The following is a 106,650-nucleotide window of genomic DNA, read 5'->3' on the forward strand; positions in this document are numbered from 1 at the left end:
CTTAGATAAAGATGCAGCAAGTTTTGTAGCTGGTTGGTTTAGCGATATAGCATATAAAAGAAATTATCTTGCAGCTGATAGAAATAACGATGGAGAAGTAGATAAACAAGAAATTAATTATACTATAGAAGCATTTTCTTTATATGTGGAACCAACCAAAGATGATTCAGGGCAAGCCACTAAAGTTGCAAGCTATATTCCAAGTATTTTTGCTATCAATAAAGATAATGCAAGTAGTATTAGCAAAGCACTTGATGGAACTATTAGTATGGATAAAAATATTGATGGTTATATAACAACTGCCGAAGAATATAACAATTCTAATACTGCTTATGAATACGGAGTGTTTTTTGATAATCAACCTTTTATGAGTATTCCTAGAGTTAATATCTTAGCAAGTATAGAAAAATTAAAAGAAAAAGAATTAAAAGAAATAAAAAAAATAACAACCTTAGAGAAATTAAACACTCAAGGTCAAGATGCGCTTAATGATGATGAAAAGAAACTATTAAAAGATTTTGCTATTAATCTTAACATAAGCGAAGATAAATTAAAAGATTTAATAAGTAGCGATAAGCTAGGAGATTTTATATCTTATACAAAAGATTTTATAAATGAACTAAGCGACACAAAATTGCTTGATATAAAAGTCTAATTCCGATTTTAAGAATTTGAAATAGGAATTAGCCAAGAAATTTCTTTAATATTTTTTGATTTTAAAAATTCATTGCATTTTAAAAAATGTTGATTATTAAAAAATTTTCCCCTTGCAAGTGGGCTTGGGTGTGCTGAGCTTAGGATTAAATGCTTGTTAGTATCAATAAATCCTGCAAAATCATTTGCAAATTTTCCCCATAGCATAAAGACTAAATCATTATAATCATCATTAATTCTTCTAATAACATAAGTAAAAAAATCTTCCCACAAATGCTTATGCGAATTAGCTTTGCCCTTTTGCACGCTAAGACTTGCATTTAATAACGCTACGCCTTGTCTTGCTAAATAGCTCAAATCACTTTGCAAAATCACAGCTTCATTTGGATAATCATTTAAGATTTCTTTAAAAATATTCTTTAAACTAGGCGGAGTTTTAATGCTTGATGAAAACGCTAAGCCATCAGCACTTCCATCATGATAAGGGTCTTGTCCTATAATCACTACTTTTGGCACTTCACATAAGCTAAAGGCTTTAAACAAATCTTGCCTTTTTGGATAAATGATTTTGCTCTCATATTCGCTATTTAAAGTATTTAATAGCTCTTGTCCTTTTTGTGTATTTAAATATTCATTTACTATATTTAGCACAAAAACTTCTCCTATGAATAGCACTTAAGCCGTGTTTTTTAATAGCTTCTATATGAAGCTTTGTTCCGTAGCCTTTATGAGATTTGTAATTATATAAATCATCATCTAAATTAGCCATATAAAAATCTCTGCTAACCTTAGCTAGAATGCTTGCAGCCATTACGCAAGGCTTGGTCTCATCAGCATTTATTAGAGTTTTTATACCCATTCCATAATCAGTATTTCCATCAAATAATAATTCATCTTTATTAAACTTAAGAATAATCTCGCCTAAAGCCTTTTGATAAGCTGCTCTAATGCCAAAATTATCTATATATTCATTATCAACAAATACTATTAAATGCTCTGAGTTTTCTTTGATTATTTCATATAAACTCTCACGCTTTTTTGCACTTAGTTTTTTGCTATCGTTTAGCTCGTTTATATTTATTTTTAGCTTACAAGCTGCAAGCACCAATGGACCTGCAAATGCTCCACGCCCTGCTTCATCAATCCCAATCATTTAATTCCTTTGAAATTAGCCAAGTATTTAAGGTTTGCCCTATAAATTTCACACCATCAAAACTATCTTTAAACTGCTCGTTTAATGAAAGCACTAAAATCTGATTAATACCCAAATCTTTAGCTCTTTTGCTTAATTTTTTGCTCTTTAATTTTATAAAATCTTTATTTGTAAATGCTTCACACAATATTCCTAAATTTGCTGATTTTATTATAAAGCTTATATCATAATCATAAAAAATCTCATCATAAACCATTAAAAGCTCATTAGCTATTAAATTCTCATAAGTTTTAGAAAAATCCTTTTTAAAACTAAGCGAGTTTTTCATTGAAAAATCACAAAAATAAGGCTTTTTGAGATTTTTATCAATATGTTTTACCCAATGTAATAAAAACTTATCTTCAAGTGAATATATACATTTAAAAAAATCATTTTTTGAGATTTTTTTATGCTTTAAAAACTCTTTAAAAAGATTTAAAATGCTTGTTTGTGTGCCTATTTTTAATGCAAGTTCTTTTAAAGCTATTATTTCGTTTTCGCTTAAGCTTTGCTTTAATATTTTTTGAGTATTTAAGGCTGCATTTAATGCGCTTAGTTCAACATTTGCGGGATTTTGCCCTAATAATAAATAATTTGATAAATGTTCGCTTGGGCTGTAATTTTTCTTTGAAAATGAAATAAATTCTTCATAATCTAAAAAATCAAGCTTTATTTTAATAAAGTCCTTATATGAATAATTTTTATTAGAGCTTAAAATATAACAACGCTCTAAATTTCCTAATTCAAATTCCGTGCAAGGTTCGTTTATAATAAGATTTTTTATATTGTTTTTTTCTATAAAGCTTTTAAAATCTGCATTTATAAATCTTAAATCGCTCATATCAATATAAACAAAATCATCTAAATTATAAAATGCTAAAGATTTTTTGCCACTAGAGATTGCCCCACAAATTAGGGCAAATCTAGGTAGCGAGTCTAGTTTTCTTGGCTTTAAGCCGTCTTTACTTATTTTAAATTGTAAAAAACTCTCTAAACTCATATTTTAGGACTAGCGTCTAAGAACTCATTTGCCTTATCGCCGTATCTTTTGAAATTTTCAACAAACATCTTAGCTAATTTATCTCTAGTAGCTATGAAATCCGCTTCATTTTCCCAAGTCTTAATAGGATATAATAATTTCTCATCAACACCTGCTAAGCTTTTTGGAACTGCTAAATTAAATACATCATAATTATAAAATTCACTATTTTTAATAGAACCATCTAAAATAGCATTAATGCAAGCTCTAGTAGCCTTTATGCTCATTCTCTTACCAACGCCATAGCTTCCACCGCTCCAGCCAGTATTTACTAAATATACATCAACATTATGCTTTTTAATCTTTTCGCCTAATAATTTCGCATATACACTAGGTGCAAGCGGCATAAATGGCTCTCCAAAGCAAGCACTAAATGTAGCAACAGGCTCTTTTATACCACGCTCAGTTCCTGCAACTTTTGCAGTATAACCGCTTAAAAAATAATACATTGCTTGAGTGATATTAAGCTTACTAACAGGAGGTAAAACACCGAAAGCATCAGCACATAAGAAGATTATATTGCTTGGATGTCCTGCTTTTAGGCTTGGTTCGTGATTTGTGATATGCTCTATCGGATAGCTTACACGAGTATTTTCTGTCTTACTAGCATCGCAAAAATCTACTTCTTTAGTGCAAGTGATAACAACATTTTCAAGTAAAGCATTACGCTTAATCGCTGCATAAATTTCAGGCTCACTAGCTGGGTCAAGATTAATACATTTTGCATAGCAACCTCCCTCAAAATTAAACACTCCATTATCATCCCAACCATGCTCATCATCACCTATTAAAGCACGATTTGCATCAGTACTAAGAGTTGTTTTACCCGTGCCACTAAGCCCAAAGAATAAACAAACATCGCCATCTTTACCAACGTTTGCACTACAATGCATACTCATTTTTCCTTGTAGTGGAAGCCAGTAATTCATCATAGAAAATACACCTTTTTTCATCTCGCCACCATACCAAGTGCCAAGAATTAAACCTATGTTATTTTCTATATCAAAACCTACAAAAACATCACTATTTAAATCTTGATGTTTATACATTTCGTTTTTTAATTTACAAGCATTGATGATTGTAAAATCAGGTTTAAAGTCTTTTAATTCTTCATCGCTTGGGCGAATAAACATATTTTTTACAAAGTGTGCTTGCCAAGCGATTTCGGTTATAAATCTGATTTTTTTTCTACTATCTAGGCTAGCTCCGCAAAATACATCCATAACATAAAGTTTTTTGCCGTTTAAATACTCTTTTGCTCTTCTTAAATTATCATTAAAAGTATCTTTGGTGCAAGCTCTATTAACGCTTCCCCACGCTATATTTTCGCTTGATGGATTTGCATTTACAAAATACTTATCTTTAGGGCTTCTTCCTGTAAAAATCCCAGTATCTACTGCAAAAGTGTCATTTTGACAAACTTCACCCTCACGGCACTCTAACTCATGAGCTCTTAACTCATCATAACTTAAGTTATAAAAAATCTTGCTAGGCTCTATGCCTAAATCTTGTAACATCTTTAACTCCTCTTTTTTCTTAAAAATTGCATCATTTTACTTCAAAAAACTTCCTAAGGGGTAAAAATTATTAATTAATATCAAAATTATTGCAATAGGTGTTACGAATTTTAAAAAAACAAAATAAAACTTAGTTAGTTTTTTGCCAAACATAGGTAAAAAGATTTTAAAAAACGAATATCTTTTCATCAAAAACCCAGCATAAATGCTAGAAAATAATACCCCTAAAGGTAGCATTATATTGCTTGTTAAAAAATCAAGCATACCAAAAGCATCAAAGCTAAGCTTTCCTGCCATTCCTAAAAGTGCTAAAATACCTATTATATAAACAAAAGTTCCTATTAAAACTAAAGCTTTTGCTCTACTCATTTTTCTTTCAAGATAGAAAGTAAATGGTTCTATCATTGAAACAGCACTTGTAATTCCTGCAAAAAATAAAGCCACAAAAAAGCTTAAAGCTAAAATCTCTCCTACAAGCCCTAATTTTGCAAAAAGTGTTGTAAGACTAACAAACACCAGCCCTGCTCCGCTTTCATTAGGATTTGCACCAAAAGTAAAGATGAAAGTAAATACAATAAGCCCCATTATAAGACCTATAATTAGATTTATAAATACTACAAAAAGACTTGAGCTTAAAATATTTGTTTCATTATTTAGGCTTGCTGCATAAGTGCTAATACAACCAATCCCAAGGCATAGTGTAAATAAACTAAGACCTAAAGCATCTAGCAAAGAATTAAGCCCTAATTTAGAAAAATCAGGTTTAAACAAAAACTCGCAAGCCTTTAAAAAACCATCTTGAGTAAGGCTAAAACCAAGCATTAATAAAAGTATCACAAAAAGTGCAGGCATAAGCACTACATTTAATTTTTCTATACCATTAATTATCCCACGACTAACTACATAAATCGTTGAAAAAAAGCAAAAGCTAAAGCATAAAATACTTTTAAAAATATCATTTGAAATGGTGTTTTGAAACAATGCCCCCGCTTCTTTAATATCATTAGGCAAAGAAAAACTTAAAAATATATAATGAAAAACTAAAGATAAAATAACCAAATAAAAGCTTAAAACAAATATTCCTGTAAGCATAAAAACACCACCAAGCTTACACAAATTAGGCTTAAATCTAGCAAGTGTAAAATAACTTGTCGCTAAATCGCTCTTTGTGATTTTTCCTAGTGCAATTTCTGCTAAAAACAACGATAAACCTAAGCTTAAACATAAGAATAAATAAAGTAATACGAAAGCCGAACCACCATTAAGTCCTACCATCGTAGGGAATTTCCAAGCATTGCCAAGTCCAACAGCACCACCTGCAAGGGCTAAGACAAAACCTATTTTAGAAAACGTGCTCCTAGCTGAGCCAAAGTAAACTCCTCATGTAATTTCTCCTTTTAAATAAAGTTAAAAACCGAATAATAGCTTAAAAGAAAACTTTATGCAAGATAAATAAATTTAATTATTTTCAAAAACTTTCAATTTTAATAATCGTTTTGTAACCAAAAATAGGAATAATTTTGTCTTATTTTAAAAAAGGAGAATTTTATGAAAGTTAATTTTAAAGGTAACCCAGTTGCAATCAGCGAAGCAATCAAAGTTGGAGATAGTATAAAAGATACTAAAGTAGTAGGAAAAGATTTAAGTGTTATTAATCTAAATGAAGATGCAATCGTAATTTGCGTTCCTAGTATTGATACACCTGTATGTGCAAAAGAAGCTCGTGAGTTTAACGTAAAAGCTAATAAACTTGGAATGAAAGTTTATGTTGTAAGTATGGATTTACCTTTTGCTATGGGTAGATTTTGTTCAGCTGAAGGATTAGAAAACATAATTCCTGTAAGCGATTTTAGATACGGCGAATTCGTTAAAAACTATGGCTGTAGAGTTTTAGAAGGCGCTTTAGAAGGACTTACTACAAGAGCAATTTTCGTTCAAAAAGCTGGCAAAATAGTTTATAGCGAAGTATGCGCTGAAATTACTGAATTACCAGACTTTGACGCTTTAGAAAAAGCTCTAGCATAATTTTAAATATCTAAATCTTAGGATTTAGATATTTAAATTCCTATTTCAAATTCCTTAGAATTTCAAGCAAAAAATCAAGGAATTTGAAATAGGATTTTAGTTCCGTGCTAAAAAGCACGGATTGAAATTAGTTAAATTAGAAGTGAAAACCTAAGCCAAGATTTATATAAATATTATTGTTTTTTTGTGAAAATAAATTATCTTTTACGCCTATTTTTGAGCTTACATAAGGGCTAAAGCGAGATTCGGTCGTATTAAATAGCATACCTACTGATATATCGTAAGCATTTCTACTCTTTTTAACATCAAAATCTTTTTTAACATCATCAAAATAATCATTGCTTAAATAAAAATTATAATAAGCATCAAGAGTTACCATATATTTTTTGTATCAAATGGCTTTGATAATGCACTAAAACCAAATTTTAAGCCCTTTATACCATAATTAGCACCGCCTTTTATCCCCATACGATGATACGCAAGACCACCCATTAAGTTAAGGCTTAATTCATCTTCATAGTCTTCATTAAAAAACATTCCGTATCCAATCAAAGCGCTAAAGTCAAACTGAGAATTCCTAACAACCGGAACTATATCATCAAATTTATATTTATAATTATTCCAAAAATAATTCGCCTCAAAATTCCAAACAAACTCAGAATCAACTTCATGCTCTTTATAAGTTTTAATATAGCCATTTACATCCCAGTTGTTCTTATCCAAATATTCTTTGCCATTGATTACAAAAATTGTTTTAGAAGTAGATAAAAATCCTAAACTAATGCCAGAGTAAGTTCCAGCATTTGCACCAATGCTTAATGCACTTAAACAAATTGTTGAAAATAACAATTTTTTCATTCATTCTCCTTTTAAAGTCAAAAAGAGAATAATACCCCCCCCCGTTCTTAAAATAAGCTTAAAAAATAAATGAAAATCAAAAGAAGTCCGTGCCAAAAAGCACGGATAAAATTAGTTAAATTAGAATTTATAGCCTAAGCCAATATTAAAATAAGTATTGTTTAGTTTGTCTGAAAATAATGAATCCTTTGTTCCTACATTAATTTTAGTATATAAACCTTCTTTGCTTGAATTAAATTTATATAAAGCACCTAGCTCTGCACTAAAGAAGTTTTCTTTTCTATCTTCAATTATGTCATAATCTAAATAGCGATTAAAATAAGCATCTAAAGTAACGCCAAATTGTTTGCTCTCGCCAAACTTAGCAAGTGTGCTAAATCCTACTTTTGCGTATGGTGTATGAACGCTAATTGAATCGCTAAGAGGTTTATAATTTTCTTCTGCAAGATTAATTCCAGCACCTGCTAATAAGTTTAGGCTAAAATCAGATGAAAAATACATACCATATCCAAGTAAAAGCTCTGCATTTACATTTGTATAGCCATAATTATCTTTAGTCTTTGTATCGTAGCCTACTCTAAATGATTTTACGAAGCTTGAGTTTTCATCGCTTTCTTTATAATCACGAATATAAGCACCGATGCTAAACATATTTCCTATGCTCTCGCCTTCGTTTGCTTTATTTGTTATTGAGCCAAACTCAATACCTGAGTAATAATCAGCATTAGCACCAACGCATAATGCACCTAAACAAATTGTTGAAAATAACAATTTTTTCATATTTTCTCCTTTTAAAAACTTAAAAGAAGAATAATACCCCCCCCCGTTCTTAAAATAAACTTAAAATTTAAATTCCTATTTCAAATTCTTTGTAATTTTTTAAGATTAGTAAAGGTAGCTTTGATTTTTTTAAAACTTCGTTTGTAAAAGAGCCAAAAATTATATGTTTTATCGCCATATTTTTATAAGCTCCCATTACGATAATATCAAAATTATTATGTGCGTAATCTACCAAATCACTAGGACTAGTTCTGTCTAATATCTCAAGGCTTATTGCTTTATTGTATTTATCAAAAACTTTTTTTCCTTTTTCTAAAATCTCTTTAGCTTTTTTCTCATCTTTACTTAGATGAATTAAAACTCTTGAAGCATTTTTAATTATTGGATTTACTAAAACTTTGTTTAAAGCTTTGTCTAAATTATCGCTTCCATCATAAGCATATAATGCTTTATCAATAGAATGAAAATCTTTATTTGCTAATAAAATAGGAAGATTAACGCTTTTTATAATTTCTTTTATCTGCAAATCTTGTTCGTTATCAAGTAATTTTCCTACCACTAATAATTTATAATCTTTTTCAATAATAGTGATTAAATTAGCTAAATCTCCATGAAGATGAAGGGTATTAGTAATTACTCCTGCGTTTTCGCAATAGTTTTGATAATAGTTTAATAATTCTTTCCCATCTTTATCTTTAGCTTGTTCATCTTTTTCTTTATGTTTTGCAAATTCTTCAAAAACCTTTGGCTCAAAATTAGGATTTATAGTGATATTTATCTCTAAATCATCACTTTGCTCTAATGCGTGTAAAAGCGTAACACCAGCTCCTAACAAATTCGCAAAATAAATCGCAGCATCACAAACGCCTTTTGCGTTTTCTTTAGTATCTATGCAAGCTAAAATATATTGTTTCATCTTCATTTCACCTTTTAAAAATTATTTTAATTTTTATTAATACTAAATTTTTTCATCATATATGAACTTGCTATATTTATGCCTATTATCTCAACTTTTGTGCCTTTATCTTTAAACTTTGAAATAATCTTATCAAGAGCATAAATAGCACTAACATCCCAAAAATGTGCTTTGCTAACATCAATTATAATACATTCACATTTCTCATCAAAGTTAAATTCATCATAAAATTTATCAACACTCTTAAAAAATATCTGTCCATAAAATTTATAAGTTTTAACACCATTATCTAAACTTTTCTTACAATTTAAAAAATAAGAAACTTTATTAGCAAAAAATAAAGCTTCAAGTAAAACCCCTATTACAACACCTATTGCTAAATTATGTGTAAATATAGTAGCAACAACAGTTGTAATCATAACGGCATTTGCTGAAAAAGGAAAGCTTTTTAATTTTTTAATTGAACTAAAATCAAAAGTTCCAATTGATACCATTATCATAATGGCAACCAAAACACCCATAGGAATGTAATTTACAAAATCAGCTAAAGAAACTATTATAATACACAAAAAAGCACCAGCTAAAAATGTAGAAAGCCTTGTTCTTGCACCTGATTTTACATTTATCATAGATTGACCTATCATTCCACAACCTGCCATTCCACCAAAAAATCCTGTGCTAATATTTGCTAAACCTTGCCCTATACATTCACGATTTTTGTTACTTTTTGTTGAGGTTATTTCATCTAAAACATTTGCAGTCATTAAGCTTTCCATTATTCCAACCATTGCAAGGCTTAATGAATAAGGCAAAATAATTTGTAATGTTTCAAGATTTAAAGGAATATTTGGAATTAAAAAATGTGGCAATTCGCTTGGTAATTCACCTAAGTCTTTAATAGTTCTAACATCAAAACCAGCACTAATACTAATAATAGTTATTAACACAATAGCCACTAAAGAACTAGGTATCATCTTACCTATTTTAGGAAGTAAAGGAAATAAATAAATTATGCCTAAAGCAATGCAAATTATCGCAAGTCCTAAAGAATTTGCCTTAAAAATCTCATCAAGCTGAGCCATAAAAATCAAAATTGCCAAAGCATTAACAAAGCCTACCATAACTGAACGAGGTATAAAACTCATAAATCTAGCTACTTTTAAAACTCCAAAAAGTATTTGAAAAATACCAGCCAAAATACCTGCAGCCATTAAATAATCAAGCCCATAGCCTTTCACCAAATCAATCATAAGCAAAGCCATAGCACCTGTTGCAGCTGAAATTAACGCAGGTCTTCCACCCGCAATAGAACTAACTAATAATATGCAAATACTAGCGTATATTCCAACCTTAGGATTTACACCTGCAATCAAGCTAAAAGCTATGGCTTCAGGGATTATCGCAAAGCCAACTACTAAAGCTGCTAGAGCTTCTGTTTTGATATTGTTTATATTTAATAAATAATTTTTATTCAAAAAATCTCCTTAAGAATTAGATAAGAGATGTCGGGTAAGGTTTGCAGTCTAGCGAATAAATGTTACTAAAGGTAACTATTTTGATTTTTATTAATATATTATTAGTTTGATTTTAATAATTCTAAATTGTATGAATTAAAAGCCTAATTCAAATTCTTGAATAATTTTTATGGAATTTGAATTAGGAATTTGAATAATTATTTTTTATAAATATGTCTAAACCATAAATTAGCAAAATCAATTAAAGCACTTCTTTTATTGTTAGCAAAAAAGCTATCATATTCACTAAGTCTTACCCAAACGCTTTCTATAAACTCGCCATTATCAACGCCGCCGCCAACTCCTACTATATCATCATCGCTAACTTCTGCAAAAAACAAATGCTGAGCACTCACTCCACTGCCAAATCCTGTATAAAATTTATCAATATAAATTAATTTTTTTGGCTTAAATCCTAGCTCTTCAATACATTCATCTAAAGCAATTTCTTCTAAGCTTTTGTCTTTATCAATTATTCCGCTACAAAGCTCAATTGAAAAGCCATTTTCTAAATTAGCACAATTTTCGTGATAATAAAGCGGTGCTCTAAATTGTTTTACAAATATAAAGCTATCTTTAGCTTTATGATAAAGCATTATGCTAACACAATCAAAAGATTTTATAAAATCCCAATCAACCTTATGAGTATTTATCACATAACTTGCACGAAGTGGCTTTATGAAATTAGATTCTTTAAAATCAACTATTTTAAAATCGCTTATATTCATCTTAGCTCCTTTAAAACTTTTTTGCCTAATTCATCAAAATCTTTATTTTTATAATGTTCTTGCATAAGATTATCAATGCTAGCTGAAAAACTCATATAAATATCAGCTAAATTATCGGTATTTAAGGCTTTATAAAAATACTCATCATCTAAGCCTTCGCTTAAAATCTCACTTGCTTCTTCATAGCTTTCAAATGTAAAATCTAAAATATTTAAAAGCTTTTTTGCATTTGCATTTATTACTAAACTAGGCTTTTTTAAAAGAAAATTATTAAGCATTAAAGCCGTATCAAAACCTACACCTTTAATTTTTAAAAACCATTCAAAATTTGCATTTTGCATAAATTCATCAAAGCTTGAAAAGTCTTTTATAATAGCCTTTGCTAAATCATTTAGTTTTTTTGCCTTTGTATTATAAAAGCCACTTGGTTTAATTAATATTGCTAATTCTTTTACATCAATTTCGGCTAATTTTTCAATGGAATTTGAAATAGGAATTTCAAGATTTGCAAAAACTTTTTCTATCTTATTTGTGCTTAAAATTATTGCTAAAAATTTATGAAAATCATCATAATTTTGTAGTTCTATTGGTCTTACTAAATTATTTTTTAATAATGCTTTAAAAATACTAGCTCCATTTATCATTTTACTTCCTATAAATTTCATAAAATTGCTTAGCAATACGACCATTTCTAGCAGCTTTAAGATTTGCAAATTCTAAAGCCTTTGCTCTTATTTCATCGTTATATTCATCTTTAAAAAATGATTTTACTATACTTAAATACTGCTCTTGTGAAATTGAATAAAAATTAAGCCATATTCCAAAGCGTTCTTTTAATGCAAACCTATCATCGCTTTCATCGTTAAAATCTGCATCTTGATAATTTAAATTATTTGATTTTAAAAGATTTTTATAATTTGAACTTAGAATAAACATAATATTATTACTAAGTCTTTCTAATCCGCCATCTAAAATAGGTTTTAAAGCCTTAAAACTATCATCGTTTATCTCAAAACTTATATCATCTAAAAATATTACAAATTTATACTCAAGCTCGCTTAAATCATCAATAATATATCTTAAATCATTCAAGTCTTCTTTAAAAACCTCAACTATTCTTAAATCACTATTACTAAATTCATTAAAAATAGCCTTTATTAAGCTTGATTTTCCACAGCCTTTAGCCCCTGCTAATAAACAATGCTGATATAATGATTCATTTAAAAAGTTATTCATATTATCTTTTAAGATATTAAATTCTTTATCTAAAAATAAAAGCTCTTTAATATCTATATAATCAATGTTTTTAATAGGTTTAAAGCTGCTAGTTTTTGCTCTAAAACTTGCAGCTTTATAGTTTTTAAATATTGTTTTCAAAACTTACTTCTTTTAAATCAGCAATACTTGCAATATGCTTATAAATGCTATAAACTAAAGCTAAACGATTGTTTTTAATCTCTAAATCATCAACATTAATCATAACATTATCAAAAAACTCATCAATAATAGGCTTAAGTGCAAAAATCGCAGCTAAATTATCGCTAACATTTTCGCTAAAGCTAATATCTTTATAGGCTTTATGTAATTTTCTTTCATATTCATTACTTAACTTGCTTTCATCACAATATAAGTCTTTGCTATCTTTAATAATGTTTGCAAGTCTTTTAAATGTTGAGATTTTGCTCTCATAATCTTTATCTTTTGATAAAGTAATTAAAGCATTAATGTTTTCATCAATCGTTACTATATCAGTATTATTAGCATTTAAAACTGCTTTAATATAAGATGAATTCACAGGATATAAAGCCGAAAATCTATCATTAATAAAGCTAATTAATTTTGAAATATCATAAGCTTTATAAAGTCCTTTAAACTCGCCTAATAAATCTAAAAGATTAAATTTAACGCCTAAATCAATTAAAATTTTAATAATGCTTAAAGCCGCTCTTCTTAATGCATAAGGGTCTTTATTACCACTTGGAAGTTTATTGATACTAAAAAGCCCCATTAAGGTATCAAGTCTTGTTGCAAGGATGATAATTTTGCTAAGCTTTGTGCTTGGCAATTCATCATATAAATATTGCTCTTTAATCGCTGTGCAAACTTCGCTAGAATATCCCATATTAGCAGCATAATATGAGCCTACAATCCCTTGAAGTTCTGGGAATTCTCCTACCATTTGAGTTCTTAAATCAGCCTTGCTAAGATTGATTGCATCTTTTACATTTTTTTCGTTTTCATATCCAAATATCTTTGCAAGTCTTAAAGCAATGCTTAGCTCTCTTGCTTGCTTATCTTTTAGCGTTCCTAATTCTTGCATATAAATTGTATTTGCTAAACTCTCAGGCTCTAAACCTACTTTTAAGTCATTTTCCCAAAAGAATAATGCATCACTAAGTCTTGCTCTTAAAACCTTTTCATTACCTTTTTTAATAGTTTCAAGGTCAGGATTAAATGAGTTTGTAATTGTTATAAAATTATTACTTAAAGAATTATCTTTATATACAGCAAAATAGCGTTGGTTTTCTTTCATTGATGTAATAATTACTTCAGGTGCAACTTGTAAAAATTCTTTATCAAAACTACCTAAAAGCGCTGATGGATATTCAGTAATAGCTACAACTTCTGCTAATAATTCTTCATCAATTTCCGCTTTTAAATTCCATAATTTTTCAATGTTTCTTATCTCGCTTAGAATTATTTCTAATCTATCTTTAGGATTTAGAATAACTCTGCCTTCTTTTAAAGTTTTAAAATACTCTTCTTGAGTATTAAAAGCAACTTTTTGCATACTTACATTTCTATGAACGAAAGTACTCTTGCAAGATTCTTGATTAAATAACTTCGCATTAATTAATTCATCATCCATCATAACACATAGCCCAGTAATAGGACGAATAAAGCTAAAAGTATTTGCTCCCCAACGCATACTTTTACCAAAATTAAGACTTGTTATAAAGCTTTCTAAAATATCGTTTATTAATTCTTTTATATGCTTTCCTGCTTCAGTTTTTAGAGCATACAAACAAAGTTTTCCTTTAATTTCTTTAAACTCTAATTCGCTTTCGCTAATATTTGCTTTAGCCAAAAAGCTCTCACCAGCTTTGCTTAATTTTCCATCTTTATAGGCTACTTCTTTAGGAGCACCGATTAGCTCTGTTTGACTATCTTTTGAAAATTCTTTGGCTTTAAAAGTGAATAAAAAGCGTCTTGGAGTATATAAAAACTCTAAATCACTAAAAACAATATTATTCGCATTTAAAATAGTTTCTAATTTATTTTTAATATTTGGCTCTTCTTTTAAAAAAGGAATAGCCGGTAATTCTTCGCAAGTTATTTCTATTAAAAACTTTTTCATCTTATCTCCTTATAAATAAATCCTTGTTCGCTTAAAACTTTACAAACTTGTTCTTGATGAGCCTTACCTTTAGTCTCTAGCGTAATTGTAATATTTGCATCACCAAAATCAGCCCCAAATCTATCATAATCAACCTTAATAATATTAGCTTCTGCATCTTTTAAGGCCTTAGTTAAATCAAGCAATGCACCTGCTTTATCAATTAAAGTTACGCATATTTGCATTTTTCTATAACTTTTTACTAGACCTTTTTCAATGATATTATTTAGCATTGTTACATCTATATTTCCACCACTTAAAATACATACTACATTGCCACTTAAATTAGGGATTTTGCCGTGCATTATAGCAGCTACGCTAGCAGCTCCTGCACCTTCTACAACTTGTTTATGCTGTTCTAATAAAAATAAAACCGCATTAGCAATTTCTTCATCGCTAACCATTACTATATCATCTACATTTTGCTTAATTATATTAAAGCAATCTTCATTAACATCTCTTACGGCAATACCATCAGCTATTGTTTTTACCTTGCTTGAGTTGATGATTTTACCTTCATTAAAGCTATTTAGCATAGCGCTTGCGCCCTTACTTTGAACGCCTATTACTTTAATGTTTGGATTTATTTGTTTTGCTGCACTTACAATTCCACTAATAAGCCCGCCACCACCAATAGGCACGATGATATAAGAAATATTATTTAATTCTTCAATTAGTTCTAAAAATATAGTTCCTTGTCCTGCCATTACGAATGGGTCTGCAAATGGATGAATAAAGGTTAGATTTTTAGTCTTTTCTAGCTCTTTTGCATAAGCGTATGCTTCATCAAAATTATCACCCTTTAAAATAACTTCAGCACCTAAGTTTGCTGTGCTACTTACTTTATTAACTGGTGTTGATTCAGGCATTACGATATAAGCTTTTATTCCAAACTTTGAAGCAGAAAATGCTACTCCTTGAGCGTGGTTTCCTGCACTTGCTGCAACTACTCCTAATTTTTTTTGCTCATCACTTAAGTTTGCAAGTTTATTATAAGCGCCCCTTATTTTATAAGCTCCTATTGTTTGAAGATTTTCACATTTTAAATAAATGCTATATTTGTCATTTGATAAAAATCTTGAATAATTAAAAGGCGTTTTTATCGCTACATCATAAACTTTTTCTTTAGCAGCATATATTTTGCTAAGCTCTATCATCTTTTATCCTTTCTAGGTAAAATCCACACTCTAAATGCTCCGAATTAATGAATTGGTCAAACAATACAAACCTTTTTAATTCATGAGTTTTACATAATTTTTCTAAATCAATTTTAGCTGTTAATGGATTACATGAAATATAAATTATATTATCATAGTTTTTTACTAATTCTACACACTCGCCTAAACCACATCTAGGAGGGTCTATTAAAATATGCGAAAAGCAAAAATCATCTAAATTAATATGCTTTAATCTATTAAAAGCTCTTACCTTATTAAAAGCATCTTTTACTTCGCTATCTTTTAGCCTTGCTGTGTAAATATTATTAGTATTATTTATTTTGCAATTTGTATTTAAAAATTCTACATTTTTTTTGCTAAGTTCGGTTGCGAAAACTTTTTTAAAATAAGGAGCAAGTGCTAAAGTAAAATTACCATAACCACAATAAAGTTCTAATAAATCAGCATTAGGCTTAACTTTTGCGCAAGAGATTGCAAACTCAAGCATTTTTTCATTCATTAAAAGACTTGGCTGTATAAAACACTCATCGTTAAACTCATATTTAATACCATTGCTAAAATGCTCTAAAATATCGTTTGGATAAGCAATTCTTTGCTTTCTTGATTGCATTATGATATTTAGCTTTAATTTAGTTAATTTGCTAAGTTTTTCGTAGTAATTTCCGATTTTGAATTCTTTTATATCTTTATGATATAAAAGCAAAACATTTAGAGTATAAAAACTTTTAAAAAATCTAATTTCAAATAATTTATCCTTTAAAGCTTCATCTAAATTCTCAAGTAATTTAGGCATAAAATCTCTTATCTCATCGCATATAAAAGAAGTATCAAAATCAGTGATTTTGCACTTATCTTTAAACATAGCATAAGAGATTTTGCCATTATCTTTATATAAAGCAAAATTAACTCTAGTTCTTAAACCATTTTCATAAATTTTTTCGCAAGGAATATTAAATTCCTTGCAAACTAATTCAAATTTATTCAACTTTTTTTCCTATTAAGCGAAGTGCTAAGCTCATCATAACTACACCTAAAATAATTGTTAAATATACATTTAGACCAAAACTTACAGGAATATAGCCAAAAATAACGCTAATTGCACACACTAAAAGCGCATAAGGCATTTGAGTTTTAACATGCGCACTTAATTCACACTTTGCACTCATTGCACTTAAAATTACGGTATCAGCAATAGGTGAGCAATGATTTCCAAAAATAGCACCTGTTAGAACACAAGAAATATTTATTACCATATATTCATGAAGTTCGTTGCCACTCATACCCGATTCAAGTCCTACTGCGTGTGCTAGTGGGATTGCTAAAGGCATTAAAATACCCATTGTTCCATAGCTTGTGCCTATTGCAAAGCTCATTGCAGAGCCGATTAAGAAAATCATACTTGGAAGTAAAACATGCGGAGTTGAGCCTGATAATAATTGCACTATGTATTTGTGAGTTCCTAATTCTTTTACAATAGCAGCTAAGCTCCATGCAAAAAGTAGCATTGCAATTGTAAATATCATACTCTTCCAACCATGCAACCATGTCTCAACTGCTTCTTTATGATTTATCTTTTTGCGAACTAGACCTAAAATAACTGCTACAACACTAGCAAATAATGCAGCTTGAAATAATGCAAGGCTTGAATTTGCTTCACCTAAGGTTGTTCTTATCGCATAAAAGCTTAAATAATTTTCTTCAATCTTACTTAAAATATCAGCCTTATCAGGATCATCAATAATAGCATTTAAACCACTAAAATAAAAGCTTGTTAAAGCTGTAATAATAAGAGTTAGAATAGGAATTAAAGCATCGCTAATTTTGTGCTCTATTCCTTCACGAGGTTTAAGCTCACGCTCTAACTCAGCTCCAACATCAAGCGCAGCTTCACTTACTATTCCTGCACGAGCATTCTTTTCAGCAATATACATTGAGCCAAATTCTCTTTGCTGAACAGCAGTTAAAACCACGAAAATTAGCATAAAAATATTATAAAATCTATAAGGAATTGTCTGCATAAATACGCCAAAAGCATTTACATCATTAATTCCAACTAAAGTGTAGGCTGTTTTTATAAGCCCTACTTCAATACCTATCCAAGTAGAAATTATAGCAATTCCTGCAACAGGTGCAGCTGTGCTATCTAGTATGAAGCTTAGCTTTTCACGAGAGATTTTAAACTTATCAGCAATTGGTCTCATAATAGGACCAACGGTTAAACTATTTGCATAATCATCAAAGAATATACATAAGCCTATTAGCCAAGTGCTAACTTGAGCTGAAACAGGACCTTTTACAAAGCGAGTAAGTGCAAGTGCTACTGCATTAATTCCACCCATTTTAGTAATTAATGCAACCACACCACCTATACAAAATACTTGTAAAATTACTCCTGCATCATCGCTATCTATCATAGCATCAAGCAAATGCTTTACTATGTTTGAAAACGATGCTAAAAATAGATTTACCCAATCCATAAAAGATGGATTATTATAAGTAAATGTATAAGTATCATTTACAACATTTGCTGTATAAAAATTAGCAAAAGCTAGAAGAAAAGTTCCTGTAAAAACACCTATAAATAAAGACAAAATTACTTCACGAGTAATAAAGGCTAAAATAATTGCCATTAAAGGCGGTAAAAGTGTCAAAACGCCATACAAGTGCATATTGCTAACACTTGTATCAGCAGCATTTAAAAACACTGAAAACAATATTAAAAACAAAAATCTCATTTTAAATTCCTAATTCAAATTCTACATTCTTTTTGATACTAAACAAGCCGTAATAAATGCAACAAAAGCAACAAGAATTATATAAGCTCCGCCACCTATTTGATATAAAAATGGTGGGTTTTCACTAATTGCAACCTTGTTTAAAAATGGCAACAAAATAGGCGTAATAAAACCTGCAATAGCATAAGCTAAGTTATAGCTAAAGCTAATTCCACTATAACGAATTTTTGCAGGGAAAATCTCAACCATAATTAAAGGTGTAAAGTTCATAATACCAGCACTAAGAGTTGCTAATAAATAAAATACTATTAAAAGTGTTAAATCTTTTGCAATGTAGAGCTCATAAAAATACAAGGCTCCAAACACTCCCCAAAGAATTGCAAATATCTTACATATTCTACTAATGCCAAATTTATCGCTTAGAAATCCAGTAAGAACACAACCTATCATCATAGCAAGTATTCCGTACATTTGAAGAAAGGTATTATCAACAGGGTCTAATTTCATAACAGCTTTTACGAAATTTGGAGCAATTAATAAAAACACAACCACACAAGCAGTTAAAACCCAAGTAACTAAAATAGAAATAAATATTCCAAATCTATGATTTTCTATAACATCTTTAATAGGAAGTTTTACTAAAGAATCACTTTTTTGCATTTCTTTAAACACAGGAGTTTCATTTAAATAGCGTCTAAGATATAGTGAAATTATTCCAAAAATACCACCTAAAGCAAATGGAACTCTCCATCCCCAGTCTTTTAGCTCTTCAGTAGTAAAATTAAGTTGCATAATAAGTGCAACCAAACAACCAAGTAAGATTCCACCAACAACGCTTGAAGTTAATAAGCCTATAAATAAGCCTTTTTTGTTATCTTCGCTATGCTCTCTTACAAATACCCAAGCACCTGGTAATTCTCCACCTATTGCCATTCCTTGAAATATTCTTACTAATAATAACGCTATTGGCGCACCATATCCTATCGTTTCATAAGTAGGAATAACTGCAAGTGCAAAAGTAGGAATTACCATTAGTAAAATACTTAGCATAAACATATTTTTTCTACCGAACTTATCTCCAAAGTGAGCCATTACAACCCCGCCTAAAGGTCTTGCTAAATATGCAGCTGCAAATGCTCCATAAGTGTTTAACTCTTGCCAAAACGGGCTAAGTGTAGATGGAAAGAAATGATGCGAAAAATAACTCGCAAAAAATACAAAAATAATAAAGTCATAAAACTCCAAAGTCCCACCAAGTGAGCTTAGGGCTAGAGTTTTTACTTGCTCTTTACTTAAACGCTTGTTCATAATTCTCCTTTTTCATAATTTAATTTTTCTCTATTATTTGCTAATTCTTCATAAGCTTCATTTATAAATTTATTGATTTGATAATCAAAAGAAACCGTATGAGATAAGCCAAAAACAACTTGAACTTTAGCTCCTTTTACACCAAAACGATTTCTCATAGCATCTTGCTTGATTTCTTCAATATAGTTTCTTACAACAACCTCATCTTCATTTGCAATAAATACTAAAAACTCATTACCGCTCCATCTAGCGATATATTTTTCATAGTTTTCACTATGTTTTCTAAGAATATATGCAAATTCTTTCAAAACTTCGTTTCCAAGCTCTGTTGTAAATTCTTCATTTATTTTTCTTAGGTTGCTAATTTCTATAATTATAGTGCTTGCTTGAGTTATAACATCTTCATTAGAATTATGATCTAATTTTGCGTTCATTATTTCTAAGAAAGAATATTTATGATATGTATCTGTTAAAGTATCAAAGCTTGTTAGTCTTTTTAAATGTGATTTTCTATTTTCATCATTTACATATCTAATAACTCTTCCAAGTTCCATAATAACTTGAGAATAAAAAATAGAACTAATAGTAAAAATAACATTAATTATATAAATAATAACTTGTCCATCTTGATAATTACTCTTAGTGCTTAAAAAATAAATAGTTAAATAAATTATAAAATAAGCTAAAGGAAATAAATATATTGCGGGACTATATTTTCTAAGATTTAGATAAAAAAACGATGCAACCAAAAGTATATATAAATCAAATCCCCAACCCCAACCTACTTTATAAGATATATAAGCAGTAGTTGCAATAATTTCCATTTGAAATAAATACCAAGCAAAATGCCTAATTTTTATAAAATCAACTCTTGTTATTTTTTTAAATAAATACGCCCTAAAAGAACGCTTTTTGTTTAATAGTTTTTTATAATTATTAAAAAAATAATTTTTTTGATTAAAGCTTTTTTGAAAACCTCTTCCTATAAAAACAGAAATTATAAAGCCTAAATAAAATATAGAAGTAGCAAAACACCAATAAAAACAATCTAAATAATCATAATAAGAAAATACAACTCCGCTTACAAATCTAGCTAAAAATATAAAAACACTATTTACTACAATTAAAATCTCGTATTTTACCACTATAACGCCTTTTGATTTTGCTCGCCTATGCCGCTTTTATATAAGATATATTCTTTACCCATTGTTCTAGTTTCGTATTTTAATTTAATTACTTCGTTGATTTTTTCTAATAATATTTTAGGGCGTTTATTTGTATTTAAATGCTTATAGTATTTCGCAACTATTTTTAAATATACATCAAAGCTATCTTTTTTTCTTCTTACCATATTATCAAAATCTTTACTAATTGATTCAAGTGTAAAATAAAAACTATTGCTTTCTTCTTCGCCAATTAAAATAATAGAGTTTAAATCCCATTTAATTAGCATTGTTGTGCTAGGCTTTTTGTTTTTATCAAACTCTGGATAATATACCCTTAATAAACTAAGCAATTCATTCATTAGTTTGTTTTGATAATAGTAGTCCATTTTAAAATATGCACTTTTATCTTTTTGAGTAAAAGACATTTCAAATATACAAACATTGATATTATCATATTGTGCTAATTGTCTTTGTAAAATTTCTTGAGTGAAATCCTTTTTTTCTATTACATTATACTTATTGTCTTCTTGTGTTTTTGCTTTTATTTTATTTTGATTATTTGATAATTTTTCTATATCTTCAATTGATTTTAATCCAACAACATTTGCTGCAAAAACAATGCCAAAAAACACAACAACAACTGACATACCAAAAAGCATATTGCCAAAAATATTTTCTTTAACTTCGCTATGCCATACTAAGCTATCAAGTAAAACAAGTGATACAAAAGCAGTTAATAAAACAACATAAATTATATTTGCAACTATAATTCTTTTTTTACTATCATCAATAAAAATTATGTAAATTAAAGTGGCTAATAGCAATAAATACAATTGCGAACCACCAGCTAAAGAATATAAATAAATATTACAAATAATAGCAATAAGAATAGTTAGGCTTCCGCCTAAAAAACTATACCAATCAAGATACCTTGCTATTGATTTTTTCTTCCTATTTAGTAGCAATAAATAAAATAATAGCGTGCATATTATATAAAGCGAAGATATAAAAAACTCCTTAGCAAATAGCATAGCAACACCTAAAAAGCCAAAAACTATGATAATAGTTAATATCAAAATAACATATATTCTTTTTAGAGTAATATTTCTATTTTTTATATCTTCATAAGTTTCGTAAAGTTCTTGTATAAATTCTACTTTTTGATTGTCGTTTTGCATCATTCCTCATCAAAACTATAATCGTCATCATCATACATATCTTCATCATAGATATTGTATTCATCAAGACTGCTTAATTCATCTTCATCAAATTCATCATCAAAGTCACTAAACTCGTCTTCATCATCTAAGAATTCTTCATCAAAATCATCATATTCGCTAAAGCCGTCTAATTCGTCTTCGTCAAAAAATTCTTCATCATCATAAGCCATTTGGATATCCTTAAATAAGTTCAAAAACTGCTAATATACCATTTTATTTATATTATTTGTTAAAATCCATAGAAAAATAAAGGAAAAAAATGCAACTTACTCACATAAACGAACAAAATAATCCAACAATGGTAGATGTAAGTGATAAAAATATCACAAAAAGAAGAGCTTTAGCAAGTGGTAAAATCACAATGAACGAAGAAGCATTTAATGCAGTTTTAAACGGAAATGCTAAAAAAGGTGCTGTGATAAATACTGCAATTGTAGCAGCGGTTCTAGCAGCAAAACAAACATCAAATTTAATCCCTATGTGTCATCCACTGCCTATTAGCAAGGTTGATGTTGATATAACTCCCGTTGATAACGAATTTGCTTTTAAAGTAAGCGTTGTGGTTGTTACTGAAGGAAAAACTGGTGTTGAAATGGAAGCTCTAAATGCTGTTAGCGTTGGCTTATTAACTATTTATGATATGGTTAAGGCTATTGATAAAACAATGGTTATTGATGATATAAAATTACTTGAAAAAGACGGAGGCAAAAGTGGTCAATTTAGAAGAAATTAAAGCTGATTTAAAGATTGAATATCCTTGCAATTGGAGTTATAAAGTAATCTTAGACAAAGATAAGGATATAAACGAATTAGTTAAAGAATTAAAAATAGAAAATGCAAAAATAGAGAATTCAAAATCAACCGATAATTATAAAAGCTATAACATAAGCTTAGAAGTGCCTAATGAAGCTTATAGACTTGAGTTATTTTCTATGCTAAAAAAACATTCTAAATTTGTTTTATAAGGATAATTATGAAAAACATACTATTTAATGAAATTAAAGAAAAAGCAAAATCAGAGTTTTTAAAATCAAATGATGAAGAGCTAATCTCTAAATTATATAAGCAATACTGCAATGAATTAGAGCAATTACAAGCACTTAGTAATGAAAATAAAAACATAGTTTTAAAAGCACTTTTAAGAGCAAAAATGTCTATAAAAGAGCAAGAAATCTATAATCTTACAAATGAATTAGAAAACATTAGAAAAGCTATAAAGCAAAAAGAAAACGAGCTTTATGATATAGCAAAATCAAGCTTTAACGAGCTTAGCAAATTAGATTTAAACGATATTCAAAAAGAATACCTTGAAGAATTAATGCTAAATGAAGCAAATTCATTGCAAATACTTTATGAAACAGCTCAAAATGCTTTCATCAATGTGCTTGAAAATAGCGTTATGATAGAAGAAAGATGCTTTTTAATAAGCAATTTTATGTTAATTAATGTTCTTGAATATGCTAAATTTAATAAAGATAAGATTATAAATGCTGCTGAACTTATTTTAAAAGCTGCAATTGAACTTGCAAACGAGTGGCAAAGCTATGCTGAAGAGCTTTTAACTGGAGTTTTAAACGGGCTTTTAGAAGGAATTTTTGCGATACTTGAAAGACTTAAAAAAGACTTAGAAGTAAGCCTAAGTGATAATGAACTTGATAATATGAAATTATCATTACTTAGCCTTGAGCGTGATTTTATTGCAATGATTAAGCAAAATCTTAATAATGATGCTTCAGGCAAGGCATTAGAAAATATTTTAAACAATAAGCTAGATAATAACTTCGCAAAATTTGCAAGATTAGTAAGAGAAAATAAACAATTACTAAATATAAAACTAATCAAATTCCAAAACTCAGAACTAAATGAAAAAATCAAAAAAGAGCTAAATACTTTAGAAAAAGATGTGAAAAAAGCTTATAACGATTTTGATGCGAAAAAATTAGCAAAAAATCTAATGTCAAAATTTAGACAAAATAAAAACTAAAGAATTTGAAATAGGAAATTCCTATTTCAAATTCTGATTAAAAAACATTAGTCTTAAAGGTATTTATAAGCTCTTATCTTTTATAAAATTCACGAAGCATTCTATCAGCGCTTACTTCTAATTCTTTATCATCATCAATTACAAAAGAATCTTTTAAATCAATAGTTTTATCAGTATTTACATAAAAACTAATTTTATAAGTTCTTGATTTTACTTCCACAGGAGTTTCAAATAAAACAATTTCTTCTCCTTCTGCATTATAATACGCAAATGCTTTTAAAAGATTTTCTAAATTATAAGCAGTATATTTAGGCGCACAATTAAAATTATTGATTTCATCACTTATTGTTTTTTCACATTTTAAGTAAGAGAATGCAACACCTTTAGTTCTTTTGGTTAATTCGCAATGTTTTTTCGTAAGTTCTAAAATCCCTTGAAGATCTGGAAGTTCTAAATCACTCTTACATTTATTTTGTAAATTCTTTTTGATAGTTTCATATTCTTTAGCAATTGCAGCTTGATTAGATGCTTTTTTGCTCTCAAAAGCTTCTTGCTTTTCTTTAAATTCATTCTTTAAAATCTCTTTTTTAATTTCGCAAGTTGCAGTTACTATATTTTGACCGCCTTTACTAGTATCTTTCCATTTTACGCTCTTGCAATCATTAAAATTATCAATTGCAGTTCCTATTGTCATAGTTTTATTAAAATTTAAAGTAGCGTTTTTTACAATATCTGTATTGCTATCGCCACAACCAATTAAAGCCAAACAAGCAAGTGAAAAATAAAATTTTTTCATATCTATCCTTTTAGTTTAATAATATTTTCAAGATACTACTTAAAAAGAATTAATAATTTTAATTTTATTTATTTATTGTTTAAAAAAGATCTTTTATTTATCCACAAGTAAGCTTTAAAATTTTTGATTTAAAGGCATTTACATCGGCTAAATCATGAGTTACCATAATACATGCGATATTTAATTTACTTATATAATCAAGCACAAAGCTTCTAATTGAAGAGCGAAGATTAGCGTCTAATGCACAAAAAGGCTCATCTAAAAGCAATAATTTTGGCTTTTGAGCTATACATCTTGCAAGAGCAACGCGTTGTTGCTGACCACCACTTAAAGTTTTTGGATAAGCATTTGCTAGGTTGCTAATCTCAAGTGAGTTTAAAATATCCATAGCGATTTCTTTTTTATCGCCATCTTTTATACCAAATGTTACATTTTCTATTACTTTTAAATGTGGAAAGAGTGCGTAATCTTGAAATAAAAATCCTATATTTCTTTTATATGCAGGAAGTTTAGAGATATTTACACCATCTAAAATAATTTCGCCTTGTTTTAATTCTATAAAACCTGCAATTAGTTTTAAAATAGTGCTTTTTCCACTTCCACTTTGACCTAAAATACTTAGCCTTTCTGATTGTTCTAAACTAAAGCTAAGATTGGAAAATAAAGGCTCTTTATATCCAAATGTAACATTTTTAAATTCTAAATAACTCATTTTCTTTCCTTAATAAAATTAAAAATAACTAATAATATAAAGCAAGTAATAATTACAACAAGTGCAGGAGCACTAACCATAGCAAGCTGCTCATCACTTGCGTATCTGTCCATTTCAAACGAAAGGGTTTTAAAATCACTCGTTGCAAGCAAGCTAGCAAGTGGTAATTCTTTTATAACTTCTATAAAAATCAATATAAATGAGCTAAGAAAACTTGGAATTATTAGCATAAACTCAATTTTAAAAAAGCCTATTAATTGATTTTTGCTAAGGCTTTGCCTTGCATAAATAATTGAGCTTGATAGTTTATTAAATCCTGCATCAAGTCCATTAAACCCAAGTGAAAGAAATCTTACCACATAAGCAAAGATTAAAACCACAGGGCTAAGTGTTAAAAATAAAGTCTTATTAATTCCAAAAAACTCGTAAATAGGTGCATTTAACCTATCAAAAGATATAAATAAAGTAAGCATACAAATAGCAATAACCGAACCAGGAATGCTATAACCCATATTTGCTAAAGAACTTATTGCAAGTTTATTAACGCCACTTTTAAAGCGTTGATTATATGCTAAAAACATAGCTACAAATAATATAATTAAGCTAGAAATCGTGCTTAAGAAAAAACTATTTTTGCTAAGCGTAAATAAAGCTGAGTAATCAACATCAAAATAACTTCTCTTAAACCAAATCAAAATATGAATAATAGGAAGTAAAAAACAAATAAAAAACACTAATGAAAATAAACTTATGATAATAAAACTAGATTTTTTGCTAAGTTTTACCCTTGTGATAGGATATTCTTTAGAGCTTATTTCATAAGGCTTTCTAAAAATCTTTTCAACAAAAAGAATAAAAAATACAATTAATAATAAAATCACAGCTAATTTAATAGCAGCATTTAAATCGCTATATCCAATCCAAGCTTTATAAATACCTGTGCTAAATACATGAAGTCCGTAATAATTAGGCGCTCCGTAAGCATTAAGGCTTTCCATAGCACAAAGACTTGCACCTGCTACAATTACAGGGCGACTTAATGGCAAAATAATTTTAAAAAATATTTCCGTATCACTTTTACCAAGACTTTTTGCACTATTTATAATACTTGCTGAAAATCTTGCAAGAAAACCTCTAGCTAATATATAAACATAAGGAAAAAACGATATTGTAAATATAAAAATACACCCATAAATATTCATAATATCAAAGTGGATTTTAATATCAAAAGTATTTCTTAAAAATATATTAAACCACGAAAAATACGAGAAAAAATCAGCATAAACATAAGCAAACAAATAGCTAGGAATTGCGAATGGTAATACTAGCACAAAGCGAAAAAATTTCCTAAATCTATACTCGTAAAAACTTTCAAAATATGCTAAAAATACACCGATTATAGTTGAAAATAAAAGCGTAAAAAATAAAATAATCGCTGTATTTTTAAGATACTCCCCTAAGTAACTCTCAAACAACACAGCCGTATTTGGCTTTATCGGCTGTGTTATAAAAAACATTACATAAAAAATAGGAATAAGTATTATAAAAAGTAAAAAATAAGCAAAAAAATCGCTTAACTTTCTCACTTCCACATTGCCTTATCTGCTATTACTTGTGCTTCTTCAAGATTTTTTGCTATTTCGTTAAAATCAATTTCACTTGCTTTAAACTCGCCCCATGATTTTACAACATCAGCTGGACTTGCTTCACTATTTACTGGGAACTCAAAGTTTGTTTGAGCTAAAATCTCTTGAGCTTCTTTACTTACTAAAAACTCCATTAAAGCTGTTGCTTCTTTTACATTCTTAGCATATTTTGTAATTCCTGCACCACTTATATTAATATGTGTTCCGCCATCATTTTGATTTGGGAAGAATATTTTAAGATTTTTAAACACTTCTTGCTCAATTGGGTCTTTTGAAACTGACATTCTACCTAAATAATAGCTATTCATAATAGCAACTGCACCTGTGCCACTTACTATTGCTTTTGCTTGATCTCTATCGTTACCTTTTGGATCTCTTGCGAAGTTTGCTACTAATTTATTAGCCCAATCTTGTGTTTTATCGATGCCATCTTTAGCAATCATAAATGCAATTAAATGGCGATTGTATGATGATGTTGATGAGCGAGTTAAAACCTTGCCTTTAAACTTAGCATCAGCTAATGCTGCGTAGGTGCTAAGCTCTTTTTCGCTGATTTGTTTTGGATCATATACAAATACTCTAGCTCTATAAGTTACACCTGCCCAAGTTTTATCCTTATCGCTAAATTTTGCAGGAACTTTTTCATCAACTAATTTTGATGAGTAAGCTTGTAATAAACCTTTTGATTTAGCTTTATATAAATCCCCAGCTCCAACTGTCATAAAAAGATCAGCACTTGTGTCTTTGCCTTCTTGCTCTAATTTTGCAATTAGTGGGTCAATTTTATCTTGCACTAGATTTACCTTAATGCCTGTTTTTGCTGTAAATGCGTCAAATACGATTTTATCTGAATCATAATGTCTTGAAGTATAAACATTTACTACACCTTGTGCTAAAAGCACGCTACTTGCTAATATTGTTAAAGCTAACTTTTTCAATTTTTCTCCTTAAATAATATTCATAAGTTTTGAGATATTAGCAAGAAATTTATAACAATTATTATTTTTAGTATTAAATAATTTATAAAGATTTTATACTTTATTAGATATTATTAAAAATAATAAAAATATTTATTTAATTAAATAAATTTTTATTATAAAAGTATTTATTATTTTATATTTTTTAAATGCTAATTCCGAATTCAAATTCTTTTGTTTAAATTAGAAATTTTTACTTGGAATTTGAAATAGGAATTTGAAGTAAGAAATTAGTATGTTTATTTTTGTAATTTACAAAGGTTTTTACATAATTCTAATTTATAAAACTTAGAAAGTTCATTAATCTTAAAATGAATTAATAAAGTATAACGACCATCTGATAATTCACCCAAATTAACTTTAAATTTCTTTGCATTATCATCAAAATCAACACTTAAAACCCTATCTTCATTCTTAGTATGTGGTCTTGTAAGCTTTGCTTTAGTGCTTATATCTTTTGCTTTTAGTTTTGATTTTTCTTTAATTTCTATCTCTACTACATTATCTACAAAAACCGCAGGGCGTTTAGTAATATCTAGTCTTGTCTTATCGCCAATTACTCTTAAAGCAAAATTGTTTAAAAATTCTTGCTCTCTTTCTTTAATTTCTGCGAAATTTTTCTCTACTTCTTGATATTTTAAAAAATAGCTCTCATCTTCATCAACAGGATAACCAAATGATAAATAAACCGTGTAAATACAAGCAATCATCATAAAAATGATTGAACCTACGATTAAATACGGCCAATATCTTCCTTCTTTTATCATTTTTTCTTAACCTTTCTTTTTATTAAAACAAATATAAAAATAATCACAAATATATAAAATAGCATTCTTAAAGTGTTAATAATATTGCTATTTAGATTGCTAAAACCATTTTCTAATTTAACATTTTTACTATCTGCAATTACATTGCAAAGTTCTGCAAAACCATTTAATACTGAAGTATTTACTAAATCATTTCCTTTAGGCTGAGTAAGTATCGGTAAAATCGCACCTTGTGTAGGAAAAAATCCATATTTTAAATAATAATATTCAGTCACACTTCTAAAGTCTAAGCCCAAATCACTAATAACATCAAGCTTTTTATCTTTTAAACTCATTACTAAACAAGCATAATTTTTCTCATTTTTTACGCTTTCTTTAAGCTCTTTAAAAGGCAAATCATTAGATATTAAAACACTTGCTTTAACGCCTGTTTTTTGTTCTAATTCATTACTTAAAATATTAATTTCATTTAATACATTTACGCTTAATGGCTCTTGTGAAAACAAATTCACAAGAGCTAAAAGCATTATAATTGCTAATTTTTTCATCCTATACCTAAGTGATTAGGAGTTAAAACTGACCAAGCAGTGATAATAGCTAACGCAACCATACCTAAAACTATAATTGTTTCTAATAACTTGCTCATTTTGCGTCCTTTCTAAAATCTTCTAAACTTCTACTTTCACGCATTTTAGCATCTTCAATTTTTTCTAGTTTGTATGGATTTCTCATTTCTTTTTGTTGAACATTAATTCCCCAAATAGTAAGCCCAACAAGGATTGATAATAATAAAACGGTTGCTATTAACATCCCTGTAATTCCATGCAAACCAAATACATTTCTATTATGATTATCCATATTTTACTCCTTTGATAATGTGCTTACATAGCGTGAAAGCGCATCAATTTGCTCTTCACTTAGCATAGCTTTAAAGCTAGGCATTGCACCTATAACTTTTACACTAGCATCACTATCTGCAATTTTTCCACTAGCTAAAACCATTTTAATAAAATCAGGTTTTGTGTAAATATTTAATGCAGGTGCTACGCCTTCTGTTCCTTCGCCGTTATCTCCATGGCAACTTGCACAATTGTCTGCAAAAATATCTTTTCCAACTTCACCTTGCATACCATTTGCTACATAAGTTGCAACAGCTTTTGCATCATCACCCTCAACTAAACCAGCTGGCATTTCACCAAAGCCTAGTCCTGTTGAACCATTAGCTAATACATCTAATATACCTGCAACACTGCTCCATTTTGTTAAATCTTGAGCTTTGCCATTAATTCCTGTTGCTTGAACCCCATGACAAGGTGCGCAGTGTAAGAAGAATAAGTTTTTACCAACATTTAGCTTTGATTCATCATCTAAAGTTTGATATTTTTCTTTATATTTTGCATTATGAGCTGCAACTTCTTCATTGTATTCGCCTATTGATGAATATTTATTTAGCGGATATCCTGCTAAGAAATACCATACTGCAAATACTAATAAAACAACAAACATAACAGCCCAACCGGTAGGAACAGGGTTTTTATACTCTCCTATTCCATCCCAACTATGCTCACTTAATTCACTTTCTTCTCTTTTGTTTTTCATTTGCTTAAATGCATTTAAGCTTACTATTAATACAGCCAAAACAATAATTGTTGCACCGACAATAGAAAGCAAGTTTACATTATCAGAAAGGTTAAACCACTTCATTACTTTCTCCTATTTTCTAATAAAGATGAATCTATATCATCATCTAATGCAAGTTTTGCATACTTTTCATAATCTCTTTCGCCGCTTCTTTGAGCTTTATATAAATGCGCTATGTAGGCATATAAAACTATTGTTAAAAATGCTACTAAGAAAAAATAAGCGTGTCCTTGATATTGCGCAATTTCAACTAAACTCATATTTTTTTCCTTACTTTAAGCTATTTAAATAAGCAATTAATGCAACTATTTCTTTAATCTCACATTTACTATCAAGTGCATTTGCACGGCAAGGTTCAAACGCCTTTTTAACATTCTCATCACTCATCGCATCAACAATAGGAGTAGCTTGTTCTACCATCATTTTGCGTGATTCTTCATAGCTGCCTAATTTTGGATAACCAGTTTCATCATAAGGAACATTGAAAACTTTTTTAACAGTTAAAGCTTCTGCATAAGCAGTTTCTAAATCTGCATTTTTGTTAAATAAATGCGGATACTCAGGCATAATTGAGTTTGGAACAACCGAAACAGGTTCTTTCATGTGATTTTCATGCCAATCAGTAGTTCTATAATTACCAACTCTCATTAAATCAGGGCCTGTTCTTTTTGAACCCCATAAGAATGGTCTATCGTAAGCATACTCACCTGATTTTGAATACGCACCATATCTATCAGTTTCTGCTTTGAATGGGCGAATTAATTGTGAGTGACAAGCGTTACAGCTTTCTTTAATATATACATGACGACCTGCAAGCTCTAAAGTTGTATATGGCTTTCTATTTTCAATAGGTCTAGCGTTTGGACTAAATGCAGGTAAAATCTCAACTATACCAGCATAAGCGATTACAACAAATACAAATACCGCAAAAAAGAAAGGATTTTTTTCTAACCAACTAAACATATCTTACCTCCTTACGCTTGCATAGGACTTGCTGATTTTGGTTCAACTTCAATGCTTCTGCTTGAAGTAACTGACTTATAAATATTATAAGCAAACATGAAAAATCCTATTAAGTATAATAATCCACCGATAGCTCTTATAATAAAGTAAGGGTGTAATGCAACAACAGTATCAATAAATGAGTAAAGTAAAGCACCACCATCATCATAAGCTCTCCACATCATACCTTGAGTAATACCAGCTATCCACATTGAACTAAAGAATAAAACAATTCCTAAAGTTTGAATAGTAAATTGTAATTCCATAATTTTCTTTGAATAAATCTCTTTTTTGAATACTCTTGGAGTCATATGATAAATTGCAGCCATAGTCATAAATCCTACCCAACCTAGTGTTCCATCATGCACGTGTCCTGGAATCCAGTCTGTAAAGTGTGCTAAAGCATTGATTGATTTAACTGATTGAATTGAACCTTCAAGTGTGCTAAACATATAGAATGTTGAAGCAAAAATCATAAACTTAATTAATGGGCTTTCTTTTACTTGGTGCCACTCACCTTTCATTGTAAGAAGAATATTTATAGCACTACCCCAGCTAGGAAGTATCAATACAACAGAGAAAATTGAACCCATTGTTTGCATCCAATCAGGAACAGTTGAATAAATTAGGTGGTGTCCGCCTGCCCATAAATATATAAACATTAATGACCAGAATGAAAATAATGATAATTTATAAGAAAATATCGGCTGACCGCTTTCTTTTGGTAAGAAATAATATATCTCAGCAATAATAGCAACAGTGAAAACAAATGCAACCGCATTGTGTCCAAACCACCATTGAACTAAAGCATCGTTACTTCCTGCATACATTGATACTGAGTGAATCCAGCTTCCCATTCCTGTAACAAGTCTAGTTGGAACTTCCATATTGTTAAATAAATATAGCATTGCTACACCTAAAAACGCTGCAATGTAATACCAAACAGAAATATATAGGCTTTTCTCACGGCGAATTCCAATAAGTCCAAAAATACTCATTCCCCATAAAACCCAAATAACAACCACTGCAATATCAAATGGCCACTCAAGTTCTGAATATTCTTTAGATGTCGTAATACCAGCAAAAAGGCTAACAACAGCTAATAAAATAGTAATCATAAATATAATAAAATGAGCTTTACCTACGAACATCAAAAACTTTGATTCTCTCATAGATACCTTTAAAACTCTTTGACCTACATAATACCAAGTAGCCCAAATTCCACTAAGCATAAAACCATATATCACACCATTAGTATGAAGTGGTCTTAGGCGTCCAAATGTAGAATATTCACCTGCTATATTATTTAGCTCAGGAAATGCTAATTGAAACGCTATTAAAGTTCCAATTCCCATACCGATTATGCCAAACAAAATACATGCGAACATAAACCACTTAGCTACGGTATAATCATAGCCAAGATTTTGCGATGGATTTGCCATAACTTCTCCTTAAATAAAAATTAAAATAATCTTCTAATTATAGTCTTAAAAAAAATAATTTAAGCTTAATTTGTAATAATTTTGAAATCTTTTTTATGAAATTCTAAAAAAATTCTATTGTTTCTCTCGTGCAATCTAAAATCATTCAAACAATCTAGCTCATCTTTTACGAAAGAGCCTTTATATAAAATGAATTTTGTATTAGAGTTTGAAATATTATTACATAATGTAACAATCATCTCGGTTTTTGCAAAAGCCCTTGAAGTAATTAAATCGCATTTTAAATCATTTTCACATTCAACCTTAATCGGCTTAATGAAAACATTTTCTAAATTAAACTTAGCTTTCATTAAAGATAAAAAAGCAGCTTTTTTGTAATTTGGCTCATACAAATAAAACTCACAATCACGCTTTAAAAAAGCTAAAAATAAAGCAGGAAATCCAGCACCTGAGCCAATATCAGCAACTCTAATTCCTGATTTAAATTCTAAGAAATTTAATATCTCAATGCTATCAAATGCTGCTGCTTTAATATCTTTTAGCCTTGTAATATTATGGGTTTTATTAAAAGTCTTAATTCCTATTTCAAATTCTTTTACGAATTCTAAAAACTCATTATTCATTTAACATATGTCCCATTTTGCACGATTTAACTTTTAAATACTGCTTATTATAATCATTGCTTTTCATTATTAAAGGTATGCGTTTTACATCTTTACTAATGGCTTTTAGTTTTAAAGGATTGTTCGTAAGTAATTTTACGCTTTTAATCTTGTAATACTCAAGTATAAAATCAACTATTTTATAATCTCTTTCATCATCTTTAAAGCCTAGTTGTAAATTTGCTTCTAAAGTATCTAGCCCACTATCTTGAAGATTATAAGCATTTACTTTATTAAATAGCCCTATCCCGCGACCTTCTTGGCGAAGATAAATAACCATTCCGCCATTTTCTTCAATATATCTTAAAGATGCTTTTAACTGGTCTCTACAATCACATTTAAGCGAGCCTAAAGCATCACCTGTAAGGCATTCAGAATGTATGCGAACATTAACCTCATCATTAATTTCACCTTTCATAATCACTAAATGCTCTTTATCATTTTCTTTAAAAGATTGGATAATAAAATTTCCAAATCTTGTAGGTAAATTTGCTTGTTTTGAAACTTCAACTTTCATCTAATAACTCTTTTTTGATTTAATTAGCTCTAATTATACAAAAAAAGGAGTTTAGTGTGCGTAAATTTAGAAGACTTAGAAAAAGCCCTATAATTAGGGATTTAGTAAAGGAAAACCAACTTAGCTTAAACGATTTGATTTACCCTTTATTTGTAGTAGATAAAAAAAATGCAAAAATTGAGATTAAATCAATGCCAGGGGTTTATCAACTAGGTTTTGATGAATTATTAGCAGAATGTGAAGAGTGTTTAAAGCTTGGAATTAAGAGCATTTTATTATTTGGTGTATTAGATGAAAGTGCAAAAGATAGCTGTGGAAGTGATGCGATGAATGAAAATGGGCTAATTGCAAGAGCTATTAGAGCTATTAAAGAGCGTTTTGGAAATGAGCTTTATTTAATAGCAGATTTGTGCTTTTGTGAATATACAGACCACGGACATTGCGGGGTATTAGATGAAGATGGATATTTAAACAATGAAATTACGCTTAAAAACTCAGCAAAACAAGCTCTAGTAATGGCAAGAGCTGGAGTTGATATGATTGCACCTAGTGGAATGATGGATGGCATAATTCATACTCTAAGAACTGCTTTAGATGAAAATGGCTTTGATACTTTACCGATAATGGCATATTCAACAAAATTTGCAAGTGCATACTATGGACCATTCCGTGATGTAGCTAACTCAGCTCCTAAAAAAGGCGATAGAAAAGCGTATCAAATGGATAGTGCAAATGGCAAAGAAGCTTTACATGAAAGCTTAGAAGATGAAAAACAAGGCGCTGATATATTAATGGTAAAACCTGCTTTAGCATATTTAGATGTGGTTAAAGAGATTAGTCAAAACTCACTTCTTCCACTATGCGTTTATAATGTAAGCGGCGAGTATTCAATGCTTAAAAACGCTGGAATGGCTGGGCTTGTAGATTATCCAAAAATCTTAATGGAAACTATGATTAGCTTTAAAAGAGCAGGTGCAAAGCTAATAATTACATATCATGCTAAAGAATTAGCCGAAATGTTAAGGGGTTAAAAATGGATTTTAGTGTATTAGCAAAATATCAAACAAGTGGCCCAAGATATACTTCATATCCAACAGCTATTGAGTTTAGCGAAGATTATAAATATGATGAGTATATAAAAGATTTAGAAAGTAATACTGATAAACCTTTATCGCTTTATTTTCACTTGCCATTTTGTCGTTCGGCTTGTTATTTTTGTGGCTGTAATGTGATTTATACAGCAAATGAAGATAAAAAAGAAAGATATTTAGATTATATTTTAAGAGAACTTGATATTTTAAAAACTCATCTTAAAACCAAAAAAGCTATTCAAATGCACTTTGGCGGTGGAACGCCTACATTTTTTAGCGCAAGCCAGCTTGAAATATTGCTTAAAAAAATTAATGAAATATTTGAGTTTTTACCTGATAGCGAACTTTCATGTGAGATTGATCCTAGATTTTTAAATGTTGAGCAAATGAGTGTATTTGCAAAATACGGCATAAATAGAATTAGCTTTGGAGTGCAAGATTTTGATCCTAAAGTGCAAAAAGAAATCCATAGAATTCAGCCCTTTGAGATTACGCAAAACGCTGTAAAACTTGCAAGGGAAAATGGGGTAAAGAGCATAAATACTGATTTAATTTATGGCTTACCTTATCAAGATTTAAACTCATTTAGCAAGACACTTGAGACAATTCTTAAAATAAATCCTGATAGATTAGCTGTGTTTAATTACGCTCATGTGCCTTGGATTAAAAAGAATATGAGAAAATTTGATGAAAGCACTATCCCAGAGGCTAAAACAAAGCTAGAAATTCTAAAGCATACTGCGAAATTTTTAGGTGAAAATGGTTATAAAATGATAGGAATGGATCATTTTGCAAAGCCTAATGATGAATTATTTAAGGCTTTAGAAAACGGCACGCTTCATAGGAATTTTCAAGGATATACTACAAAAGGTGGGGCTATTTTAGTTGGCGTTGGGCTTACAAGTATTGGAGAAGGGGCTAACTATTACGCACAAAATTATAAAGATTTAAATGATTATGAAGCAGCTATTGATAATGGCAAACTACCATTTCATAGGGGAATTAAGTTAAGTAATGATGATTTAATTAGAAAAGCTGTGATAATGAGCCTAATGGCTAATTTTAGCCTAGATATTAAGGCGATTGAAAAGGAATTTAAAATCGGATTTTGGGATTATTTTAAAGATGCAAAAGAACATTTAAAAACCTATGCCGAGTTTTTACAAATTAGCGATGGTGAAATAAAAGTAAATGAAACAGGCACATTATTAATCCGTAATATTTGCATGGGATTTGATGCTTATATGAAAAATAAAGGCGATAAGACCTTTTCAAAAACTTTATAAAGGTAAGTAAATGTATGAATTAGCAAAAAAAGTGATATTTAAATTTGACCCTGAGGATATGCATAATCTGGTTATAAAAGCACTTAAAACTCAAAGATTTTTAAAGGTAATTGATTATAAAAAAACTTATAAAAACCTTGAAAATGAATTATTTGGAATGAAATTTAGCAATCCTGTTGGACTTGCAGCAGGATTTGATAAAAATGCTGAAGTGGTGTCGCCTTTAGCAAATCTTGGCTTTGGCTTCATTGAAGTTGGAGCGATTACTCCTAAGGCTCAGCCAGGCAATCCTCGTCCAAGAATTGAGCGTTTAGTAGATGAACTTAGCATTCGCAATGCAATGGGATTTAATAATGATGGAGTAGAAATTGCAAAGGCAAATCTAATGCGTGAGAACTTTTCAAAACTGCCTCCGATTTTTATAAATATAGGTAAGAATAAAATTACACCTAATGAAGAAGCGATAAATGATTATGAGATTTTAGTGCGTGAGCTAAAGCCTTATGCTGATGCTTTTGTAATCAATATAAGCTCTCCTAATACTCCAAATCTAAGAGATTTACAAAATGCTGAGTTTATTGAAAATATTTTTAAAAGACTAAATGAGATTAATTCGGTGCCAAAATTTATAAAATTTGCTCCTGATATGGACTTTGGCTTAGCAACTGAACTTGCTTTAACAGCACTAGAGAATAATGCCACAGGAGTGATTTTAAGCAATACAACGCAAGATTACTCACTAAGCAAAAAGAGTGATTTAACTAAGGTTGGAGGCTTAAGTGGTAAGGTATTAGCTAATAAGTCTTTAGATATGCTAAAAGCAATAGCACCAAGTATTCATAAAAAAGGCGTGATAATTAGTAGTGGTGGGATATTTGATGGAAATGATGCGTATGAGCGTATAAAATGGGGTGCAAATTTAGTTCAAGTTTATACAGCTATGATTTTTAATGGTCCAAGAGTTGCTAGAAATATAAATGATGAACTTACAAAATTACTAAAAAACGACGGCTTAAGCTCGATAAACCAAGCCATCGGCGTAGAACTTTAAGAATTTGAAATTCCTATTTCAAATTCTTGATTTTTAGCATTGCTAGAACATAAACTAAGACAAATGAATATAAGAATAACATCTTAATAAATTCATAAAAAACGCCGTATCTATCAAAGCAAATTATATGAATATAAAAAGCTATAAAAGATATTAGAGTAATTGTTTTTGCAATTGTTCTAAAGCCTAATTTATAGCAATTTAATAAATAAAATATATCAATATAAATAATAGGCATTATTAAAATAGCAATGTAATAAAATAGCGTTTTAACAATAAATATATAATCCCTAAAGCCTTGATGAAATAGCTCTAAACAGAAAGGAATAAGCATAAGTATAAATAAACACAAGCTAAAAATAATTATCAAATTAGGCTTACTAGCACTTGTTTTAAAATCAAATGTCAAAAAATACACTAAAGAATATTTAGGATTAGCTTCATTAAAATGCCTTTCTTTTATAAAAGCTATTAAAACAAGCAAAATACTAAGCAAAACCAAAGCATAAAATGAATTAATTGCACAAAAAGATAAGAAAACAAGCAAAATTGTAATTAATAATTTTAAAGTCTTATTTTTTGTAATTGAATTAAGCCTTTGTATCACACAAGTTAAAAACACTATAAACATAGCAATTGTAAAGTTTTGATTTAAACTATTAAATATTATTTGATTATAAGCAAGTGCGACATCACGAAAATCCACACTAAAAATTGTAAAATTTGCTAATACTAAACGCACAAACCTTGAAAACTCTATCAAAAAATAAAACAAGCTAAATGCTAAAATCGGAAAAACAAAAATCATAAAGGCATACGAACGCCTACTCATAGTAGCTCTTAAATCAAAATTAGCTACATTAATCAAGGCTTCTTTTATAAAATTCATCTTCGCCTACTCCTTTAATAATTCGCAAATATCTACACCTAAAACCTTGCTTATATTATACACATGCTCTAGGTTAAAATGCTTGCCGTTTTTGTTGTTTTCGCAATTTGAATAAAAGGCAATTGATTTTATTCCTATATTTAAGGCCAATTCTAGTCGGTTCTAATTCTTTTAACATTACTTGATACAAGCTTATAAAATCTTTCTATTTCTTCAGTATTTTTCATTCATTATCTTATATAAAAATTTAACATCTAGCTTACAATACACTAAATAGATTTATTATACTTTGTGATTTTGATTTAGCTTTTTAAAAGTCAAATTCCTATTTCAAATTCTTTTTTTATTATAATCAGCAAAAAGGAGTGTTGATGAAAGAGATTTTAAAGACTTATATAGATAAAGATTATAAAGCATTTCATGAAAGGCTGGTGTTTACAAAATACGAGATTTTAGGAATTCGCTCAAATATTCTTAAAGATTATGCGAAAAATCTTCAAAAAGAAAATAAATTTGATGAGTTTTTTCAAAACTTTTTAAAAGATGAAAAATTTTATGAATACTTGCAAATCATAGCCTATGGGATAAATTATGAAAAAGATTACAAAAAAGCCTTAGATTATACGAAAAAATATCTTAATTTCGTAGATAATTGGGCGAATTGCGATACTTTAGTTCCTAAAAGCTTTAAAAATAAAGACCTAAAACCTTTAGCAAATGAATTAATTAGCTCAAATCATACTTATAAAATCCGCTTTGGGATTTTGTGCTTTATGAAATTTATTACTCCAAATGAAGGGCTAAAAATAGTTTTTGATATAAAAAGCGATGAATATTATATAAATATGGCTAGGGCTTGGTATTTTCAAGTGATGATGGTAAAGGATTTTAATCTTACTTATAACTTTTTAAGTGCTAATAAACTAGATGCAACAACTCTTAAAATGACCTTGCAAAAATGTCGTGATAGCTTTAGAATTAGTAAAGAAAATAAAGAAAAATTGAAATTCCTAATTCAAATTCTTTAAAAATTTCTTAAAACGAATTCATCATTAAATATGCTTAAATCTATTAATTGCAAACTTTGTTTTAAGTTTGCAAGATTTTTATAATCTTGAAATTTTTGTAAATAATATTTGTTTTTATAGCCTGATTTTCTTAAAAACTCATGCATATTTAAAATATCGCTAACACTTAGCAAGTCATAATGCCAAGTAGTTCTTATTTCAAATTCCACACCACTATTATTAAGTAAATCTAAAGTTTGCTTAAACTCATCAAAATAATCAAGCCCTGTTAATTCATATAATTTTTCTTTAGGTGCTTTAAAATCAATAGCAAAATAATCAGCCAAATTATTATCTAAAATGCTCTTTATTACCTTAGGATTTGAGCCATTACTATCAATTTTACACTTAAAATTAAGCTCTTTTGCAAGGCTTAAATATTTTAATAAATTAGGTGATTTCGTGCATTCTCCACCACTAAAAACAACCCCATCAAGCAAAGAAATCCTACTTTTTAAAAAGTTTTTATATTCGCTAAAGCTAATATTTGCTTTAGTGCTTTTTATAATTTCTTCGTTATAGCAATATTTACACCTTAAATTACAACCTGATAGCCAAACTATGCAAGATAAATAATCTGGATAATCAATTATGCTAAATGGGGTTATATCATAAATCATTTTATCTCGAACATTTTTCTTTCTTTATGTTCGCCTTTTTTTCCTAGATTAAAGCTTTCTACGGGTCTGTGATAGCCCATAACTCTTGTATAAACCATACATTTTGTTCTTTTTTCATTATCTATTGTCTTCATCTTAACTCCTTTTCTATAATTTCTTCATCGCACTTAGGACAATACTCATGCTCGCCTGCAATATATCCATGAATAGGACAAACGCTAAAAACAGGCGTAATTGTAAAATACGGCAAACGATAATTACTTGCAATTTTTTTCACTAAATTTTTGCATACATTTTTGTTTTCTAATTTTTCTTTCATATAAAGATGAAACACCGTTCCACCTGTATAAGCACATTGTAATTCATCTTGCATATTTAAAGCAAAAAATGGATCATCTGTATAATTTGCAGGTAATTGCGTGCTGTTTGTATAATAAATCTCTTCGCCATTTCCTGCTTGAATAATGTCATTAAATCTTTTTTTATCTTCTTTAGCAAAACGATATGTAGTTCCTTCTGCTGGGGTTGCTTCAATATTGTATAAATTACCTGTTTGAGCCTGAAAATGCTTGATTTTTTCTCTTATATAATTTACTAATTTTAAACAAAAGCTTTTGCCAAAATCTGAACTTATATCATAAGTATCATTTGTGTAATTTCTTAGCATTTCATTAGCACCATTTATTCCTATGGTAGAAAAATGATTATTAAAGCTTGGTAAATATCTCTTAGTATAAGGATAAAGCCCCCTATCATACATTTTTTTAATGAAAGCTCTTTTTAACTCAAGGCTATCACGTGCTAGCTCTAATAACTCATCTAAGCGTTTATAAAGCCCTATTTCATCGCCTTTATACAAATACCCAAGTCTAGCAAGATTTATAGTAACCACACCTATACTTCCTGTCATTTCTGCACTTCCAAAAAGTCCGCCACCACGCTTAAGCAATTCTCTTAAATCAAGTTGCAATCTACAACACATTGAACGAACTGCATTTGGTTTATAAGCGTTTTCATCTTCTATTTTATTGCCAAATTCGTCTAATTTGTATTGAGAACCTATGAAATTTTGAAAATATGATGAACCCATTTTCGCAGTATTTTCAAAAATCGCATCAGCAACATCGCTATCAAAGTCAAAATTTTCGGTTAAATTAATAGTTGGGATAGGAAAGGTAAAAGGCTGATGTGTTCTATCTCCTTCGCTTAAAACTTCATAAAAAATCTTAACAATTCTTTGCATTTCTTCTTCAAAATCGCCGTAAGTAAGCTCAAGAAGTGAGTTTTTGCCACGCTCTTTTGCTAACTTAAGTAATTCTTCATCATCTATGCCTTTAAAAAAATGAATATCGTTTGAAGTTGGAAATTGATTTTTTAAATCATCAGGACAAACAATATCAAGCGTAATATTTGTAAATGGACTTTGTCCCCAACGAGCAGGAACATTTAGGTTATAAACAAAACTTACTAAATCCCTTTTAATCTCTGCATCATTTAATTTATCTTTAAAAACATAAGGCGCAAGATAGGTATCAAAACTAGAAAACGCTTGAGCCCCTGCCCATTCGCTTTGTAATATTCCTAAGAAATTCGCCATTTGCCCTAAAGCTTCTTTAAAATGTCTAGGTGGTTTGCTTTCTACCCTACTTCTTACTCCGTTAAAACCTTCATTAAGCAATACTCTTAAGCTCCAACCAGCACAATATCCACTAAGGCAATCTAAATCATGAATATGAAAATCAGCATTCCTATGCGCTAAACCTATTTCATCATTATAAACATTATCAAGCCAGTAATTTGCAATAACTTTTCCCGCTGAATTGTTTATAAGACCTGCATGAGAATAGCCTGTGTTTGAGTTTGCTTGTATTCTCCAATCGCTTCTTTCAATATATTCGCTAATAGTAGCTGAACAATTTATGTAAGTGCCAAAATCCAAGCTTTTTTCACGGCGTAATTTTCTTGTGTGTCTATATAACATAAAGCTTTTTAAAACTTCAAATTCTCTAGCTTCAAATAAGGCTTTTTCAATTTTATCTTGAATGTTTTCTACGCTTAAAAGTTCATCTTTTTCACAATCTTTAATAAGTGCTAAAATTAAATCTTTTGAAGCTTCTTTGTTACAACTTGCGTAAGCTTTATTTATAGCTTGCTCTATTTTATATGCTTTAAAAACTTCCTTTAAACCATTTCTTTTTAGTATCATTTTGATTGTCCTTTTTGTAATGAATATTTTCATTTTAGGCTTTAAAGTTAAAGAAAAGTTGCTACTAAGTTAAGCAAAAATCAAAGTGAAACATTAAAGTAAGAAAAGCAAAAGTTTAATTTTTGTAACGATTTATTCCACCGAACTTTTGCTTATTTTGATAATTTTAATTTTAAGATAAAAAATTTTACTTTAATTATAAAAGTTTTTCTAATTCCTAATCTAAATTCTTTAAGAATTAAGAAATAGAAATTAGCTATTTTATTTCGCATAAAATTTATGAAAAATTGCTGCAATTATCATTAATAAACTTCCTAAAGCAAAATTATAAAAATCAATATCAACCTTAAAAAATATCAAATTAACAAGTATTGCAACAGGAATAATCGCATTATTCATAAGTGCTAGCGTGCCACTATTTACTAAGGTTGCTCCTTTATTCCAGCAAAAATAACCTATACTTGAAGCAATTAGTCCTAAATAAATCAAAGCTAAATATGAATTCAAATCACTTGGAATTTTGCTAAAATCTCCTAAAATCAAAAAGGCAATTAAGCTAACAATACAAGCACCTAAGAAAAAATATCCAAAGATTTCTTTATGAGATTTGATTTCGTATTTTTCGCATACTATTTTATAAAGACTTTGAGCAGCCCCAAAAACAATATTTGCAGCTTGAATTAACAAAAATCCTTTTAAAAAATCGCTACTTATTTCGCCTTGTTTGATTATAAAAGCTCCTAAAACACTTATGCTAATACTAATTAGATAAAAAGCTCTTAGTTTTTTAGAAAACAAATCATAAAACAAACTCACATAAAAAGGCGTAAAAATAGTAAAAAGTGCAACTTCGCTAACACTTAAAAATCTAAAAGAATTGTAATAAAACAAATACATTAAGCCTATTTCTAAGCTACCTATTAATATTAAAAGCAGTTTTAATTTGTTAAAAATATTTCTATTTAAAAGTGGTAAAAATACCAAAAACGCTATAAAAACTCTAATAAAAATAGCAAAATAGCTATCCATTTTGCCACTTATAAAATATCCTATAATAGGAAAAGAAAAAGCCCAAATAAATGTAGTAATCCATAAATAAAACAAATCATGCCGCCTTAAATCTAAGATATAAAAAGCCAAAAATAGCCGAGCAACAACTTGCACTTAGCACTGCTAATTTAGCACTATTAAAAATATCTGCATTTCCTTCAAATACCAAAGTATTTATAAAAAAACTCATTGTAAAACCTATTCCTGTTAAGATACTTGCTCCATATAAAATCTTTTTGCTAGATGGCAAGGTAGCTCCAAATTTATTTGCAAGCAAGCAAAATCCAAAAACACCTAATTGCTTACCTAAAAATAAGCCAAAAAATATTCCAAAAAATACACTATTTAAATTGCCTAAACTAAAATCAAGCAAAACTCCTGCATTAAATAATGCAAAAATAGGGAGTATTGCGTAATTTACATAAGGTGTTAAATCGTGCATTATTTTTTCTAAAAACTCTTTATTGTCTTTAGTTTTGAGTGGGATAAAAAAAGCACATAACATTCCTGCTAAAGTTGTATGAACTCCGCTTTCTAAAACGCACACCCAAATAAAAGCACCTGTAATTAAATAAAACATCTTATAAGTGCAATGAAAAAAATTGAGTAATAATAAAACAAAAACTCCAATAGACGCTAAAACCAATGATATATATAAAAGCTCATTTGTATAAAATATAGCAATTATAATAATTGCTGCAATATCATCAAAAATTGCAAGGCTTAATAAAAACACTCTAACGCTATTTGGAACATATTTTCTTAAAATTAGCAGTATAGCAACAGCAAAAGCAGTGTCAGTTCCTGTCGGAATTGCAAAGCCACTTAATTTATAAGAATCATAAAAATTAAAAAGCATATAAATAATAGCAGGAACTAAAATACCGCCTATTGCACCTGCAACTGGTAAAATTCTTTTTTTATTAGTATCTAATTCTCCACATAAAATCTCTTTTTTAACTTCTAAACCAATCCAAAAGAAAAAAATAGCAATCAAACCATCATTAACCCATAAAAATAAAGGTTTGCTTAGCGAATAATCAAGAAAACTAACAGACGCTCTAGCATTTAAACTTGCATCATAAAACTCGCTAAAAGATGAGTTTTTTAAAACAATTGCCAAAAAAGTCATAAATAATAATAAAAAAGCCGGTAAAAGTTCTTTGTTTATAGCTTGTATTTTCATCATTCTCCTTTTAATAAATTAAATAAAACATTCATAAAATGCTTGATTTAAAACACAAAAAGGATATTTTTCATACTAATTAAAAAAAATTAATAAAAGTTTCTATTAATAAAAATTCTTAATTAAAAAATTAAAAAAATAAAGCGAATAATAAAAATCCTAATTCCTATTTCAAATTCTTTAAAAAATCTTTGGAATTTGAAATAGGAATTTAAAATATTAAAAATAATAAGCAAGTCCTAATTCATAGCTTTCATTGCTATGTTTAATTCTTTTATAATCAGTAAAAATCGCAAAATTTTTAAATATTTTTGAATGAGTTTTGATATTAAAAATATCTAAATTATTATTTTTATAAAAATTTTTTTGATATATAAAGCTTAATTTATTTGTTTTATAAGATAACTGAAAAATAATTTTATTATTAAAATTAATGCCCTTTTTATAAAAATCAAAACCACTTAAAATTGATAATAAATAAAAATTATTAGAAAAAGTAAGCCCGCCTAAAGTTTCTAAATTAAAATAATTTTTATCCAAAACTTCATCATACGCTAGTTTTATCGTAAAGCTTGGTTTGTGATTTATGTAGTTAAAATCAGATAAACTTGCTAAATTTAATAAAGTAAAATTATCAAGTTTTAATCTCTTATTTAATTTAACTTTAGTATTAAAAAACTCAACTGCAATTCCTTTGTCAAAACCAAAATCATCTTCATAAATATCATGAATAGCTGCTCTTAGGTTTAAAAAAATATTATTATTTTTATCATAAGAAATTGCAATTTTGCTTGGATAATTTGAATAAATTATGCTTGTTTTTTCAGGTATTTTTGGTAGTTTATCAATATTTGCTTTTGATAAAAAACTTGATATTTTGTGGGTTGTATTTTTGTATTCTTCTAATGGTATTTCACTTTTACTTGCATAATAACTGCTTAATTCATTTGCTAAAGCTAGGGTTAAATAATCATTATTTGGCTCTTGTTTGTTTAAGGCTATTTCTTTTGCTTGTTTAATTTGCTTATACGAAAGATTATTTGCTTGAGTTAATATAGTATTTAATTTAGAAGCTCTGTAATGATAATTTGTTATTAGTTCTTTTTCATTCATTTTTTGAATAGTATTGCTAGGAATTATGGTGTAAAAAAAGCTACCTCTTAAATTTAAATTAGGCTTTGCATTTTCTAAAAGCCATAAAATATTATATGAGCAATTTTTATTCAAAAATAAATAAGTTGAAGTTGTATCTTTTATCTCCCATAAATGCAAAATTAATCTACGAATTTCATCTTCATTTAAAGCTAAATCATACTCATAAAGGTCCCTATTTTCACTATCTTTGTAAGTTTTTAACATATCATAATATGGTTTTAAAGAATACTTACCAACATATCCACCAAATAAGCCTTTGTATGCAAAAGCAATAGCATTCTCACTTTTTTCATCAACGTCAGCAGCCCAGTTGATAGCATAAGAAATAAGCCTTGAGTTATAGTTAGAATTAATAAGTAAAAATGTATGTCCAAACATAGAAGCAGGAGAATTTAAATAAGCTGCTGGATAAACAATACTTACTGATTTTGGATTTATGTATTCAAAAAAATTATTTAAATCAGAACAATTTAATTCTTGCGTTCTCTTAATATCTAAGTATTTTTCTAAAAATAAAGCCCTTAAAGGATATTTACATATAAAATGCAAATTATCATTGTCATTGCTAAATAAAATAGCTGAGTTTTCTTGATTTAATTTTATTTTCTTATTTAAATAATATTTTTTATCAATAAAATAATGAAACAAACTCTCGTAAAGCTCATTTTTTAAATCTTTATTTGAATAAAAAAAATCTTCATTAGTAATCTCACTTTGATTGTTTGAATAATGTAAAAGATTTTTCCATTCTTTATGTAAATATAATTTGTTTGTATCTATTGTATTTAAAAGTTTTAAAAAATATTCTTGAGAAATATTTAACTTCGTAAAATCATAAGATAGATTAAAATCTTGTGCTTTTATATAAATACAAAAGCACAAAAAAACTAATAGCTTTTTCAATTATAGAGCTGAAGCTTTGTCTAAAACTTCAGAGCCTACAACATTACTTGAATTATAAACTGCAAGATAATTAGCTCTTAAATTAGCCTTAAAACTTTCTACATCGCTTACTTCTAATAACTCCGCTAAAGTATCTAAATGCTCGCCTGTTCCTAATGCAGCCTCATTTGATAAAGCATCAAGATTAGCATTTACAAAATTAATAGCTTTTTCATTATGAACTAATCTTGCTTCTTGGCAATTTAAAGTTCCTGTTGTAATACCAAAAGTTTGATTACCAAAAGTACTATTTGTAGTAGCTTGTAATGCATATAAAATAGCTGAATCAGGATTTTTAATGATTAATGTTCCTAAACCACATCCTGTTTGAGTATTTGCACCAGCAAATAAAGAAGTACTAATAGCACCAACAACAAATAAAGAACCTAAAAGTTTCTTCATCTTATCTCCTTTTTAAACAAAAATTAAATGAATATTATAAAATTGTAAAATAAACAAAGATTAAAAGTGGTGCGCCCGAAGGAATTCGAATCCCTGACCTTTTGAACCGCAATCAAATGCTCTATCCAGCTGAGCTACGAGCGCATAAAATAAGTTGTTTGAAAAAGTGGCGGACAGAGAGGGATTTGAACCCTCGAGCCCCGATTAAGAGCTGCACCCTTAGCAGGGGTGTGGTTTCAGCCACTCACCCATCTGTCCTTGATAAGTAAAACGCATATTATATATTTTAAAAATTAGTTTTAGCTTAAATTATTCCAAAACTTGTAATTTTTCATCACATAAATTTTTCCATTCACCACTTCTACATTCTTTTAAAGCTTCTTTTGCTTTCATAAATTCTTTTTGTTCTATTAAAATTCTTGCTTCTTGATATTTTGCATAGCTAAATTCATCATCACTAAGCTTTAATTTATATAAATCAACCAAGATTTCTTTTGCTTCTTTTAAGCGATTTTTATTAATTAAAGCATCAATAGTAATAAACTCAATCTTAGGACTATATAAATTAACTCCTAAATAATTTTGTATATCAATAGCTTTCATTCCATAATTAATAGTTGAAATATCCAAATTATGACGCTTAAAGTATTCTAAAAACTCATCATACACCTCAACTAATCTTAAGCCTTTGCCATATTTTTCTAGTTGTTTTAGAGCAAAAATAGCATCGTTATATTTGTTTTGTTTTAAAAGCGCTAAAGATAAATAATAATAAGCATCAAAATACTCATGATTTTTGATTTTAAATCTTTTATTTAAAATAGAATGAATTGTTTTTTCTACTTCTTTGTAATTTTGCTTAATATATAAAATCTTAGCTTGTTGTATTCTATAAAATACTAAATCTTCATTTTCAAATTTTAATGCAAAATCTAATGCTAAATCTTTTTCTTTCTTGCGATCTAAACATTCTAAATATTTTTTCTTGTTTATAATAAACTCATCACTTACAAAATGATAATTTTTAATATAATTTAAAACATCATCACAATCATCGTTATTTAGAGCAATATTTAAAAGTTTTATTAAACTTTCTTTATATAGATTTATTAGCTCTTCATTCTCACTATCTTTAATTTTATCTTCTAATTTAAGTATTTTTTCATAATCTTGCTCTTTAAATAATAATTTTACTTCTTCATATAAAGCTCTTTTTGAAATATTATTATCATATTTAGCCATTAAAAAATTATAATATTCATGTAATTTAAAGCTGTCTTTTTCTTCTTTTTCAAAATATAAACTATCAATAGTTTCATCAATTACATTCATATATTCGCCATTAGGGAATATTTTTTTATATTCGTTTAAATACTCATCAGCTTTTTTGTAATCATTATTTTTTGCTAAAGATACTGCAAGATTTTTTAAAATTCTTTCATAATAATTATCTAATTTGCTTGAGTTTTTAAATAAAAATTCATATATCGGAGCACTTATGTCATACATTTTTTCTTTATAAAAATCATCAGCCAATGCTAAGGTTTTTTCCTTATCTTCTAATAAAAACTGCTCATTTGCATTAAATACCTTTAATACAAATTCTTTTGCTTCCTTTGCTTTATTGTGATTTATATTAATTTTTGCTAATGAAATAGCTGCTTTACTTGCAAGAACTGCATCATCTGAGCTAAATAATATATTATTATAAATTATAGTAGCAGCATCTCTTTTGCCGTGAGATAGTAAAAAGTCTGCGTAATTTAAACTTGCTAATTTTGTATAATAAGAGTTAGGATGTTCGTTATTTAATATATCAATGAAATATTCTGCATCACTTCTTTGCTCAAGTTTTAAATAAGTTTTTATCATCATTTGTAAAATTTCTGCGTAATTTTCATCGCTAGGAAATATTCTTATATAGTTTTTAGCACTTGTAATTATTTCTTCACTAAGGCTTGTATTCACATTTAATAAATTAAACATAGCCCTAATTCTATACAAATAAAACTCACTTATAAAAACACTATTTTTATATTTTTCTAAGGCTGTATTACATAAATCAAGCAATTCTTTATATTGTTTATTATCATAATATTTTTTAATACTTAAATACGCATTTATGTCGCTATTATCACTGATATTTACTGGATTTTGATCTAAATCTAAACCTTCTATAAAAGGAGTTTTTAAATCAGGAAAAATTACATCAAAATCTAAACCATTAGGACTTAAATGACCTTGCGGATATTGATAAAACACAAAGGTATAATTTTTTGATTTATTTTTATTACTTGAAAAAACTATATTATTCTCATAAAGCTTTTGCTCGCTATTTATTATAGATACATTAGTTTTTGGATAAATATATATATCTAACTTATCTTTTTTATTTTGAAATTCTAATTTAAATAATGATAAGTCTTGATTAGCTAATAATCTTGATTTACCCTTAACGCTACACTTAATATATTGTTTTAAATTCTCATCATGCAAATCATCACATGTTATATCGGTATTATTTTTAATATGTAGAACTGAAATATCTTTATTAGCTTCTTTGCCTGTGTTTATAAATAATTCAAAAGAATACAAATAAACAAAAGAGCAAAGAAGTAATAATTTTTTCATCAGCTAATATAATCTAAACCTAAACTTGCTACAAATGAAGCAATAACTGCTAACACAAATGCTATTTTTTGTGCGTTATTAAAATATAAAAATCCTATTTCTTTATCAGCAAAAATAGCTTTTATAAATCTTAAATAAGCAAATAGCATAATAATTGAACTAACAGCCATACAAATAGCTGCATAAATATTTACATGAAGTGCAATATTAATAACTCCTACTTTAGCAAAGAATACTCCAAATGGCGGAAGTGCTGCTAAGTTAAGCAGTAAAATCACAATACAAATTCCAAGTAATGGATATTTTTTAAATACGCCTTGCAAATTATCATAAGAACTATCCTTAAATGCTCCTAAAAACATAAATAAAGCAATATTTACAAAAGCAAAAGTTAAGAAATAATATAAAAACATACTAGCTGATAAATCAACAAAAGCTAAAGTTGAATAAGCAAAAGATGAATGCGAAACAGAACTATATACAAGCATTAATTTAGCATTATCTTGCTTTAGCGACATAACACTAGCAAATAGCATAGAAATACAAGCAATGATTAAAACAATTTCACTTACATTAAAGAAATTATCAAAAGAACTAATAAATCTAAATGCAAATACCATCATTGCAATTTTTGGAACAATTGAAATAAATCCAGCTAAACTTGAATCAGCCTTTACATAAACATCTTTAAGCCACATATGAAGTGGAGCGATTGATAATTTAAATAAAATTGTAAGACCTACCATTACAAATGATAAAACACCTGCCGTGCTAACAACTTGTAATGTTCTTAATTCTAAACTTGCACTATCAAAGTAATACATAGCAGAACCCATAGCAAAAAATGCTGAGCCTAGCATTCCGTAATTAAAATATTTTAAAGCTCCATCTATTGCTTTTTTCTTAAATGCTATTAAGCTATAAAGAGCTAAAGATGAACCTTCAAGAGTTATAAACGCTACGATTAAATTATTTGTGCTAACCATAAAGCTAAGGCATGAAATCATCATTAAAAATAATGCAAAAAACTCGCCTTCATCTGCTCTTTTGTTTGCAAGTAAGAAATAAATAGCCGATAAATAAATCAAAATACTTGAATATTTTGCTAAATCATCATATATAAACAAGCCAAAAAAACTTTGCATATAAGAATCAGTGCTTATTTTACAAACAAGAGCTAAGATAAGAGCTAAAATACTAAGTCCTTTTAAAGCTTTTAAATCAAATTTATAAAATAAACTAGCTACTAGTATAAAACACGCAATAACTATTAATATAAGCTCTGATAAAATCAGTGATACATTTAAATCTAGTTGCATACAAACTCCTTATATAGCAAATTTAACATAATCTAAAATCATATTAGGATTTACTCCAAATACAATTATTATTATTGCTATAAATGTTAAAATCAATACTTGAAAAACGCAAGTGTTTATACTAACATTAGAATTACTTGTGCTTAAAAAGCTCTTTCTAAACATATTTAACATATAAATAGCACCTAAAATAACTACTAAAGTAGCAAATACACCAGCAATCTTGCTTGCTGCAAAAACACCATAAAGAACTAAAAACTCACCCGCAAAGCTAATAGTTAAAGGTAGTGATATTGAAGAAAATAACAATACTCCAAATATAAAAGTCATATAAGGCATAGCTTTAGCAAGACCTTTTAATTCATCTAAATTATAAGTTTTATAATTATCTTTTATAATCTCAGCATAGAAAAACATTGCCCCACTTACAATAGCATGAGCTACCATATATAAAACAGAACCTGCTAAGGCAATAGGATGCATTACAAAAATACCTAAACAAATTATTCCTAAGTGTGAGATTGAACTCATTGCACTTAATTCTTTAAAGTTTTTTGCATTGCTTGCTAAAATAGCTGCATAAATTGCTGAAATTATACATAAAGAATAAATTATTCCGCTAAGCTCACTAATACTAGCAGCAAATAAAGGAACACAAAATTTAATCATTCCAAAAGGAGCCATTTTAAAACTTGCAAGCATTACTGAAACAAAATTAGGAGCTTTTGAATAAGTCTTAATCGCCCAACTATGGAAAGGAAAAATAGGAGCTTTTATAGCAAAAGCTAAGAAAAAGCTTAAGAATAATAAAGTGTTTTCTTTAGCACTTAAATTACTTGTAGAAAAATAACTCATATCAAAATTTAAAATAGCATTATTCACTCTTGCATTATAAGCTAAATAAATCATAGCTACAAGCATAAAAATAGAACCTAAAAACGCAAATACGAAAAACGATCTTGCTAGTTTTGCTTCATTATTTTTAACCATTAAATATAAAAGTGGTAATAATGATGCTTCCCAAAATACATAAAACAATAAAGCATCATTTGCTAAAAACAATCCATTCATACAAGCACTTAAAATCATAGCACTTATTAAAAAATCTCTTTTTTGATTTGAGAAAAAACACATAGATAAAAATAACATTAAATTAGCTACAAATGCTAAAGTAAATGCTATCTCATCTGCTTTTAAATTAATTCCGAAATTAAAAGCCTTAATAAGCGTATAATTAAAAATATGCAAATCTTCAACAATAACATAATAATTAAGGCATAAAATTATGAAAGAAAATAAAATTCCACTAACTTTAACAGCCTTATCATTTATAAAATAAGCACTTGCACCGAAAATCAAAGGTAAAAATATCAATAAACTAAGCATATATCACCACCATTGTTAAAAGTAAAAACGCACAAAAAGCACCTATAAACACTATATGAAGAGTTAGGCTATTGTTTTTGTGTTCGCAACAAATAAGATTAATAATCTTCTTTGGACATTCAAAAATTAAAGCATACAATCCTTCTTCAAAACCTGTTAAAACTTTTGATAAACACTTATAAGGATTTATAAAAATAATCTCATAAAGTTTTGGTATATAGTATTCATTTTCTAAAAGCTTTTTATATTTGCAATTACAAGTTTCTTTAGAGCCGTTTTTATACACAAAAATTGCCAAAACAATACCAGCAATAGCAACTACTAAAGATACAGCTATTAATAAATAATTATGGTGTAATTCTTGCATAGGTATTCTTATAAAATCAAAAAATGAACTATCCCAAAAACCTGAAATAATAGCTAAAACTGCAAGTGGCAACATAGCAAATAGTGCAATAGGTTTTGCTTCATGTGGATGGATATTATGATTTTGTGGAGCAAAAAATACCATCATAATTAGTCTAAAGCTATAAAACGCAGTTAAAAATGCAGTAAATAATAAAACAGCATAAATGCCGTAATGATCGCTTATGAATGCAAAATCTAAGATTTTATCTTTTGAGAAAAATCCTGCAAATGGATAAATCCCACTTAAAGCTAAACTTGCAAGTATCATTAAAACCGCAGTAATCTTCATAGGCTTATATAATTTTCCCATTTTATAAATGTTTAATTCATCGTGCATTGCATGCATTATATTTCCTGCACCTAAGAATAATAAAGCTTTAAAGAATGCGTGAGTTACTAAGTGAAATAAAGCTACTTTATATGCGCCTAATCCACAAGCAACGAACATATAACCTAATTGCGAAAGAGTAGAGAATGCTACAATTCTTTTTAAATCTTTTGCAGCAATTGCCATTGAAGCAGCAAAAAGTGCTACAAAAGCACCCAAACAAGCTATAAAATAACTAACACTTGGAACCAAAGAAAATAAATCATGAGAGCGAATTATTAAATAAACCCCAGCAGTAACCATTGTTGCAGCGTGAATTAATGCTGAAACTGGTGTTGGACCTGCCATTGCATTAGCAAGCCAAGTATGGAATGGAAACTGAGCTGATTTACCCATGGCACCTACAAATAATAAAGCTGCTATTAAGGTTAAAACATTTGGATTTAAAGTTTCGTGAAAATTTAAAATCCCAAAAACTTCCTTATAGCTTAAAGTTCCGAAATTAAAATATATTAAAAATATTCCTAAAAGCATTGCAAAATCGCTAATTCTATTCATAATGAAAGCTTCATTTGCTGCTAGTGAGAATTTTTCGTTTTGATACCAAAATCCGATTAATAACCAAGAACATAAGCCAACGCCTTCCCAACCTACGAATAATAATAAGAAGTTATCACTCATAACAAGAATTAGCATACAAAATACGAATAATCCTAAAAATGCAAAAAACTTGTTAAATCCAGCGTCATGCTCCATATAATAAATACTATAAAAATGAACGCAAGTTGCAACTAAAGTAACAACGCACATCATAGTAAGGCTAACAGAATCTATTAAAAGACCGAAATTAATTCCTAATAAGCCTATCCACTGACCTAAATTTAGATAAAAATTTACATTCATTAAATGATAAAGCGAGATTAAAGAATAAACAAAAGCAAGCAACATCAAATAAGAACAAAAATATCCTATTACCTTATTTTTAGGTGAAAAAGAATAAATCCCTGCAAAAATCGCACTTAATAGCGGTAAAAATAAAACATATAAAACACTCATTTGTAATCTCCAAAATCAAGACTCTTTGTTTGTCTATATTTAATCACACAAAAACTAAGTCCTATCGCAATCTCACAAGCAGCTATTGCCATTATAAATATCGCAAATACTTGCCCATCTAAAGCATTATGTAGCTTAGAAATTGATACAAAAGCAAGATTTGCAGCATTTAGCATAATTTCTGTTGATATAAAAAACATTATTAAATTTTGTCTTCTTAATACCCCAAATAAACCTACTAAAAACAAAATAAGTGATAATAATAAATAATTCATTGCTCATCCTTTATTTTCTTAGCAACTAAAACAATAGCAGCTACTATTACCATCAATAAAATCAATGCAACTATTTCAAATGCTAAAAGATATTTTGTAAATAAAATTATTCCTAAGCTACGAGTATTCTCAAGCTCTTCGCTTACTAATAAGGTTGACTTAGATGAATTAAGTTTAAAACCTAAAGACATAATAACCATAAGAGCACTTGCTAAAATACTCAAAGTAAAAAAAGTCTTTTTATGTTTTAGATTTTCTTTTAATTCTTTACTTAAATCAAAAAACATCATAGCAAAACTATAAAGTCCTAAAACAGCTCCACTATAAACAATAATTTGTGCAGCACCTAAAAACTCAGCACCTAATAAAAAATAATGAGCACTAAGCAAAACCATTCCACAAGCAAGAGAACTAAGAGAATATAAAATATTTTTAGAACTTACAGCTATAACAAAAAATCCCGTAACTAACGCGGCGAAAACATAAAACACAAATAACTCAAACATCTTTTGCCTCTTTATTAGTTTTTTCTTCGCTAGAATTTGAATTAGGAATTAAAGCTTCCCTTTCTTTCATTACATCATAATAATTAGGGGTTTGTTTAACAAACTCATCAGCATCAGCTCTTAAACTTCCACTTCCTTCAAATTCAACTTGATTAATTAAATCATCAATAGGAGTTAATATATCTTTTTTATGAGCGAAATACGCTCTTTGCTCTGCTGCATTTTCATATTCAACCCCATGAACAATAGCAAGCTCAGGGCAAACCTCAGCACAAAATCCACAATAAATACAACGACCAAGATTAATAGAATAATTACTTACAAGCTTTCTTCCATCTTCGCCTAATTTTGTCTCCATTCTAATACAATTTGAAATACAAATTTTTTCGCATAATCCACAGCCTATGCAACGCTCAGTTTCGCTTTCTATAAATCTTTGCAATCTATGAACAGCACGATAGCGATTATCAAGCTTGATTTTTTCCATAGGATATTTAATAGTTGCTGTATTACCCCTTTTAAAGGTTTCGTTTATAATAAATGCTAAACCACTGATTAAGTCAGTATTTAAGCATCTTTTTACACTTCTTATAAATTTTTCATAAGGAGTTAAGATTAGTTTTCTTTTTTCATCTACTACATAATACTTTTTCATAAGCTCTCCTTATAATGCTAATAATGCAGTTATGATTAAATTAGCACCTGCAACAGGTAATAAAATCAAATAACTCATTCTCATAATTTGATCAGCTCTTAAATGTGGAAAAGTTCCCCTAGCCCAAAAATACCATGAAAACACAAAGCATATTTTTAAAATCATAGCAATTGCACCTGGTATAAAATAAAAATCATTATATCCACCAAGGAATAGTAATGAAATTAAAATTGAGCCTAAAATCATACTAGCATACTCACCTATAAAAAACATTCCCCAACGAAGACCACTATACTCAGTTCCATAACCAGCAACTAATTCAGGGTCGTTTTCTGCTAGACATAAAGGAGTTCTATTTGTTTCCATAAATACAGCTATTGTAAATAATATACAAGCTACAGGTTGCTTAAATACTAGCCATGATAAAATTCCACCTTCTTGATAAGCATTAATATCAACCAAACTCATAGAACCTGTTAGTAATACAACAGCAAGTAATGAAAGACCGCTAACACCTTCATAAGAAATGATAGTTACTAAAGCTCTAGCACCACCAATTAAAGGATATTTACTTGAGCTTGCCATACCACCTAAAAATATAGCATAAGCACAAAGCGAAGAACACCCAGCAATATATAAAACTGCAATATTTACATCAGCAATTATAGGCTTAATTGTATGTCCAAATAATGTAAATTCAGGAAAAATTGGCACAGCAGCAAAAGCCATAAAAGCACAAATTGCAGAAATTAAAGGAGCAACCTTAAATACCTTACTATTTGTCATATAAGGGATTAAATCTTCTTTAGTAAATAGTTTAATCATATCAGGAACGATTTGTAAAACCCCAGCAGGTCCTACCATATCAGGTCCAAGTCTTCTATGAACATAGCCTAAAACTTTTCTTTCTAAATAAGTTGCAAAACCTGCTAATGAAGCAAAAATTGCAATTACTAAAAGACACTTAATTAGTGTAATTATTACAAAAAACATTGTTTCACTCATGGCTTATTTCCTTTATATTTAACGCATAATAACGTCTTGTTTTAAAGAATTTATAAGGATTTATCTTATCATCAAATGTAGGCAAGTATGCACCATTTTCAATATCTTTATCAAGAACTACCTTAATGATAATTTCATCTTTATCATCATAAATCTTCACCATAGAATTTTCTTTTAAATTATGCTTTGCTAAATAATCTTTACTTGCATAAAGAGAGGCACATTCATTAAAAAAGCTTGATTTATTTGTGTATTTTGATAGATTTCCAACAGGATTTGCAAGTATTACAACATCATCTTTATTGCACTCACAAGCTAATTGTTGATTTTGTGGGATTTGTAATTCCTGATTCAAATTCTTTACAAATTCGCAAGTATTTATTAAATAACCGCGATGATTATTTCCTGCATTATCATAATAATTCGTTAAATCATCAAAAGCTATATTTAAAAATCCTTTATCTTTAGGTAATTGCTCTGTGTAATCAATTGTATATTTAGCATTTAAGCCTAATTCATTTGCTAAATCATTTAAAAAATATCCTTTAAAGCTTAAAGCAGCATTTGTAGGAACTAATCTTGCATCATAATTTACAAAAGTTCCTTCTTGCTCTATCAAGCTTGAACTTGCTAAATTATTATGTTCATCATTTGAGAATGAAAAGTCTCCACGCTCATTATAACCCATAGTAAATCCATCACAAGCTTTGCTTAATTTACATATTAAACTAACACCTAAAGTATTAGTGCGAGGTGGTATTAGCATTACTTTAAAATCTGTTGATTTTTGAATATTTGCAAGTAAATACGCTAAATATTTTGCATTTTCATGATAGAAGTAATCATTTCCTACAATTAAAGTAAAATTAGATTTCTTTAATAATAAATCTTTTAATTTATCTTCATCAAAGCCTAATTCTTTTGCAAGGCTTGATTTTTTAATTGTTTGAGTTTGCTTTTCTTTAATTTCATTACCTTCAGCATCTTTTGATTTAACTTCTACTTCAATTTGTTCTTCATAAAAGGCTTCTTTTATATAGCCTAAATCTTGTGGTAAATCTTTTGCAAAATACTGCAAAATAAACTCAAGAACTTTTGCTTCTTTACCATAATCACAAGCTACATTTACGAAATTTTTAGCAATTTTTGAAAGTTTAGTGTCTTTAATAGGATGAAAATAAAGCCCAGCACCCTTATTCATAACAATAGCATTATTTACTTTATATGATAAAGTAGGATTGTCGTGTCTTAAAAAACTTCCTGCAATAACAATAAAATCAGATTTTTTTACATCTTCACTACTTGCATTATAAAAACTACCTGCAAAAGAACAAAAAGTCTTTAAAAACTCTTGAAAGCATAAAGCTTCATTGTTTACTAAATTAAAGCCAAATTTAGCTCTTAATAATTCTAAAATATATGCTTCTTCGTTTGTTATATAGCTATTAAACTTAACATTTTTAATCTTATTTTCTTTAAATAATGAAACCAAGCGATTAAACTCAGCTGTATCTTTACCCTTACAATCACTTGTAATATCATAAGCAAATCTAGCTGCTTTATTTAAGGTTGTAAAATGAAAATCATTTGAAACCCTATAAATCATTTTAGAATTATCTTTAATACTTTTTTGTTTTATATCATAATATAAAAGCTCGCAATCACTACTATGTGGATTGCTTGCAGGTATGCGAGTAAGCTCCCATGCATTTGAGCGATATTGAAAGTTTTTATTTATTAAAGCTCCAGTTGGACATACACTAACACACTCTCCACACTCTTGACATTCAAGGCTTTTATCATTTTGTGGAGATATTAAAGATTTTTGAAATTTTGTCCATACTGCATAAGCGTCTTTACCCATAGTATCTTTAAAATCTTTATCAGGTGCATCACCACCACGAGCAGTGGTTTTTAATTCATTATCACCGATTTTATCCTTACATACCGTAATACATCTTTCGCATACTATACAAAGGCTTGGGTCGTATTGTAATAAACCCCAATCTTTATGGCGTCTATCTATTTCTTTTATCCAGTGATTTTGTGTATCTACTTTAGCTTTATGAGTGAAGTTTTGTAATTCACATTCTCCACTTTTATCACAAACACCGCATTGTAAAGGGTGATTTATACAATAAGTTTGCATGATTGCATTACGCTCATCCCATAATTCTTGCGTATTACTTAAAACTTGCATTCCATCTTTTACTTTAGTATTACATGCATAAGAGCGTTTACCATCAACTTCAACCATACACATTCTACAAGCTAAAGTTGGACTACAATCGTTTAAATAGCAAATTGCAGGGATAAAGATATCATTAGCACGAGCAACTTGCAGTACATAATCGCCTTCATTTGCTATACATTCTTTACCATTGATATTAATTTTCATTGCTTACTCCTTTAACTACACAAGGACTAAAAGCGTAATTATTTTCTTTTTTACTTAATGCAAAAAGTCCTTTTAAGCTACTATCAATTTTTACTTGTTTTCTTAATACTTTGTTTTTAGTCTTTATATCTACTAAATCAAATTCTTTAATTCTTGCAAGAGCAGCAAATGCTGGGCTTACAATAAATTCATCATTTTCTAAACATTCATATAAAATTAAACCATTATTATCATCTAATTCTTCTAAATTAGAAACCTTTAGCTCATAATCAAACATTAGCTCAATATTAAAATGTTTAGCTAGTTTTTTTGCAAAATAATAAATATTTTTATCTTTATGATAGAGCAAATTACTATCTAATAATATTAAATTAGCATCTTTTAAAAACTCTAAAATCTCTCCTGCTTCTTCTTCTCCAAAGCAGCTTTCTGCACTAAGCTCTCCTATATCAAATTCATCTAAACCTGCCATAGTGCAAAGTAAAGCTAAAACATAGCATTCAGTTCCTAATTCGCATTTATAAAACTCTTGTTTTAAACGCTCATCAAAAAAACTGCCTATATTAATTATTTCATCGTTTTTAAAATTATTTAAGACTTCTTTGCTTGCATAATTTAAGAAGCTTAAAATTTTCATTTTGCTTCCTTTTTAATAATAATAGTCCAATCACATTGATTAAACTTAAGTGAATTCATCATTTTGCAATTATTATTAGCTACAAACTCGTAAGCTTTATCAATATTTGAAAAATCTCCAATTTCAAACAATACAACTAAAACTTCGTTTTCTTTAGCATTATCTATATGATTTTTTAAATCTACGAATAAATCTTTACTTTTTCTAAGGTCAATTCTTCTCATCTATCAATCTCCCCTAAAACAATATTAGTTGAACCCATAATAGCAACAACATCTGCTACATAAGTTCCAACAAGTAATTCTTCATAAAAAGAACAATGCCAAAAACTAGGAGTTCTAGCCTTAAGGCGATATGGTCTAGTTGAACCATCACTTTTTATAAAGTATCCAAGCTCACCTTTAGGACTTTCAGTTGGAACATAAACATCTCCAACAGGTGGGCGAAGACCTTGAGTAACCAATACGAAATGCTGCATTAAAGAATAATTTTGTGTCATAATTTGCTCTTTGCTAGCGCTTACAAATTCTTTATTATTACAAATTAATTCAGGAGAACTCTCTCTATACATAGGAACTAATTGTCTAAGTATTTTTACGCTTTCACGAAATTCTTGCATATAGCATTTATATCTTGCGTAAGTATCACCTTGTTTTGCTACTGGAACTCCGAATTGAACTTCATTATATAACAAGTATGGCTCTTCTTTTCTAATATCCCATTCAACACCACTACCACGAAGCATAACACCACTACAACCCCAGTTTAGTGCTTGTTCTTTTGTAACAACTCCAACTTCTTCAGTCCTTAAACGCCAAATTCTATTATCATCAAGCAATGTTTCATAGTCTTTTACATCGTTTAAAAATTTATCACAAAATCTTAAAAGCTCTTCATTAAAACCTTGTGGTAAATCAAGCATAGCTCCACCAATTCTCATAGATGAATGTGTAAGTCTTGCTCCACAATATTTTTCAACCAAATCCATTACATATTCACGCTCTCTAAAGCAATATAAAAACACAGTCATTGCTCCAATATCAAGAGCGTGGGTAGCAAGCCATAATAAGTGGCTTGCAATTCTATTTAATTCTAATAGCATCATTCTAATAATTTGAGCGCGTCTAGGGATTTCTAAACCACAAAGCTTTTCAACTGCAGCTACATACGCATAGTTATTTGCACTTGCTGCTACATAGTCCATTCTATCAGTAGTAGGAATAAATTCTTGATAAATCATATTTTCAGCCATTTTTTCCATACCACGATGCATGTAACCTATCATAGGAACACACTTTACTACCTTTTCGCCATCAAGCTCTAAAACTAATCTTAAGTTTCCATGCGAGCTTGGGTGCTGAGGACCTAGGTTTATAATCATTCTGCCATCTTCTTTTGTAAAAGCTATATTTTCATAATATGGTTTTAATTTTGATGGTATTTGCATTATCTTCTCCCATCTATATATTTTGAATCTGCGCGTTTAATTTTCTTAACAAACATAACGCCTTCATCTTCTTGATATTCTTGCTTATAAGCAATGCTTATAGGCTCAGCTCCTTTTGGAACTTCATGATAAATTCTTGAGAAATTATTAGTATCATCGCAATCAACTCTACCTGCATCACGATTCTCAGGACCAACAACCTCACGATAATCTTTGCCAAAAATTCTATCAATTTCATACCATTGTGCAAATTCATCACCTTGTAATGGATATGATTTTTTAAGCGGATGATCAAACCAATCATCAGGCATTAATAATCTTTTTAAATTAGGATGATTAATGAAATTAATTCCTAACATATCATAAGCCTCACGCTCAGACCAATTTAAACCCTTAAACACGCAAACTCCACTCTCAATAGTTTCGTTTGCTTTACAGGTTGTAACTATTCTAATTCTTTGTTTTTTAGTCATATTTAATAATAAATATTGAACTTCGTATGAATTATCTTTTGCTAAAAAATCAGAGCAAATTAGTTCGGTAAAAGATGTAAATCCTAAATCTTTAGCTAATCTTAAAGCTTTTAAATTATCTTCTTTATTTATAAAAAACACTGCAATATCTAATTCTACGAAAGAATTTGAAATAGGAATTATGTTTTGAAATTCATTGTATAAATATTCAAATTCACTACCTATTGTTGATACTTTATTTGTCTGTGGTGCATGATAAAATCTATCTTTATAATAATCTTGTTTTTGTGCATTTATCCTATCTTTGTACTCTCTCATCATACCAACCTTTTTGCTGCTATTTTTTTACATATTTTTTCTTTTCTTATCTTTTTTTGAAGTATCATTAAAGCAAATTGAAAAGACTCAGGTCTAGGCGCACAACCAGGCACATAAATATCAACAGGAACAATTCTATCTACACCTTGCACGGTTGAATAAGTATTAAACATACCGCCAGTATTCGCACAGCTACCCACTGATATAACCCATTTTGGATCAGGCATCATATCATATAATCTTCTTGTAAATTCAGCATGTTTTTTACTAAGAGTTCCAGCTACTAACATTACATCACTATGTCTTGGACTTGCTCTAAAAATAGTTCCAAATCTATCAAAATCATATCTAGAACCACCGCCTGCCATCATTTCAATAGCACAACATGCAAGACCATAAGAAAAAGCCCATAAAGAGTTACTTTGTCCCCAACCAACTAACTTATCAACAGAAGTTAAAGCTATTGGCATACCATTTGTATTTAGTTGATGCTCTGCCATTTTAAAGCTCCTTTCTTATAAGCATAAATAAATCCAATTAAAAGTAAAACAAAAAAGCAAACCATTTCAATCAATGCAAATAAGCCTAATTTTTTATACATTAAAGCCCAAGGATACATAAACACAACTTCTATATCAAATAAAATAAAAATTAGTGCGAAAATAAAAAATTGTGAGTTGATTTTAACAGCTTGTTTTTGTGGTAATGGACCACATTCATAGGGTCCTAAGCCTAATTTTTTTCTATTTTTTCTAGCTAAAGAATTGCCTATTGTTTTAGCCAAAAAAACTAGTCCAAAAAATAAACCAGTAGCAATAACTAGCATTGCCAAAATACCAAAATATTGAATTTCTACACCCGAACTAGACATTTTGTTCCTTTCAAAAAATTGTTTTGGATTTACGAAAATAATCCATAAATGATAATCAAAAAAACTTAATTATTTCTTGCTTTTAATTAAGTATTAAAGTATTAAAACTTTTTTAAGAAAAAATATTATATAATTCGCACTTTTTAATAAATTTTTTGAAAGGATGAAACGTGCCTACCATAAATCAATTGGTTAGAAAAGAACGCAAAAAAGTGATTGTAAAGTCTAAATCACCAGCGTTAAAGGATTGCCCACAAAGACGTGGCGTATGTACAAGAGTTTATACTACAACTCCTAAAAAACCTAACTCAGCGTTAAGAAAAGTTGCAAAAGTTAGATTAACAACAGGATTTGAAGTTATTAGTTATATCGGTGGTGAAGGCCACAACCTACAAGAGCACAGCATTGTTTTAGTGCGTGGCGGAAGGGTTAAGGACTTACCAGGTGTTAAGTATCACATTGTTCGTGGTGCATTAGATACTGCAGGTGTTGCAAAAAGAACAGTTTCAAGATCAAAATACGGAACAAAAAGACCAAAGCCAGGTCAAGCAGCAGCTCCTACAAAAGGCAAAAAATAATAAAGAGTTTCGCAGATTCGCAGCTTAGATATGCGGCGTAATTTGAGTAAATTAAAAATTTTAAGTTGAAGAGGAAAAAATGAGAAGAAGAAGAGCACAAGTTAGAGAAGTTCTAGCTGATCCTATTTATGGTAGTAAAGTAATTACAAAATTTATTAATTCATTAATGTATGATGGTAAAAAATCTATTGCTACTGAAATTTTATATGGTGCGATTGATTTAATATCGTCAAAAAATAGCGAAGTTAAAGGTATTGATGTATTCAATGATGCTATTGAAAATGTTAAGCCTGTATTAGAAATTAAAGCTCGCCGTGTTGGTGGTGCAACTTATCAAGTTCCAGTTGAAGTTCGCCCAGTTCGTCAACAAGCTCTAGCAATTCGCTGGATTATCCTAAATGCTAGAAAAAGAAGCGAAAGAACTATGATTGAAAAACTAGCAGGTGAGTTAATGGATGCAGCAAATAGCAAAGGTGCAGCATTCAAGAAGAAAGAAGATACTTACAAAATGGCAGAAGCTAACAAAGCGTTTGCACATTATAGATGGTAAGAAGGAGTTAATATGTCAAGACAAACTCCTTTATCACGTGTTAGAAATATCGGTATTGCTGCGCATATTGATGCTGGTAAAACTACAACATCTGAAAGAATTCTATTCTTCACGGGTATGAGCCACAAAATTGGTGAAACCCATGAAGGAACAGCAACAATGGACTGGATGGACCAAGAGAAAGAAAGAGGTATTACAATTACTTCTGCTGCTACAACTTGCTTTTGGAAAGATCATCAAATTAACCTAATTGACACCCCAGGCCACGTTGACTTCACTATTGAAGTTGAGCGTTCAATGCGTGTTCTTGATGGTGCTGTATCAGTGTTTTGTTCAGTTGGTGGTGTTCAACCACAAAGTGAAACTGTTTGGAGACAAGCAAATAAATATCATGTTCCAAGAATTGTATTCGTTAATAAAATGGATAGGGTTGGAGCAAACTTTTTCAATGTTGAATCACAAATTAAAAACCGCTTAAAAGCTAATCCAGTTCCAATTCAAATTCCAATCGGTGCTGAAGATACTTTCCGTGGTGTAGTTGATTTAGTAAAAATGGTTGCTTATGTTTGGGATGATGATAAAAAACCAACAGATTATAAAGAAATTGAAATTCCTGCTGAAGTAAAAGAACAAGCAGAAGAATATAGAACAAAATTAGTTGAAGCAGTAGCAGAAACTAGTGAAGAGCTAATGGATAAATACTTAAGTGGAGAAGAGTTAAGTATAGAAGAATTACACGCAGGTATTAAAAAAGGTTGTCTTGATTTATCAATTATACCTATGTGCTGCGGAACTGCATTTAAAAACAAAGGTGTTCAACCATTACTTGATGCAGTTGTAAAATACTTACCAGCTCCTGATGAAGTTGCAGATATTCGTGGTCAATATGAAGATGGCACTGAAACAAGTGTTAGATCAACAGATGATGGCGAATTTGCTGGACTTGCATTCAAAATTATGACTGACCCATTCGTTGGACAACTTACTTTCGTTCGTGTTTATCGTGGTAAACTTGAAAGCGGAAGCTATGCGTATAACGCAACAAAAGATAAAAAAGAAAGAATTGGCCGTTTATTAAAAATGCACTCAAATAAGCGTGAAGAAATTAAAGAACTTTATGCTGGTGAAATCGGTGCTATCGTAGGTCTTAAAGACACATTAACAGGTGATACTCTATCAAGTGAAAAAGATAAGGTAATCCTAGAAAAAATGGATTTCCCTGATCCTGTTATTAGTGTTGCAGTTGAGCCAAAAACTAAAGCTGACCAAGAAAAAATGGGTATCGCACTTAACAAGCTTGCTCAAGAAGATCCAAGCTTTAGAGTATCAACTGATGAAGAAAGCGGACAAACAATTATTTCAGGTATGGGTGAATTACATCTTGAAATTATTGTAGATAGAATGCTACGTGAATTTAAAGTTGATGCTGAAGTAGGTAAGCCACAAGTTGCTTATCGTGAAACAATCCGCCAAACAGTTGAGCAAGAATACAAATATGCAAAACAATCAGGTGGTCGTGGTCAGTATGGTCACGTATTCTTACGCCTAGAGCCACTAGAGCCAGGTAAAGGATATGAATTTGTTAATGATATCAAAGGTGGGGTTGTTCCAAAAGAATATATTCCTGCAGTTGATAAGGGTATTCAAGAAGCACTACAAAATGGTGTTTTAGCGGGATATCCAGTAGAAGATGTAAAAGTTACATTATTTGATGGTAGCTATCACGAAGTTGACTCAAGTGAGATGGCGTTTAAATTAGCTGCTTCAATGGGATTTAAAGAAGGTGCTAGAAAAGCTGGTGCAGTAATTCTTGAACCTATTATGAAAGTTGAAGTTGAAACTCCAGAAGACTACATGGGTGATGTTATCGGTGATTTAAATAAACGCCGTGGCCAAGTAAACAGCATGGATGAGCGTGGTGGAAATAAAATTATTGCAGCATTCTGCCCACTAGCTGAAATGTTTGGATATTCAACTGATTTAAGAAGCCAAACTCAAGGTCGTGCTACATACTCAATGGAATTTGACCACTATAGTGAAGTTCCAAGAAACGTTTCTGAAGAAATTATCAAAAAAAGAAATATGTAATATCAAGCTAGGGTGAAAACCCTAGCTCTTTCAAATATAAAACTCCAAAAAGGTCCTCATAGCTCAGCTGGATAGAGCGTAGAATTCCTAATTCTAAGGCCACAGGTTCAACTCCTGTTGGGGACACCATTCGCTTATTTTTCTAATATATCTTTTTATATAAACCAATTTTTACTCCTTAAATACGACATTTAAGCTTTTTTTAAAAAATTAATTTTATATTCTTTATAATTATTCACATATAATTCGTATAATTTTAGGAATACTCTGTTGGGGTGCTTGAGGTTTTTACAAAAAATTACTTTAAACAATCACAAAAAAATGAATAAGCATTGATAAATAAGCAAATACAAACATTAAAACCTAAAAATAAAAATTAATCGTTTATAATAATATTTACACAAGAACAAACATTCAAAGACCATTCGTTCATTCTTCACTAACTATCATTGCTTTCAATATTTTATAACTTTAATTATATTTGTTATTCTAAAGCAAAATATAAATATTTAAAAAACAATAAAATAATAAAATAAATTTTAAAAGGTAATTGATTTCATATAAAGAACTTATATTTTCAGTAGAATTTGAATTAGGAATTTAAACCCTTTTATCATATAAATTCTCACCATCTTTATAAGCTAAAAATAAAGCTAATAAATCTCTTTCATCTTTTATCTTACGTGGGTCAATCTTGCTTAAAATCTCTTCCATACTCTCACGCACATTATCACTTTTAGCTTCTATGGGCTTAAATATTTTTTGCTCTTCTTCGTTTATTTCATCTATATTGGTTTTTTTGCTTTCTATTTTTTCTTTAATCTCTAAATACTTTTGCTTAAAATCATCTACGCTTAAACTCTCATCAGCAAAAAGCTCCATAATCTCATCAGAATATTCTTTAGGGATTTTAAAAAATCTTCCACTTAAATTTAGCCCTTCAATACTATTATCTTTTAAAAATTGCACTAAATCCTTTACCTCATCAGCACTTGCATTACCTTGATATGCCTTTTGATAAACGCTATTAGTTTTAATGCCGAATGCTACTTGAGCCTTTAACTTAAACTCACTAAGCCTTGCGTCATCGCCTTTTTGATATTTAAATATTTCTTCATTGCTTGGCAATTCTTCATAAGGATTTGAACCATAAAATAAAATTCCTTTATAAAGATGACTTTCTAAAGCATTAAAAATTTCGCTACCTTTTTCATAAGCTCCTATTTTACCAAGCACGGCATTTGGCTCATAAGTGCCCCACTCATCTTGCGCGGCGTCTTTTAAAATCTTTACGATTTGCTCTGTTAAACTATCTTGCTTTATTTCTTTTGTAACTTCATTATTTACTTTTATATTATTCGTAAAACCAACATTAAGACTTGAATTAATTTGCATTTTTAACCCCCATTTGCTTAATATCGGCAAATATTAAAAAATCTTAATTCCTATTTCAAATTCCAAAACGCTTTACTAATTAAATCTTTTATATTATTAAGCTTATTTGCTTTATTTTCTAAGCTAATTAATTGTATATTTAAAATACTTTCAAGCTCGGCTAAATATTCGTTTTTAAGCTTAATTAATTGCTTTTTATTTATCAAAATTTCTTCAAATTCAAAAAACGAGCAGTCCGTGAGTAGCCTTTGATAAATCTCATTTTCACTAGGCAAATACAGCTTAAATTGAGTATTATCAAGCTCATAAAATTCTCTACTTGCATTAATTTTTTCATAAAAAAATGAAAGGCTAAGTTTTGCTGCGTTTTCGTAATTATTTAAAGCTTTTATATTGATTTTTTCTATTAATTTATTTAATTTTAGCTCATAATTATTTAAGGCTTTTTGATAATCACTTATAATTAATTCATCAATCGCTTTATAAAAATCATCGCTAATTGCGTATAAAGAAGCACTCACTAATTCATTATAATTTTTATTAAGCTCCTTTGTTTTAGCGATATTTAAAGTATTTTTAAACTCATTTAAAAGCTCTTCATAATTAATAAAAAGCTTTGCAAATAATTCATTTATATCTTTTCTAATCTTTAAAAACTGCTTATTTACCACATCTTTATTGTAAAAAATGCTTAAAAATGTATCATCAGGACTTAGCGTTTTATAAGAATACTCGTTTTTTATAAAACAATTTTTGTGAAGCAAACTTTTATTCGGCGTATAAAAATAAGCATTTTTTACCTTAAAATTAGCCATAAATTCATTAGCAATGGTTCTTGCGATACTTTTTAAAGCATTTAAAAATTCATCATTTAATTCATCATAATTAAATTTATTTTCATTTAAGGTTTTAATATAATTTTTAATTTTTAAAGCTAATTCATCAAGGCTTTTTAGGTTTTCATTTATCACGCTTAAAAGCTCGTTGTTTAGAGCATTTAGGCTATTTTTTATATAAGTTTTTTTGATGGTTTTTTTATCAAGTTCTTTTAAAAAATCATAAAAAGCAAAAATATTTGAATTAGGATTATTGTCTTTTGCTTCCTTACAAGAAATTAGCTCAATTTTATCAAAATATTTAGCAAAAACATCATCTAAATAAGCCTTTAAGCGATTTTGCTCGGCATCACTAAGTTTATCTTTTTGATTGATTAAACAAAGTTTTTTAATATCTGGATTTAGTTCTTTTATAGCCTTTTCTTCACTAGCTTTTCCAGCACTTTCAGCCAAACTTAGCCAAACGATAGCATCAAAGGAACTCATTAAATTTTTAGAAAATTCTTCATCGGTAGTATTTGCATTTAGCCCTGGAGTGTCAATTAGCGTAATGTCTTTTAAAATCTCGTTATTTGTAAAAATACTAATGCTTTTAAGCCCGTTTAGTTCTTCATTTTGATCGTTTAATGCCCCGCCTATAAATGGCTTAATTCCGTCTTCAAATTCCGTTAAAACTAACTCATTTAAACCATAATTAATATAAGTTGCCACCACGCTTACAGGTCTTGCACCTGTGGCTAACAAATCGCTTTTAAAAAGCAAGTTTAATAAGCTACTTTTACCAGAGCTAAACTGCCCGATAACTCCTACTTGAAGTGGCAATTGATAGTGTTTTATGAGATTTGAGAGTTTATTAATTAGCGTTTCGCTTAGCATTAAATTTGGATTTTCTAAGGCTAATTTTAAAGCTTTTAAATCTCCTAAAAAGCCTTTTTCATAACTTTTATTAAACTTTTCATTATATTCATTCAAAACACTTTTTATCATTTTAAACTCTCTTTTAACTTATTTAAAATTTCAATTTTTCTTAAATTATCTTCTAAATTCAAATCGCCACTAAAATCACTAATTTGTGCTTCTTCAATATGATAAATCCTTAAAAACTCATCTTTTAAAAACTCATTTGCCTTGCTTTTTCTCTCATTAAAATTAAAAATATTTAAGTTTATATTAAGATAAATCGCAATTAATTGCTCATAAATTTTATTCTCAATTTTAGAAATTTCTAAGCCACTTATAATTCTTTCAAACTCGCTAAATATCCCTAACAACTCATCTTTATTAAAGTTGATTTCACAAGTTTTATTAATATTTAGCCTTGTTTTAATCTCTTTAAAATCATTTAAAAATTTATTACTTAGACTTGAAAAACTAGCATTCAATAAATCCTTAAAGCCTTGTAAAATCACGCTTTTAGCCTTTTCTTGCGAATATGCTTTATCATAATTAAACTCATCATAAAGCCTTGCAGCTTGATTTTTTGCTAGGAGTTCAAGCTCGTGTTTTTGGAATTTAAATTCGGATTTTAAATACTCGTTCAAGTAATTTTCAAGCTCTATTTTTATAGATTTTTTACGCTCAATTTCCGATTTTAAATTCTCTAAATTCTTTGCATATTCGTTTTTATCAAGTTTTAAAAGATTGTTTTGATTTTCTAGGCTAAGTAGCTCTAAATCTATTATATTTTTAAACTTTTCGCTAATGCTATTTATAAAATCTTTTGTATTCGTAGAATTAAAGCAAACATCGTTTAGATAGGCTTTTAAGGCGTTTATTTCGCCTTTTGTATTATCGTTTTTATATTCATTTGCACTTATACAAAATAATTCATAATTTGCATTTATATCAAGGTTTTTAAGCTCATTATTAAAGCGATTTTTTACATATTCTTTTAATTTTATTTGCTCATCTAGGCTTATTAAATCGCTTTTTGTAAGCACTAGAACAAGCTTTGAATTAGGATTATTTTTAGTAAAACTAAGTAAAAACTCCAAATCCTTAATGCTAAGCGCTTGCGTGCAAGTCATAAGATATAGCACGCAGTTTGCGTTCTTTAAAAACTCCTTGCTTTGTTGCTCACGGCTAATTATTACATCATCAAGACCTGGGGTGTCTATGATTTCTATTTTATTTTTAAGATATTCGTTATCAAGATAAATATTAATATCTTTTACAAAAATACTCATTTTTGAATTCGCACTTGTGTAGTTATAAAGCTCATTAAAACTCGTTTCAATGCTTTCATAGGCTTTAAAATCCACACTAAAGATTTTGTTTAGCTCTTCATTTAAACTTGCTTGAGTTTTTAGGGCGTTAAACTCACTTTCGTTATAAAAATTTACTTTTATATTTTCATTTCCATAAGAAATTATGCTTAAATTTGCAGTTTCAGGTGCATTTGAAACGCCCAGAAAATCACGCTCTAGTAAAGCGTTTATAAGGCTACTTTTACCAGCGTTAAATATCCCACTAAAAGCAATTTTAAATGTTTTATTTATTAGTTGATTATAAAACTCATCTAGCTTTATTTTTAGCTCAGGACTTAGTAAATTTGCTAAATCATTATAAACGCTTTCAAGCTTAGTTTGCTCATTTTTATAGCTATTATTTAGCTCTTTTTGATTTTGGCTTTTTGCGTTTTTTAAGTATTCTAAAACTTTTAAATTTATTTTTAAAGGCTTTAATTTTTCAAGATAAAAGCTAATTTCAAGTGGGTTTAAAAGATTATTTTTAATAGAATTAAGCACTGCAATTTGAAGCATTTTTAACTCAAAAAAATTATTAGTATTTATATAATTTGTATATGTTTTTAGACTTAATAATTCTTTGTAATTCTGCTCGTTCGCACTCAAAATTAACGCTGCTAATTCGGGATTAAAAATATTTTGCTCGTAAGTTAAATCAAGATTTCCTAATTCATCTTTCCATAAATCAAATAACAATTCTTGCAAGTTTGTCCTTTAGTTAAGATTTAAAAATCTTAGCCTTGAATTTTTAAATAAATGTTACAAATAGTAATTAAGATAAAAATTATCTATTTTATGTGTAAAAACTACACTAAATTAAAAAATAAATTTATTTATAAAACTTTCTTTTGTTACTTTAAATAAGAAACTATAAATTATTCAAATAATTTTAAACACTCTTTTTGTTAAAATAAATCAATAGGAGCATAAAAATGTCAGTTAAAAAATACCAACCAAAAAACAAAAAAGAATTACAAAAGCTAATAAATGATGAAAATATAAATTTAGCCCATATTGATACAAGTTTTATCAGTGATATGAGTTATTTATTTACACCAAATGCTATAAGTCATAAATACAAAAACACTTATTATGAAGATAAAAACTATCAAAATAGATTTTGCACTAGGACTAATTTTGATGGTATAGAAAACTGGAATACTAGTAGAGTTGTAAATATGAGTGGTATGTTTAAAGGTTGCGTTTATTTTAATAAAAAGCTTAATTTTGATACTTCTAAAGTAGCTTATATGGATGAAATGTTTATGGATTGCTTTAGATTTGATAGCGATATTTGTTTTGACACATCTAATGTTGTTAGCATGAAAGCAATGTTTAAAAATTGCTTTAGATTTAATAAACCCATAAACATAAATTACACTAACGCTGAAGATACAAGCTCAATGTTTTGGCGATGTTTTAGGCTAAATCAAAAAATCAATATAAGTTCTTTATACTTAAACAATAGTGATTTTATGTTTGCAAGATGCTTAAAATTAAATCAACAAATAAACATAAACACACCAAACCTATACAATGCCACAAGAATGTTTTTTAAATGCCGTAATTTAAATAGTGATGTTTATATAAAAGCTAATTATTTAGCTTCAAGTGCTGCTATGTTTGAAGATTGTAGTAAGTTAAACAGCGATATTACAATTGATTGTAATAGAGTTTCCATCGGTGTTTTTATGTTTCGCAATTGCAACTCTTTAAGTAATGTGCCAAACATAAAATATGAAAATATTTATCTTGATTCAGAGATTTTTTCAGATTGCATTAGCCTAAAAACTGCACCGATTAAAAAATCTTCAATAGGACTTTATAAAGCTTGTTTTAGCTTAAAAAATGTTGATAAAAAGACATTTTTTGAAGATGATTTTAATCTAAATGAAATGTGCAAAATAGAATTTAATGATGGAATTTTTAAACCAAAAAACAAAGAAGAGTTAAGGCTACTTCTAAGCTATGATTTTATAAAACTAGATAGAATTGATGTGAGTAAAATTACTGATTTTTCTTATATTTTTGTTAAAGATGAAGAGACTATAAAAATGCTAGATAGCAAAGATTATAATCTTTTAAATCTTATCCGCCACACAAAACAAGTAAAAACTAGAGAAGATTTAAATGGAGTAGAAAATTGGGATTTAAGCAATGCTAAAAATTGTGATTTTATGTTTGCTTGGTGCAAAGGGTTTAACAAAAAGCTAATTTATAACACCAAAAAAGTTGAAAGCATGAAAGCTATGTTTTTGCATTGTAAAAGTTTAGATAAAGCCCCAAAATTAGATACTGATAATGTAAAAGATTTTAGTTTTATGTTTCATGGTTGTGATTATATAAAGTCGCAAGAAAGTAATTTTCAAGAAATTAAATTAATTGCTAAAAATCTACAAGAGGTTATAAACACTAAAAACGCTCAGCAAGTATGCCTAAAGCACGATGAAGAGGTTTTAGAATATTTATTTGATATTCGTAAATATTTAGAATTCGTAAAAAACCATAAAACTTCTCCTAGTTTATCCTTAATACACGATGATATTAAAGATGATTTGCAAGTGCAAATATTATCAGTATTTTATAATCCACAAGATATAAAATTAATTGATAATCCTAATAAAAGCGTGATTTTAGCAGCCATCAGTGCAAGCGATGAAGCTATTTTAAAGGATGTTAAAACCGATGATTTTAAGCTTTGTGTTTATGCAGTGTTAAAAAACCCTAAAAATCTAAACTATATATCACATGAACTAGCAAATAATGATGTTTTTTTAGAAGAAATTAAAAAACATAAAAACTCTTTTGATAAGTTAAACAAGTATTTTGATAAATCTTATTTAAAAGTTGAAGAGATTTTAGCCCAAGATAAACCAAAATACTATCCTTTAGATAATCAAGAGTTAAAATATTTGGCTGTAAAAGCAGCATACTTGAATGATATTGATATTAGATTTGTAGATGATCTTAGCCACATTTTTGAATATTCAGAACGCTATGATTTAAAAGATGCTTTAAAATGGGATTTTACTCATGTAAAAAATATGAAAGCAATGTTTAAAAATGCAAAAAATTTTAATGCTAAAGTTAATCTTAAAACACCAAATGTTAGTGATTTTAGCGAGATATTTTATGGATGTGAGAATTTGAATAAACCTATAGAATTAGACTTTAGCAGTGCGACAAGTGCAAAAGGCATGTTTGAAAACTGCACTAATTTTAATCAAAAAATTATCTTAAAAAATTCTAATAAACTAAAAAATGTCAGCAATATGTTTGCCTATGCAAAAAATTTCAACCAAAAACTAGACATTGATACAAGCAATGTTGTTAATTTTAGCAATATGTTTAGGTCTGCTAGAAATTTTAAACAAGAATTAGATTTTAATACGCAAAATGCCGAAGATTTTTCGGGAATGTTTTGTGCAGCAAGTAGTTTTAATCAAGCCGTAAAATTTGATACAAAAAATGCAAAAACTATGGCTTATATGTTTTGCACAGCTAATGTGTTTAATCAAGAGTTAGATTTTGATACTCAAAATGTAGAAGATATGAAAGCTATGTTTTGTAGGGCTTTTAGCTTTAATAAACCACTTAGATTTAATACAAAAAAAGTAAAAAATATGGAAAAAATGTTTGAAAATACTTACAATTTTAATCAAGAGCTTGATTTTGATACGACTAGTTTAAAATCAGCAAGAGATATGTTTTACCTAGCAAGAGCTTATGATAAACCTATTAAAATATGGCAATCTTAAAGCTTAATACTTTAAGCTTTAAGAATATGGATTAAAAAGTTTTTGCATATTTTACTTTAGCGTTTCGCTCCACTCTACTTCGGTTAATTTTTTAAGACTTTTTGCCATAAAACCACTATAAGTTTTGCCTAAAATAACGCCTATTGCATAATCTTTTCCGACTGAACAAATGCTACCCTTATCATTGTATTTAAAAGCTTCGTTAAACTCAGTTCCTTCAAGCCTTGCATTTAGTCTTTTTGCTAGGTATTTTCCTTGCTTACAAGCAATTTGTGCAGTAGGTGCGAAATTTGAAACAATCGCTGAATCTCCTAAAACATAGCAATTATCAAAATTAGGCGCCATCAAATATTCATTTACTAAAACTCTATTATTTTTGTGATCAAAGCCACTATTTGCAATCACTTCACTACCCTTAACTCCAGCTGTAAAAATTATAGTTTTAGCTTCTATATAATTATTTTCATCGTTTAAAAATAATTTATCATCAACTTTTTTGATTATTTTATGAGAGCTTAGAACTTTTACGCCTAGATTTTCTAAATAATTTCTAGCTTTTTTAGCTAAATCTTTAGCATAAACAGGCAAAATCTCATCCATTGCTTCAACCAAATATAAATTAATGCTAATTCCTAGATTTTTGCAAATTGTAGCGATTGAGCCACAAAGCTCTACTCCACTAAGTCCTGCACCGCAAATAATTACATTTTTATTTTCATAAAGCTCAAGATTTTTATAAAGTGTTTCAGCAGTGTTTAAGGCGTTTTTATAATTTATTATATTTAAACACTCATCAAGCCCAGCAATGCCAAAAGTATTTACACTCGCACCAAGCCCAACATAAAGCTCATCATAATCATAATTTGCATTCTCGCAAACAACCTTGCCGTTTTCAATGCTTTTTACCTTATCGCAAATTAAAGTTACATCTTTAGGTAGTATGCTTTTTAGATTTATTACTATGTCTTTTTCGCTTTCTCTTGCTGCGATTTTGTGTAATTCTGTGGTTTTATAATGATATGGGTTATTGTTTATTAGTATAAATTCTGCTTTGCTTAGATTTTTCTTTTTAATCTTTTTAATTAGGCTTAAATTTGCATACCCAGCACCTAAAAATACAATTTTTTTCATGAACTCTTCCTTTAAAATTATTTAATAAATTTTAAATGATTCTTACTTTAATTTACATTAAAAATACACAAATTAAATTCTAAATATCTTTCTAAACTTATTTAACAAAAGAACCTAGAATAATAAAGTAATTATAGAATAATAAAGTAATTATAATAATTAAAAGAGCAAAAATGAATTTTAATGATATAAATTTAAACGATTGGAAAAATGCAAATATTGACGTAAATAGCCTTTGGCTTATACAAAATAGGGATAATTCTGGTAAACACAAAAATATATATCACGGCAATTTTATCCCACAAATCCCAAATCAGCTAATTAGACGCTATACAAAAGAAAATGAGCTTGTTTTAGATCCATTTTTTGGTAGTGGAACAACCCTTTATGAATGTGAAAAACTAAATAGAAAATTTTTAGGAATTGATATAAATGACAAAATGTATGAATATGTTTTAAATACAATAGGAAATGATTTTGATGGTTCAAAGTATGGCTTAATAAATTACGATAATACAAATGAGAATATAACTCATTTAATACAAGAAAAACTAAAAATACTAAATACAAAATCAGCACAATTTATTATTTTTCATCCACCATATTTAGATATTGTAAAATTTACAGATAATAATAATGACTTAAGTAATATAAGTGATTTAAAAACTTTTATAAAAGTGTTTTTAAAAACTTGTGAAAATATTTTACAGTTTTTGGATAAAAATCGTTATTTTGCATTAGTTATAGGTGATGTTTATAAAGAAAGTGAAGTAAAGCCTTTAGGGTTTTTGCTGATGAATGAAATTAAAAAACATTTTAAAGTAAAACTTAAGGGAATTATTGTAAAAAACATAGAAGGAAATCGTGGTAAACTAGGAGTTAATTCTATTTGGCAGTATCGTGCAATTAGGAGTGATTATTATATCTTTAAACATGAATATATTTTTGTATTTAAAAAAGAATAAGCTATGTATTATATAATAACCATCAAATAAATAATTAGGAGAGATAGATGAGCAAAAAAGAAGATATCAAGAATGTTTTAAATGATAAGCAGTGGCACTGTGTTATATGTGATTTAAATCACATATCTAGCCAGTCTGCTGCTATCGTAAGAGATTTGGCAAAACAAGGAGCTAAATTTTGTAATAGTGATCAAAACATGGTAAGACAGTATAAGAATGGAATATCTATGTTTTGTAATAAATGTCACAAAGTTACAACTCATAGGAAATTAGAATGACGACACACGTATTGATTGTTGATGAAATAACATTTAAACATCACTTAGAATTTCTTTTTGTAGGAACTGGGGGTAATTTATCAACTATTGATTTTAATAATAACTCAAGTACCTATCTGCATCATTCTACAGAAAATAGTGTAATATCTATGATCGCTGATTTTTGTAGAATGAAGGAAGACGATTTGGTGATTTTCTATCTTCAGCAATCACAAAATACAGGAGAAGGTAAATTTTATGGTGTATTTCAAGTTGCAAGTCAAGTATTTTTAGATAATGGCGGATCTAATCAATATTTATCAAGCGAACTAGGTAAATCGCTTATGTTAAGGTGTTTAATAAAACCATATTGTGTGTATCCATTAGGAGTAACAGAGTGAGAGGCGCTTAAATTATATTACTCAATTGAAAAGACCTAATGAAATGATATGGAGCTTAATTTATAGAAAATTTAAAGGAAATCGTGGTAATACAATGATTGCTTTATATGAAAGTGATTATTTAAGTAACTTAATTCGGCAAAAAAATCAGAATTGGAATTTAATAGATTCAAATGGATATAGTTTTGATTATAAGAAACAATGCATAATCCCTTCTAATGCTAATTATAAATATATGGGAAAACAAGAATTAATTAATATATACCCTAAAATGCATCAAAAATTTTTAAGAAATAATCAATTTGAAACCCATTTACAAGCTTTTATATTACAAAATATAAATGTTGTTTTGGATAAAATATTGCAATGCTCATACAAATTAGAATGGCTTGGAAATGAAGTTGGATGTGGCGTTGGTATGCAAAGAATAGATATAATGGCTTCTGTGATTGTAAATAATGAAAGAGTAGTTATTCCTATCGAATTAAAATCACACAATGCAGATTGCAATATACTTACTCAAATACAAAGATATATAGATTGGCTAAATTGCTATTATTTAAGAGTAAATGAAACAAATAAAATTCTACAAGTTATTCTATATAGAGATACAAATTATAACATTAGAAACAATCAATTATTTTCACAATATGAAAGTTATTTTAATCAATACAATAGTTATACATGTTGTCCTTTAAAGCATATCAAATTTAATTTTAAAAACAATGAAATAATTTTCGCGTGAATTACATAGGTTCAAAATTAAAATTATCAAGCTTTATTTTTGACGAAGTTAAAAACACCATCAAAATGGATTTAAGTGATTGTGTTTTTTGCGATTTATTTAGTGGAACTAGCATTGTAGCAAGAACCTTTAAGCCTTTTGTAAAACAAATAATTTCAAATGATATAGAATTTTATAGCTTTGTATTGGCTAAAAATTATATTGAAAATAACTTCGATGAAAGTAGGGCAAATTGGCTTACAGAAGAGCTAAATCAAGTAATTTTAAAATTTTCATTAAGAGGGTTTATTTATGATAATTATTCAGAATTTGCAAATAGGCAATATTTCACGAATGAAAATGCTATAAGAATTGATACTGCTAGGGCAAATATAGAAAAATGGCTTAAAAGCTCATATATTAATAATCAAGAATATTATTTTTTGTTGGCATCTCTACTTGAAAGTGCTGATAAATTAGCAAACACAGTATCAGTTTATGGAGCATTTTTAAAAAAAATCAAAAAAAGTGCTTTAAAGGATTTGGTTATAGAAAAAGCAGAATTTTTGCCTACAAATCAAAATAATTTAGTGTTTAATAAAAATGCAAATGAGCTGATAAAGACAATAAAAGGAGATATTTTATATCTTGATCCACCTTATAATTATCGTGAATATGGAGCTAATTATCATCTGCTAAACACCATTGCAATATACGATGATTTTATTCCAAAAGGTAAAACTGGACTAAGAGATTATACTCGCTCAAATTGGTGTAAAAAAGCTAAGGTTTATGACGAATTAGAAGAACTTATTAAAAATGCTAATTTTAAATATGTTTTTTTAAGCTATAATGATGAAGGTTTGCTTAGTTTTGATGATATTAAAAATATTTTCTCTAAATATGGAGAGTATTCTTATGTAAGTAAAGATTATCAAAGATTTAAGGCAGATAATAATAGAACTCAAAAACAAGATAGAACGACAGAGTATTTACATATTTTAAAAATACACGAAATAAATTCTAAAAATTAAATGGAATTTGAAATAGGAATTTCAAATTCCGATTTTAAATTCTAAAGCCCTAAACGCTCATAAATTTTATCTACATTTTTAAGATGATAATCGCTGTTAAATACAGCTTTTATTTCATCAGCGTTTAGTATGTTTTTTATCTCTTCGTTTTCGTTTATTACTTCGCTAAATTGAAGTTTTTCACTCCATGCTTTTTTGGTTAGGCTTTGCACTAAATCATAAGCATTTTCTCTTGAATAACCTTTATTTATTAGCGTTAATAATAATTGCTGAGAATAGATTAGCCCATAAGAATTCTCTAAGTTTTTAAGCATTCGCTCAGGGTAAATTATGAGATTTTTTACAATTCCACTAAATCTTTTTAGCATATAATCAAGCAAAATTGTTACATCAGGAAGCATAATTCTCTCAGCACTTGAATGGCTAATATCACGCTCATGCCATAGGTTTATATTTTCATAAGCAGTTATCAAATACCCCCTAATCACACGGCTAAGACCACAAATATTCTCACTTCCTATTGGATTTTTCTTATGTGGCATTGCTGAGCTGCCTTTTTGATTTTCACTAAAATATTCAAGCATTTCAAAGCATTCTGTTTTAGCAAGGTGTCTAATCTCAGTGGCAAATCTTTCCAAGGCACTTGCAATTAAAGCACACACGCTTATATAATTTGCGTGCAAATCTCTAGGAAGTATTTGCGTGCTTATATTTGCTACTTTTAGCCCTAAACTTTCACAAATTAGCTCTTCAATTTCCATTGGCACATTTGCGTACGTTCCAACTGCACCACTAATTTTACCAACTCTTATTTCTTCACAAGCACTCTTAAAACGCTCGTAATTGCGTCTAATTTCTTCATAAAAATAAGCAAACTTTAGCCCAGCAGTAGTAAGCTCAGCATGAACTCCGTGAGTTCTTCCTATTTCAATAGTATATTTATGCTCGTTTGCTTTTGTCTTTAAAATATCAAGCAAAATCTGCATATCTTTAAGAATAATTTCATTAGCTTTTTTAAGTTGCAAGGCTTGTGCAGTATCTACAACATCAGTGCTTGTAAGCCCATAATGAACCCATTTTTTTTCTTCGCCTAAATTAAGTGATAATGCCCTTGTAAAGGCTATTACATCGTGCTTTGTTTGCTCTTCTATTTCTTTAATTTTTGCTATATCAAACTTAGCATTCTTAAGCAAATTTTCTAAATCTGTGCTTGGCACAACGCCTATTTTATTAAACGCCTTGCAAGCTGCAAGTTCAACTTCTAGCCAAGCATTAAATTTAGACTCTTCACTCCAAATACTACTCATTTCATCATTGCTATATCTTGCTATCATCTTTTAAATAATCCTTTTAATAAATTTTCAGCAGGTTTTAGTGTTTCGTTAAGTTTTTCGCTGTTGTTTTTACCTGTTAGTTTATCAAGCACTTTTACTGCATTTTCAACGGTGTTTTTTGCATCAGGGATGAATTTTACATCTTCATCTATACCTGCGATTTTTCCTTTTACTTCGTTATTGTTAAATGAAACTAAAATAGGTGCATTTATAACTTTACTTAAAGTATTATAAGTTCCGTTGCTAACTGCGATTTTTGCATTTGTTGCACTTATGTTTGCATTATAATCAATTAGATTTTTATTTATATTTACTAAAACATCGCCTTTATCAAACACAACCTTAGTTACATCGGTATTTAAAATCGTATTAATTAGCTTAATAGTTTTGTGATATTTTAAATGACCTTTTCCAAGATTTGCTGTTAGTTTTCCGCTAGCTTGTTTTAAATCATAATCTAAATTCCCATTCACATTAGCCTTATAAACATCTAATAAATCAAAAGATTTTGATAAATTTTCTAAAGCTACATTAGATAAATTTGCATTAAATTTATCGCCATTTAGCTTAGCGTTTAATTTACCGCCAAAAAATTCATTTGAGTTTAGCGTAAGATTTAAAATCTTATCAAATACCAAATCACCTTGCACAGCGATATTTCCACTCATATTTTTATTAAGCATTTTATTAAAATTAGCTAGATTTGCACTTGCGTTATAATTTGCATTAACAACGCCTTTTTTATAAGTTCCATTAGCATTAAAGCTATCTACTAAATCTGTGATTAATTTCGCATCTAAAGTAATATTTTCGGCACCACTAAGCTTAATATTTGCGTTTGCATTTACTTTTGAATTAACATCTAAATCATAAGCTTTTTTAAAATAACTCGGAACTGTTTTACCATTAATCTCAAGATTTGCATTTCCAACTAAGTTTTTTAAATCGCTTAATTTTGCATCGATATTAATGTCAGCATCAAGCATTTTATCTTGATTTAAAAGCCCTAATAAAGCTAATGATTTTAATCCTTTAATACTTGCATTTAAATCATTTTTACCTAATGTAATATTAGAATTTGCACCTAATAAAAGTCCTTTAATATCAGCATTTTCTAAGCCTGATTTACCTAATTTTGCATTAGCTACAAGATTTATTAATTCACCGCCTTGAAGTCTAATTAGCTCAGCATTTGCTCTTAAATCAGTGCTAATTGTGGTATTTTCTTGATTTATGGTAACTTTTGTAAGCTTTGTATTTATATTTTTACCACTCAAAACTGAATTAATATTTGCAACTTTATCTTTATAAAGAATATCTGAAGTAATTTTTAAATTAGAATTTAAAGTAGGATTTATAAATGCTAATTCGCTTAAATTAGTAATTACTTGACCCTTAACAACTTGATTTGTTAGATTAATCGGCTCAAAATTACTCGTAAGATTTAAAATATTTGATTTTATTTGTAAATTAGGTGTAATTTCGTTTGCTTTATAAGTGTTTTTTGAATCAATTATAACCTTACCAAATCTTGAAATATCAATACCAAAATCTTTTGTAATGCTAGGTTTTAGTTTAAGCTCTGAATAAATGCTAACTAAAGCTTTTGCATCAAGCTTATCTTTATCAAACTCATTTACATTTGCATTAAGGTTCATAAAGCCACTTGCATAATCAACTCCAGCGATTTTGCTTAATTTTTCTACATCTAAATTATTTGCATCAAGATTTAGCTTAGTTGGAAAATAATCTTTCACATTAGCATCAAGTGTAAGTGGGCTAGTAAAAATCACGCCTTTTCCATCTATATTAAAATCACTAAAATTACCCTTGATATTACCTGCGATATTTAGCGGGTCAGTGATTTTTAGAAGTTCTAAATTTTTACCATTTAGCTCATATTTTACATCAAGACTTTGAGATAATAATGAAAAATCACCATTTACCTTAGCTTCTAGCATAGCATTAACTAAAACTTTTAAATTAATTTTTGAAATTCCTAATTCAAATTCTTCAATTTTTATTGCTATATTTGAGTTTTCATTTAATTTCTTTTCTGCAATATTTTTTACAAAGTTATTTCCAAATCCCGTAAATAACACACAATAAATTCCGACAAAAAGCACTAAAACAAGTGCTAGTATTGAATACAATAGCTTTTTCATTTGATACCCTTTAAGATAAATTATCAATAAACTTGAGCTGTTATAACTAAAGTTTATTTAGTGTTTTTAACTCATTTTATGATTTGATTTACCAATCTTTATTATAATTTAGCACTCAAATATTTAGAGTGATAAATCACAAGAAAGGAAAGAAAATGAATTTTACTCCATTAAACAAACGTGTGCTAATCAAATGTGCAAATGAAACAAAAACAACAGCTTCAGGAATTATTATACCTGACAATGCTAAAGAAAAACCACAACAAGGCGAAGTTATTGCAGTTGCAAAAGACATTAGCGATGTAAAAGTAGGAGATAAAGTAGTATTTGGTAAATATGCTGGAAGCGAATTAAAAATTGATAATGAAAACTATTTAATACTAAGTTTTGATGATATTTTAGGAATTTTATAAGGAGATTTAAATGGCAAAAGAAATTTTTTATTCAGATGAAGCAAGAAATAGATTATATGAAGGCGTTAGAAAATTAAGCGACGCTGTAAAAGTTACAATGGGACCACGCGGAAGAAACGTATTAATTCAAAAAAGTTTCGGCGCTCCAGCAATTACAAAAGATGGCGTAAGCGTTGCAAAAGAAATTGAATTAAAAGATACTTTAGAGAATATGGGTGCAAGTTTAGTTCGTGAAGTTGCAAGCAAAACTGCTGATCAAGCAGGTGATGGAACTACAACTGCAACAGTTCTAGCTCATGCAATCTTTAAAGAAGGTTTAAGAAATATTACTGCAGGTGCAAATCCAATTGAAGTTAAACGTGGTATGGATAAAGCTTGCGAAGCAATCATAGCTGAACTTAAAGCTTTAGCAAAGCCTGTTGCAGGAAATAGAAAGCAAATCGCACAAGTTGCTACAATTTCAGCAAATAGCGATGAAAAAATCGGACAATTAATTGCTGATGCAATGGAAAAAGTAGGTAAAGATGGCGTTATCACAGTTGAAGAAGCAAAATCAATCAATGATGAACTAAGCGTTGTTGAAGGTATGCAATTTGATAGAGGTTATTTAAGCCCATACTTTATTACAAATGCTGATAAAATGAATTGCGAATTAAGCAATCCTTTAATTTTATTATATGATAAAAAAATCACTAACTTAAAAGACATTTTACCTGTACTTGAAACTGCACAAAAAAATGGTCGCCCACTATTAATTATCGCTGAAGATATTGAAGGCGAAGCGTTAGCAACTTTAGTTGTAAATAAATTAAGAGGTATTTTAAATATCGCTGCTGTTAAAGCTCCTGGTTTTGGTGATAGAAGAAAAGCAATGCTTGAAGATATCGCAATCTTAACAGGTGGAACAGTAATTTGCGAAGAAATGGGAAGAACTCTTGAGAGTGCAAATGCAGCTGATCTAGGAAGTGCGAGCTCAATCGTAATTGATAAAGACAATACTACAATCGTAAATGGTGCAGGTAGCAAAGACGCAATCAATGCAAGAATTAATCAAATAAAAGCTCAAATTGCTGAAACTACAAGCGATTATGATAGAGAAAAACTACAAGAGCGTTTAGCAAAATTAAGCGGTGGTGTTGCTGTTATTAAAGTTGGTGCTGCAACTGAGACTGAAATGAAAGAGAAAAAAGATAGAGTTGATGATGCGTTGAGTGCTACAAAAGCTGCTGTTGAAGAAGGTATAGTAATAGGTGGCGGTGCTGCATTAATTCATGCTACAAACAGAATTAATCTAAATCTTGAAGGCGATGAGTTAATCGGTGCAAATATCGTTCGCAGAGCTATTAAAGCCCCAATTCGCCAAATCTCTGAAAACGCAGGATTTGATTCAGGTGTTATCGTAAATACAATTGAAACTTGCAAAGATGAAAATAGAGGCTTTGATGCTGCAAGTGGCGAGTATGTAGATATGTATGAAGCTGGAATTATTGATCCTGTTAAAGTTGAGCGTGTAGCATTACAAAATGCTGTAAGCGTTGCTTCAATGCTGCTTACAACAGAAGCTACAATTAGCGATATTAAAGAAGATAAAGCTGATATGCCAGCTATGCCAATGGGTGGCGGAATGGGCGGAATGCCAGGAATGATGTAAAAAGCCCTAGCTTAAGGGCTTTTTCGTAAAGAATTTGAAATAGGAATTTCAAATTCTTTTATTTAATCTATCAAAATAGAAAGCACAAAAGATTGCTAAGCAAGATATAAAAATCATATAATATCCACTTCCTATATTAAAGTGTTCGTGAGATTTAACAACGATAATAGGAGTTAAAAATCCAGCTATTGCATAAGCTAAATTATAAGAAAATCCTATACCTGTGTATCTTACATTAGCCTTATAAAGTTTGCACATAAATAAAGATGTAAAATTAACAATACCTGCAAAAAATGCCGCAAGAAAATAAAACACGCAAGTAATAATTAAATCTTTTAAAATATATAAAGAATAAAAGTAACTTGCAACACTAATTCCTAATAAACAAGCAAAAATTATGCAAACTAAACTAGGTTTAAAAGTATCTGCTAATTTTCCGCAAACAACAAGCCCTAACATCATACAAGCACTTGCGATTATTTGAATACTTGTGTTTAAAGTAGCTTTGATTTCTAAAATTTTCTTAGTAAAATTTGGCATCATAATTAGCAAAACAACAACACAAGCAGTAAGAACAAAAGTTAAAAGCATTGATAAAATTATTTCTTGCTTGTAGTCTTTTAATACAGCTTTTATAGGAAAATCATTTAACTTTTTTTCTGCTTTCATTTGTAAAAATACAGGTGTTTCTTGCAAAAATTTTCTTAAATATATACTAATTAGACCAAAAATTCCACCTACTAAGAAAGGAATTCTATAAGCATAATCTGATATTTCTTGCTCGGTATAGTTTAATTGAAGCAATAAAGCACTAAGAGCTCCTAAAGTAATACCACCACAAACACCACTTGTTAAAACCCCTAAAAATAAAGCTTTATTATTTTCTTTGCTATGCTCGTATATAAAAGCCCATGCAGCAGGTAATTCTCCACCTATTGCAACTCCTTGAACTAATCTAATAAGTAGCAATATTGCAATGGCAAAATATCCAATTTGCTCGTAAGTTGGCATTATGGCAAAAATAAAAGTTGGAACAACCATTAAAATAATGCTTAGTAAAAACATATTCTTTCTTCCAAATTTATCACCAAAATGAGCCATAACAACTCCACCTAAAGGTCTTGCTAAATATCCAGCCGCAAAAGCTCCATAAGTATTAAGTAATTTTATACTCTCATCAAGTTCAGCTGGAAAAAAATGATGAGTAAAATACGGCGTAAAAATCGCAAAAATGATAAAATCATAAAACTCTAATGTCCCACCCAACGCACTTAAAATAAGCGTTTTAGTATCTTTTTTATTAATAGTATTCATACTTTTCCTTTAAATTGTTTTGTCTTGTTTAAAATGGTTAAATTAATTTGAGTGTGAGAGTATATAGGTAAGGCTTGGCCTTACCAATAGATATAAGTTTTTGTAGATTTAATGTCTGCGTAATTTAAAATAGTGCCGTCTTCTAAAGCGATATTTTCATCATCTGCACTAAGTAATTTTGAAATGATTTCTTCTTTTTCTTTAGTTTTTACTTTTACAATTTCGCCTATGCTTAATTTAAAATGCTCTGGTTTTGTTAGCTTTCTCTCAAGTCCAGGAGAACTAACTTCTAAAAAGTATTTTTCATCCGTTGGCGGATTTAAATCTAATATAGGAGAGATTAATCTGCTAAATTTTTCGCAATCATCTAGGCTAACTGATTTATTACTAGAATTTTTCAAAATATAAATTCTGTAAATGAAATTGTCGCCTTCTTTTGCTAATTCAGTATCGTAAATAACTAAATTAAGCTGTTTAGCTAAATCATCTAGCTGCATTATTGCCTTTCTTTATTAATTTGTTTAAATAATTCTTCTATTCTATTGATTTTATCTAAACTATCGTCAAACTTAAAATGAAAATTTGGACATCTATACATACCCAAAGCTCCCAAACAATGAGCTTGCAATACTTTGCTAACTTTTCTTAATTTTGACAAAACTAAATTTTGTTCATCCTTAGTTAGCCCCATTTTATCTAAATAAATAAAAGCATCATAGCGACCTTTCTTACAATCTACATCATTTACAAGCAAAGAATTAAGCATAGGATCATCTAAATTAGCTAAGGCTTCTCCTATTAATTCTTTTAATAAACTTTGAGTTCTAAGACGCTTGATTTGTGCTTTATCATTCATTATAGACTTACCTTACTTTGAACTTCTTTATAGCTTTCAATAAAATCGCCTTCTCTCATATCGTTAAATCCTACGATACCAACGCCACATTCATAACCTTTGCTAACTTCTTTAGCATCATCTTTAAAGCGTTTAAGAGAGCTAATTTCTCCTTCAAAAACAACAACACCTTCACGAATAACACGGATTTTTGCACCTCTTACAATGCTACCATCTGTTACCATACATCCTGCGATTTGCCCTACTTTTGGAACATTGATTACTTGTCTAATTTCTGCTTGTCCAAGTTGTTCTTCACTAATAATAGGACTCATTAAGCCACCTAAAATAGCTTTGATTTCATCAATTAGATTATAAATTACATTGTATGTTTTAATCTCTACTTTAGCTTCTTTTGCTTTTTCTTTAATATCACCTGTTGGGCGAACATTAAATCCTACTATCACACCACCACTAGCTTGTGCTAAAGCAATATCTCCTTGAGAAATACCACCAACACCACCTAAAACTATATCAACTTTTACTTCATCGTTTGATAGCTTTTCAAGGCTTCCTTTAATAGCTTCTAATGTTCCACCAACATCAGCTTTTAAAATCACAGGAAGAGATTTTAAATTGCCTTCTTTAATTTTTGCACTAAGTTCATCAAGACTTACTTTAGTTGATTTACTTAATTCTTTTTGTCTTAGATATTCATGGCGTTTTTGTGCATAATCTCTTGCTTCTTTATCAGTTGCCACGCTAATTAAAGTTTCGCCTGCATCAGGTATTTCATTAAGACCCATAATCACACCGCACTCGCCTGGTAAAATCTCTTTAAGTGCATTGCCTTTACTATCTGTAATGCTTTTAATTCTTCCATAAGCAATACCAGCAACAACGGTATCTCCAACTTTTAGCGTTCCGTTTTCCATAATCACGGTTGTTACTACACCACGACCTTTTTGAAGTGAGCTTTCTACTATATTTGCTTTTGCTGCTGCGTTTTTATTAGCACGAAGTTCTAGGATTTCAGCTTGAAGTAAAATGATTTCAAGTAAATCTTCAACCCCAGTTCCTTTTAAAGCACTAATATGAACGAACTCATGACTTCCACCCCACTCTGTTGGCATAATATCAAGCTCTGCTAATTGAGTTTTTACTCTATCAGGATTTGCTGCTTCTTTATCTATTTTATTTACTGCGATAATGATTGGAACACCTGCTGCTTTTGCGTGTGAAATTGCTTCTTTTGTTTGTGGTTTTACACCATCATCAGCAGCTACTACAATGATTACTATATCAGTTACACTCGCACCCCTTGCACGCATTGCAGAGAAAGCCTCGTGACCTGGAGTATCGATAAAGGTAATGTTTTTACCATTTTTATTAACCATATAAGCACCTACGTGCTGAGTAATTCCACCAGCTTCACCACTTGCTACACGGCTATTTCTAATATAATCAAGTAAGCTTGTCTTACCATGATCAACGTGTCCCATGATAGTAACAACAGGAACTTTTATATCATTTAATTCTTCTTGATTTTCTTCATAATCAGCCACATAGTCAAATTGTGCAGTTTCATCAAAAAAGCTAATCTCAATTCCAAACTCAAGACCTAAAATCTCAATTGTTTCTTCATCTAAGAAATCATTCTTAGTTGTCATCATTCCTTGCATAAATAATTTTGAGATTAATTCGCTATCTTTTTTGCCTAGTTTTTCAGCTAATTCATATAATCTTATTTCTTTTGGAATTTTTACGCTAGTAATTTCTTCGTTATTTTGCTCTTTTTTGTAAGCTTTAGATTTTTTACGGCGAGATCTTGCTATTGAATTATTTGTAAATTGATTGATTTGATTATTAAATGCACTTCTTAAAGAATTTTGAGCTTTTGCTGGTTTTTCTTCTTCTTTTTTCTCATTAAATGAAAAATCAGGCATTACAACCATATCATCTTCATCGTCATTAATTTCTGCAAAATTAGTATCAAAATCCATTTTAGATGAGCTTTCTTTTTTAGCTGCAGGAACTATTTTTTTTGCTTTTTTCTTTTTTAAACTCTCATCTGTGCTAAAAATTGATGCAAAAGAAACAGGTTCTTGAGATTTTGCTTTAGGCTTAATCTCTTCTTTTGGCTCTTCTTTTACTGCATTTTTTTTCTTAATAATTACTAATCCACGGCGTTTTTCAAGACCACTTTTTGCAAGACTCATAGGCTCTTCTTTAGGTTGCTCTTTTTTTTCTACTTCATTAGTTTTCATTTCTTCTTTAACTTCTACCTTAGTGATTTTTTCTTCTACTATTATTTCTTCTTTTTTTTCTTCTTTAGGTTCTTGTTTAACTTCTGCTTTTACTTCCTTTTGTTTGGTTTCAGTTTTTTTTGTTTTTTCAACCTTTTCAGTTTTAGTTTTAGAATTTTTAGTAGTAGTTGCTTTTGTGTTAGATTTTTTAACGCTTTTTGTAGATTTTGCAACCTCATCTTTTAACACTTGTTGAATTGTGCCATTTTTTAAATATTCATAAATTGCACCTGCAATCTCTTCATTAACTGCTTTTTGAACCGATTTAAATTCAAATCCTAATTCATTGATTTTTTCTAAAGTTTCTTTATTTGAAAACCCTAATTCTGTTGCAATTTCACTAATTTTTACATTCGCCATTTATAAAAACCTTTCTTTTATTTTACTAGCAAGTTCTTTTTTGTCTATGTTATTTTTAACAACCTTATGCAAAGATTTTAAAAATTCATTATCATCTTTAGCTAAGCAAATATCACATAAATACATACTTCTTCCGCTATTAAAGCTAAATAATACTTCATTTGAAAGTATTTGAAAACGCTTTAATTCGCTTTGATTTTTTCTATTCTTACAGATGATACACATTCTAATAGGTTTTGCTTTTTTCATAATGTTTTAATTTTAATTGTTTTTGCTTAACAAAAGTGTAAATACTTGATTTTAGAACCTATTTCAAAAAGAATTTGAAATAGGAATTTAAAATTAAGATTTAGATTTTTCCATACGGCGTCTTACCGTTGGATCTAAATAACGCTTTCTAATACGAATATTTTGTGGAGTAACTTCTACTAATTCATCTTCTTCAATCCATTCCATAGCACGCTCAAGATTTAGCTTTCTAGGTGGAACAAGCTTAATAGCCTCATCACTTCCACTAGCACGAACGTTAGTTAAGTTTTTTCCTTTAATAGGATTTACATCAAGATCATTCGGACGGCTATGCTCTCCTATAATCATTCCTATATAAGTTTTTGCTTGTGGGTCTATAAATAACACTCCTCTATCTTGAAGATTCCATAATGAATAAGCAAGCGCAACTCCGTTTTCCATACTTACAAGCGCTCCATTTTGGCGTTTTTCAACGCTACCTACAAATGGTCTAAAGTCTAAAAAGCTATGATTCATTACACCTTCGCCTTTAGTATCGGTTAAAAATTGACTTCTAAAGCCAATAAGACCACGAGCAGGGATTTCAAACTCAAGTCTAGTTTGTCCATCACCTGTTGGAACCATGCTCTTCATTTCTGCTCTTCTTCTTCCAAGTTTTTCTATAACCGTTCCGCTAAACTCATCAGGCACATCTATTACTAAGTTTTCAAATGGCTCAGTTTTTACACCATTTTCAACTTTAACAATAACTTCAGGACGTCCAAGGCAAAACTCAAAGCCTTCTCTTCTCATATTTTCAGCTAAAATTGTGATTTGTAACTCACCACGACCACTTACTTTAAACTTACCTTCGCCGATATTTTCATATCTCATCGCAATATTTGTTTTCATTTCTGCTTCAAGTCTTTCAGCGATTTTATTACTTGTAACATGCTTTCCTTCAGTTCCTGCTAAAGGACCATCATTTACGCTAAATACAACGCTTAAAGTTGGCTCTTCTATATGAAGTGGATCAAGTGGCACAGGATTAGCAGGATCAACAATGCTATCTCCAACATCTAAAGCATCAAAACCTGCAATCGCTACGATATCTCCAGTGCTTGCATTATCAATATCCATTTTTTCTAAGCCCATAAAGCCTATTAATTTTGAAATTCTTCCTGTTTGTTTGCTTCCATCAGCTTTTGCTAACATTACATTTTGATTTTTTGTAATAGTTCCGTTAAAAATCCTTGCAATACCGATTTTACCTACGAAGTTATCATAACCTAATGTGAAAACTTGTAATTGTAAAGGATTGTCATTGCTACCACTTGGAGCTGGAACATGCTCAATAATCTTGTCAAATAGTGGTTGCATATCTTTACTATCATCATCTAATTCTTTTTTTGCAATTCCTTCTTTACCTATTGCATAAATAACAGGGAAATCTAATTGCTCATCAGTTGCATCAAGTGCTGCAAAAAGATCAAACACTTCATTAATAACCCTATCAGGATCAGCTGCTTGTTTGTCTATTTTATTTACAACAACTATTGGTCTTAAACCTAATGCTAAAGCTTTTTTAACAACGAATTTTGTTTGTGGCATAACACCTTCTTGAGCATCAACGATTAATAAAACCCCATCAATCATCTTTAAAACACGCTCAACTTCTCCACCAAAATCTGCGTGGCCTGGAGTGTCAATAATATTTATCTTTGTACCTTTGTAATTAATAGCTGTGTTTTTTGAAAGAATGGTAATACCACGCTCCTTCTCAATGTCATTGCTATCCATTACACGATCATCAATTTGCTCTCTTTCGCTAAAAGTTCCTGATTGTTTTAATAATTGATCAACCATTGTAGTTTTGCCGTGATCTACGTGTGCAATTACTGCTATATTTCTAATACTCAATGTTTTCTCCTTAATTTAAAGTTAAAGTTTAATTAAATTAAGTTAATTTTTAGATATATAAATACAAAAAATTGGAACGGATTTTGCTAATTCTTGTGAAGTTTTAAACTAAGGATAAAAATGAAAGATTTATTAATTTTACAAGATGTAAAAAACCTAAGTGCAAAAAAAGGTAAAGGTTCAAAAAAATCAAGCGGGGAAGGCTTTGCTGATTTATTATTTAATCAAACAGATGCTAAAAATACTAAAAATAATTTATTAGTTATGCAAAATGTCTTTAAAGCAAAAAATGAGATAAAATACAAAGATTTAAAGCAAGCAAACACTGAAATAAATCTAGCATCATCATTACTGAACGAAAAGCCTAGCAATAAAGAACCTAATTTATTAGCAAATCTTTTACAAAATCCAAAAAATTTAAATGAAAAAGTATCGCAAATTGTAAAAAATGCAAAAGAAGTTAATGAATTTTTGCCTGAAAGATTGCAAATTAGCGAAGCTGAAATAATGCAAGATATACAAAAATCTATGCAAGATTTTGAATATGGAAAAGAATTATTTGATGACTTAAATTTCGTTCAAATATTAGACTTTTTAACCATATTAAAACAAGATAGTAAAAATGCTGAGCTTAATAACTTTTCTAGTTTAAAAAACATAGTAAATAATAAAATAAACCTTGAAACTTTTGCAAATACTACAAGCGTTCATTCTCTTGTTGAACTTGCTAAAGAACATAAATTAGGCCTTAGCAATATAACTTATGAAAAAATCAAAAACAATGAATATAACGAGCAAATTTTTGCTAAGCCATATCCGAAATTATATGAGCAAAACTTCTTCTCACATGCTTTAAATAAAGAGCCTAAAAGCACTAAATTAGAAGATGTAAAAAAAATCAATCTTGAAAATATACTAAATCAAAAAGAAGTAAAACTAGATAATAAAACAACAGAAAAAATAATAGCAAACAATCAACAACAAAAAAACATTGAAAGCACTCTAAAAACTGGGGCTTTAAATGAGCTTTTAAGTAAAATTTCAAAAGATACAAATGAAGTAAAACCAGGTAAGGAATTAAGAGCTGAGATTTTAAAAGTAATATCAAACGAAAACGATACACCTAAACAAAATATAAAAGAAGTTCCTATTACTTTAAAAGACAATAAAGAAATAGCAAAAGATTTCATAAAACCACAAATGCAAACTCAAATTCAAGCAGAAAAACCTATCCAAAATGAGTTGCCAAAAATAGAAAATGAAATAATTATGCCAACTGAAGAAAGTTTTGAAGAGCTAGTTCAAAGTGATGATAAAATAGAAGTAAATAAAGAAAAAATAAGCTTACCAGAGAGCTTAAAGCTTGATTTCTTAAATCCTAATAAAGAACTTAGCAAAGAGCAAACAAAATTAGTAATTGATAATTTTACAAGAGATTTTAAAGAAGAAATAGAAAAATTTAAAGCTCCAAGCCACAAAGTTAGTATTAATTTAAATCCTAAAGAATTAGGAGAAATTAATGTAACAATGGTTGCTAGAGGAAATAATTTACATATTAACTTAAACTCAAACAACCAAAACACCTTAAACCTATTCATAGCTAACCAACAAGAGTTTAAAAATAGCCTTGTAAATATGGGCTTTACCGGACTTGCTATGAACTTTGGTGATAAAAAAGACGGGCAAAGAGAGCAAGAGCAACAAAAAGCTCGTAAAAAATACGAAGAGATAGAAGAACTAGAAGCTACAAGCGATATGCCAAGTGGAATTAACGCTGTGCTTTATAAATATTTTTAAAGGGGTAAAAAATGTTAGTTTCTTTAGTATCAATAATGTTAATAGGAACAATGATAATTTTAGCAGTAGGCTTTGCAGCTAGGCTATATTTTAAAGATACTTAATAGATTTTCACTTACTTAATTCCTATTTCAAATTCTTTTAGGTACTTTATTAATGCTATAAAAAATAAACTTATTATAAGAGTTACATATATTCTAATAATATATTTTCATATTTTACTTAAGGAAAAAGATGAAATTAATAGAAATTTATAGTGATGAGTTTTGCAATTTTGCAAAAGATGTACAAAAGACTTTTTAAATAAGTTTTAAAGATAAAACAAGTGAAAATGTAATTACAATTGATGAGATTTTAAAATCTCTAAAGAATAAAAAGGCTAAAAATTTTTATGTTTATAATAAAGATATAAAGGTCGGTGGAGTTTGTTTATTAATAGATGAAAATACTCAAAATAATAGCCTTGAATTATTTTATATACTTGAAAAATTTCATAGCAAGGGTTATGACTTGGCAAATGATAGAAAAGCTTTTCCTAAAACTAAAGTTTAAAGCACAATTACGCCTTATTTTGAAATAAGAAATATTCATTTTATGTTAATAAATGTGGTTTTAAAATAGTTCAATTATCAAATTTATCCGATAAATTTAATAATCTTAAAGAGTTAGAATGGTTTTTTAAGTTTGAAAAAACAATGAATAATTAAATTCCTATTTCAAATTCTTTAGGGGCAAATTGCCCCTATTATTATGCTTTTACAGGTTCAGTAAATACTACGATTTCAGGTGCTTTACCTTCAAATTTCTTAATATTTACTAGTGCTGTATGAGAGATATTTCCGTTTGCAAGCTCACTTGTAGGAATATCAATTGTTAGCACGTTTGCACAACCATATTTGCAATCGCCGTTATTATCAGGATCATACCAGCCACCTTCTTGTAATACAACAACGCCAGCCATTACATCATCGCTAACTTTTGCACCAGCAATTACCTTACCACGAGCATTATATACTTCTACTAAATCGCCATCTTTAATACCCTTAGCTTTTGCATCTTTAGTGTTAATTAAGATTGGCTCATGTCCATTTACAGCATAAGTTTCTCTTAAACTTGTATGGCAAAGTTGTGAGTGTAAGCGGCTTGTTGGGTGTGGGCTTACCATGTGAAACTCTGCAGGTTTATCTTTCATACCTAACCACTCGATTGGTTCCATCCAAGTTGGGTGAGCTTTGCAGTCTTTATAACCCATTTTTTCAATAGTTTCGCTATAAATCTCTATAAGTCCGCTTGGAGTTCCTAGTGGATTTAAGATAGGATCTTCTACGAAATCTTTAAAGCGAACGAATTCATAAGCACTTTGGTCAGCTTCAAATTCTAATGCCTTGTTTGCTTCCCAGAAATCTTTAAAGCTTGGCATTTCTACGCTTGAGCTTGATTTTGCAGCGTTATAGTATTTTTCTACCATTTCAAATGGAGTTTGATTTTCTGTATAAGCATTTACTAGTTTTGTAGCTAGCATTGCTGCATCTTTTTCACTTGCACCTTTACTAATCGCACTAATTGTTCCATAAACTTTCGCAAGTTCAATGAAAATTTGCATATCATCTTTACTCTCACCTACCGGAGCAACTGCAGCTTTCATAGGAACTATATGCATATTTGAATAATCCCCACTCATAGAAATATCATCTCTTTCATATTGGCTAGTTGCAGGAAGTAATATATCAGCCATTCTAGCTGTTGGAGTCCAGTAAATCTCATTTACTACTATTGTTTTTGGCTTTTGCCATGCTTTTACTAAAGTTTTTAAATCTTGGTGATGAACGAATGGATTACCTCCTACCCAGTAAATATAATCTATATCACTATAAGTAATCTTCTTACCATTATGATCAATTGTCTTACCTGGGTTTAGTAGCATATCAGCAATTCTTGCTACTGGAATTTCGTTATCGCTTGTTTTTGATAACCATTCAGGTAAATTTTCTCCACCCTTACTCTCACCAGCAATAAATTTTCCATTTTTATCAAAGCTACCTTGTTTAACGCCTTTAAATACTCCTTTATCCCAAAGACCATTCATACTAGCATTAATTCCACCTACGATTGGAGCATTTGTAGTTGCAACACCACCATTTGAATAATGATAGCTTAGACCAAATCCACCACCATCTTTACCAATATGACCAAGCATTGCACATAAAGTTACAAGCATCCAGTGAGGTTGCTCTCCGTGATGGGCTCTTTGCATACCCCAACCACTCATTACTAAACTTAGGTTTTCTCTTAATTCTTTTGCTAAATTCTCAATAACACTTGCTTTTACGCCACAAATCTTCTCAGCCCATTTGCTATCTTTTTTAACGCCATCAGTTTTACCCATTAAGTAGTCTTTAAACTTATCAAATCCTACTGTATAGTTTTCCATAAATTCAGCATCATAAAGCTTCTTATCAATTAAATAGGTAGCCATACCCATCATCATAGCAACGTCAGTATTTGGTCTTGGTTTTATCCAATCACCTTTGCCTTCAAAAAACTTAACCGTATTGCTTGCTCTTGGGTCAATGCAAATTACTTTTATTTTGCTTTCTTTGATTTTTTCCATATAAGCACGACCTTCGCCATCGGTTACAGTCCATGCAATTTTTAGTGTATCAATAGGGTTTGCTCCCCAAATAACAATAACTTTTGTATTTTCTAATACTAAATCTAGGTTGGTTTGTTGCTCATAAACTTCAATTGAACCTACAACATGTGGCATAATAACTTGTGATGCACCAGTTGAATAGTCTCCTAATGAACCAACAAATCCACCAGTTAAGTTCATAAATCTATGAAGTAATATTCTTGAGTTATGAACGTTACCACTTGATTTCCAACCATAACTACCAGCAAAAACTCCATTAGCACCTTTTTCATCATAAGTTCTTTTTAAACCTTCAGCTACAAGCTTTAAAGCCTTATCCCAGCTTACACGAACCCACTCATCTTTACCACGAAGCTCAGGTTTATTATCTAGTGGATTTTCTAAGAAACTCTTTCTAACATAAGGATATTTTACACGATTAGCATACACTAAATCAGGTGTGTAGTGTTGTAAATCATTTGTTAAAGTCTTTGTTTGTTTTGCGTTAAATGGTTCGCTTTTTACAACTTTACCATCTTTTATAGTTAATTTTAAAATACCCCAGTGAGCACCTGTTACAACTTCGCCATTTTTTACTAAACCACTAGCAACTGCTTTGCTTTCAGCTCCAAGTAAATTAATAGGAGCAAAACTCATAGCACCAACTGCTGCTGAACCTTTTAAAAAACTTCTTCTATTTAACATAATTTCTCCTTTCGTTATTTCATATCTTTTGCATGTTTTTGTAGATATTGCACTACTAATTGTCTGTCTTCTTTATCAATTCCTGTTCTTGTTTCCATTGCTTTGAATGTTGCAGGCCATTGGTTTGCACTAAACTCAGTTACAGGATGAAGTGGATGGCAAATTCCGCAATTTTCTTCAAACATAGCCTTACCTTTTTCAAGAAGTGGCTTAGCTGAACTTTCTAAATCAACTAATTCTTCTTTTTTTGCATAAACTTTAATTGAAGCTATGCTAAAACCATTTTTTAATTCTTTTTCAACCTTAAAATCTACTTTAGAATTTTTACCAAATGCAGCAACTAATATTCTATTTTTGTCATTGAAATATAAAATATTTCCTGAATTAGGATTGTAATATCCTTTAATTGTAAGCTCTGCCATATCGCCATCTTTTGTAATTTCAAAAGCATTTGTTGGAAGTAACTTTCCTTCAGCTTTTTTAGCATCTACTGAAGTGTAAAGATTAATAATCTTACCGCTAAATTGCTCAGCAGCAAACATAGAAGCCACTAAAGCACAGCTTAGAAAAATCTTTTTCATAAATCTCCTTAAATAAAAATTAATTTTTAAAACTTGTTAAAAATTATAAAATTATTGCACTTATTAGTAAATATTTTTATCTTATGAATAATTTATTGAATATTTAATGATGTGTGTAAATTAGATATATTAAGTATGATTTTTCAAATATAAAATAATTAGAAGAATAATATATTATTTACAAAATAATTTTGAAATTCCTATTTCAAATTCTTTGAAAATTATTAGAAATTTTGTGTAAAAAAGTAAAGAATTTGAAATAGGAATTTCAAATTCTTAAAAGATTATTTTAATACTTTAGGAAGTGTTATTCCTGTTTGGTTTTGATATTTACCTTTTTTGTCAGCATAAGATGTAATGCAAGGCTCATCACCTTGTAAAAATAAAACCTGTGCTATTCCTTCATTTGCATAAATTTTAGCTGGTAGCGGAGTTGTATTGCTAATCTCAATAGTAATATGACCACAAAAACCTGGCTCAAATGGCGTTACATTTACAATAATTCCACATCTTGCATATGTGCTTTTGCCAAGACAAATTGCTAAAACATCTCTAGGCATTTTAAAATACTCAACCGTTCTAGCAAGCGCAAATGAGTTTGCAGGAACTATACATTCATCGCCTACAAAATCAACCACATTTTTATCGTTAAAATCTTTAGGGTCAATCATTGTGCTATTTACATTTGTAAAAATTTTAAACTCACGACCTACACGAATATCATATCCATAACTTGAAAGCCCATAACTAACTACATTTTTTCCTACATTTTCTTCGCAAAACGGAGTTATCATTTCGTGTTTTAATGCCATTTCTTTTATCCAAGCATCGCTTTTAAGTCCCATTATTTATCCTTTATATGATTTTTACCTATTATTGCATTTTTAATTAATCTAAGTGTAAAGTTAAAATGTAAAAGTGATTGTTAAAAAGAAGATGGCGCGGCGGACGGGGCTCGAACCCGCGACCTCCGGCGTGACAGGCCGATATTCTAACCAGCTGAACTACCGCCGCACCGATATTAAAATGGTGGTCGCTATAAGACTCGAACTTATGACATCCACCTTGTAAGGGTGGCGCTCTACCAACTGAGCTAAGCGACCGATGGCGACCCTTGAAAGATTTGAACTCTCGTTTCCAAACGGAGAGAATGGCGTCCTGGGCCACTAGACGAAAGGGTCAAACCTGGATCAAAAATAAATGGTGTCCTGTGCTGGATTCGAACCAGCGGCCCCCTCATTAAAAGTGAGATGCTCTACCTGCTGAGCTAACAAGACTTAAAATAAAAATAAGTTTGGATTATACAATTTAAAACTTAAATTAAAATTAATATTTTAAAAAATTAATTCTTTTTAAAAAGTTTTGGTTTATTTTAGAATAAAATTATATATTTTATTATTTTTAAAGAAAACAAATTCCTAATTCAAATTCCTTGAAAATTTTAAAGAATTTGAATTAGGAATTTAAACTTATAAATCTTTATAATTAATGCCGTCAAAGTAAGCTAAAGCACTACCCCAAGTAAAGCCACCACCAAAAGCATCTAAAAGCATTAATTTTCCATTAGTTAAACGACCTTGCTCATAAGCTTCATTTATTGCGATCGGAATTGATGCTGCTGAAGTATTGCCAAACTTATCAACACATACAACGCATTGCTCATCACTTAAGCCAAGCTTTTCTTGAACATAGCTTATTATTCTTAAATTAGCTTGATGTGGTATAAATAAATCAATTTCATCTTTTTTAAGATTATTTTTTTCAAGCAAATAAGCAACATCATCAGCTAGTGTTTTTACAGCTACTTTAAACACTTCGTTGCCTTTCATCTCAAGTTTTAAAGGTTCTGCTTGCTTTGTTTTATTAGAGCGTTTTGTGCATAATAAATCTTTAAATTCCCCATCACTTCCTGTGTGAGTATCTACGATGCCTAAGCCATTGCTAGCGCTTATTACGCAAGCACCTGCACCATCTCCAAATAAAACACAAGTTGTTCTATCTGTATAATCAAGCACCGAAGAAATCTTTTCTGCACCTATAATTAAAACATTCTTTTTAGCACCACTTTCTATCATAGCACGAGCAAGCTCAAGCATATAAATAAACCCTGAGCAAGCTGCACTTATATCAAAAGCACTAACACCCTTTAAACCAAGTTTATTTGCTACTATTGTAGCAGTTGATGGCATTGTAAAATAATCAGGGCTTAAAGTTGCTACTATAACTAAATCTATATCTTTAGCATCAATTTTTGCTCTTTTAATAGCTAATAATCCTGCTTTATATGCCAAATCACTTGTGTTTTCATTATCTTCTGCAATATATCTTTGTTTAATACCTGTTCTTTTGATTATCCATTCATCACTTGTGTCTAAAAAATTTTCAAAATCTTTATTTGTTAATGTTTTGCTAGGTAGATAAGAAGCAATACTTCTAATGCAAGCTTTTAATTTCATCTTCAATCACTTTATTTACATTTGAATTAGCAAATTTTAAAGCTTGAAAAATAGCATTTTTTATAGCTTCTTCATTGCTCTTTCCGTGGCTTATAATAGTACAACCATCAACTCCTAATAAAGGAGCACCTCCATACTGGTCATAATCTAAATGCTGTTTTAGTGCATCAAATGCACCTTTGCTAAGCATATAACCTACTTTAGCTAATGATGATTTTTTAATTTCACTTTTTAATAGCTTAGCAAAAATGCCCACAGCACCTTCTGCTGTTTTTAATAAAATATTTCCAGTAAAACCATCACAAACAACAACATCACACTCACCTGCAAAAATCTGACCACCTTCTATATTGCCTATAAAATTACTTAGATGTTCCCTTAATAATTTGTGAGTATCTTTTGTAAGTTTATTACCTTTGCAGTCTTCTTCACCATTTGATAATAGTGCTATTTTAGGATTTTTGATATTCATTACTTCTTTCGCATAAGCTTCACCCATAATTGCAAATTGTAATAAATTTTCTTCTTCACAATCAACATTAGCACCAACATCTAATACTAAAACCCTACCATTAAACGTAGGCATTAAAGTAGCAATCGCAGGTCTTAACACACCTTTTACTCTTCCTATTCTAAGAGTAGCAAGGCTCATTGTAGCTCCACTATGTCCTGCAGAAACTACAGCGTTTGCTTCATGATTTCTTACTAATTCTACAGCTTTATAAATACTGCTGTCTTTGCGTTTTAAAACATCAGTAGAGTTCTCATCCATATCAAATACATCAGTAGTATGTAAATACTCTACTCTATTTGATAATTCTTGTGGAATTTGATTTCGGATTTTCTCTTCATCTCCAACTAAAATAACGCTAAAATTATCTTTTTCTCTTAACGCTTTAACTACTCCACTAACAATTGGGGTGAAAGAAAAATCTCCACCCATAGCATCAACAGCAACTTTTATCATAGGTATTAATATTCACCTGTTGTTGGATTAATTCTGTGTGGTAATTTCCAGCTTCCGTCTTTATCTTTTACTGGTCTTACTAACTCAATTTTATAATGAGTGCGTCTTTTCGCTGCTCTTGTTTTACTAACTCTTCTCTTTGGAACTGCCATGTTATTCTCCTTATTTACAATTTTGACAATAAAAATAATCGCTTAAATATAAAGATAATTCGCTTTTTAAAACTTCAATTAAGTCTATTTCACCATCATAAAATTCCATAGTATCACTTAATTCATTTTCTTTATCTTTAAATACACCATCGCTTAAATCTAAGTTGATTTTTTCATTAACTTCAACTTCTAATTCAGCAGCACAACTATCACAATAATGTATAACATTACCAACTAAAGTTGCATCTAGTGTAACCAACTTATTATCTTTTCTTTTTAAAAAGCCTTCTAAAACTAAATTATCAAAATCTAGTTTAAAAGGGTATTTTACCGAATTAATTTTACTAAAAGCAATTTTCATTTTAATTTATTTCAAGTTTATTAAAGAAAAACTCTATTTCAATTTTAGCATTTTCTAAACTATCACTACCATGAACTGCATTTGCATCAATACTTTCAGCAAAATCTGCTCTTATTGTTCCTTTTGCCGCTTCTTTAGGATTTGTTGCTCCCATTAATTCACGATTTTTAGCAACTGCATTTTCACCTTCTAACACAGACACAACAACAGGACCACTAGTCATAAACTCAACTAAATCTTTATAAAATGGTCTTTCTTTATGAACTGCGTAAAATTCTCCTGCTTGCTCTTTTGTTAAATATAGTTTTTTAATAGCTGCAATTCTTAAGCCATTAGCTTCAAAACGACTTAAAATTTGACCTATTACACCCTTTTTAACAGCATCAGGCTTTATGATCGATAAAGTTCTTTGCATTAAATCTCCTTAAAATAAAAGCTCATATTATACAAAAATAAATTAATTTTAGCTTTAAAAATTAAGTTCTTTTAATAAAGTTTTTGCATCAACTAAACCAACTATTCTTTTTATCACTTCTGCTTTATCGTTTAAAACTAATAAAACAGGTGGTCCAAATATCTTGTATTTTTCAGCCATTTCTTGCTCAAATTTATTTGGATTACTAAGGTCAATTTTAATTAAATTATAGTGATTTAAGGCGTTTATTACATCTTTATCTTTAAAAGTTGTTTTTTGCATAACCTTGCAATTTTCACACCAACTAGCAGTAAAATATACTATATTTTTTGATGATAATTCTAATTTATTTGTAGCTTGAATAAATTCTAATTTTTCTTCTACAATTTCATATTTTTCATAATTTCTAAAAACATTATTTAATAAAATAAATGAAAACGCTAAAATTAATACTAAAAAAACTTTAAAAAATAACATTAATTTATTTTTTGAACTCTCAAATAAACCAAAAAATACACAAAAACAAATTCCCAAAATTGCATATAGGATATTAGTTATCGTTTCATCAAACAATCTTTCTAAGAAATATATAGCAATTGCTAACAATACAAAACCAAAAAATTTATTAACATATTGCATCCAAGCGCCAGTTATAAATCTAAAACCAAAACCTATTGCAATAAGTGGAATTCCCATTCCTATACTCATAGCAAATAAAGCACTAGCACCTAAAACAACATCATTACTATTTGCAATATAAATTAAAATTCCAGCAAGGGGTGCAGCGACGCAAGGGCCTACAATTAAAGCGCTTAAAACACCCATTAAAAATATCCCTATAACACCACTTAAATTTGTGCTTTTTTGATTAATTTTATTTACTAAAAAATTAGGCATTTTTAATTCATATAGCCCAAACATTGATAAAGATAAAAAAACAAAAATCAAAGAAAAAATAATAATTACAATAGGACTTTGAAAAAACGCCTGAACTCCACTTCCTAAAAGTGCAGCAACAACTCCTGCGATAGTATAGCTAAGAGCCATTCCTAATACATAAACTATGCTTGAAAATACAGGTTTTTTACCACTGCTTTTAGCTAAAATACTAGAAATTATAGGAACCATAGGCAATGTGCAAGGCGTAAGAGATAGCAATAAACCTGATATAAAAAATGTTAAAATATTAATCAAAAATGAAGAATTTAAAAGCTGAATTTCATATTCACTTTTAGCGTTTTGTTCTTCTTTTTTTAGCTTGATTGCTTCTTTATTTGCATATTCTAAGCTAAAAGAATTGTTAAGGTAATTAAAAGAAGCAACTAATGGCTGATAACATAAACCTTCAGTTGAACATCCTAAATAAAATATTTTTACATTATCATTATCTTTTAAAATAAAATTAGGCAAATTAAACTCAATTTGATTTAAAAATACTTCAACATTATCTTTTAAGATAGGCTTTTTTAAATCAATATCTTTTGTAATATCATTGTTATTATGTGTAATTTTTAATTCATCTTTGTATAAATATACACTAGAATCTAGGTTTAGTTTAATTGTTTTTATGGCAGGAGAATTTGAAATCTGAAATTGAAAAACTTCATTAGGCGGTAAAGCTTCTGCAAATAAAATAACACTTAATAATAAAATTTTAATAATTATTTTCATACTTTTCTCCGTTTTTTATATTGATAAAAGCTAAAAAATAAAATCATAATAATTACTATAAAACTACTGATTAATATTAAATTATTTTCATTTCTAGTGATTTTTTTATTTTCTTTATCTATTTTAAAAATATCTAAATCCATTGTGCAACCATAATAAATATTTAGATTTTCATCTTTTTTAACATAAGTAATTATGTGTCTTATTGAATGATTAGTCCAAAAAATACTAGCTTCTGTAAAACCTTCATTATTAATTTTATCAACTAAGTCTTTTACATACAATTTATTATTAATATCTGTTTCTTGCAATATATTTTGGTTTTCATAATCTTTTGAATAATGTGCTACATAAAAACCCAAACTATCAAAAGCATAAGCCTTTTCTTGATATTTATTAAAATTAATTTTATTAATTTCTTTTTTAATTAATTCTAACTTTTCATTATGATTTAAAGAAGATGATAAAGTCTTTGAATATTTCTCTATCTCATCTACTATTGTTTTTGCTTGTTTTACAACTTCGCTTTTTACATCTTTATTTTCTTGTAATTCATAAGCATTATTGAGCATATTATAAACATTAACGCTATTAACAACAACGCTAAAGCACGCAAGTAAAGTAAAAAATACAATAACCCTAAGCATCAAAATTAACCTTATTTACAATAGCACTAGTTAAAGAATTAATATCAATATCTTGTATCTTAATTCCATTAGGAACACCTTGAGCGATTTTGCTAATTTTCATATTGTAATTCTTAAAATAATCTTCTAAATAAAAACAAAGAGTATCTGTGCTAACGCTTGGTGTATAGGCTAATAATAATTCTTTAATATCAAACTTAATTATCATTTGTTCTAATTTTTTTAAATAATATTCATTCATTTTTGAAAGTATGAAATATCTTCCTTCATATACATTGCATTCATCAATAAAAAATACATCTTTAGGGCTTTCTACTAAACAAATAATCTCATCAAGTTCTAAATTAACACAATAATCACATAATTCATTTTCGCTTAAACATCCACAAATTGAGCACTCTTTTATGTTTTTTTTAGCGTTTTCTAAAGAATTTACTAATTCTTCTAAAAGGTTTTTATTTTCATAACATAAATAATAAGCCATTTTTAAAGAAGTTTTTTTGCCTATTCCTTGAATTTTTCCTATGCTTTTGCATAAATTATTAAAATGTATCAAGAGTTACCTTAAAATTATGATATTCATTAGTATAAAAATACTCTATCTTATAACCTTGAGTATCACAAATATATTTAATCAAATAAAGACCTAAACCAAAACTATTTGCAGTATTTTTACCTCTTATAAAAGGCTTAAAATATTCATTAACATCAAAATCTTGTTCTTCGCCTTTATTTCTAACTATTATCTCATTTGCAAAGAATTCTATAATACACTTACGCTCACTTGAATACTTTAACGCATTATCTAATAGATTTTTAATCAAAATAACTAATAAAGAACTATCTACTAAAATCTTTTTATTAACATGCATTTTTACATCAACTACGCTTAAATCATCTAAATATAAAGCATTAAGAGATTCTTCTAGTAAGGTTGAATAAGTTTTTTCTTCTAAAACCACATCGTGATTGCTTGATAAGATTTCTTCTAGATTTTTTAGTTCATTAATTAAACTATTCATATTCTTAAAAACATTTAACAATATCTCTTTATTTTTTTCATTTTCTGGCATGCTTGCTGCAAACATTCCCTTAGCAATAGGAGTTTTTAACTCATGCATAATTGCTCTTAAGAAAAATCTTCTAGCTACTGTTAATTCATTATTCTTTTTAATAGCTTTATTAAATTCTTTATATAAAATTCCTATTTCATTGTTTTTTTCATATACAAAATTACTAGGTCTATTGTTTAATAAATTAATTATGTGATTTTTTAAATGATGCAGCGGTTCTATCAAAAAATAACAAAACAATAAAGATAATATAAAAAGACCTACCATACAAAAAGTTAAAACCAAAACATTATTACTTGTTATATTACTATCGTGGGTATTTTCATAAACTCTTGTTGTATTGTTTTTAATATTATTAATCTTTAAAAAATATCTATTATCATAAACTATACCACTTACTAAACCAAAATTTGTCTTAATATCAATAGGCTTATCCGTGCTTGTATATATCTCGTTAATGAAATCTTCATCATTAATTTCTTCAAAATCAATGTCTAATAAGTATTTATTTATTTGAGAAGCAACGCCACTAGAATAAAGCTTATCAAGCGTTAAAATCGCAAAATAAAGCCTACTTTCATTCTCTAATCTTAATGCTGTTTGCGTATATTTTAAAATAGTTGCTGAAATTATAGAAGTTAGTAACACACTAACTATAAAAATGGTTACTAACTTTGCTCTAATTGAAGTAAATCGCATTAGCCAATAAGCTTATAGCCTATGCCACGAACTGAAAATATATGTTTAGGATCTTTTGAACTATCGCCTATTTTATTTCTTAATCTTCCGATAATTACATCTAAACTTTTACTATCTTTTTCCCTTAAAGATCTACAGCTACTAGCTAATTCTTCCCTTGAAACCGAATAGCTATGTCTTTTTACTAAATAACTTAAAATATCGTATTCAGCAGGTGTTAAGCTAAGTGGTTTTTTATCATAATAAATTTCATGTTTTTCATGCTCTACTTTAAATAAAGTGCTCACCTCTTCTTCAGGTGGTAATATAGCTTTTTTATATCTTCTTACAAGTGATGAAACTCTAGCTTGTAATTCAGTAGGTTCATAAGGTTTTGGTAAATAATCATCAGCTCCTAATCCAAGTCCTAAAACCTTATCACTTGTATCACCTCTAGCACTAGAAATAATAACAGGAATATCATATTTTTTACGAATTTCTTTACATACCTCAAGCCCATCCATTCCTGGTAGAGTTAAGTCTAATATTAAACAATCAAATTGACTAATATCTGCTGCTAAACCTTCTGCAGGAGTGCTAAAATTAGTCACTTTAATGTTAAACTTTGCCAAAAACTCAGTAATAAGACCAGCATATTCTACTTCGTCTTCAATCATCATTACATTAATCATTTTTTCACCTTTATTTATTAAAGTCTTTTCATTCTAACAATATTTAATTTATAAACGATAAATTGCAAAAGGAAAACAATGCGTGATTTTTATGAAATTCTAGGAGTTAGCAAAAACGCTAGTCCTGATGAAATCAAAAAAGCTTATAGAAAACTAGCCTTAAAATATCATCCTGATAGAAATCAAGGCGATAAAGATGCAGAAGAAAAATTCAAAGAAATAAATGTAGCTTACGAAACACTAAGCGATGATGCTAAGCGTGCTAGATATGATAGATACGGAGAAGCTGGGATTAACGGCGGT

Annotated in this window: 104 protein-coding genes, 7 tRNA genes and 1 pseudogene; 23 read left to right on the forward strand and 89 right to left on the reverse strand. The window is 29.0% G+C overall.

What is annotated here, in order from left to right; genetic code table 11:
• The coding region (locus AVANS14531_RS02695) for a hypothetical protein (protein WP_336611240.1) at positions 1-655 on the forward strand (655 nt) is incomplete at its 5' end.
• An 8-nt stretch (positions 656-663) separates the two neighbouring features.
• On the opposite strand, the gene AVANS14531_RS02700 is transcribed toward AVANS14531_RS02695, so the two are convergent.
• From AVANS14531_RS02700 to AVANS14531_RS02720, 5 genes are read right to left on the reverse strand one after another with little or no spacing between them, the layout of a single operon-like run.
• Complete coding sequence (locus AVANS14531_RS02700; RefSeq protein WP_336611241.1) at positions 664-1,305, reverse strand: uracil-DNA glycosylase; 642 nt, start codon at positions 1,303-1,305, stop codon at positions 664-666.
• Positions 1,286-1,807, reverse strand: a complete 522-nt coding sequence (locus AVANS14531_RS02705) for a ribonuclease HII (RefSeq protein ID WP_336611242.1) — start codon at positions 1,805-1,807, stop codon at positions 1,286-1,288. The genes AVANS14531_RS02700 and AVANS14531_RS02705 overlap by 20 nt, the downstream gene beginning before the upstream one ends.
• Positions 1,794-2,846 (reverse strand): hypothetical protein, encoded by a 1,053-nt coding sequence (locus tag AVANS14531_RS02710; RefSeq protein ID WP_336611243.1) that lies wholly within the window; start codon positions 2,844-2,846, stop codon positions 1,794-1,796. Before AVANS14531_RS02710 ends, AVANS14531_RS02705 begins: the two co-directional genes overlap by 14 nt.
• Positions 2,843-4,402 carry a phosphoenolpyruvate carboxykinase (ATP) gene (pckA, locus tag AVANS14531_RS02715; RefSeq protein ID WP_336611244.1) on the reverse strand — a complete coding sequence of 520 codons (1,560 nt, stop codon included), beginning with the start codon at positions 4,400-4,402 and terminating at the stop codon, positions 2,843-2,845. The genes AVANS14531_RS02710 and pckA overlap by 4 nt, the downstream gene beginning before the upstream one ends.
• A 36-nt stretch (positions 4,403-4,438) precedes the next feature.
• Complete coding sequence (locus AVANS14531_RS02720; RefSeq protein WP_336611308.1) at positions 4,439-5,743, reverse strand: sodium-dependent transporter; 1,305 nt, start codon at positions 5,741-5,743, stop codon at positions 4,439-4,441.
• 207 nt (positions 5,744-5,950) lie between these two features.
• On the opposite strand from AVANS14531_RS02720, the gene tpx reads away from it, so the two are divergent.
• The gene (tpx, locus tag AVANS14531_RS02725) at positions 5,951-6,427 is read left to right on the forward strand and encodes a thiol peroxidase (protein WP_336611245.1); all 477 of its coding nucleotides are present in this window, start codon (positions 5,951-5,953) and stop codon (positions 6,425-6,427) included.
• A gap of 136 nt (positions 6,428-6,563) precedes the next feature.
• Here the strand turns inward: tpx and AVANS14531_RS02730 are convergent, their stop codons facing one another.
• The 16 genes from AVANS14531_RS02730 to AVANS14531_RS02805 form a co-directional block, all read right to left on the reverse strand.
• Positions 6,564-6,806, reverse strand: coding sequence for a hypothetical protein (locus AVANS14531_RS02730; RefSeq protein WP_336611246.1), 243 nt, complete (start codon positions 6,804-6,806; stop codon positions 6,564-6,566).
• Positions 6,800-7,285, reverse strand: a complete 486-nt coding sequence (locus AVANS14531_RS02735; protein WP_336611247.1) for a hypothetical protein — start codon at positions 7,283-7,285, stop codon at positions 6,800-6,802. Before AVANS14531_RS02735 ends, AVANS14531_RS02730 begins: the two co-directional genes overlap by 7 nt.
• Before the next feature lie 120 nt (positions 7,286-7,405).
• Positions 7,406-8,065, reverse strand: coding sequence for a hypothetical protein (locus AVANS14531_RS02740; RefSeq protein WP_336611248.1), 660 nt, complete (start codon positions 8,063-8,065; stop codon positions 7,406-7,408).
• A gap of 67 nt (positions 8,066-8,132) precedes the next feature.
• On the reverse strand, positions 8,133-8,981 hold the full coding sequence (locus AVANS14531_RS02745; RefSeq protein ID WP_336611249.1) for a universal stress protein: 849 nt from the start codon (positions 8,979-8,981) through the stop codon (positions 8,133-8,135).
• A 26-nt stretch (positions 8,982-9,007) separates the two neighbouring features.
• Positions 9,008-10,456, reverse strand: a complete 1,449-nt coding sequence (locus tag AVANS14531_RS02750; RefSeq protein ID WP_336611250.1) for a SulP family inorganic anion transporter — start codon at positions 10,454-10,456, stop codon at positions 9,008-9,010.
• Between the two features lie 197 nt (positions 10,457-10,653).
• A complete protein-coding gene (locus AVANS14531_RS02755; protein WP_336611251.1) occupies positions 10,654-11,223 on the reverse strand; it encodes an NUDIX hydrolase in 570 nt (189 codons plus the stop codon).
• On the reverse strand, positions 11,220-11,888 hold the full coding sequence (locus AVANS14531_RS02760; RefSeq protein ID WP_336611252.1) for a hypothetical protein: 669 nt from the start codon (positions 11,886-11,888) through the stop codon (positions 11,220-11,222). The genes AVANS14531_RS02755 and AVANS14531_RS02760 overlap by 4 nt, the downstream gene beginning before the upstream one ends.
• The gene (locus AVANS14531_RS02765) at positions 11,869-12,600 is read right to left on the reverse strand and encodes a DUF815 domain-containing protein (protein ID WP_336611253.1); all 732 of its coding nucleotides are present in this window, start codon (positions 12,598-12,600) and stop codon (positions 11,869-11,871) included. The genes AVANS14531_RS02760 and AVANS14531_RS02765 overlap by 20 nt, the downstream gene beginning before the upstream one ends.
• Positions 12,584-14,581, reverse strand: coding sequence for a glycine--tRNA ligase subunit beta (gene glyS, locus AVANS14531_RS02770; RefSeq protein WP_336611254.1), 1,998 nt, complete (start codon positions 14,579-14,581; stop codon positions 12,584-12,586). Before glyS ends, AVANS14531_RS02765 begins: the two co-directional genes overlap by 17 nt.
• Positions 14,578-15,777 (reverse strand): threonine ammonia-lyase, encoded by a 1,200-nt coding sequence (gene ilvA / locus AVANS14531_RS02775; RefSeq protein ID WP_239817896.1) that lies wholly within the window; start codon positions 15,775-15,777, stop codon positions 14,578-14,580. The genes glyS and ilvA overlap by 4 nt, the downstream gene beginning before the upstream one ends.
• Entirely contained in the window at positions 15,764-16,783 is a 1,020-nt protein-coding gene (locus AVANS14531_RS02780; RefSeq protein WP_336611255.1) for a tRNA (uridine(54)-C5)-methyltransferase TrmA, read from the reverse strand. The genes ilvA and AVANS14531_RS02780 overlap by 14 nt, the downstream gene beginning before the upstream one ends.
• Positions 16,776-18,533, reverse strand: coding sequence for a Na+/H+ antiporter NhaC family protein (locus tag AVANS14531_RS02785; protein ID WP_336611256.1), 1,758 nt, complete (start codon positions 18,531-18,533; stop codon positions 16,776-16,778). The genes AVANS14531_RS02780 and AVANS14531_RS02785 overlap by 8 nt, the downstream gene beginning before the upstream one ends.
• Positions 18,534-18,554: 21 nt before the next feature.
• Positions 18,555-19,841, reverse strand: a complete 1,287-nt coding sequence (locus AVANS14531_RS02790; protein ID WP_336611257.1) for an MFS transporter — start codon at positions 19,839-19,841, stop codon at positions 18,555-18,557.
• Positions 19,838-20,986 carry a GGDEF domain-containing protein gene (locus tag AVANS14531_RS02795; RefSeq protein ID WP_336611258.1) on the reverse strand — a complete coding sequence of 383 codons (1,149 nt, stop codon included), beginning with the start codon at positions 20,984-20,986 and terminating at the stop codon, positions 19,838-19,840. The genes AVANS14531_RS02790 and AVANS14531_RS02795 overlap by 4 nt, the downstream gene beginning before the upstream one ends.
• Positions 20,986-22,185 (reverse strand): hypothetical protein, encoded by a 1,200-nt coding sequence (locus AVANS14531_RS02800; RefSeq protein ID WP_239817891.1) that lies wholly within the window; start codon positions 22,183-22,185, stop codon positions 20,986-20,988. The genes AVANS14531_RS02795 and AVANS14531_RS02800 overlap by 1 nt, the downstream gene beginning before the upstream one ends.
• On the reverse strand, positions 22,185-22,397 hold the full coding sequence (locus AVANS14531_RS02805; protein ID WP_336611259.1) for a hypothetical protein: 213 nt from the start codon (positions 22,395-22,397) through the stop codon (positions 22,185-22,187). Before AVANS14531_RS02805 ends, AVANS14531_RS02800 begins: the two co-directional genes overlap by 1 nt.
• A gap of 89 nt (positions 22,398-22,486) precedes the next feature.
• Between AVANS14531_RS02805 and moaC the strand changes: the two genes are divergently transcribed.
• The 3 genes from moaC to AVANS14531_RS02820 are packed head-to-tail and all read left to right on the forward strand — an operon-like array spanning position 22,487 to position 24,211.
• Entirely contained in the window at positions 22,487-22,960 is a 474-nt protein-coding gene (gene moaC, locus AVANS14531_RS02810; RefSeq protein ID WP_239817889.1) for a cyclic pyranopterin monophosphate synthase MoaC, read from the forward strand.
• Entirely contained in the window at positions 22,938-23,192 is a 255-nt protein-coding gene (locus AVANS14531_RS02815; RefSeq protein ID WP_239817888.1) for an HP0495 family protein, read from the forward strand. Before moaC ends, AVANS14531_RS02815 begins: the two co-directional genes overlap by 23 nt.
• Positions 23,193-23,200: 8 nt before the next feature.
• A complete protein-coding gene (locus AVANS14531_RS02820; RefSeq protein ID WP_336611260.1) occupies positions 23,201-24,211 on the forward strand; it encodes a hypothetical protein in 1,011 nt (336 codons plus the stop codon).
• A 73-nt stretch (positions 24,212-24,284) separates the two neighbouring features.
• Here the strand turns inward: AVANS14531_RS02820 and AVANS14531_RS02825 are convergent, their stop codons facing one another.
• The 13 genes from AVANS14531_RS02825 to ribA all read right to left on the reverse strand — a co-directional run bounded on the left by AVANS14531_RS02825 (position 24,285) and on the right by ribA (position 34,373).
• On the reverse strand, positions 24,285-25,007 hold the full coding sequence (locus AVANS14531_RS02825; RefSeq protein WP_336611261.1) for a hypothetical protein: 723 nt from the start codon (positions 25,005-25,007) through the stop codon (positions 24,285-24,287).
• A 97-nt stretch (positions 25,008-25,104) separates the two neighbouring features.
• A complete protein-coding gene (locus AVANS14531_RS02830; protein ID WP_239817884.1) occupies positions 25,105-25,719 on the reverse strand; it encodes an ABC transporter ATP-binding protein in 615 nt (204 codons plus the stop codon).
• Positions 25,716-27,305, reverse strand: coding sequence for an ABC transporter permease (locus AVANS14531_RS02835; protein WP_336611262.1), 1,590 nt, complete (start codon positions 27,303-27,305; stop codon positions 25,716-25,718). Before AVANS14531_RS02835 ends, AVANS14531_RS02830 begins: the two co-directional genes overlap by 4 nt.
• A complete protein-coding gene (locus AVANS14531_RS02840) occupies positions 27,302-28,303 on the reverse strand; it encodes a Fe(3+) ABC transporter substrate-binding protein (protein WP_336611263.1) in 1,002 nt (333 codons plus the stop codon). The genes AVANS14531_RS02835 and AVANS14531_RS02840 overlap by 4 nt, the downstream gene beginning before the upstream one ends.
• Positions 28,304-28,581: 278 nt before the next feature.
• A complete protein-coding gene (locus AVANS14531_RS02845; protein ID WP_336611264.1) occupies positions 28,582-29,109 on the reverse strand; it encodes a FixH family protein in 528 nt (175 codons plus the stop codon).
• Positions 29,106-29,657 carry a hypothetical protein gene (locus tag AVANS14531_RS02850; protein WP_336611265.1) on the reverse strand — a complete coding sequence of 184 codons (552 nt, stop codon included), beginning with the start codon at positions 29,655-29,657 and terminating at the stop codon, positions 29,106-29,108. Before AVANS14531_RS02850 ends, AVANS14531_RS02845 begins: the two co-directional genes overlap by 4 nt.
• Positions 29,658-29,751: 94 nt before the next feature.
• Positions 29,752-29,967 carry a DUF4006 family protein gene (locus AVANS14531_RS02860; RefSeq protein WP_336611266.1) on the reverse strand — a complete coding sequence of 72 codons (216 nt, stop codon included), beginning with the start codon at positions 29,965-29,967 and terminating at the stop codon, positions 29,752-29,754.
• A gap of 3 nt (positions 29,968-29,970) precedes the next feature.
• Positions 29,971-30,813 (reverse strand): c-type cytochrome, encoded by an 843-nt coding sequence (locus AVANS14531_RS02865; RefSeq protein ID WP_336611267.1) that lies wholly within the window; start codon positions 30,811-30,813, stop codon positions 29,971-29,973.
• Positions 30,813-31,010: a cytochrome c oxidase, cbb3-type, CcoQ subunit gene (locus AVANS14531_RS02870; protein ID WP_239817876.1), complete on the reverse strand. Its 198-nt coding sequence runs from the start codon at positions 31,008-31,010 to the stop codon at positions 30,813-30,815. Before AVANS14531_RS02870 ends, AVANS14531_RS02865 begins: the two co-directional genes overlap by 1 nt.
• Before the next feature lie 10 nt (positions 31,011-31,020).
• Complete coding sequence (gene ccoO, locus AVANS14531_RS02875; RefSeq protein WP_336611268.1) at positions 31,021-31,713, reverse strand: cytochrome-c oxidase, cbb3-type subunit II; 693 nt, start codon at positions 31,711-31,713, stop codon at positions 31,021-31,023.
• An 11-nt stretch (positions 31,714-31,724) separates the two neighbouring features.
• Positions 31,725-33,194 carry a cytochrome-c oxidase, cbb3-type subunit I gene (ccoN, locus tag AVANS14531_RS02880; protein ID WP_239817874.1) on the reverse strand — a complete coding sequence of 490 codons (1,470 nt, stop codon included), beginning with the start codon at positions 33,192-33,194 and terminating at the stop codon, positions 31,725-31,727.
• Positions 33,195-33,259: 65 nt separating this feature from the next.
• Entirely contained in the window at positions 33,260-33,817 is a 558-nt protein-coding gene (gene rsmG, locus AVANS14531_RS02885) for a 16S rRNA (guanine(527)-N(7))-methyltransferase RsmG (protein WP_336611269.1), read from the reverse strand.
• Positions 33,810-34,373, reverse strand: a complete 564-nt coding sequence (gene ribA, locus AVANS14531_RS02890) for a GTP cyclohydrolase II (protein ID WP_239817872.1) — start codon at positions 34,371-34,373, stop codon at positions 33,810-33,812. Before ribA ends, rsmG begins: the two co-directional genes overlap by 8 nt.
• Positions 34,374-34,429: 56 nt before the next feature.
• Between ribA and hemB the strand changes: the two genes are divergently transcribed.
• From hemB to AVANS14531_RS02905, 3 genes are read left to right on the forward strand one after another with little or no spacing between them, the layout of a single operon-like run.
• Positions 34,430-35,404 (forward strand): porphobilinogen synthase, encoded by a 975-nt coding sequence (gene hemB / locus AVANS14531_RS02895; protein ID WP_336611270.1) that lies wholly within the window; start codon positions 34,430-34,432, stop codon positions 35,402-35,404.
• A 2-nt stretch (positions 35,405-35,406) separates the two neighbouring features.
• Positions 35,407-36,750, forward strand: coding sequence for an oxygen-independent coproporphyrinogen III oxidase (hemN, locus tag AVANS14531_RS02900; protein ID WP_336611271.1), 1,344 nt, complete (start codon positions 35,407-35,409; stop codon positions 36,748-36,750).
• Positions 36,751-36,760: 10 nt separating this feature from the next.
• The gene (locus AVANS14531_RS02905) at positions 36,761-37,801 is read left to right on the forward strand and encodes a quinone-dependent dihydroorotate dehydrogenase (protein ID WP_336611272.1); all 1,041 of its coding nucleotides are present in this window, start codon (positions 36,761-36,763) and stop codon (positions 37,799-37,801) included.
• Positions 37,802-37,814: 13 nt separating this feature from the next.
• Here AVANS14531_RS02905 and AVANS14531_RS02910 read toward each other — a convergent pair whose 3' ends face one another.
• Positions 37,815-38,690 carry a hypothetical protein gene (locus tag AVANS14531_RS02910; protein WP_336611273.1) on the reverse strand — a complete coding sequence of 292 codons (876 nt, stop codon included), beginning with the start codon at positions 38,688-38,690 and terminating at the stop codon, positions 37,815-37,817.
• Between the two features lie 6 nt (positions 38,691-38,696).
• Positions 38,697-38,917: pseudogene (locus tag AVANS14531_RS02915) on the reverse strand (helix-turn-helix domain-containing protein).
• A gap of 144 nt (positions 38,918-39,061) precedes the next feature.
• Here AVANS14531_RS02915 and AVANS14531_RS02920 point away from each other — a divergent pair.
• A complete protein-coding gene (locus tag AVANS14531_RS02920) occupies positions 39,062-39,718 on the forward strand; it encodes a DNA alkylation repair protein (protein ID WP_336611274.1) in 657 nt (218 codons plus the stop codon).
• Here AVANS14531_RS02920 and AVANS14531_RS02925 read toward each other — a convergent pair.
• The 24 genes from AVANS14531_RS02925 to AVANS14531_RS03040 all read right to left on the reverse strand — a co-directional run bounded on the left by AVANS14531_RS02925 (position 39,715) and on the right by AVANS14531_RS03040 (position 63,031).
• Positions 39,715-40,377: an anaerobic ribonucleoside-triphosphate reductase activating protein gene (locus AVANS14531_RS02925; protein ID WP_336611275.1), complete on the reverse strand. Its 663-nt coding sequence runs from the start codon at positions 40,375-40,377 to the stop codon at positions 39,715-39,717. The genes AVANS14531_RS02920 and AVANS14531_RS02925 overlap by 4 nt on opposite strands.
• Positions 40,374-40,511 (reverse strand): anaerobic ribonucleoside-triphosphate reductase, encoded by a 138-nt coding sequence (gene nrdD / locus AVANS14531_RS02930; RefSeq protein ID WP_275583449.1) that lies wholly within the window; start codon positions 40,509-40,511, stop codon positions 40,374-40,376. Before nrdD ends, AVANS14531_RS02925 begins: the two co-directional genes overlap by 4 nt.
• Positions 40,508-42,583: a ribonucleoside triphosphate reductase gene (locus AVANS14531_RS02935; protein ID WP_442862392.1), complete on the reverse strand. Its 2,076-nt coding sequence runs from the start codon at positions 42,581-42,583 to the stop codon at positions 40,508-40,510. The genes nrdD and AVANS14531_RS02935 overlap by 4 nt, the downstream gene beginning before the upstream one ends.
• Positions 42,584-42,844: 261 nt before the next feature.
• Positions 42,845-43,687, reverse strand: coding sequence for an EamA family transporter (locus AVANS14531_RS02940; RefSeq protein WP_336611276.1), 843 nt, complete (start codon positions 43,685-43,687; stop codon positions 42,845-42,847).
• A 1-nt stretch (position 43,688) separates the two neighbouring features.
• The gene (nhaA, locus tag AVANS14531_RS02945; RefSeq protein ID WP_239817860.1) at positions 43,689-44,822 is read right to left on the reverse strand and encodes a Na+/H+ antiporter NhaA; all 1,134 of its coding nucleotides are present in this window, start codon (positions 44,820-44,822) and stop codon (positions 43,689-43,691) included.
• A gap of 216 nt (positions 44,823-45,038) precedes the next feature.
• Complete coding sequence (locus tag AVANS14531_RS02950; protein ID WP_336611277.1) at positions 45,039-46,877, reverse strand: Lnb N-terminal periplasmic domain-containing protein; 1,839 nt, start codon at positions 46,875-46,877, stop codon at positions 45,039-45,041.
• Positions 46,878-47,318 (reverse strand): DUF3015 family protein, encoded by a 441-nt coding sequence (locus AVANS14531_RS02955; RefSeq protein ID WP_239817858.1) that lies wholly within the window; start codon positions 47,316-47,318, stop codon positions 46,878-46,880.
• A 67-nt stretch (positions 47,319-47,385) separates the two neighbouring features.
• Positions 47,386-47,462, reverse strand: a tRNA-Arg gene (locus AVANS14531_RS02960).
• Between the two features lie 23 nt (positions 47,463-47,485).
• A tRNA-Ser gene (locus AVANS14531_RS02965) sits at positions 47,486-47,576 on the reverse strand.
• A 51-nt stretch (positions 47,577-47,627) separates the two neighbouring features.
• Positions 47,628-49,949 carry a tetratricopeptide repeat protein gene (locus AVANS14531_RS02970; RefSeq protein WP_336611278.1) on the reverse strand — a complete coding sequence of 774 codons (2,322 nt, stop codon included), beginning with the start codon at positions 49,947-49,949 and terminating at the stop codon, positions 47,628-47,630.
• Positions 49,949-51,268: an NADH-quinone oxidoreductase subunit N gene (locus AVANS14531_RS02975; protein ID WP_336611279.1), complete on the reverse strand. Its 1,320-nt coding sequence runs from the start codon at positions 51,266-51,268 to the stop codon at positions 49,949-49,951. The genes AVANS14531_RS02970 and AVANS14531_RS02975 overlap by 1 nt, the downstream gene beginning before the upstream one ends.
• Positions 51,269-51,277: 9 nt before the next feature.
• Positions 51,278-52,654: a complex I subunit 4 family protein gene (locus tag AVANS14531_RS02980; protein ID WP_239817855.1), complete on the reverse strand. Its 1,377-nt coding sequence runs from the start codon at positions 52,652-52,654 to the stop codon at positions 51,278-51,280.
• Positions 52,647-54,446, reverse strand: a complete 1,800-nt coding sequence (nuoL, locus tag AVANS14531_RS02985; RefSeq protein ID WP_336611280.1) for an NADH-quinone oxidoreductase subunit L — start codon at positions 54,444-54,446, stop codon at positions 52,647-52,649. Before nuoL ends, AVANS14531_RS02980 begins: the two co-directional genes overlap by 8 nt.
• Entirely contained in the window at positions 54,443-54,721 is a 279-nt protein-coding gene (gene nuoK / locus AVANS14531_RS02990) for an NADH-quinone oxidoreductase subunit NuoK (protein WP_239817853.1), read from the reverse strand. Before nuoK ends, nuoL begins: the two co-directional genes overlap by 4 nt.
• Positions 54,718-55,227 (reverse strand): NADH-quinone oxidoreductase subunit J, encoded by a 510-nt coding sequence (locus tag AVANS14531_RS02995; protein WP_239817852.1) that lies wholly within the window; start codon positions 55,225-55,227, stop codon positions 54,718-54,720. Before AVANS14531_RS02995 ends, nuoK begins: the two co-directional genes overlap by 4 nt.
• A complete protein-coding gene (nuoI, locus tag AVANS14531_RS03000) occupies positions 55,220-55,882 on the reverse strand; it encodes an NADH-quinone oxidoreductase subunit NuoI (protein ID WP_239817851.1) in 663 nt (220 codons plus the stop codon). Before nuoI ends, AVANS14531_RS02995 begins: the two co-directional genes overlap by 8 nt.
• 9 nt (positions 55,883-55,891) lie before the next feature.
• Complete coding sequence (nuoH, locus tag AVANS14531_RS03005) at positions 55,892-56,887, reverse strand: NADH-quinone oxidoreductase subunit NuoH (RefSeq protein ID WP_336611281.1); 996 nt, start codon at positions 56,885-56,887, stop codon at positions 55,892-55,894.
• Positions 56,880-59,285: an NADH-quinone oxidoreductase subunit G gene (locus AVANS14531_RS03010; protein WP_336611282.1), complete on the reverse strand. Its 2,406-nt coding sequence runs from the start codon at positions 59,283-59,285 to the stop codon at positions 56,880-56,882. The genes nuoH and AVANS14531_RS03010 overlap by 8 nt, the downstream gene beginning before the upstream one ends.
• Complete coding sequence (locus AVANS14531_RS03015) at positions 59,275-59,922, reverse strand: hypothetical protein (RefSeq protein WP_336611283.1); 648 nt, start codon at positions 59,920-59,922, stop codon at positions 59,275-59,277. The genes AVANS14531_RS03010 and AVANS14531_RS03015 overlap by 11 nt, the downstream gene beginning before the upstream one ends.
• Positions 59,919-60,146: an NADH-ubiquinone oxidoreductase subunit E family protein gene (locus AVANS14531_RS03020; RefSeq protein WP_336611284.1), complete on the reverse strand. Its 228-nt coding sequence runs from the start codon at positions 60,144-60,146 to the stop codon at positions 59,919-59,921. Before AVANS14531_RS03020 ends, AVANS14531_RS03015 begins: the two co-directional genes overlap by 4 nt.
• Positions 60,143-61,369: an NADH dehydrogenase (quinone) subunit D gene (nuoD, locus tag AVANS14531_RS03025; protein WP_239817846.1), complete on the reverse strand. Its 1,227-nt coding sequence runs from the start codon at positions 61,367-61,369 to the stop codon at positions 60,143-60,145. The genes AVANS14531_RS03020 and nuoD overlap by 4 nt, the downstream gene beginning before the upstream one ends.
• Positions 61,369-62,160: an NADH-quinone oxidoreductase subunit C gene (locus AVANS14531_RS03030; protein WP_336611285.1), complete on the reverse strand. Its 792-nt coding sequence runs from the start codon at positions 62,158-62,160 to the stop codon at positions 61,369-61,371. Before AVANS14531_RS03030 ends, nuoD begins: the two co-directional genes overlap by 1 nt.
• Complete coding sequence (locus AVANS14531_RS03035; RefSeq protein WP_239817844.1) at positions 62,160-62,660, reverse strand: NuoB/complex I 20 kDa subunit family protein; 501 nt, start codon at positions 62,658-62,660, stop codon at positions 62,160-62,162. Before AVANS14531_RS03035 ends, AVANS14531_RS03030 begins: the two co-directional genes overlap by 1 nt.
• Positions 62,642-63,031 carry an NAD(P)H-quinone oxidoreductase subunit 3 gene (locus tag AVANS14531_RS03040; RefSeq protein WP_336611286.1) on the reverse strand — a complete coding sequence of 130 codons (390 nt, stop codon included), beginning with the start codon at positions 63,029-63,031 and terminating at the stop codon, positions 62,642-62,644. Before AVANS14531_RS03040 ends, AVANS14531_RS03035 begins: the two co-directional genes overlap by 19 nt.
• A gap of 170 nt (positions 63,032-63,201) precedes the next feature.
• Between AVANS14531_RS03040 and rpsL the strand changes: the two genes are divergently transcribed.
• From rpsL to AVANS14531_RS03060, 4 genes are all read left to right on the forward strand, one after another.
• Complete coding sequence (gene rpsL / locus AVANS14531_RS03045) at positions 63,202-63,609, forward strand: 30S ribosomal protein S12 (protein ID WP_214117487.1); 408 nt, start codon at positions 63,202-63,204, stop codon at positions 63,607-63,609.
• Between the two features lie 79 nt (positions 63,610-63,688).
• Positions 63,689-64,159, forward strand: a complete 471-nt coding sequence (gene rpsG, locus AVANS14531_RS03050) for a 30S ribosomal protein S7 (protein ID WP_239817842.1) — start codon at positions 63,689-63,691, stop codon at positions 64,157-64,159.
• A 12-nt stretch (positions 64,160-64,171) separates the two neighbouring features.
• Positions 64,172-66,247 (forward strand): elongation factor G, encoded by a 2,076-nt coding sequence (gene fusA, locus AVANS14531_RS03055; RefSeq protein ID WP_239817841.1) that lies wholly within the window; start codon positions 64,172-64,174, stop codon positions 66,245-66,247.
• 52 nt (positions 66,248-66,299) lie between these two features.
• Positions 66,300-66,376: transfer RNA gene (locus AVANS14531_RS03060), tRNA-Arg, on the forward strand.
• A gap of 471 nt (positions 66,377-66,847) precedes the next feature.
• Here AVANS14531_RS03060 and AVANS14531_RS03065 read toward each other — a convergent pair.
• From AVANS14531_RS03065 to AVANS14531_RS03075, 3 genes are read right to left on the reverse strand one after another with little or no spacing between them, the layout of a single operon-like run.
• Positions 66,848-67,642 carry a hypothetical protein gene (locus tag AVANS14531_RS03065; RefSeq protein WP_336611287.1) on the reverse strand — a complete coding sequence of 265 codons (795 nt, stop codon included), beginning with the start codon at positions 67,640-67,642 and terminating at the stop codon, positions 66,848-66,850.
• A gap of 50 nt (positions 67,643-67,692) precedes the next feature.
• Positions 67,693-69,465, reverse strand: a complete 1,773-nt coding sequence (locus tag AVANS14531_RS03070) for a dynamin family protein (protein WP_336611288.1) — start codon at positions 69,463-69,465, stop codon at positions 67,693-67,695.
• A complete protein-coding gene (locus AVANS14531_RS03075) occupies positions 69,462-71,429 on the reverse strand; it encodes a dynamin family protein (protein ID WP_336611289.1) in 1,968 nt (655 codons plus the stop codon). The genes AVANS14531_RS03070 and AVANS14531_RS03075 overlap by 4 nt, the downstream gene beginning before the upstream one ends.
• 227 nt (positions 71,430-71,656) lie before the next feature.
• Between AVANS14531_RS03075 and AVANS14531_RS03080 the strand changes: the two genes are divergently transcribed.
• Positions 71,657-74,482 (forward strand): BspA family leucine-rich repeat surface protein, encoded by a 2,826-nt coding sequence (locus tag AVANS14531_RS03080; RefSeq protein WP_336611290.1) that lies wholly within the window; start codon positions 71,657-71,659, stop codon positions 74,480-74,482.
• 51 nt (positions 74,483-74,533) lie between these two features.
• On the opposite strand, the gene AVANS14531_RS03085 is transcribed toward AVANS14531_RS03080, so the two are convergent.
• Complete coding sequence (locus tag AVANS14531_RS03085; RefSeq protein WP_336611291.1) at positions 74,534-75,613, reverse strand: NAD(P)/FAD-dependent oxidoreductase; 1,080 nt, start codon at positions 75,611-75,613, stop codon at positions 74,534-74,536.
• A gap of 173 nt (positions 75,614-75,786) precedes the next feature.
• On the opposite strand from AVANS14531_RS03085, the gene AVANS14531_RS03090 reads away from it, so the two are divergent.
• From AVANS14531_RS03090 to AVANS14531_RS03110, 5 genes are read left to right on the forward strand one after another with little or no spacing between them, the layout of a single operon-like run.
• Complete coding sequence (locus tag AVANS14531_RS03090; RefSeq protein ID WP_336611292.1) at positions 75,787-76,578, forward strand: TRM11 family SAM-dependent methyltransferase; 792 nt, start codon at positions 75,787-75,789, stop codon at positions 76,576-76,578.
• A 47-nt stretch (positions 76,579-76,625) separates the two neighbouring features.
• A complete protein-coding gene (locus AVANS14531_RS03095; RefSeq protein WP_336611293.1) occupies positions 76,626-76,856 on the forward strand; it encodes a hypothetical protein in 231 nt (76 codons plus the stop codon).
• On the forward strand, positions 76,853-77,236 hold the full coding sequence (locus AVANS14531_RS03100) for an EVE domain-containing protein (protein WP_336611294.1): 384 nt from the start codon (positions 76,853-76,855) through the stop codon (positions 77,234-77,236). The genes AVANS14531_RS03095 and AVANS14531_RS03100 overlap by 4 nt, the downstream gene beginning before the upstream one ends.
• Before the next feature lie 43 nt (positions 77,237-77,279).
• Positions 77,280-77,981 (forward strand): hypothetical protein, encoded by a 702-nt coding sequence (locus tag AVANS14531_RS03105; RefSeq protein WP_336611295.1) that lies wholly within the window; start codon positions 77,280-77,282, stop codon positions 77,979-77,981.
• Positions 77,978-78,994 carry a DNA adenine methylase gene (locus AVANS14531_RS03110; RefSeq protein ID WP_336611296.1) on the forward strand — a complete coding sequence of 339 codons (1,017 nt, stop codon included), beginning with the start codon at positions 77,978-77,980 and terminating at the stop codon, positions 78,992-78,994. The genes AVANS14531_RS03105 and AVANS14531_RS03110 overlap by 4 nt, the downstream gene beginning before the upstream one ends.
• 41 nt (positions 78,995-79,035) lie before the next feature.
• Here AVANS14531_RS03110 and purB read toward each other — a convergent pair whose 3' ends face one another.
• Complete coding sequence (gene purB, locus AVANS14531_RS03115; protein WP_336611297.1) at positions 79,036-80,328, reverse strand: adenylosuccinate lyase; 1,293 nt, start codon at positions 80,326-80,328, stop codon at positions 79,036-79,038.
• Positions 80,325-82,493 carry a hypothetical protein gene (locus AVANS14531_RS03120; RefSeq protein WP_336611298.1) on the reverse strand — a complete coding sequence of 723 codons (2,169 nt, stop codon included), beginning with the start codon at positions 82,491-82,493 and terminating at the stop codon, positions 80,325-80,327. The genes purB and AVANS14531_RS03120 overlap by 4 nt, the downstream gene beginning before the upstream one ends.
• Positions 82,494-82,648: 155 nt before the next feature.
• Here AVANS14531_RS03120 and groES point away from each other — a divergent pair, with 155 nt between their 5' ends.
• Both groES and groL read left to right on the forward strand, forming a co-directional pair.
• Complete coding sequence (groES, locus tag AVANS14531_RS03125) at positions 82,649-82,906, forward strand: co-chaperone GroES (protein ID WP_239817828.1); 258 nt, start codon at positions 82,649-82,651, stop codon at positions 82,904-82,906.
• Positions 82,907-82,916: 10 nt separating this feature from the next.
• Positions 82,917-84,557, forward strand: coding sequence for a chaperonin GroEL (groL, locus tag AVANS14531_RS03130; RefSeq protein WP_336611299.1), 1,641 nt, complete (start codon positions 82,917-82,919; stop codon positions 84,555-84,557).
• Between the two features lie 48 nt (positions 84,558-84,605).
• Here groL and AVANS14531_RS03135 read toward each other — a convergent pair whose 3' ends face one another.
• The 6 genes from AVANS14531_RS03135 to typA all read right to left on the reverse strand — a co-directional run bounded on the left by AVANS14531_RS03135 (position 84,606) and on the right by typA (position 91,520).
• Positions 84,606-85,871, reverse strand: a complete 1,266-nt coding sequence (locus tag AVANS14531_RS03135; RefSeq protein ID WP_239817826.1) for an MFS transporter — start codon at positions 85,869-85,871, stop codon at positions 84,606-84,608.
• Between the two features lie 80 nt (positions 85,872-85,951).
• Positions 85,952-86,368: a ribosome maturation factor gene (locus AVANS14531_RS03140; RefSeq protein ID WP_336611300.1), complete on the reverse strand. Its 417-nt coding sequence runs from the start codon at positions 86,366-86,368 to the stop codon at positions 85,952-85,954.
• Positions 86,368-86,727 carry a 30S ribosome-binding factor RbfA gene (gene rbfA / locus AVANS14531_RS03145; RefSeq protein WP_239817824.1) on the reverse strand — a complete coding sequence of 120 codons (360 nt, stop codon included), beginning with the start codon at positions 86,725-86,727 and terminating at the stop codon, positions 86,368-86,370. Before rbfA ends, AVANS14531_RS03140 begins: the two co-directional genes overlap by 1 nt.
• Positions 86,727-89,372, reverse strand: coding sequence for a translation initiation factor IF-2 (infB, locus tag AVANS14531_RS03150; protein ID WP_336611301.1), 2,646 nt, complete (start codon positions 89,370-89,372; stop codon positions 86,727-86,729). The genes rbfA and infB overlap by 1 nt, the downstream gene beginning before the upstream one ends.
• Entirely contained in the window at positions 89,373-89,621 is a 249-nt protein-coding gene (locus AVANS14531_RS03155) for a DUF448 domain-containing protein (protein WP_239817822.1), read from the reverse strand.
• Between the two features lie 93 nt (positions 89,622-89,714).
• Positions 89,715-91,520 (reverse strand): translational GTPase TypA, encoded by a 1,806-nt coding sequence (gene typA, locus AVANS14531_RS03160; protein ID WP_275583448.1) that lies wholly within the window; start codon positions 91,518-91,520, stop codon positions 89,715-89,717.
• A gap of 120 nt (positions 91,521-91,640) precedes the next feature.
• On the opposite strand from typA, the gene fliK reads away from it, so the two are divergent.
• Entirely contained in the window at positions 91,641-93,317 is a 1,677-nt protein-coding gene (gene fliK, locus AVANS14531_RS03165) for a flagellar hook-length control protein FliK (RefSeq protein ID WP_336611302.1), read from the forward strand.
• Positions 93,318-94,065: 748 nt separating this feature from the next.
• Here fliK and AVANS14531_RS03170 read toward each other — a convergent pair.
• From AVANS14531_RS03170 to AVANS14531_RS03250, 17 genes are all read right to left on the reverse strand, one after another.
• Positions 94,066-96,654, reverse strand: coding sequence for a molybdopterin-dependent oxidoreductase (locus AVANS14531_RS03170; RefSeq protein WP_336611303.1), 2,589 nt, complete (start codon positions 96,652-96,654; stop codon positions 94,066-94,068).
• Positions 96,655-96,668: 14 nt separating this feature from the next.
• Positions 96,669-97,235 (reverse strand): cytochrome C, encoded by a 567-nt coding sequence (locus AVANS14531_RS03175; protein WP_239817818.1) that lies wholly within the window; start codon positions 97,233-97,235, stop codon positions 96,669-96,671.
• Positions 97,236-97,519: 284 nt separating this feature from the next.
• Entirely contained in the window at positions 97,520-98,080 is a 561-nt protein-coding gene (dcd, locus tag AVANS14531_RS03180; protein WP_214116378.1) for a dCTP deaminase, read from the reverse strand.
• 92 nt (positions 98,081-98,172) lie between these two features.
• Positions 98,173-98,249: transfer RNA gene (locus tag AVANS14531_RS03185), tRNA-Asp, on the reverse strand.
• A 13-nt stretch (positions 98,250-98,262) separates the two neighbouring features.
• Positions 98,263-98,338: transfer RNA gene (locus tag AVANS14531_RS03190), tRNA-Val, on the reverse strand.
• A gap of 2 nt (positions 98,339-98,340) precedes the next feature.
• Positions 98,341-98,416: transfer RNA gene (locus AVANS14531_RS03195), tRNA-Glu, on the reverse strand.
• A 20-nt stretch (positions 98,417-98,436) separates the two neighbouring features.
• Positions 98,437-98,512: transfer RNA gene (locus AVANS14531_RS03200), tRNA-Lys, on the reverse strand.
• A gap of 192 nt (positions 98,513-98,704) precedes the next feature.
• A complete protein-coding gene (locus tag AVANS14531_RS03205) occupies positions 98,705-99,691 on the reverse strand; it encodes a beta-ketoacyl-ACP synthase III (RefSeq protein ID WP_239817816.1) in 987 nt (328 codons plus the stop codon).
• Positions 99,669-100,658, reverse strand: coding sequence for a phosphate acyltransferase PlsX (plsX, locus tag AVANS14531_RS03210; protein WP_336611304.1), 990 nt, complete (start codon positions 100,656-100,658; stop codon positions 99,669-99,671). Before plsX ends, AVANS14531_RS03205 begins: the two co-directional genes overlap by 23 nt.
• A 5-nt stretch (positions 100,659-100,663) precedes the next feature.
• Positions 100,664-100,810, reverse strand: coding sequence for a 50S ribosomal protein L32 (gene rpmF, locus AVANS14531_RS03215; protein WP_239817814.1), 147 nt, complete (start codon positions 100,808-100,810; stop codon positions 100,664-100,666).
• A gap of 10 nt (positions 100,811-100,820) precedes the next feature.
• Positions 100,821-101,171 (reverse strand): hypothetical protein, encoded by a 351-nt coding sequence (locus AVANS14531_RS03220; protein WP_239817813.1) that lies wholly within the window; start codon positions 101,169-101,171, stop codon positions 100,821-100,823.
• A gap of 1 nt (position 101,172) precedes the next feature.
• Positions 101,173-101,586, reverse strand: a complete 414-nt coding sequence (gene ndk, locus AVANS14531_RS03225) for a nucleoside-diphosphate kinase (RefSeq protein ID WP_214116937.1) — start codon at positions 101,584-101,586, stop codon at positions 101,173-101,175.
• Positions 101,587-101,640: 54 nt separating this feature from the next.
• Positions 101,641-103,257, reverse strand: coding sequence for a protein-disulfide reductase DsbD (dsbD, locus tag AVANS14531_RS03230; protein ID WP_336611305.1), 1,617 nt, complete (start codon positions 103,255-103,257; stop codon positions 101,641-101,643).
• A complete protein-coding gene (locus AVANS14531_RS03235) occupies positions 103,254-103,904 on the reverse strand; it encodes a cache domain-containing protein (RefSeq protein ID WP_336611306.1) in 651 nt (216 codons plus the stop codon). Before AVANS14531_RS03235 ends, dsbD begins: the two co-directional genes overlap by 4 nt.
• Positions 103,897-104,460, reverse strand: a complete 564-nt coding sequence (locus AVANS14531_RS03240; protein ID WP_239817810.1) for a recombination protein RecR — start codon at positions 104,458-104,460, stop codon at positions 103,897-103,899. Before AVANS14531_RS03240 ends, AVANS14531_RS03235 begins: the two co-directional genes overlap by 8 nt.
• Complete coding sequence (locus tag AVANS14531_RS03245; RefSeq protein WP_239817809.1) at positions 104,447-105,676, reverse strand: ArsS family sensor histidine kinase; 1,230 nt, start codon at positions 105,674-105,676, stop codon at positions 104,447-104,449. The genes AVANS14531_RS03240 and AVANS14531_RS03245 overlap by 14 nt, the downstream gene beginning before the upstream one ends.
• On the reverse strand, positions 105,676-106,347 hold the full coding sequence (locus AVANS14531_RS03250) for a response regulator transcription factor (RefSeq protein WP_239817808.1): 672 nt from the start codon (positions 106,345-106,347) through the stop codon (positions 105,676-105,678). The genes AVANS14531_RS03245 and AVANS14531_RS03250 overlap by 1 nt, the downstream gene beginning before the upstream one ends.
• Positions 106,348-106,425: 78 nt before the next feature.
• On the opposite strand from AVANS14531_RS03250, the gene AVANS14531_RS03255 reads away from it, so the two are divergent.
• Positions 106,426-106,650 (forward strand): DnaJ domain-containing protein (locus AVANS14531_RS03255; RefSeq protein ID WP_336611307.1); only part of this gene is annotated, 225 nt, incomplete at its 3' end.

It is taken from the genome of Campylobacter sp. Cr9 (assembly GCF_020138295.1).
In the GTDB taxonomy this organism is placed as follows: Bacteria; Campylobacterota; Campylobacteria; order Campylobacterales; family Campylobacteraceae; genus Campylobacter_E.

What these genes read in the sequence shown, in the direction of transcription:
- AVANS14531_RS02705 (WP_336611242.1), bottom strand. Translation starts at nt 1,807, where the DNA reads ATGATTGGGATTGATGAAGCAGGGCGTGGAGCATTTGCAGGTCCATTG.
- AVANS14531_RS02710 (WP_336611243.1), bottom strand. Translation starts at nt 2,846, where the DNA reads ATGAGTTTAGAGAGTTTTTTACAATTTAAAATAAGTAAAGACGGCTTA.
- pckA (WP_336611244.1), bottom strand. Translation starts at nt 4,402, where the DNA reads ATGTTACAAGATTTAGGCATAGAGCCTAGCAAGATTTTTTATAACTTA.
- tpx (WP_336611245.1), top strand. Translation starts at nt 5,951, where the DNA reads ATGAAAGTTAATTTTAAAGGTAACCCAGTTGCAATCAGCGAAGCAATC.
- AVANS14531_RS02730 (WP_336611246.1), bottom strand. Translation starts at nt 6,806, where the DNA reads ATGGTAACTCTTGATGCTTATTATAATTTTTATTTAAGCAATGATTAT.
- AVANS14531_RS02735 (WP_336611247.1), bottom strand. Translation starts at nt 7,285, where the DNA reads ATGAAAAAATTGTTATTTTCAACAATTTGTTTAAGTGCATTAAGCATT.
- AVANS14531_RS02740 (WP_336611248.1), bottom strand. Translation starts at nt 8,065, where the DNA reads ATGAAAAAATTGTTATTTTCAACAATTTGTTTAGGTGCATTATGCGTT.
- AVANS14531_RS02745 (WP_336611249.1), bottom strand. Translation starts at nt 8,981, where the DNA reads ATGAAACAATATATTTTAGCTTGCATAGATACTAAAGAAAACGCAAAA.
- AVANS14531_RS02755 (WP_336611251.1), bottom strand. Translation starts at nt 11,223, where the DNA reads ATGAATATAAGCGATTTTAAAATAGTTGATTTTAAAGAATCTAATTTC.
- AVANS14531_RS02760 (WP_336611252.1), bottom strand. Translation starts at nt 11,888, where the DNA reads ATGAAATTTATAGGAAGTAAAATGATAAATGGAGCTAGTATTTTTAAA.
- glyS (WP_336611254.1), bottom strand. Translation starts at nt 14,581, where the DNA reads ATGAAAAAGTTTTTAATAGAAATAACTTGCGAAGAATTACCGGCTATT.
- ilvA (WP_239817896.1), bottom strand. Translation starts at nt 15,777, where the DNA reads ATGATAGAGCTTAGCAAAATATATGCTGCTAAAGAAAAAGTTTATGAT.
- AVANS14531_RS02785 (WP_336611256.1), bottom strand. Translation starts at nt 18,533, where the DNA reads ATGAGATTTTTGTTTTTAATATTGTTTTCAGTGTTTTTAAATGCTGCT.
- AVANS14531_RS02790 (WP_336611257.1), bottom strand. Translation starts at nt 19,841, where the DNA reads ATGAACAAGCGTTTAAGTAAAGAGCAAGTAAAAACTCTAGCCCTAAGC.
- AVANS14531_RS02800 (WP_239817891.1), bottom strand. Translation starts at nt 22,185, where the DNA reads ATGCAAAACGACAATCAAAAAGTAGAATTTATACAAGAACTTTACGAA.
- AVANS14531_RS02805 (WP_336611259.1), bottom strand. Translation starts at nt 22,397, where the DNA reads ATGGCTTATGATGATGAAGAATTTTTTGACGAAGACGAATTAGACGGC.
- moaC (WP_239817889.1), top strand. Translation starts at nt 22,487, where the DNA reads ATGCAACTTACTCACATAAACGAACAAAATAATCCAACAATGGTAGAT.
- AVANS14531_RS02820 (WP_336611260.1), top strand. Translation starts at nt 23,201, where the DNA reads ATGAAAAACATACTATTTAATGAAATTAAAGAAAAAGCAAAATCAGAG.
- AVANS14531_RS02825 (WP_336611261.1), bottom strand. Translation starts at nt 25,007, where the DNA reads ATGAAAAAATTTTATTTTTCACTTGCTTGTTTGGCTTTAATTGGTTGT.
- AVANS14531_RS02830 (WP_239817884.1), bottom strand. Translation starts at nt 25,719, where the DNA reads ATGAGTTATTTAGAATTTAAAAATGTTACATTTGGATATAAAGAGCCT.
- AVANS14531_RS02845 (WP_336611264.1), bottom strand. Translation starts at nt 29,109, where the DNA reads ATGATAAAAGAAGGAAGATATTGGCCGTATTTAATCGTAGGTTCAATC.
- AVANS14531_RS02850 (WP_336611265.1), bottom strand. Translation starts at nt 29,657, where the DNA reads ATGAAAAAATTAGCAATTATAATGCTTTTAGCTCTTGTGAATTTGTTT.
- AVANS14531_RS02860 (WP_336611266.1), bottom strand. Translation starts at nt 29,967, where the DNA reads ATGGATAATCATAATAGAAATGTATTTGGTTTGCATGGAATTACAGGG.
- AVANS14531_RS02865 (WP_336611267.1), bottom strand. Translation starts at nt 30,813, where the DNA reads ATGAAGTGGTTTAACCTTTCTGATAATGTAAACTTGCTTTCTATTGTC.
- AVANS14531_RS02870 (WP_239817876.1), bottom strand. Translation starts at nt 31,010, where the DNA reads ATGAGTTTAGTTGAAATTGCGCAATATCAAGGACACGCTTATTTTTTC.
- ccoO (WP_336611268.1), bottom strand. Translation starts at nt 31,713, where the DNA reads ATGTTTAGTTGGTTAGAAAAAAATCCTTTCTTTTTTGCGGTATTTGTA.
- ccoN (WP_239817874.1), bottom strand. Translation starts at nt 33,194, where the DNA reads ATGGCAAATCCATCGCAAAATCTTGGCTATGATTATACCGTAGCTAAG.
- rsmG (WP_336611269.1), bottom strand. Translation starts at nt 33,817, where the DNA reads ATGAATAATGAGTTTTTAGAATTCGTAAAAGAATTTGAAATAGGAATT.
- ribA (WP_239817872.1), bottom strand. Translation starts at nt 34,373, where the DNA reads ATGAAAGTTGAAGTTTCAAAACAAGCAAATTTACCTACAAGATTTGGA.
- hemN (WP_336611271.1), top strand. Translation starts at nt 35,407, where the DNA reads ATGGATTTTAGTGTATTAGCAAAATATCAAACAAGTGGCCCAAGATAT.
- AVANS14531_RS02905 (WP_336611272.1), top strand. Translation starts at nt 36,761, where the DNA reads ATGTATGAATTAGCAAAAAAAGTGATATTTAAATTTGACCCTGAGGAT.
- AVANS14531_RS02910 (WP_336611273.1), bottom strand. Translation starts at nt 38,690, where the DNA reads ATGAATTTTATAAAAGAAGCCTTGATTAATGTAGCTAATTTTGATTTA.
- AVANS14531_RS02920 (WP_336611274.1), top strand. Translation starts at nt 39,062, where the DNA reads ATGAAAGAGATTTTAAAGACTTATATAGATAAAGATTATAAAGCATTT.
- AVANS14531_RS02925 (WP_336611275.1), bottom strand. Translation starts at nt 40,377, where the DNA reads ATGATTTATGATATAACCCCATTTAGCATAATTGATTATCCAGATTAT.
- nrdD (WP_275583449.1), bottom strand. Translation starts at nt 40,511, where the DNA reads ATGAAGACAATAGATAATGAAAAAAGAACAAAATGTATGGTTTATACA.
- AVANS14531_RS02935 (WP_442862392.1), bottom strand. Translation starts at nt 42,583, where the DNA reads ATGATACTAAAAAGAAATGGTTTAAAGGAAGTTTTTAAAGCATATAAA.
- nhaA (WP_239817860.1), bottom strand. Translation starts at nt 44,822, where the DNA reads ATGATGAAAATACAAGCTATAAACAAAGAACTTTTACCGGCTTTTTTA.
- AVANS14531_RS02955 (WP_239817858.1), bottom strand. Translation starts at nt 47,318, where the DNA reads ATGAAGAAACTTTTAGGTTCTTTATTTGTTGTTGGTGCTATTAGTACT.
- AVANS14531_RS02970 (WP_336611278.1), bottom strand. Translation starts at nt 49,949, where the DNA reads ATGAAAAAATTATTACTTCTTTGCTCTTTTGTTTATTTGTATTCTTTT.
- AVANS14531_RS02975 (WP_336611279.1), bottom strand. Translation starts at nt 51,268, where the DNA reads ATGCAACTAGATTTAAATGTATCACTGATTTTATCAGAGCTTATATTA.
- AVANS14531_RS02980 (WP_239817855.1), bottom strand. Translation starts at nt 52,654, where the DNA reads ATGCTTAGTTTATTGATATTTTTACCTTTGATTTTCGGTGCAAGTGCT.
- nuoL (WP_336611280.1), bottom strand. Translation starts at nt 54,446, where the DNA reads ATGAGTGTTTTATATGTTTTATTTTTACCGCTATTAAGTGCGATTTTT.
- nuoK (WP_239817853.1), bottom strand. Translation starts at nt 54,721, where the DNA reads ATGAATTATTTATTATTATCACTTATTTTGTTTTTAGTAGGTTTATTT.
- AVANS14531_RS02995 (WP_239817852.1), bottom strand. Translation starts at nt 55,227, where the DNA reads ATGTTTGAGTTATTTGTGTTTTATGTTTTCGCCGCGTTAGTTACGGGA.
- nuoI (WP_239817851.1), bottom strand. Translation starts at nt 55,882, where the DNA reads ATGAAAAAGTATTATGTAGTAGATGAAAAAAGAAAACTAATCTTAACT.
- nuoH (WP_336611281.1), bottom strand. Translation starts at nt 56,887, where the DNA reads ATGAGTGAAACAATGTTTTTTGTAATAATTACACTAATTAAGTGTCTT.
- AVANS14531_RS03010 (WP_336611282.1), bottom strand. Translation starts at nt 59,285, where the DNA reads ATGAAAATTAATATCAATGGTAAAGAATGTATAGCAAATGAAGGCGAT.
- AVANS14531_RS03015 (WP_336611283.1), bottom strand. Translation starts at nt 59,922, where the DNA reads ATGAAAATTTTAAGCTTCTTAAATTATGCAAGCAAAGAAGTCTTAAAT.
- AVANS14531_RS03020 (WP_336611284.1), bottom strand. Translation starts at nt 60,146, where the DNA reads ATGAGAAGAATTGACCTTAGAAAAAGTAAAGATTTATTCGTAGATTTA.
- nuoD (WP_239817846.1), bottom strand. Translation starts at nt 61,369, where the DNA reads ATGCAAATACCATCAAAATTAAAACCATATTATGAAAATATAGCTTTT.
- AVANS14531_RS03030 (WP_336611285.1), bottom strand. Translation starts at nt 62,160, where the DNA reads ATGAGAGAGTACAAAGATAGGATAAATGCACAAAAACAAGATTATTAT.
- AVANS14531_RS03035 (WP_239817844.1), bottom strand. Translation starts at nt 62,660, where the DNA reads ATGGCAGAGCATCAACTAAATACAAATGGTATGCCAATAGCTTTAACT.
- AVANS14531_RS03040 (WP_336611286.1), bottom strand. Translation starts at nt 63,031, where the DNA reads ATGTCTAGTTCGGGTGTAGAAATTCAATATTTTGGTATTTTGGCAATG.
- rpsG (WP_239817842.1), top strand. Translation starts at nt 63,689, where the DNA reads ATGAGAAGAAGAAGAGCACAAGTTAGAGAAGTTCTAGCTGATCCTATT.
- fusA (WP_239817841.1), top strand. Translation starts at nt 64,172, where the DNA reads ATGTCAAGACAAACTCCTTTATCACGTGTTAGAAATATCGGTATTGCT.
- AVANS14531_RS03065 (WP_336611287.1), bottom strand. Translation starts at nt 67,642, where the DNA reads ATGCAAATTAATTCAAGTCTTAATGTTGGTTTTACGAATAATATAAAA.
- AVANS14531_RS03070 (WP_336611288.1), bottom strand. Translation starts at nt 69,465, where the DNA reads ATGATAAAAAGTGTTTTGAATGAATATAATGAAAAGTTTAATAAAAGT.
- AVANS14531_RS03080 (WP_336611290.1), top strand. Translation starts at nt 71,657, where the DNA reads ATGTCAGTTAAAAAATACCAACCAAAAAACAAAAAAGAATTACAAAAG.
- AVANS14531_RS03085 (WP_336611291.1), bottom strand. Translation starts at nt 75,613, where the DNA reads ATGAAAAAAATTGTATTTTTAGGTGCTGGGTATGCAAATTTAAGCCTA.
- AVANS14531_RS03090 (WP_336611292.1), top strand. Translation starts at nt 75,787, where the DNA reads ATGAATTTTAATGATATAAATTTAAACGATTGGAAAAATGCAAATATT.
- AVANS14531_RS03095 (WP_336611293.1), top strand. Translation starts at nt 76,626, where the DNA reads ATGAGCAAAAAAGAAGATATCAAGAATGTTTTAAATGATAAGCAGTGG.
- AVANS14531_RS03100 (WP_336611294.1), top strand. Translation starts at nt 76,853, where the DNA reads ATGACGACACACGTATTGATTGTTGATGAAATAACATTTAAACATCAC.
- AVANS14531_RS03105 (WP_336611295.1), top strand. Translation starts at nt 77,280, where the DNA reads ATGATATGGAGCTTAATTTATAGAAAATTTAAAGGAAATCGTGGTAAT.
- purB (WP_336611297.1), bottom strand. Translation starts at nt 80,328, where the DNA reads ATGATAGCAAGATATAGCAATGATGAAATGAGTAGTATTTGGAGTGAA.
- AVANS14531_RS03120 (WP_336611298.1), bottom strand. Translation starts at nt 82,493, where the DNA reads ATGAAAAAGCTATTGTATTCAATACTAGCACTTGTTTTAGTGCTTTTT.
- groES (WP_239817828.1), top strand. Translation starts at nt 82,649, where the DNA reads ATGAATTTTACTCCATTAAACAAACGTGTGCTAATCAAATGTGCAAAT.
- groL (WP_336611299.1), top strand. Translation starts at nt 82,917, where the DNA reads ATGGCAAAAGAAATTTTTTATTCAGATGAAGCAAGAAATAGATTATAT.
- AVANS14531_RS03135 (WP_239817826.1), bottom strand. Translation starts at nt 85,871, where the DNA reads ATGAATACTATTAATAAAAAAGATACTAAAACGCTTATTTTAAGTGCG.
- AVANS14531_RS03140 (WP_336611300.1), bottom strand. Translation starts at nt 86,368, where the DNA reads ATGCAGCTAGATGATTTAGCTAAACAGCTTAATTTAGTTATTTACGAT.
- rbfA (WP_239817824.1), bottom strand. Translation starts at nt 86,727, where the DNA reads ATGAATGATAAAGCACAAATCAAGCGTCTTAGAACTCAAAGTTTATTA.
- infB (WP_336611301.1), bottom strand. Translation starts at nt 89,372, where the DNA reads ATGGCGAATGTAAAAATTAGTGAAATTGCAACAGAATTAGGGTTTTCA.
- AVANS14531_RS03155 (WP_239817822.1), bottom strand. Translation starts at nt 89,621, where the DNA reads ATGAAAAAAGCAAAACCTATTAGAATGTGTATCATCTGTAAGAATAGA.
- fliK (WP_336611302.1), top strand. Translation starts at nt 91,641, where the DNA reads ATGAAAGATTTATTAATTTTACAAGATGTAAAAAACCTAAGTGCAAAA.
- AVANS14531_RS03170 (WP_336611303.1), bottom strand. Translation starts at nt 96,654, where the DNA reads ATGTTAAATAGAAGAAGTTTTTTAAAAGGTTCAGCAGCAGTTGGTGCT.
- AVANS14531_RS03175 (WP_239817818.1), bottom strand. Translation starts at nt 97,235, where the DNA reads ATGAAAAAGATTTTTCTAAGCTGTGCTTTAGTGGCTTCTATGTTTGCT.
- dcd (WP_214116378.1), bottom strand. Translation starts at nt 98,080, where the DNA reads ATGGGACTTAAAAGCGATGCTTGGATAAAAGAAATGGCATTAAAACAC.
- AVANS14531_RS03205 (WP_239817816.1), bottom strand. Translation starts at nt 99,691, where the DNA reads ATGAAATTAAAAGCTTGCATTAGAAGTATTGCTTCTTATCTACCTAGC.
- plsX (WP_336611304.1), bottom strand. Translation starts at nt 100,658, where the DNA reads ATGATAAAAGTTGCTGTTGATGCTATGGGTGGAGATTTTTCTTTCACC.
- rpmF (WP_239817814.1), bottom strand. Translation starts at nt 100,810, where the DNA reads ATGGCAGTTCCAAAGAGAAGAGTTAGTAAAACAAGAGCAGCGAAAAGA.
- AVANS14531_RS03220 (WP_239817813.1), bottom strand. Translation starts at nt 101,171, where the DNA reads ATGAAAATTGCTTTTAGTAAAATTAATTCGGTAAAATACCCTTTTAAA.
- ndk (WP_214116937.1), bottom strand. Translation starts at nt 101,586, where the DNA reads ATGCAAAGAACTTTATCGATCATAAAGCCTGATGCTGTTAAAAAGGGT.
- dsbD (WP_336611305.1), bottom strand. Translation starts at nt 103,257, where the DNA reads ATGAAAATAATTATTAAAATTTTATTATTAAGTGTTATTTTATTTGCA.
- AVANS14531_RS03235 (WP_336611306.1), bottom strand. Translation starts at nt 103,904, where the DNA reads ATGCTTAGGGTTATTGTATTTTTTACTTTACTTGCGTGCTTTAGCGTT.
- AVANS14531_RS03245 (WP_239817809.1), bottom strand. Translation starts at nt 105,676, where the DNA reads ATGCGATTTACTTCAATTAGAGCAAAGTTAGTAACCATTTTTATAGTT.
- AVANS14531_RS03250 (WP_239817808.1), bottom strand. Translation starts at nt 106,347, where the DNA reads ATGATTAATGTAATGATGATTGAAGACGAAGTAGAATATGCTGGTCTT.